Origin of the sequence: Corynebacterium tuingiense (genome assembly GCF_046718165.1) — a bacterium.
GTDB lineage: Bacteria > Actinomycetota > Actinomycetes > Mycobacteriales > Mycobacteriaceae > Corynebacterium.
Map to the genome: position 1 here is coordinate 2235148 of NZ_CP177101.1, position 115343 is coordinate 2350490.

Here is a 115343-nt window from a genome sequence, read left to right on the forward strand (position 1 = left end):
GCGCGCGCGGTGGCAGGCAATAATCATCGCATCCCGCGCGGAAATGCCACCTGCGGCATAGGCCGCGGCGATTTCACCCATGGACATGCCTATAACGCCCGCCGGGCGCACGCCGAAGGAGGCCAATAGGTCCGTCAGCGCGATCTGGATGGCGGTGATGGCAACCTGCGCCGTTTCCGTGTCATAGGTTTGGGAATCATCTTCAACGATGTCCAGGATGGACCAGCCCGACTCGAAATCCACGATGTCATCGAGTTCTTTCAGCCGCGCGCTAAACAGCGGCGACAGGGCGATCATGTCCTTCGCCATCTTGCGGTGCTGGGAACCAAAGCCGGAATACACGAAGACCGGACCTTGCACCTGCGGGGAATCCGCCGCGGCGATGCCGACAGACACCTTGCCCTCGGCCACCTGGCGCAGGCGCTTAATGGCCTCGTCAGTGGAGCTGGCCATGACAACGGCGCGCGAGCGCGAGTGGTTGCGGCGCGCGATCGTGCGCGCGACATCTGCTAGGTCTGGTTGTTCTGCCTCGAGGAAATCCGCGAGCAGGCCCGCCGCACGCGCGCGGCGGGAAGGTAAGAGGCCGGAGACCGGCAGCGCCACCGTGTCGGTGGATAGCTGCGGCTCGGTGGTACGCGGGGTGCCTTGGTAATCCGTCAAGACGACGTGGGCATTCGTGCCGCCAAAGCCAAAGCCCGATACGCCGGCCACCTTTTTCCCGGAGTATTCCGGCCACTCGCGCGGGTCTTCAACGACCTCGAGGCGCTCGGCCACGAAATCGATATAGCGGTTCGGACCAGCGTAATTGATATTCGCCGGGATAATATCGTGCCGCATGGCCTCGATGACTTTGATGAGGCCCACGACGCCCGCGGCGGATTCGGAGTGGCCGATATTGGTCTTGGCAGAGCCCAAGAGCACGGGCGATTCGATGCCGCGCCCAGCGCCCAGCACGCGGCCGAGCGCGCTGGCCTCGATGGGATCGCCCAAGATGGTGCCCGTACCGTGGGCCTCCACATAATCCACGTCCTCGGGCGCCACGCCCGCATCCGCGTAGGCGCGGCGCAGCACGTCTTCTTGCGCTTCTGGGTTAGGCGCGGTCAGGCCATTCGAATGTCCATCAGAGTTGACGGCAGAGCCCTTGAGGACGGCTAGGATTTCATCGCCATCATCCTCCGCGTCCTGTAGGCGCTTGAGCACCAGCACGCCGGCGGCATCGGCACGCACGATGCCATCGGCGTCATCAGAAAAAGCATGAATGGCGCTGGTAGGAGAGGTCACGCCGAGCTCCGAAAAGGCGGTGGAGGCGTGCGGAGCGGCCAAGATATTCACGCCACCCGCCAGCGCTACATCGGCCGCACCGGTGCGCAGATCCTTGATCGCATGATCGACTGCAACCAAGGAAGACGAGCAGGCCGTGTCCACATTGATGGACGGGCCGCGGAAATCCAGGGCATAGGAAATGCGGTTGGCAACGATTGCTGAGGAATTACCCGTGAGCGCATAAGGGTGCATCTCCGTGGGATCGGCGGTAATCAGCATGCCGTAATCATTATTGGTCGAGCCCATGTACACGCCCGTGTGCGTGCCGCGCAGCTCATTGGCGGGAAGGCCCGCGTTCTCCAGCGCGTGCCATACCAACTCGAGCAGGATGCGCTGCTGCGGATCCATATTCGCGGCCTCTAGCGGCGATAGGCCGAAGAACTCCGCATCGAAGGATGCAATATCGTCGATATAACCGCCGTCGGTATTGTGCTGCGCGATCTTCTCGCTCATTACCGGATCTGCGCTGTACTCAGACCACCGCCCCACCGGCAGCGGCCCCGTGCCCGCGCGCGATTCAGCGAGCATGGTCCAAAATTCCGGCACATCTTTAGCGCCTGGGAAACGTCCGGACAAGCCGATAACCGCAATATCAGAACCCTGCGCGGCGCGAGCTGTGCGCTGCACGCGCGGTGCATCGTCGTGCCGCCCCGCGGGCTCATTAAGCAAGCGATTGGCTAGGAGCTCAATCGTGGGGTACTCATACGCCACCGTCGCATCGAGCTGCGTGCCTAAAAGATTTTCTAATTCACCCGACAGCACTACGGCATCTCGAGAGGAAAGACCATAATTTTCCAGGGGGGTGGAATCTAAAATCTCTGTGGCCGCTACGCCCGTGGCCTGGGATACCCAGTCACGCAGCCATGCACGAAGTTGCTCGATGGTCATAAACCGTCTTTCCTAGTGGGGTTAATAGAACGACAAATACCTATATCGCTCTATTTTGTCACCTTGTTAACTTAACGTCCGAATCCGGCTTTAAGCTTGGTAGTCCTTTTTGCCCACGCGGCGGGCAATCTTATGCGAGGAGGTGCGCTTAATTTCTCCTGGCGCCTTCCACACGATATCGCTCGGGGTAATGCCGTGATTCTTTGTCACGGCCGTGCGAATCGCCTCGCTGGCAGCGGCGTCCTCGGATGGATCCGCGTCATCGGCGCGCTCCACCAAGAGAACCAAGGACTCTGAGTTTTCGCCCTCTACGGCAAAGGCGGCGACGGAATCTGGGCGCACGTGCGCCGATGCGTCCTGCACGGTGCCTTCAATATCTTGCGGGTAGTGGTTGCGCCCGGCGATGACGATGAGATCCTTGAGGCGCCCGGTGATATACAGCTCGCCCTCAACGATGGTGGCGAGATCGCCGGTGGCCATCCACCAGTCATCTTCTGGCAGGCCATCCTGGATGCGCTCGCCCAGGGTATTGCGGAAGGCAGCCGCGGTTTCTTCCGGGCGGTTGAGATAGCCAGTTGCCATATTTTGTCCATGCACCCAGATTTCACCGATGGTGCCCTCTGGGACCTCGGCCTTGGTTTCAGGATCTACGATGGCCAAGTGCTGGAACGAGACGCCCTGGCCATTCGAGGCGAAGGCCACCGTTGCAGCGGACTTTTCTTCAATAACAGCGTGCCCGTCCGCCAGTTTTTCGCGGTTGAAGTGGGAAATGACGGGGCGTTTTTCACCCTGCGCGGTAGCAACGATGAGGGTTGCTTCCGCCAAACCATAGGAGGGACGCAGCACGGAACGCTCGATGCTGAAGGTATCGAGGAATTTCTGCACCGCTGGTTCCGTCACCGGTTCGGAACCAATGAGGATGCCATCAACGTTGGAGAAATCCGCGTCCTTGCCGTAGCGCGCGGCCAATTCCAGGGCGAAATTGGGCACGGCGGTATAGGTATTCTTCTCTTCACCCGGCTGGCGGCTGATGCGCTCAACCCACCGGTTGGGATGTTGGATGAAGTCGCGCGGGGTCATCATGTCCAATTCGATGCCCAGAATCGTGGCGAATAACGCCAGGATGATGCCCATATCGTGGTGCATCGGCAGCCACGAGACCACGCGCGGTGGGAACTGTAGGTTTACGGCCCGAAAGATCTGCAGCACATTCACCAAAATCGCGCGGTTGCTGAGCTCCACGCCGGCGGGGGTGCGGGTGGAACCAGAGGTGTACTGCAAGAAGGCGGTGGACTCCACTCCCTCTCCAGCGACCGGCTTCCACGACGCTGCCAAGGAGTCAGGCAGCGCATTGATGGAGATGACGCGCGGGCGCTCCCGCTCGGTGGAGAAATAGGCGCGCACCGCCGCAGCCGATACGCGGTTGGTCAACACGATGGGGGGCTCGCAGTCAGCAAAGACCGCTTTGAGGTGATCCGCATGCCCCGGCTCATTCGGATCATAGAGCGGGATCGGGGTCATGCCCGCATACAGCGCACCCAAGAAACCAAAGAGGTACTCAGGGGAGTTGCCCGCCAGAATGGCCACGCGGGTGCCGGGTTCTGCAACTTGTTGCAGGCGCGCTGCCACCACTTTGATCCGGGTATTGATCTCTTGGCGGCTGAGCTCACGGACGGTGTCTTCCTCACCGTAGAGCCACTGGCGGATTACAACCTGCGAGGTATCCGTCTCTGCCTGGTAGAGGGTCTCGGCCAAGCCCGCCAAGGTGAGCTCTGCCGGGAGGGCTATATTGCCCTCGGCGTCAAAGAACTTCCCCATGAGTTGCTGTATATCCATCGATTCTCCTTTGGTAAATGGTTTTGTCTTAAAAAATATCGATGTTATAGCGCCTCACATTACACGGCGTCAATGACGCCGTGGGCCCAGTCCACAACCCACTGGTTCGCAGTAGTCCCATCAATCACGCCGTCGTTGCTGGCGTATTGCGCGTGCACCCCATTGGCCCCGATTAAATCCTTGGCGCGTTCCAAACCATTGCCCACGCCGGTGGGCGCATCACACACGGTGTCATTGGGGGCACAGATCTGGAAGGTTCTATCCGCGAGCTCTCCGAAGCCGTGCGGGCGCGCGCCGCGCATGGTAGCCCCAGGCACGATGGGCTGAACGAGGCCGGAGACGGGCTTCAAGGCAATCTCGGCACCAATTCCGCCGAGCTCGTGGCCCGGATTTTGGCCCACGCCGTTTTCACGCCGGCCATCTGCAATCAGCGCCACGCCCGCGATATTTTCTGCGGGGATTACACCTTCGCCACCGCCAATGTCATCGGCCACATCGCCGGCGATCACCGCACCTTGGGAAAAACCACTCAAAATGAACTTAGTCTGTGGGCAGCTATCATGCATGCCGCGCAGCTCTTCATTCATCTTCGCGGTGCCCTCATCACGGGAATCGTCGTAGCTCATTTCCTCCTGCGCATTGATATTTTTAAATTGCGCAGTATAAGGAAGGGTCCACACCTTTACATCATCCCCGTAAGCCTCCTGCAACGGCTGCGTAATAGACAGCATGAACGAGCGCGGATTAGCAGAAGGGTTGAGGGGATCATCGTCGGCAGCCGATTCCCAGGTACCTGGCGCGGAGATGAACTCCGCACTCGGGCACCAATCCGGCTGGGATTCCTCCGGTGGCTGCCCGGATTCTGGCCCCTCGGGGGAGCTAGGCCCCGCCGAGTCCGAGCTCGTGAGGTAATGCGCAGCCCCCGCGCCGATAACGACGAGGAGAGCGAGGACGGCAACGACGGTTATGATTTTTCGCATGAACTAGTTGTACCCGGAAAACCTCAAAGAAAGCTAGCAAAGAGCTGAACGTGCGTTGTCCTGGAGAAGCTTGGTGAGCTCCTCATAATCCATGTCAGAGCGTTGCTGTTCAATCAGTTGCCCAGCTACCGCAGGAATAGTGATGCCATTGTCACCGCAGGCCCCCTGACCGGCGCCGAGGAGCTGATCTTCTACCCCATCGACATTCACGTCGGCATCCTTCAACGAATCCAAGTACGCAGCCTCTTCCTTGGGCAGCTGCGCGGAGGGGATCTCTGAAATCTCGCGCGCACCGCGATCCTCTGGGGAGTTCGCTGAACGAGACCCATTCGTCGGCTCCGCGGATTCCTTGGAACCGTCCTTGGGTTCGGATGGCTCCTGCGAGGAGGAAGCGCTGCTGGATGCGGACTCGCTACTACTCGTGGTCGATTCTTCGGAGGTTTTTTCGCGCGACAGCGGCGCCACCGAGGTGTCATTGCCGGAGTCACTATCCACGGTGGCAGAGTCACACCCTGCCAATCCGAGGCATAAGACCGCTCCTACGAGGGCTAATTTACGCATGCTTACTTCTTTTCAGTCTGTACGCGGCCCATGACTTCACTGATCGTCCCGTGCTGGAACTCCTGCTTCAATCCACCAGCGGCGATTTCGGAGTAATCAGAAGTGGGCCAGCCAAACTCGCCTTGCTCCCAGCCCTTCTTACCCCATTCATCCATAATGGCGCCCTTCAAAATGTAGTGCGCGCCGGATTCTGGGGACCAGTAGATGGAGCCATGTTCAAACTCCTGGAAGAAGCCGCCCTCTACCTTCTTCTCACCGTCCGTGGGGAAGCCCAGTGGGGAGTCAGCGCCACCCATGTCCTTGTACTTTTTGCCAATGGCACCAAAGGAGACCTGGTTCTTGCCGTCCGGGTTGCGGGTCAGAATGCCACCTTGGAATTCCTGGACAAGGCCATCGCCCACCTTCTTTACCGGGCCGGTCGGGAACTTCAGATCGCCGCCTTCGTAGCCCTTCTCGCCCCACTTCTTGTACATGTCACCGGTAATTTCCCAGGCGCCGGTCTCTGGGCTCCAGTAAATGGAACCGTGTTCAAAACGCACGAGGCGTCCCTTGCCATCCATCGTCTTAGTTTCACCGGTCTTAGGGAAGCCCAACCAGGAGGTGGGGCCACCGATTTCCGCATAGCGGGCGCCGATGCGGCCGTACAGGGCGTGCGCACCATTCTCCGGGGACCAGTACGCCGTACCGGTTTCGAAGTCTTGTGCCTTGCCCTTACCGGCAACATCATATTCGTTATTCAGGCAGGAACCGAGTATGCCTTCTTTGGTGGCCTTGGCGATATCGCCTTCGGTATTACAATCCGCACCGCGGTCAGCCTTGTCAAGGTCGAGGGCATCAGCAATGTGCGGCCATGCATTTTGCATCTCAAATTGCCAATATTCCCAGCTGTGCACGCCGGAGGGCCGGAATTCCACTACTGGTTCCACATTGGCGCGCTTCGCGTAATCCACGAAGGTCTGGGTGGACATCCGAGAGATAACTTCCAGCCCCATGCCGGCCAGACTTGCCTGTCCCTTGGCCACCGAGTCTTCCTGGCCAAAGTCGTCCTTGCCGTTACCAGCAGAGACATAGACCTGCATGTCCTTGAGGTTTTCGATGCCCAGCTTCGGATCGTGGTCGATCCAATCCTGCGAGCCCGGCTCGCCCCACATCTTGCGGGAATCGTAGCCGCCAGCATCGCGCTGCGCAGCCATGATGGCCTGTGGCATGCCACGGGTAGTCATATCGAGGTAGCCGGAGAACGAACCCACGAAATCAAACAAGTGCGGGTTACGCTCCGCCAAGTTGACCGCTGCGGTACCGCCCATGGACAGCCCAGTCACCGCGCGCTTCTGGTTGGAGCGGTATTCATGATCCAAAATTGGCACCAATTCCTTGGTAAGGAAAGTCTCCCACTTGTAGTTCTTTCCCGCATCCGGCTGCTGCCAGTCGGAGTAGAAGGAAGATTCGCCGCCCACCGGCATGATGAGGTTGACGTTGCGGTCCGCATACTGGTTGAGGATATTGGTCTCAATGGTCCAGCCGGACTCGTCATCGCGGGCGCGCAGGCCATCAAGTGCCCATACCTCTGGGAACTTCTTCTCCGGCTGCGAATACCAGTCGCGCGCGAGCTGGATCTGCACCTTCTGCTCGTGATCCGGCATGGCTGCGGACTGGATATAAACCATCAGGTGACGGTTGGACAGGTACTCCACACGGTTGATCTTTACGCCATCCGGCAGCCCCTCCACCTGTGGGTATTCGGTCTCCACTGGGGTACGGGCCGGCGGATCCTTAGGCGCAAAGTGATCAGACAGGCTGCCGCCGTTGCCTGGCTGAGCGGAGCTCATGTCACCAAGAGAGCTTTGGGCAGTGGCATTGGGCAGCAGGGCAAGTCCAACGGCAATGGCGGTCGGCATGGCTGCTACCGCGAGCCCCTTGCGGACCTTGCCCGGGGAAGTGTTTTTGCGCATAGGTAAACGTCCTTGAAGATTTACCGCGGCCGCATTCCGAAGGTTCCCCTCCTCCGGACTGCTACCTGCGGCGTGAGCTGTCTATTGTGCGCTTAAGTTTAAGTTGAACTTGAAGCTTTGGAAAGGCTGACACGCCGTGCAAAGTTATATCACCATTTATCTCGATGCAGAGGCTGTCCCCCGGAATCGCCCAATAAGCAATCTCCCAGCTTAACCACAGACTGGACTCTCACCAAGAAACCACTAAGATAACCACAGCATGCACAAAAGTGCACCCTGTAAACATCCCCTACCCAAAGCGAAAGATATGAAAAACATAAAGACCAAAATCACCGCCGGACTCATCGCCCTCACCACAAGCCTCACCATGGCCCAGACTGCAAATGCGGACCAAGGCAAGGAAATGGTCACCTTCGGCGATTCCTTCACCGCCAACGGCGGCGCACCAGGAGACCGAGGATCAGCCTCTCCATATAAGCGCCCCTTCCACCCCTGCTTCAACGACAAGCACAACTGGGCGCACCAAACCGCCAACAACCTCGACCACAACCTCGCCGACTACTCCTGCAACGGAACCAGCGTCTGGATCAACCAATACGTCGACGACGCCATCGAAAAAGGCAACATCGGCCAAGACACCAAAGAAGTAGTGTTCATGTACGGCGGTCTCCAGCAAGGAACCTACTTCGATGCCCTAGCCAACGCCACCCTCCCCGACGTACCCAAAGCCTCCACCTACCGCGGACTACTAGACTTCCAATTCAACAAAATTCGTAAAGCCGCACCCAACGCCCGCATCACCATGGTCAATTACGTCCCAATGACCGTCAACGACACCCTGTGCGTTGTAAACCACGACCAGCTGCAGCTCCCTGTAACTATCCCGGGCGCAACAATCGCAGAAGACGAATTCAACCGCGAAATCGGACGCGCAGCACACGACCTCGGAGTCAACTTCATCAACCTCCACGACCAAGCAAAGACCCACGACCCCTGCCAACCAGACACCAACCAGCGATGGGCCACGCTCGTGCAGACCCCAACCGCCCCATCCGTCATGCCACTACACCCAACAGACGTAGGACACGACGGAATGACCCAAATCATTACCCGAGAACTCCAAAACCACTAACCAAAGCACGAACCCGCAACACCACCGAAAGCGCCATGAACTAGTCCCCAAGAGTTAGACGGGTTTAATTCAAGAAGGTTTGGGGAGCAAGGGCCTGACTCCGATATTACATCGGGGTCAGGCCCTTAAGTCATTGTTGGGTGCGTTCGGTGTTGTACCACTGGATGTAATCTTCGATCGCCTGGGTGAACTCCTCGACGGTGCTGAAGTCTTCTCCGTGGTATGTCTCGCTTTTCAGGTGACCGAAAGCGTTCTCTATTACTGCGTTGTCGTAGCAGCTGGCTGTACGCGACATCGACTGAACGCCGCCGTTGTCGTGGATCAATGTCCGCCAGGTTGAATGCTGGTATTGGAAGCCTTCATCTGTATTTTTCAGCTAGGCATTTTCGGCCGGCAACAGTTCGTTTTTGCGACGCTGCTTGTCTCCTTCAGTAAGCCCCTCCGGCTTGGTGCCCCTGCCCTGTTCGAAACGCTCCACCATTTGCTCGCGCTGCGTTTCACTTAGCGAACTTCATAGTCCCAAAGAAAAATGCTCCCCACTAGTTGGTAGCTGATTTCTCAGTCCAACTACTGGGGAGCAGTTCAAACGGCGCGGGGATAGTCCGTTAGTGAGCCTTACCAGGCATTCAAAACGTTGAGAACGCGTGGCTTGGAAGCATTGAGCTGGTAGTCCCATTGGTACCAGTTATGCAAGCCCTCGGCCGGGTAGCTCACCGTTGGGTTCAGACCCTGCAGTCGAGCGGCGCCTTCCCAAGCGCGGGTGGTCAGCTGAGAACCAACCTCCAGTGCGACACCCGGTGCTTGGAACTTCGGTGGGAGGGTTTCCTTATCCAATTGACCCGGCATACCGGATGCGGCTGAAATATAAACATCGGTACCACCATCGCGCAGCTGCGGAATCAGCATGAGCGGGTCATTCTGGAAACGCCTTGGGTTAAATAGGGAACCGTACATGGCGTTGACATTGAACCCGCCTACATCCAGCATGGCCAAACGAAGGACAGTCTGGGCACCTGGAACCGTCATAGTCAAGTAACCAGAGTAGGACAGTACCTGCTTGAACTGGTCAGTGTGCTTAGCAGCCAAAGTCATGGCGGAACCGGCACCCATGGAGAGGCCAGCGATCGCATTGTTGTTGCGGGCCACGCCAAAGTTCTGCTCGAGGTAGGCAGGAAGCTCCTGGGTAAGGAAGGTCTCCCACTTGTAGTTAACCGGATCGTTCGGATCATACTTGCCCGGTGCCTGCCAGTCGGCATAGAAAGAAGACTCGCCACCTGCCGGCATCACGAGGGTGAGGTTGCTGTCCGAGTAGGTCTTTGCGGCATTAACCTCGCTATGCGGGCTAACCCAGCCGCTGGTTGCGTAGGTAGCGCGCATGCCATCCAATAGGTAGAAACCAGCGTTGCCGCCATTCTTTGCGGGCTGAATCTGTACCGGGATATTACGGTTCATGGACGGGGACCAGACATCACAGCGCTGAACCCAAAATGCAACTGGGTCCCATTCACAGGTGCCAGTATTATCCGGACGCAGCCAATCGCGGTTTCCCGCGTGTGCCTGCTGCGTGCCGCCTGCCACTACGGCGAGGCCAAGCGCTACGGCCACCGCCATGATGACCGATAGGACGCGTCCCCTCAAAGATGCAGTCATCTTTCTCCTCCACAAAGTACTCAATTATTGTTCTTTGGCTTTATCGCTGGGAACCTGTGAATCGTTAACACCCCTCAGCGAAAACCTCACTGAAAGGCAGTGTAGTTCACTCACAGACTTTTGCCTCATTATCAACCATCATTGCAGGTAATCCCCCGGATCGGAGGAAAAGGTTAGGGTCCTTCCCTCTGTCAGGGAAAATTTAATATTTTCTAAGAATCGGCCCCAGGTTAGCGGTTGCCTATAGGTGGCAAAGAGTTTCTGGAAATTGGCATCATTAAGCGCAGTGCGTGCTTGCCACGCGGAATCTTTATCCTGCCCCAGCAATAGGGAGTCAATATCCACTGCAGAATCGGCAATCTGCCACGCCACACCAAGGCTCTTATCATGGCCAATGCGCCCGCCCTCGATGCGGGGCTGGCGCGCTGCTAGGGGATTACTGAGCCCAATTTCATCGAGCACGCGCACCTCAAGCGGGGCATTCATAGAAGTAAGACCGAGGCTAAGAAAATACACAGTGGGAGGATCGGAGCGTTCCGGATCCGCGGGCACCGTCGTCCACGATGGCTGGCCCCCTTCCTTGATATAGCGGAAGGTCATGGCATCGCCGGCTGCCAAGTCCTGCACCGCTTTTTCGTAGTCATTCATCAAATCCATACCCAGGAAATCCTCGGCCCGGCGAGGTGGTTCCTGCCGGTTGGTGATATCGGTCCAATAGTCCCGCTCATCCACAACAGTAAGCTTCCCCGCGTACGCAGCGCGGTCTACCGGGTGGCCATGCACGACAATAACGAGAGCCCACACCGCAGAGAATACGGCAGCCCACCAGGTTCGTAAATTAACTACGAAGATGGGCAGGAGCGCGGCAAAAAGCGGAAGCAGCAACATGCGTCCATGCATAAAATCGCCGCCCACGTGCACAACATACAAGGCATGCAAAAGCGCAGCGCCCAAGAAGATATAAACCACAGTCTGCAGCGAGCGCAGCGCCGGCGGGCGAAAATTGGCTTTCCATAGCGCCGCCACTGCCAGCACGATGAGTGGGAGGTACAGCGCGTAGGGCACCATAAAGTCACCCAGATACGCAAACCCTTTGCCCCACGCGGAACCGGCCGCGGATTTCGCAACGGCGGTATGAGGCGTAAGCAGGCCGTAGTAGCCCATGCGGAAGACTTGATACCCCAGGGGCAGGGGCAAGGCGGCAGCGATAACCTTCCACGAACGCGTGCTCACTATGAGTACAACGCCAACCAAGCCGCCATACAGGGCGAGCTCAGGGCGAATGAGCCAGGACAGCCCCGCCCAGAATGCCAACCCATACACGAGAGGCTCGGGCGGCAATTCTTGTCGCGGTCGCGCCCATGAAATCAGCATCCACCACAAGACGGCCAAGTAGAAAAGACACAGGCTCCATTCCAAGCCGGAGGTAAAAAGTCCCGTGCCGGTGGCAGGGCCAGATACACCAAGGCACCAGCGGGAAGAACAATTCCCTTGTGCATGCTTGCCGATGCCCACGTGCCCACCACCATCGCCGCAACCGCCAGGATAAGCCCGAGGTAGATGGCGATCGTTTCGAGCTCAGCACCGCTTACCCACCGCGCCACAAAGATGAGGTATTGCCAGACCGTGGAGGTATTGGCCTCGACGCGCTCGCCCACATTGAACACAGGCCCGTTGCCGGCCTCTAAGTTGCGGACGGTGCGCAGAACGATGAGTCCATCATCGGCGATCCAGCGGCGGGCAAAGCCACCCCACAAAGAAAAAACACCGATAATAAGAACCGAGGCGGGTACGCTCCAACGTACGATTCTCTTGTTACCGGTGTTAACCACGTGGGGTGAGTATATCAGGTCCCTCAAGATCTTCTAGTTCAACACGTCTATGCCACCGCTGCTTAGACCAATGGCATGATGTAGACGGCCATGGCGATGCAGGCCAGCCAAGCGATGGCGAGGATCTGCAGGGTGCGGTCCCCCAACGCGATTTCTTCCGGCGCACCACCTTGGCCGCGGTCCACATCGGCGGCATAGCGCAGGATGGCGATGGTAAACGGCACCATGGAAATCTGGTACCACACGCCACCAGAGGTTGCGGCATTAGCCAGTTCAAAGCCCCACAGGGAGTAGAAGACCACCACGGCGGTGGCCGCTAGCGTCCAGACAAAGCGCAAGTAGGTCGGCGTATAGCCCTGCAAGGATTTGCGAATCTTCGCACCGGTCTTTTCCACCAGTAGGATTTCGGCATAGCGCTTACCGGAGGCCATAAACAGCGAGCCAAAGGCAGCAACCAGCAAGAACCACTGCGAAAGCTCAATATCGGCGGCCACGCCGCCGGCCATGGTGCGCAGCATGAATCCGGAGGACACCAGCGCAATATCGATGACCGGAATATGCTTCCAGCCAAAGCAATAGCCCAGCTGCAGGGCGATATAAACCGCCATGACGATGGCTAGCTCTAGTCCAGCGGTGGCCAAAAAAGACAGCCCGATGGACAGGCCAACGAGCACCACAGCCATGACATAGGCCACCTTGATGGGCAGCACGCCCGAGGCAATCGGGCGGAAGCGCTTGGTCGGGTGCTCTTGGTCCTCGCGCCAATCCTTGGCGTCATTAATCAGGTAGATGGAAGAAGCGCCGAGGCAGAAGACGATGAAGGCTAGGAGGACATCGACAAGCACGCGCCCGTGAAAGAGCGAGTCCGCACCGGCCGCAGCGGGCGCGGCCAGCACGAGAATGTTTTTTACCCATTGCTTCGGGCGCAGGGCCTTGACCATGCCATCGGCCAAATTCTTCGGCGGCTTGCGCTTGCGTCCGGTATCGACGCCGGACGTATGCGGCTCCGAATGGAGAAAGTGCTGGTTGCCGTCCTCACTCATGCGTCTTTCCCTTCGTCATTGCCCGCGCGGTAGCAGCGCCAATGGCTGCGCCCGCAACGGTATCGGTTGGATAGTGCACCCCGAGCACCATACGCGATGCCATCATCACCGGCACTCCCACAAGCGGTGCCTTGGAACCCGTCAGGCGGGAAAGGCCCACCAAGAAGGCGGTGGTGGAGGTGGCATGCGAGGACGGGAAGGATAGGCGCGAGGGGGTCTTGACCCCAACGCGCACGTAGGAATAATCGGGCCGCTTGCGCCGCACGATGCGCTTGAGCACCACGCTTGCCGCATGCGCGGTAAACGCCGCGGCACCGATCCGAATCCACTCCTCACGGCGCTGCTTGTCCAAACTGGCCCCAAGTGCCGCGCCACCCATCCAGCCCAGGGCGTGCTCGCCCAAGTGGCTTAATCCGCGGGCGGTGGGCAGCACTCCCGGCACGTCAAAGGCGGCGTTCTGAATGGACTCCAAGACGTGGGATTCTGCGATGGAAAGCTTATTGGGCATCAAAAACCTTCTTCCAGGAAGACCGCGCGGTCAATTCCGGCAACGCGACGCGGTATTGTGCCCGCAGGTCATCGAAGTTATCTTCGATTTCTTTCAGCAGGCTGCGGGTTTCAACGATAAGCTCCTTGGCCAAATCGCGGTCGCGCTTGCGGAAGGCCACGCCCGTGCCGCCGGCCGTGGAAACGGTGGCGGAGTCAACGCGGGAAAGGGTAAACCAACGCGCCTCGTCCGGGGTGAGGTTCAGCTGCGGCGCCGCGTGATGCGCGGGATCCTCCTTACTCAGCAGGTGCTTAAGCCCCTTTGCTGCCCACGGCAGCTTCTTGACCTTGGCCAAGCGCCCGCCCACATTGCGGGTGGGAACGCCCGGCGCGCCGGTCGGCGCCGGCAGCTGGTCTGCGGATTCGATGATGACCGCATCCGAGTAGTTCTTGCGGATCTCCGCGATGCGCGGCAGCGAGGTATCCAAGATATCGAAGAGGTGGTCCGGCCCCGCCAGGAAGTCCTTCATGGCCTCAATTTGGATGGCCATGGTGGAGTATTCCATGCACATGGTGTGCTTGAGCGTGGACTTAAAGATGGACTTGGTAATGCCAGATACTGCGCCATCGTGGTACAGCGAGGCCACGATCAAGCGGTTGCGCAGGTGGAAATAGGCCTGCCAGTCAATGGCATCGTCCTTATCCGCCCAAGCCATGTGCCAGATGGCCGCGCCCGGCCAGGTCACCGTGGGGAAGCCATTGCGGGCGGCGCGCAGGGAGTACTCGGTATCGTCCCACTTGATAAACAGCGGCAGTGGCTGACCGTTGGTCTCTGCCACCACGCGCGGGAAGAGGCACATCCACCAGCCGTTATATTCCACGTCCACGCGGCGGTGCAGCGCGCGAGAATCGTACTTCTTTGGATCCACATGGGTTTCTGGCGTGCCAATGGCGCGCAGCGGGTACTTGGCAAAGTCGTGGTCATACACGGCATGCGGCGCGGCGCCCCACATGAAATCGGAGCGGTTGACCTGCTCACCGGTGGTGCGCAGCTGGGAGCGTTCCTGCAGGTTGAGCATCTGCCCGCCAACGATGATCGGCTTTTCCGCATAGCGTGCGGCTTGCACCGCGCGCAGCACGGAGTCCGGTTCGATGGCAATGTCATCGTCCATATACAAGATGAAGGGCGAATCCGTATTCTCCAGCGCCTCGTACATAATGCGGGAATAGCCGCCGGAGCCGCCCAGGTTGCCCTGACGGAATTCGCGGAAACGCTCGCCAAAGTGGGCCACCGCCTCGTCGTAACCCGGCTCATCGGCCGGGTGCTGGTTGCCTTGGTCCGGCATGAGGACGAAGTCAATGATCTCATCCACCACGGGATCTTCTGCCAGGGCCTGCAGGGCAGCGACGGCATCGGTGGGGCGGTTGAAGGTGGGAATACCGACGGCGACGCGCTTTTCGGAAGGGGCGAGCTCGGTGCCATCGGGAAGCGTTTGCGCCGCTGGGGCCTGCGGGGAGCACCAGGCTGCATCCGACACCGTGGTTTCCTTTTCCGCGGTGATATCGAACCACAGCCAGCCGCCGTCCTCGAAGTTTTTCAGCGGCAGCTCAAACTCGTGGTGGCCGGTGCCCACGAGGTGGTTGGCCACGGAGATGCGCTGGCCATCCTGCTTGGAACGGTACAAAGAAACGTTGGCCTGACCCTCGATCTCCAGGCTTAAAACCACCGAGCGCAATTGCGACCAGCGGCGCCAGTAGGAGGCTGGGAAGGCGTTGAAGTAGGTTTCAAAGGAGGCTTCCTCGCCGGCCGGGATGGTCACGGCGGTGCGGTTTGTCCAGCTCAAGCGCTCGCGGTTTTGCTCCGCCTCGATGAGGTAGAGCATGCGTACATCAAAGGGTTCGCCGCGCTTGGGCAGCAAGATTCGCTGCAGGGGCTCATAGGCCGAGGTGTTGTTGGCAGTCACGATTGCTTCGATTCTCCAAACGATTCAAACAGTAGTCAGCGACCTAGCGTAGTTGCTTTCGCGCGCCTGCTCGGGTTTACACGCGGACAATAAAAGAAGGGCCGAGGAATTCCTCCTCGGCCCAGGGCTTATGGTGCCTCCCCTTATGCATTCACGCGCTCGGTTACCGGGTCGATGCCCAGCTTGTTCAGCATGTAGTAGACGCGGGCTTCTAGGTCATCGGCAAGCTCGCGGGCCTGCTCAACGGTCTCAGCCGGGGCGATGTCCCAGATCTTGATGTCCTTGCCGGCCTCATCGCGCTCGACCTCGCGTCCCAGGTACACGATGTAGTCCGGCATGGCCACGGTGCGCACCTCTTCGAGGTACTTCTTAGGAGCTTGGCCCATGCCGCGCTCGCTCATGACGTGGGCCAGGTGGTCATTGCCGTCATTTTCCGGGTGCGCGGCGGCGGTATCGACGTAAAGCGCCTCCCCCGCGTGCTTCTTAGTGAGGTCCGCTGCGGCCTTGGCCAGGGCGTGGTTATTGCCCGCGGCGAAGCGAACGTGGATGCGGTGGGCGCCGAAGAACTCGCGCACCTCGCGCTCTACCAGCACGGGGATGAATTCCACGAGCTCGGCGTTGGCGGTGTGCTTGGCGATGACCTCGTCCAACTTCGTATCGATTTCAGCACGGGTATATCCGTGACCGTACTTGGTGTGCAGGTCATGACGGAGGGTTTCAAACTGGTTCATTGTTATCCCCTTTCCTGAATTCTTTCCCCGTTTGCTTGTTGTTAACTTAAAGTTAACTTTACAACGTAGTGTGACATACGTCAATTAGTTGGTCATCACCCAATAGTTAGACCTCCCGTGGAGCAAGTTACGCGTGGGGCGCACTGGGCTATAGACTCTGCCTTTGATGATCCTGCTCATTGATAATTACGACTCGTACACGTTTAACCTTGCGCACCTCATCGCTGAGTTCTCCGGAACCGAGCCCCTCGTCGTTCCCGCGGGCGAGGCCGCCGACATCCCAGATCGCGTGCGCGCCGGCGAATTCAGCCACGTGGTTATCTCCCCTGGCCCCGGAACCCCGGAGGAAAACAACGACTTCGGCATGTCCCGGCGCGTTATCGAGGCGGCCGCCGCAGCGCGAATCCCCCTGCTCGGCGTCTGCCTTGGCCACCAGGGGCTGGCGATGCTCGCCGGCGCCCGCATACGCCGCGCGCCCGAACCGCGCCACGGCTTCGTGTCCACCATTAGCCACTCCGGCGAGGGGATTTTCGCCTCCATCCCGCAGAACTTTCAGGCGGTGCGCTACCACTCGCTGCACATTGAGCCTGCCCCGGGCATCACCGTGCACGCCCGCAGCGAAGATGGCACCGTCCAAGCCCTCAAGGTCGATGGCCTGCCGCATTGGGGCGTGCAATTCCACCCCGAATCGGTACTCACCCAGCACGGCGCGACCCTGCTGCGCAACTTCCTCGGCGGTTTTCGCATCCTCCACCGCGAGGTCCCCGGCGCGATTGACTGCCCACGGGTCTTCGCGGCGCTGCAGGCAGACGGCACCGACGCCTTCTTCCTCGACTCCGCCGACGCGCGCGGGCGCTATAGCATTCTTGGCGATGCCACCGGTCCGCTTAGCCAATCCTTTCGCTACCGGCTTGGCGAAGCCCCCGATATCCTCACCACCCTCGAGCGCGAGCTATCCACGCAGGTCTTTGACGCGCCGGATTTGCCGTTTACCGGCGGGGTGGTAGGTTTCCTCGGCTACGAATGCGCGCAGCTTACCCTGCCCATCCAGCTGCGCCACCGCTCGCCGTATCCCGATGCCTACTTCATCCGGCCGCAGTCCTTCCTTATCTACGACCACCACCGGCAAATGGCGCACCTATGCTGCCTGGATGGCGACGGCGCGCAGGGCCTTCTCGACCGGTTGGAGGCAGCCCTGGAGGGCGGGCAGGTGGGAAACGAGGGGGTATCGGCAAGCGCGGGCGCCTGGCGCGCCACCGACTACCTTGACCGAATCCAGCGCGCCCAAGAGCTCTTGCACGCTGGAGAAAGCTACGAGGTATGCCTGACCGATACCTATACCGCGCAGGCCACCGGCGATATTTATGCTGCGCTGCGCCGGCACAACCCGGCACCGTACGCGGCGCATCTGGTCTTCGACGGCGTGGAAATCTGCAGCGCCTCGCCCGAGCGTTTCCTTAGCGTGCGCGATAACCGCGTCGAGGCCAAGCCCATCAAGGGCACCATTCCAGCCCACCAGGACCCCGCGCTGCTTCGCGATGACCCCAAAACCCGCGCCGAGAACCTCATGATCGTGGACCTTTTGCGCAACGATTTATCCCGCGTGTGCGAGCCCGGCACCGTGCGCGTTCCGGGGTTGATGAACGTGGAAAGCTATGCCACCGTGCACCAGCTCGTCTCCACGATCACCGGCCAATTGCGCCCCGGCGCCACCGCGCTCGACGCCATCCGCGCCGCCTTCCCGCCCGGTTCTATGACCGGCGCGCCGAAGCTGCGCACCTGCGAGATTATCGATGCCCTCGAGGCAGGACCCCGCGGCGTCTATTCCGGCATCGTGGGCTACCTCGGGTATTCCGGCGAGGCTGATTTCAGCGTGGTCATCCGCACCGCGGTGCGCGCGGGTTCCGAGGTCACCGTCGGCGCCGGCGGGGCCATCGTCCTCGATTCCGATCCCGCAGCCGAGCTGGCCGAAAGAAACCTCAAGGCCCAATCGGTCCTCGGGGCGTGGTCATGAGCTCCTATATCTGGCGCGACGGCGCCTTTATCCCCTGCACCCCACCAACCGATCCATGCACCGTGGCCGATTCCTGGCGACATTCGCAAGGCCGCACGCACGGCCTCCACCTGCATCTAGAGCGCTTCGAATCCGCCGCCGGAACCTTGCCCGCCGGCTTCGTCCTCGCCATGCTGGAGCTGCTTTCGGGTGGCGAGCTCTTCCCCCGCATCGCCCTGATAGCCGGCGAGCTTTACCTCGATATTCGGCCCGCACCGGCCCCGCGCGCCCACACGCGCCTTACCTACGCCAAGGCCCCCGATCCCCGAGTACGGCCCCTAGTTAAAGGCCCGGACTTGCCCACCCTGGCCGCCTACCGCAGCCAGTATCAGGAAAGCAGCACCGATGACACCGCGATTGTCGATGCCCACGGCGCCATCGCAGAAACCACCACCGGCGCGCTCATCGCCTGGGACGGCGACACGCTCCTGCTTCCTACCGGCGTGCGCCTGCCCAGCGTGACCCTGCGCCAGGTCCTGCACCGCTGCAATGACTTGGGACTTTCCACCGCGCAGCACCCATTGACCCCGGCACTCGCTGCGGAATGTCCCCTGTGGTTTATCAACTCACTGCATGGAATTAGCCCCGTCAGCTCCATACACACACCACACGACACCATCACTCCACCGCCGCACCCGGAGGCCGCAATCTGGCAAAACTGGTGGTGGCAGGGTTTTAGCCCCGCGGGTGCAGGCGAACACTACACATAACACTCAACACAACACTCAACATGTGCAGTGTTGTGTTGAGTGTTGTGTTGAGTGCTCACACCGAGATTTCTATTAACTCGGACAGATCGCGGCCTTTAGCCTTGGCCTCGCAGCGCACGCTTTAATTCGCTGCCAATACTGGTGCGCGCAATCAATGCATCCGAAATGATCCCGCCCATCTGGACGAACGGATGGACTTGGCCCTTAAATTCGATAGAGCTCACTACATTTCCCGCATTGAGCATCCGCCCAACGTAGTCACTTGCTTCAGAGACCAACGGATCAAGTTCACCGGTAATCACCGTCGCTGGAGGCAGCCCCGCCAGATCGCCATTCCTGCCGGGAGACATACGAATATCCGTGCGGTCTGCAGCGCCAGCATAAGAATCATAAAAATAGTTAAGGCGCCGCCGGGTGAGGTAATAGACATCGCTAAAATCCGCATGGGATTGCGTGTCAAAGGTGGATAAAACCATGACGGGGTAAATCAGCACCTGATGCGCCAGCTGATCGCGCAGTTCTTGTGCGATCACCGCTGCGATATTGCCGCCGGCGCTGTCTCCTCCCACGGCAACGCGCGTTGGATCGATGCCTATCCCCAATTCTCCTTGCAGCACCCCGTCTACCACCGCACGGCAATCATCTAGTGGTGCTGGGAAGGGGTGCTCCGGCGCACGGCGATAATGCACGCTGATACAGAGGATTCCCGACTCTGCGGCAATATCACGCACGGTTGTATCCGTGGTTTCTAAATCCCCCAGCACCCAGCCGCCGCCGTGGAAGAAGATGAAGGCAGGCGCTGCTGGTGGGGCATCGGCAAGCGCGGGCTCCTGTGGCACATAAACCCGCACCGTGACACCGCGCACCGAGGTCTCGTACACGGATACCATCGGGGTTTTCTTGCCCCAAGCCGCTGCCGTCTTCTGCTGGGCGGCGCGGTTTTCTTCAGGAGTACGCGTGTCCAGCTGTGGGGCATCCCTGTTCAGGTCGAGGAATTTTTGGGCTTCGGGCTGAATAAACACCATAAAAATACTTTCCAGTGCTGCATCTATTGGGCAATGCAAGCACTCATAATAGCTCTTGGATTCTAGTGGTCGTGGAAACACCTGACATGGGTTAGGTGATTGTGTGAAGTCGAAATGGGTTCCGGATTCTGCTGTTGTGGCGCGGTTTGCGTCGTTGGACCTGACCCCCTGGTGGTGGACACCTTGAAACCAGCATCTCGCTGGGGAAGTGAGGTACCTTTCCACCATGCCACGCAAGACCTACACCGAGCAGTTCAAGCGCGACGCAGTCTCGTTGTACGAGTCGACCCCCGGAGCAACGCTCAACGCGATCGCCTCCGATCTCGGGGTCAACCGCAACTCCCTGCGCACCTGGCTCGACGCCTTCGGCACCGGCACCAAAACCAACGCCAACGGTGAAAAAGTCGCCAGCCCCATTGCCGCAGCCAACAGCGCACGCACGCCTGCTGAAGGACTCTCCGACGCCGAACGCATCCGCGTGCTGGAACGCGAAAACGCCAAGCTCCGGGAGGAGCGAGAGATCCTCCGCAAGGCGGCCAAATATTTCGCGGAAGAGACGAACTGGTGAACCGCTTCCGGTTCGTTGATGACAACCGAGGCCTCTACGAGGTCAAGCGGTTATGTGAGGTTTTGAAGATCAACCGGTCCTCGTATTACAAATGGAAATCTGCTGCTCCTGCCCGCCGGCGACGCGTCCTTGACGACGCGGTGCTGGGAGCGAGGATCAAGGCCGTGTTCACGGCCGAGAACGGTTGTTACGGGGCGAAACGCGTGACGGCGGCCATCAATTCCGATCCAGCCAACGACGCCCTTTTCAATCACAAGCGCACCGCTAGGTTGATGCGCCAGATGGGCCTGTTCGGCTACACCAAAAAACGCCGGGTGAAGACCACCGTGTCTGCGAAACGGGCTCCGAAGTTGCCCGACCTGCTGAAACGCCGGTTCACCGCGGAGAAACCGAACACCATCTACGTCGGCGATATCACGTACCTGCCGATCGCGGACGGGTCGAATATGTACCTGGCAACCGTCATCGACTGCTATTCGCGGCAGTTGACCGGTTTCGCGATCGCCGACCACATGTGCACGGAGTTGGTCGAAGAAGCTCTCACGATGGCCCACGGGGTCCGAGGCAACCTTGACGGGGCGATTTTCCACTCCGATCATGGCAGCGTCTATACCTCTGGGCAATACCGGAAGCTGTGTGAACGATTCGGTGTCACCCAGTCGATGGGAGCAATCGGGACGAGCGCGGACAACTCGTTGGCGGAGTCGTTCAACGCCACGCTGAAACGGGAAGTCCTTCAGGACGAGTCCGTTTTCCCAAGTCAGTTCGTGTGTCGTCGGGACGTGTTCCGGTGGTGCACGCGCTACAACACCAAGCGCTTGCACTCGTGGTGCGGCTATTGCTCGCCGAACGCCTTCGAAGCCGCCGGATCAGCTACACTTACTATCGCATCTTGATTAAATCCCCGTGTCCACTTTCCGGGGTTCGGGCCCACCCCCGCATCATCGAGCGCCAACTCTAGCGGGGGTCCAAAAACAAAACGACACCGACCGTGTCGGTTAAGACTTTACCACTTCCATACGGACAGTGAACAAAGCACAACACGGGCGGTGTCGATAATCCGAAAGGAGACTAAGGCACCATGCAGCCCATTACGTTCTAAGTAGTTCCACCGGAGGGCTCCGAGGATTCATTTCGTAGTCACCTAATCGGGGCGGGTTATGTTTACTCCGTTCCCTCATTCCCTTCGGGACTGGAGGAACTAGTCGCTGGCTTCGGTATGGCTCTTATTCGCCCTGTTAAGAAAATGATCCGGGGGGTGATGCCGCCGAAGACAGTGACATACTCCAACTGCTAATAGGAACCTGATCCACGCCACTAGTTGGTGTGAGATCTCAAAGTAATGTGGATGCCAGCACGAAGTATGTCCGACCAACCCCAGCGACGAAGCAAATTACCGCTTTTCTATCGCAAGGAGTACCACCATGACATACCGCTATGTCATCGGCATGGACGTCGGCAAATACTTCCACCACGCCTGCGTCCTGGATGAACACGGCACCCAAGTCCTGTCCAAGCAAGTCAACCAACACGAAACATCTCTACGGGACCTATTTGCCTCATTCATCGGCAAAGTCGACCAGTCCCACGACGTGTTAGTTGTCGTTGACCAACCCAACAACATCGGCCGACTCACCGTCGCTATCGCCCAATCCATGGGCACTACCGTGCGCTACCTACCGGGGCTAGCGATGCGCCAACTCTCACGTATCCATGTCGGCAATGCCAAAACAGATGTCCGCGACGCCTACGTTATCGCCCATGCCGGGCTGACCCTGCCGGAATCACTGCGCATGGTTGACCGTGTCGATGAAGTCTTCCTCAAACTCAAGATCCTTAACGGTATTGATGAGGATCTCGCCAGGGCATACACCCGACTGATTAACCAAATGCGCTCAGCACTGGTCGGAACCTACCCTGAGTTCGAACGAGTTCTGCGCGGGCAGGTCATCCACCGCACATGGATACTTCAACTACTCGCCAAGTATGGCGGACCCACCAAGATCCGCAGACTCGGCAAAGCCAGAGTCAACGTCTTTACTAGACGCCATCGGGCACGGAATCCAGAAACCATCGTTGAAGCCATGTTCGCAGCGTTTACCAGCCAAACAGTGCAGATACCTGGGTCGGAATACGCCGAACTCGGTGTTGCGATGTCAGCCGCTGATGCTCTTGCGAAAAAGGAGCACCGCAAGGAAATCGAGGACCAAGTACTCGCCCTGATTCAAGACATTCCTCACACCGAGATTCTGCTGTCGATGCCGGGCATCGGGCCGAAATCTGCAGGACAGATCCTTATGGCTGTGGGAGATATGTCGGATTTTCCGTCTGCTGCACATGTGGCGTCGTACGCAGGTCTGTCGCCTAGGACAAATCAGTCGGGCACATCCATTATGTCCAACAGTCTGAACCGAGCCGGCAACAAAAAATTAAAGAACGCTCTATGGCAATCGTCTTTTGCATCGATCAGATTCCACGAACGTTCACGGCAATTCTACGAACGAAAGCGAAAAGAAGGCAAGAGACACAACGCCGCAGTCGTCGCCTTATCCCGCAGACGGCTCAATGTCTTATTCGCCATGATGCGCAACGGAGAGCTCTACCGCGAGAACGCACCGGAGGTCATCGCAGCAGCATAAAGCCACAGATACAAAAGCCGACTGGGCAAACCCCAGTCGGCCCCTCAGCGTGCCGCTAATCAGACAGAGTCAAGCACCGCGGTCACCCCTGAAAACTCCACCCACGGACTTGACTAACTAGATAGGAACACCCCCCGACAGGTTGGAGGAACTGACCAAAAATCAGGTCAGTCTCTCCTTTATCCTTAAAGACTTCCGTAACCACACACCTGAGTGCTTACGATTGCCAGACTTTCCTTTAAGTCGATCGTGCTTCCTTTTGGCTTGAAGGCGACACCTTCTTCTGGAAAAAGAGATGACGTTTGTCATCACTTGAGGGAAGAAGGGTCATGATCATTAAAGGGATAGTTCCCACTATGGGGATAAAAAATAATACAACTAGAATTCCGGAGAATCCCGCATCTTGCAGCCGTCTCGATAGCAACGCAAGAAAAGGCAGAAAAACGATTGCTGCTATCACTTCTTCTAGCGATACTCCATGAAAATCACCTAAATGATTATCGAGCATGCTGACGAAGAATGAACCAATAGTCAATAAGAAAAAAATCCACCAGTATTCACTTCTAGAGGCTGACCCTTTAAAAGCAAAATATCTCAAGAAAAACCGTGACACGGCCTGCTGCGGAGACGCCCCATGCAGGGCCTGGTAGGAAGATTGCTTATCCATAATAAAACCTCTTTCCGCTAAAAGAATACTTTAGGGAAGGAGATTTCCTACCCCTTAACAACTACCGATCTCGTCTGCCCCAACCAAAGCTCCTAAGTTCGGGTTTACGGTTAGCCGGGTTTCGCCAGGCCCTACACACCTATCCTCGGATGCGTAAAAATACTTAACTTTAATCTTTACTGGATGGTTTTTGCAGTTAGTGTAAACGGCCTCTTCGTATTTTCCATCGTCGCCTTTGCCGGCGATAGGGCTCCCCGTAGCTTTTCCCACGAAACCGCATACTGAAGCTGAAGCGATAGGGCTGACCGTCAACAAGCCTAGTGCTGTACATCCAGCAATAGCTGTCGAAAGTGCTTTACGAGTAATTTTTCCCATTATTTAGCACGCTCCAATCTTTGAAGCGCCGGAAATTTTCTTCCCTTCTCGAGTCGTGCCAAGTTGGGAATCTCCTGGGTTAACACAAACCTCGTAATCTCCACTTGCTGCATTAACCTTGATCTTTTCGTTTCCACCACTGCAATTTCCCCAGAATGCTGTTTCAACCCTGCCACCAGGAAAAGGAACAGTTACATCCACTACAGGAATAGTAACATCCCCCCAATTGTGTTCTCGGTTAATGTGCTCAGTGTGGTAGCCGCAAGTAGTCGCCGAAGCTTCAGGAGTTTCGCCAATCGTCACCATCCCAGCGAAAACAAGAGATAGTGCCCCCGTGCCGACGAGCATTCTTTTAATACCCGAACTTGCGATTGTAGTAGTTTTACTCAAACCTGACATGAAAACCTCCCTTAATTTCAAACAAATGAACCAGAGTGCAATCAACGCTCCATGTGACCTACACTATCCACAATCGGTTAGTTGAGTGAAGTATATAACGGAAAAGTTTTCCAAAACTTTATCGATGTTAACCTCCAATTAACTAAACGCCCTGCAGGTCACTAAATACGCCAACCACTAACGTCCCCACGGTCGTTTGGGTATACATGGCCAATTCGTAAGCGAGTCAAAACCATTACCTCCCATCTGCACTACCGCTTAATGACAGGGAACATGCTCAACAAACTTTTCAGGCGAGAAGTCACCAAGATTAGGCATTAAATCCTCGACCAGGCCGCCACATGGGGAATACCCAACAAGACCACCGTCACGCTCCACCAATACACGCGACCCCACTGACCTATAAAGGCACGTCAGAGCTACTGAAGTGTAATGGCTGTAAAAATGACCCAGGCCAGCAGCATGAACACGATGAACAGGCCTGCGACGGCACCCCACGTGATCGAACGACTCATGACATAAATCGCGATGAACGCGGGCAGGGACAGAAACCCTTCCAAAAGTAAGAAAATCATCACGCTTGTAGGATCGCAGGCTCGTGTGCACATTCCCCGCCATCAGCGACAACCCCGTTCCCGAGAGCTAGCGATAATGGGGCTCTACCGGGAGTAATAATTCCCATAGCAGTACAAATAGCAAGTGGTATAGCAATAGGCACTGGGGACGCGTCGGCCTTATTGGTTGAGGTATTTATACAGTGTGGTGCGCCCTATCCCGAGGCGGCGGGCAACCTCTGCTTTCGGAATCCCCTCGCTCACCCACTCGCGCGCCTGCATTATTTGTTCCTCGTTGAGGACTTTCGCACGCCCCTTATAAACACCGCGCGCCTTGGCTTTGGCGATGCCTTCGGCTTGGCGCTCGCGAATAATCGCGCGTTCAAACTCCGCCACCGACCCGAGTAGGCCGAGCATGAGCTTGGCCACCGGCGTCGAATCCTGCGAATATACCTGCCCCTCTTTGAGAAACTTGACGGATACTCCACGTTCGGTGAGTTCATCGACCAGGCGGTGGAGATCGATAAGGGAACGGGCAAGCCTGTCCATACTCACCACAATGAGTTGATCGCCGGCACGCACATAATTAAGCGCCCCATCTAAGCCGGGGCACTTAGTGGACGAACCACTCACCGTGTCGGTGAAGATGCGGAAGACTTTTTCCTTCTTCAACGCCGCCAACTGTCGGTCGAGATTCTGGTCTTTGGAACTAACACGCGCGTAGCCGATTTTTTGGCCCGTAATCACCTCTGATTGTTCGGAAATATCTAGAGGTAGTGACGGTTCTGTTTCATTGGTCATGAACCCACCCTAGCGAACAGTGGGTTAAACGCGGTGGATGTAATTCCTAAACTGTTCACTTAGGGTGCACCCTTGACGTAATCTCAAACCTTTTGACGGGAAGATAATCTTCCTGCGTCCATCCTCCGGGGTTGTAGCATTAGGGTGGAAAAGAAAAGATTCTAATCTTGTTAGATATACGCAATAAATCTCTAGAGTCTCAATGCGAGCTGTGTTATCGTGCGCAGTGAGTCACACTTGGCCCAAAACTGTAGAAAGGTTGAATTTTGTCACTAAAGAAGTCCACACTAAAGCGTACTCCAATAATTGCAGCGCTTTCCGCTACACTGCTTTTCTCATCTGCATATGTGCCTTCAGCCCATGCTGACGGTGCGAATGGGTTCAATGGAATGAACTGCATGAATTCATTCGGCTGCACTAACATACCGCAAGAAATTCTTGATAAGCAGGCTCCACCAAACGTGGAAGCAAGGAAAGCTTGGGCTCGGTGCTATGCCAACATGCTCTCGGCAGGTGTCCCCGCAGCAAAGGGTGCTTCCATCCTTAAGGGGCTCACTAAGGCTGGTGGTGCTGCCAGCCTAGCAGCTTTCGCTGGTTGCGACTTCGATAAAATGATGCAGGAGGAGCACCATTAATGAATCCTAAAATAGGAAAACAGCTTCCGGCATTAATATGCTCCATATTGGCTATGGTTCTTGGAATTATCGTTTCTGACGCAAAGCTAGCACTGTCGATCATAGGTGTTATATTGCTTTTCACGGCGATTCCAGAACTAATAAAAGCAATGCGGGAACGAAAGCATCACCCAAAGAAAGCGAACGCTACTCATGTATGACTAGTGCATCTAGTCTATTGAATAACGTCTGCTCTATGAGGGGCAGTAATGGCAGTGGCCGCCCCTGTACTGGGTGGTAAGTACAGGGGCGTAAAAGCAAGATACGCAAGACTATGACATCAAAAGTCCAGCGCTCAAAGAACGATATTAAGTGAGCACTAGGACCTGACCCCTTTTTGGTGGACACCTGATATCCGGCCCAGTCGGGCTGGGAAGAAAGGTAATCTACCATCATGTCCAGGTACTCCGAACAGTTCAAACGCGATGCCGTGGCCCTCTACGAAAACAATGAGGACCTCTCACTGAACTCAGCATCAGCAGAGCTTGGCATCAACCGTGCCTCGCTGCATTCATGGGTCAAGAAGTACGGCACCGGCAAACGTGCGCGTATAAAAGCCATGCAGGATAAAGCCCAAGCGGCGAATGATTCCGAACGGATCCGCCAGTTAGAAAAAGAGGTCTCTAAGCTGCGCGAAGAACGTGACATCCTGCGTAAGGCTGCTAAATATTTTGTTTAAAGCAGACTCACGGGAGTTCTGTTTCCAGTGTGTCTATGACCACCGAACCGAATTCTCGGTCAAGCGGATGTGCCATGTGTTAAAGCTGAATCGGTCCTCGTTTTATAAGTGGGTCCAAACCCGTAAAAATCGCAGGTTAAAGATGTATTCTGATGCTGTTATTGGTGCAAGGATCGCAACCATCTTTGATGATGAGCTTGGTCTCTACGGCGCTAAACGCATCGCTGCAAGCCTTAAAGCCGATACGAGCTTTGGCCCGATAAATCACAAGAAAGTCGCACGAATCATGAAAGCCATGGGACTTCAAAGGCTTTACCAAACGCCGCCGATGTGTCACTACCAGGCGCAAGCCTGGCCACCGCGTCATGCCGGACTTAGTAGGCCGTAAATTCACCGCTGACAGGCCAAACCACGTCTATGTAGGCGACATCACCTACCTGCCGTGTAAGGGTGGCAAGAACATGTACCTTGCCACGGTCATCGACGTCTACTCTCGCAAACTTGTCGGTCATGCACTCGCGGATCACATGCGGGTATCGCTGGTTATCGAGGCTTTGTCTCATGCCAGAAAGGTCCGCGGAAGCCTTAAAGGGGCAATTTTCCATTCTGATCATGGCAGTGTGTACACCTCACAGGCGTTTGGGGACCACTGCGCCCGGTTTGGTGTGCGTCAATCCATGGGAGCAGTGGGAACGAGTGCTGATAACGCCTTAGCAGAATCCTTTAACGCCACCTTAAAGCGTGAAGTACTGCGTGATAGGAAACTCTTTGAAAGTCCAATCAGCTGCCGCCAGGAAATCTTCCGGTGGTGCATGCGCTAAAACACGCGCAGGCGGCACTCCTGGTGCAGCCTTCTAGCCCCCGATGACTTCTGAGGTTACCCTCGTTTAGTGGACACCCTATTTGTGCGGATCGTGTGTCCGTAGGAGAGGATGTTCATTGTGAGTCAACAACGCCAGAAATACACGCCGGAGTACCGGCGTGAAGCCGCGAACCTGGTAATCGAGTCAGAACGCCCAATTGCTCATGTAGCGAAAGAAATTGGTGTCGCACCAGGCCTTTTAGGCCGATGGGTAAAAATGAGCGTCAACGCCGAGGATCTTCCGATGGATTAAGCGAGGCTGATCTTCGTGCTGAGAATGCTCGCCTTCGCCGTGAGCTGGCAGAAGCCAAGATGGATAACGAGTTTTTGTCACAAGCGACAGCCTTCTTCGCTTTGAGGCAACGCGAACAGAAAAGTTCGAATTAATGCAGCCAGAGCAAGGCTAACTACAGCATCAAGCGCATGGCACGCCTTTTGAAGGTATCTCGGTCTGGATACTACAAATGGACCCATATACAGCAGCAACGCTTAACTGGTAAGGATGATCGTGCATCATTTTACGATGATGTTAATCGCAAGATTCATCAGATTTGGAAAGACTCCGATGAGGTCTATGGTGCTCCGCGGATCACCGCAGAGCTAGGTGAGCGCTACCAGATCAGTGTGAATCGCAAGACTGTGGCCAAGCGGATGCGTCTGATGGGCATTGAAGGGATTTCACCGCGTGCTTTTGTGCCGGTGACAACGATTCAATCTAAGCGTAAATCTGCTCTTCCTGACCTGGTAAAGCGCATGTTTGATACCGGTGAGCTCAATCGAGTATGGATGTCGGACATTACCTACCTGCGCACCGGCGAGGGCTGGTTGTACTTATGCGCAGTTCGCGACGGTCATTCCCGCAGGGTACTGGGCTGGGCTATGGATAGCGTGCAAGATACATACCTGGTCGAACGAGCGCTGCGGATGGCACATACACTGCGTAGTGATGTTCCTGAGGGGCTGGTGTTTCACGCTGACCGGGGAACGCAATTTACCAGCGAGCAGCTCTGGGACATGTGCCGCAACCTAGGGGTTGCTCAGTCGGTAGGGCGCACTGGGGTGTGTTTCGATAACGCGATGGCCGAGTCGTTCTGGTCGACGCTTAAGACCGAGTTCTACGACCGGAAACGCTGGGCAACCCGCGATACTGCGCGTCAGGCTGTGGCTTACTGGATTGAAGTAGTCTACAACCGTCGGCGCCGGCACTCCGCCCTTGGGATGGTCAGCCCTGTCGATTTCGAAAGTCACATCACCCAAACCAGAAACGAAGAAAAAATCGCTGCCTAACCGCTAGGTAGCTCCACTACGTGTCCACGATTTGCGGGCAACCCCATCGTCAATTCAGCGTGAAGTACGCAGAAACCACAGCGCCCAAGGCCCGTATCCAGCCCAGTTAAAGGCTTGTGCGCGTAGACTGCGGCCGAAAATACCGAAACTGCTGGCCAACAAAAGGTTATGGGACTATGTATGCGCACAATTGCGGGCACAATGGTCACCGGAGGAGATTTCCAATCGCCTGCCCATCGACTACCCCACGGATAAGGACATGCGCATTAGTCACGAAACGATTTATGACGCCTTTTATCTACAGCCCAAAGGAAGACTCAAAGACCTCGGCCTGGACTTGCCTACCGGCAGAAAGAAACGCAAGAAACGCCACACACGCACCACCACACCGGCCCAGCAACGCTTCGTTGACGACATGATCCTCATCGACGACCGGCCAGAAGAGGTTACTGAACGTATTTTGCCAGGCCACTGGGAAGGCGACCTCATCCTTGGTAAAAATAACCAATCCGCGGTTATCACGTTAGTAGAACGCGTCAGCCGATTTGTTGTCCTTGGCCACCTGCCAGGCAGGCACACCAGCAAAGAAGTATTCACAGCCCTGCACAAGGCTGTCGCTGGAATCGATAAAGCACTCTGGTCATCAATTACCTGGGACCAAGGAAGCGAAATGGCAGGCCATAAAGCCTTTACCATGGCAACTGACATTCCCATCTACTTCTGCCATCCAGGATCACCGTGGGAACGCGGCAGCAACGAAAACACCAACGGCAGGCTCAGGAGAAACCTTCCCAAAAACAGCGACCTGTCCATCTACAGCGCCGAGGACCTGGAGATGATCGCCAACATACACAACCACAAACCACGCAAAGCACTCAACTGGCGCACCCCAGCCGAAGTCATGACCAACGCCCTGACACAAACCGGTAGTATCACACCAAAGTAACCATCATCGTTGCAACGACCCCTAGAATCCAAGAGCTGGGTTGAATAGCGGAAAGGCCCGCCGGGTGTTCCGGCAGGCCTTCTTTGCTTGCTGCTTTTTCTTATCGGGAATGCGCGTTGCGCGGCTGCGCAGTTTCAGATGTTCCTGGAGCCGCTCCGGAGACATCTTCCACATGCTGCGGTCCGCGTGCCCGGGCTTGGTGTATTTCTTGCGTTGAGCCATGCCGTCACCTCCTAACCTGTGAGGTGACTAAGTATAGCGTGCCCAGGGAGACATTAGCAGCTCTTAGTGCCCGCGCTCTTGCTCGATGGCCTTGCCCTCGTTCCAGAAGGGCACGAGCTTGTTATCGAATAGGGACAGCGCGGCGCCGATGGCCATGTGCATATCCAAGTACTGATAGGTGCCCAAGCGGCCGCCGAATAACACCTTGTTTTCCTTGGCTTCTTGGGCGGCTAGTTTGCGGTACGCCTCCAGCTTGGAGCGATCCTCCGGGGTATTGATGGGGTAATACGGCTCATCGCCCTTATCGGCAAAGCGCGAGTACTCCTTCATGATGACCGTCTTATCGGAGGGGTAACGGTCCTTGCGCTCTGGGTGGAAGTGGCGGAACTCGTGGATGCGGGTGAAGTCCACATCGGCATCGTTGTAGTTCATCACCGGGGTGCCCTGGAAGTCACCGGTATCGAGGACCTCGAGGTCGAAGTCCAGGGTGCGCCAGCCGAGTTCGCCTTCGGCGAAGTCAAAGTAGCGGTCCAGCGGGCCGGTGTAGATAACGGGGGCGTCCGGGGACTCGGAGCGCAGATCCTCGCGAACGTCGAACCAATCGGTATCCAGGCGGACCTCGATGTTTTCATGATCCGCCATGTTTTCTAGCCACGCCGCATAGCCATCGACGGGCAGGCCTTCGTAGGTGTCGTTGAAGTAGCGGTTATTGAAGGTATAGCGCACCGGCAGGCGGGTGATATTGCTGGCCGGCAGTTCCTTGGGGTCGGTCTGCCACTGCTTGGCGGTGTAGTCGCGGATGAACGCCTCATAGAGCGGGCGTCCGATAAGCGCGATGGCCTTTTCCTCCAGGTTTTTGGCCTCATCCGCAGAGAATTCGCCGGCCTGGTCTTTGATCAGTTCGCGGGCTTCATCGGGCGAGTAGTACCGGCCGAAGAATTGGTTGATAAGCCCCAGCCCCATGGGGAATTGGTAGGCCGTGCCATCGTGCATGGCAAAGACGCGGTGCTGGTAGTCGGTGAAATCGGTGAACTGGTTGCAGTACTCCCACACGCGCTTATTGGAGGTGTGGAAGAGGTGCGCGCCGTATTTGTGCACTTCAATTCCGGTGGTGGGTTCCGCCTCGGAATAGGCATTGCCGCCCAGGTGCTCGCGGCGCTCGACGATGAGCACCTTCTTTCCCAGCTGGCTAGCGGCCCTTTCCGCAACGGTCAGGCCAAAGAATCCGGAACCAACAACGATGAGGTCATAAGAAGTCATGGCTCCCACTTTATTGCACTCCAGCGAGGAACACGGGTCATCGGCGTGTCGCAACAAGATTCACAGTTGTCACACTCGTAGCATCACTATCAACCGTTAACTTTTGGCAACCGTTTTTACAGCTACATCGGCACCTAACTCAACCCAGGGAGAATAGAGTGAAGCAACGACGTCGACTAGTCCCCACGAGGTCACCGTGGTCCACACCCGTCATCGCGACGGTTTCCTCCATCGCCCTCGTCATGGCGGCCGCATTCGGCGGCCAGCAGGTCCTTAAAACCCAGGACTCCGGTTCTGGCGGACCTATCGAGGTAAAAAACGCCTCTGAAAGCTTTAGCAACGCCGACTCCGTCGTCGTTGATGATCCCGCCGTGGCAGCGCAAGGCGATGGCGAGGGCCCGCGTGCCGTCAAGCACTTCCACCGCGACGAGCCGTTTAACATGTTCGCCGTGACCTGGGAAGGCAAGCGCGACGTACACTCCTTCGTCCGCTCCAAGCAGGAGGACGGCTCCTGGAGCGAGTGGTTCGATATGGATGCCATGAACTACGGCGACGGCAAGAACGGTACCGAGCTTATTTACGTGGGCGATACCAACGATGTGCAGGTATCCATGGCCAATGTGGACCTCGTAACCGGTTCCAACCTGGATGACGATGCTGAGTTGCCCGATAAAGCAGCAGGCGCTGCGGATGCCAACCGCGCCGCCTCCCAGCCTTCTAACGTCGGCGATATCGCCCCTGTAGCTGATGAGAACAATACCGACCGCGCCACCGTGTCGGACCTGGATGCCGTCTTTATGGACGGCAATGCCCAAGAAGGCCAAGTCATCGAGCCTACTGCCGCCACCGATGGCATGCCAAAGGTAGTGTCCCGCTCTGGGTGGGGCGCCGATGAATCCAAGCGCTGCCAACAGCCCACCTACGATGACGGCATCAAGGCGATGACGCTGCACCACACCGCGGGCTCCAATAACTACACCCCGGCACAGGCCGCCGCGCAGGTTCGCGCTGCCTACGAGTACCACGCCCAGAACCTAGGCTGGTGCGATATTGGATACAACGTGCTCGTGGATAAGTTCGGCACCATCTACGAAGGCCGCTACGGCGGACTCGACAAGGCCGTCCAGGGCGCCCATGTTGGTGGCTTCAACTCCCACAACTGGGGAATCTCCATGATTGGCAACTACGAAAATGAGGAGCCATCAGAAAAGATGCTGAACTCGGTGGCTGAAATTGCCGGGTGGAAGGCAGCGATCTCTGGCATCGATCCCACGGGCACCGCTACCCTGACCTCTGGTGGCTTTGGCGGCTCCAAATTTCCAGCCGGTGCGCAGGCAACTGTGCCTGCCTTCAGCGGTCACAATGATTTCCACTACACCCAGTGCCCGGGTCGCTACACCACTCAGCACTGGGAAGAGATCCGTAAGAACACCAAAAAGAAGTATGACGCTGTTAAGGCTGGCGGTAACTCCACAGCAATGAACTGGGATAAGAAGTCGCCATCGAGTACTGGCGATCATTCCACCTCGGGAGATACTACCTCTTCCATCGCTGGTGTCGATGTCCCAGTATCGACAATCGAGTCCTTGGCTGGCATCGCCGCCGCCGTGTTCGGCGTCCTAGTTGCCAATGACCGGGTAGCACAGCCGGATGCTGATAAGAAGGTGGCCGGTGACCTGACCGCCGGCGATATTCCGAATATCGTCAACAAGGTTGTGCAGCTTTCTAATAACGAAGGCCTCAAGGAATCCTGGACCTCCGTCCTGAACGCCTTTGGACCCGTCTTGGGTCTCGCCGTTGGCGGACCGGACACTACCGATTCCGGCAAGATTATGTACCAGCTCTTCAAAAACGGTGTGGTCCTCTCTTCTGAGGACTCTGGTGCAAAGGCCTTGACCGGAGAGATTGCCAAGAAGTGGGCGGAAGGCGATAACGCTTCCAAGCTAGGGCTGCCCACCACAAACGAGATGAAAGACGGCAAGGAGATCCGCGTCCAGTTCCAGGGCGGCGAGATTGTCTACAACATGGATACCGAAAAGGTAGACATTTACACCGACTAGCCTCCCCGTGGAGCGGGAGTTAGAACCAGCGCTCCAAAACCTTCGCCACGCCCGCTTGGTGGTTGGCCACGGTGACCGCATCAGCGGCCGCCTTCACCGCCGGGAGGGCGTTTTCCATTGCCACCCCGCAACCGGCCCAGGTGAGCATCTCAATATCGTTGGGCATATCCCCAAAAGCAATGGTCTCTTCCTGCGCTATCCCATGCTGATTGGCCAACCACTCCACGCCGCGGCGCTTGGTGACGTTGGGGGCCGCGACCTCTAATACACCCTCCTGCATGGAATAGGTAATATGCGCCAGCTCCGGATCAATATGGGGAGCAATCAAGTCGTAGAGTTCCGGTGCGGAATAATTCGTATTGCGGATAAGCAGCTTAACCACTGGCTGTGCCGCCAACTCGCCCACGCTGACCACGCCAAAGCCCTCAAAGAGGGCATTTTCGGAGTAGTGAGGGTCGACCACGAAGAGCTGATCGGGGGCATCGGCAAGCGAACCGCCCGCCCGCTCTGCGCCAAAGCCAACCGCGCCGAGGACGCGCTGCGCAACTGTCACCACCTCTTCTAGCGCGTCTGGATAAAGTTCCCGCGCGGATAGCACGCGGTCTTCCGCGGAATCATAGAGCACCGCCCCATTTGAGGTCACGCATACCGGGCGCACCGTGAGCTGCTCCAGCACCGGCTCTATCCAGCGAAAGGGCCTGCCGGTGGACAAAGCAAAATAAGCACCCTGCTGCACCGCCCGCGCCACTGCGTCGCGGTTGCGACGCGGGACGCGATGATTGCGGTCCAGCAGGGTGCCGTCAATATCACTCGCGATGAGCCGAGGGGCCCGGGTAGGGAAAGTATCCATACCCGCGAGTTTACTTCAGGACTTAGAAGTCCAACTCATCCTCATCGGAGTCTTCCCAGTTCAAGGAACGCTTGATAGCGCGCTTCCATTCACCGTAGAGGTAATCCACCTCTTCTTGCTCCATCTTGGGCTTGAATACGGTGAGGTCACCGCGCTGGGTATCCAGGATGCTGAGGTCTTCCCAGAAGCCATTGTCCAAACCGGCAGCAACAGCGGCGCCGGTTGCGGTGGTCTCAATGTTCTTCGGGCGGTGTACCTCAACGCCCAAGATGTCAGCCTGGAATTGCATGAGCAGCTCGTTGGTGGTCATGCCACCATCCACGCGCAGCTCGGTGATTTCCACACCGGAGTCCGCCACCATGGCATCTGCCACATCGCGGGTCTGGTAAGCGGTTGCCTCGAGGACGGCGCGGGCCAGGTGTCCACGGTTGGCAAAGCGGGTCAGGCCCACGATGACGCCGCGGGCATCGGGACGCCAGTGCGGGGCGAAGAGGCCGGAGAACGCCGGAACAATGTAAACGCCACCATTGTCCTTGGTCTCCCGAGCCAGGTTCTCAATGGCAGAGGAATTAGGAATGAGCTGCAGGTTATCGCGCAGCCACTGCACCAAGGAGCCACCCATGGATACGGAGCCTTCCAGTGCGTATACGGGGCGCTCGCCCTCGCGCTGGAAGCAGACGGTGGTCAGCAGACCGTTATCGGAGAACTTCGGGGTGGTACCGGTGTTCAGCAGCAGGAAGAGGCCAGTGCCGTAGGTGTTCTTCGCGGAACCAGCACGGAAGCAGCCTTGACCGAACATAGCGGACTGTTGGTCCCCCAGGATGGCGCGAATAGGTACGCCGGCGAGGGAACCGCGCTCCCGAACGGTACGGAAATCACCCAGGGACGGGCGAATCTCCGGCAGCATGGACATCGGGATGCCCATTTCCTTGCACAGTTCTTCGTCCCACTCCAGCTTTTCGATGTCCATGAGGAGCGTACGCGAAGCGTTCGTCACGTCCGTTGCGTGCAGCGCTTCCATATCGCCGTCTCCCTCGGCACCGCCGGTCAGGTTCCACAGCAGCCAGGAGTCAATGGTGCCGAAGAGCAATTCGCCCTTTTCAGCGCGCTCGCGGACGCCATCGACATTGTCGAGGATCCACTTAACCTTCGGGCCGGCGGGGTAGGAATTGATCAGCAGGCCGGTGCGGCGGCGCCACTTATCCGGACCCTCTTCACCAGCCAGTTCCTTACAGATAGCGGAGGTGCGGGTGTCCTGCCAGACGATGGCGTTGTAAACGGGCTCGCCAGTGTCCTTATCCCACACAACGGTGGTTTCGCGCTGGTTGGTGATACCGACGGAGTCGATATCTTCTACTGTTATATCGCCATTGGCCAAAGCCTCCCCCACAGCACGGCGGGTGTTGCTCCAGATCTCCTGCGGGTCGTGTTCTACCCAACCCTTTTCTGGGAAGATCTGCTCGTGCTCGAGCTGGCCCACGGATACCTGATCGCCATCGTGGTCGAAGATGATGCAGCGGGTTGAGGTGGTTCCCTGGTCAATAGCTGCGACGTATTTCTTATCACTCATGTGTCTAATTTCTCCTGTTTAGGGTTGGATTAAAGCGCAATGGACAGTAGACCAACGGCGACGGCTGAAAGCAGCGGGCCAACAATCGGCACCCAAGCATAGCCCCAATTAGCGCTGCCCTTGTCCTTAATGGGCAGGACGAAGGCGTACATCAAGCGTGGACCCAAGTCACGGACCGGGTTGATGGCGTATCCCGTAGGCGTACCCAGGGACAGACCAACGGCGACAACAACGAACGCCACACCGAAGTAGCTCAGTGGTCCCAGCTCGCCGCCGGCAGGGCCGAAGGCGATGAACATCAACAATACGGAGGTGGCGATGAACTCGGTTACCGTATTCCAGCCATTGTGTGGGTGAGCGGGGGCGGTGAAGAAGATACCCGCTGTTTCAGAATTGGCACCGGTGACATTGCCCTCTTCGTCGTAGTTATTCGCGTCGAAGAGCTGCTTGAATGCGGCCCAAGCCAGAAAGGCACCGAACATAGCGCCCAGGATTTGGCCCAGCACGTAGAACGGAACCAAGTTCCATTCGAGCGAACCATTGAGTGCGAGCATGAGCGTTACCGCAGGGTTCAAGTGACCGCCGGTTGGGTCAGCGACGCTGGCGCCGACGAAGACGCCCATGCCCCAACCCAAGGCGATGACAATCCAGTCGGAGCCACGGGCACCCGAAGTGCGGAGGTTTACCAGCGCACACACGCCGTTACCAAGAAGCATCAGCAACGTGGTGCCGATAAACTCCCACAAAAATGCGTCAGATCCAGCCATTAGCGCCTCCCCTTATCCTTGAGTCTCGGTCGGACGAGCGGAGCCAGCGCGGACCAGAATGTCGTTAGCTTCGCGGTCGGTTACTGCTGCCTCGGCAGCCAGCTCGGCCTCGGTGTGCTTGGTGAAGGTATCCACCTCGAGCTGCTTGTCATCCTCGCTCCAATCCAGCAGCGGAGCAACGAAGTCCGCAACAGCAGGAGCTGCGTTGACGCCACGGTCACCGAACTCGATGGCAACGCGGAGGCGACGGGTCAAGATATCGTCCAAGTGCAGCGCACCCTCGTGGGTGACGGCGTAGCGCACTTCAGCCCAGAGGTAGGACTCTGCGCCAGGAACGGGCTCGAGCAAGGACTCATCATCCTGCGCAGGAGCCAGAACCTCGCCCAAAAGCGATCCGTAGCGGCCAAGCAGGTGCTCGATGAAATCCTCGCTCAAGTTGTAGCGGCGGGCCAGGGTAGGAATCTGGTTAGCCAGTGCGTGGTAGCCGGCAGCACCCAGGATCGGGGTGTGCTCGGTAATGGACTCCGGCACCTTGCCGCCGAGTTCTTCCACGGCCAGGTCAACTGCATCCTTACCGATGACGCGGTAGGTGGTGTACTTGCCACCGGCAACGGACACCATACCCGGGGCCACGCGAGCCACGGCGTGGTTGCGGGACAGGTTGGTGGTGGAATCGGACTTACCGGACAGCAGCGGGCGCAGGCCGGAGTAGACACCGACGATGTCATCGCGGGTGATCTGGCGGCGCACGCGCTGGTTGACCTGATCCAGGATGTAGTCAATATCCGCCTTGGTGGGGGCGGGATCCGGCAAGGATAGGCCCTTTTCCCAGTCGGTATCGGTGGTACCGATGATCCAGTAATCGCCCCAAGGAATGACGAAGAGGACGGACTTTTCGGTCACGAAGCACAGGGCTGCTTCTGCATCCAGGGCATCCTTTGGCACGACGATGTGCACACCCTTGGAAGCGTGAACAGTGAACTTGCCTTCCACGCCGGCCAGCTCCTGGATCTTGTCGTTCCAGACACCGGTGGCGTTGATGAAGACCTTACCGCGCACGGTGGCCTCGCGGCCGGTGGCGGTATCGCGGACCTTAGCGCCAACGACGCGGCCACCGCGGTCCTTATCAAAGCCGATGACCTCGGTATTGGTGCGCACATCGGCGCCGTACTCAGCGGCGCTGCGCAGCACGGTCATGGTGTGGCGGGCATCGTCCACCAAGGTGTCGTAGTAACGCACACCGCCAACGATGGCGTCTTCCTTCAGGCCCGGGGTGACCTTGAGGGCGCCCTTGCGGGTGAGGTGCTTTTGCATTGGCACGCTCTTTGCGCCACCCATGAGGTCATAAAGGGTAAAGCCGCCGAACATCATGACGCGCTCCCATACGTGGTGGGTGAGCGGGAAGATGAACTTCAGCGGCTTGACTAGGTGGGGGGCCAACGTGGACATGTTGAGCTCGCGCTCCTTCAGGGACTCTGCCACGAGGCGGAAGTCAAACATTGCAAGGTAGCGCAGGCCACCATGGAACATCTTGGAAGAGCGGGAAGAGGTACCTGCGGCGAAGTCGCGGGACTCCAGCACTGCGGTCTTCAAACCGCGGGTTGCTGCATCCAGTGCCGCGCCGGCACCTACGGAGCCACCACCGATGATGACGACGTCGTAGTCCTCATCCGCGTAGCCATTCCACACATTTTCAAAATATTCGGGGTTAAAGGATTGATTGCTTTGCTGGGTCATTAGAGACCGCATCTCCTTCCTTGGTGCTCATGTGTGCTTGCTCCGACAAACAATGAATGAGATGGCGTAAGCACAGCTAAAAGCAAGTTTTGGATGATTCATGATGGCGACTATTGCACTCTAAAAAGTAGAGTCAATATCTCCTACCTCCTATGCTAGAGGTCACCGGGTAAACATTCACTAGAGGTTTCTCACACGTAACTTCCGGCCCCGTAAGCAGTCAATTTCCACCCTTTGCTTAGCCCTCCAAAAAGAAAACCACCCCCTCACGGGGGTGGCAACGCCAACGTTTGCGCCTGGCTAATCTTTTTGTAGCCGGGCCATCGCTTCCAAAACCTCGGACATCCCTGCGCGCTCGGCGGAATACGTCACAGCCTGCGCCTCCTTGACCACCTCGATGGGTGCGGTCTCTAGAGCAACGACCGGGATGTGATTCAAGAATTCTTCATCCCCTGGCTCATTACCAAAGACCAATGTCTCGCTCGGCTTGGCGTCCAAATCATCTAGGATGCAGTCCACGCCGGCGGCGGCCGTGGCCGAGGTAACCTTCATCGCTTCCTTGTCCACGAGCAGCTTTTCGGCCTGCTCATCAAGCTCGATATGCCACACCGCCTGCGGGACATCGAGATCCGCATCGCACGACACCACGATAAGTACCTCCGCCGCGGGGTAGATGCCTTCTAGCGCCGCCTTCAACCGCGGGGTCAGGGCATCGTCCTCCCAGTTCAGTGCGCTTTGGTGCGCCACCACTACGCGCGGGATATCAGAAAACTGGGCCTTGAGCCGGTGCGGCAGGCGGGAAACGATCAGCCGCGATTGGGTCGCTGCGGCGAGCAGTCCTTGCTCTACCACGGATCCTTCCCAGATCTCCTTGCTGCTTGCGGCAATAGAGGCCTGGGCCTGCGCTACGTCGGACTTCAATTGCGCCATGACATCGGCGACCTTATCCTTGCCTTCATCCAAGCCACGGGTCGCCTCCTCCACCACGGCATTGAGATTGGTTTTGACCCAATCCAAGGTATCGGCCGCGATGTGCTTCTTTTCCTGGGACTCGTCGCCTTCGTGTGCTTCCTGGCCTTCCTTACCTTTAGCAGAGGCCATGTGGTTGCGCACGAGTTCCACGGTGGAAACTGAAACGCGCTCTTTGAGCCCTACCAGGTCATCGCGCAAACGACGCACCCGGTGCCGCTCCGTTTCGACCTCCGCATCGCGCGCTTCGGCTTCTTCAAGCGTCGGGGCAGAACCGCCCTTGCGCGCGGGAACCCAATATTCGCCGGCGGGCATGGGGCCGAATTCCGCCTCGTAATCCTCCCAGAGTCCCTCCAGGGCCTCCTGCATACGGCGGCGGATTTCTGCGGTATCGGCTTCTGGATCCCCAGTGGGGTAATACGGCTCGAGCGCCGTAATAAAGACCGGAGTCTTGGTGCGTCCCAAGTTCTTCTTGTGGCCCTTCGTCCACAGGCGCTGCGAACCGAACATCACCTGCGGGACAACCGGCACGCCGGCTTCAAAAGCGATGCGGGATGCGCCGGTTTTCATGCTGCGGATTTCAAAGCTGCGGGAAATCGTGCCCTCAGAAAAGACGCCGACGAGCTCGCCGGCTTCGGCAAGCTCCACCGCCTTGCGCAAGGACTCTTTGCCATCGATGCGGTCTACCGGCACGTGCCCCATGGCGCGCAGCAGGGCACCCACGCCCGGGGCGCTAAAGATGCTGGCCTTGGCCAGAAAGCGCACCAAACGCTTTTTGCGATAGGCAATGAACGCACCGAAGAGAAAATCCATATACCCAGTGTGATTGCACACGAGGACGGCACCGCCGTCATCAGGAATATTTTCTTCCCCCGACAGGCGCATCTGTAGGCCTTGGGCCAAGGTGAGGCCGCGCCCAATGTGGGTGATTTGGCGGTACAAGAAATTCGTCGCAGCGTTCATGGTGCTCCTTTAGCTTTGCTTCGCAGGCTACTGCGGCGTGAGAACATCCTTGCCCACAAATGGGCGCAAGGCCTCTGGAACAACGACGGAGCCATCGGCTTGTTGGTGGTTTTCCAAAATCGCCACGATCCAACGGGTGGTGGCCAGGGTGCCGTTCAAGGTGGCGGCTACCTGTGTTTTCCCGTTCTCATCACGGTAGCGGGTGGATAGACGGCGGGCCTGGAAGGTGGTGCAATTGGAAGTAGAGGTCAGCTCGCGGTAGGTGCCTTGGGTTGGCACCCACGCCTCGTTATCGAATTTGCGGGCAGCCGAAGAGCCCAAGTCACCGCCGGCGATATCGATGGTGCGGTACGGCAATTCCATCGCAGCCAGCATTTCCTTTTCCATGTTGAGGAGCTTTTGGTGCATGTCCTCGGCGTCTTCCGGCTTGCAATAGACAAACATTTCTAGCTTGTCGAATTGGTGCACGCGCAGGATGCCGCGCGTGTCCTTGCCGTGGGAACCGGCCTCCCGGCGGAAGCAGGAGGACCAGCCGGCGTACTGCAGAGGGCCATTGGACAAATCGATGATCTCATCCTTGTGGTAGCCAGCCAGGGCTACCTCGGAGGTGCCCACGAGGTAGCGATCATCGGCCGGAAGGTAGTAGATCTCATCGGAGTGCTGGCCCAAAAAGCCCGTGCCGGCCATGATCTCTGGGCGCACGAGGACCGGCGGGATCATCAGTTGGAAGCCAGCTTCCCGTGCCTTTTGCGCCGCCAGCATCAGCATTCCCAGCTGTAGGAATGCGCCATCACCGGTGAGGTAGTAGAAGCGGGCACCGCCAACCTTCGCACCGCGCTTGACGTCAATGAGCCCCAGGGACTCGCCAAGCTCAAGGTGGTCCTTAGGCTCGAAATCGAACTGCGGAATCTCGCCTACTTCTTCAACGAGAACAAAGTCATCTTCGCCACCGGCGGGCGCGCCTTCGACGACGTTATCGATCTTGTACTGCAGCTCTTCCACCGTGGCCTCAGCAGCGGACCGAGCCTCTTCCGCCTCTTTTACCTTGGCTTTCAGCTCATCTGCGCCTTCCAGCAACGCCGATCGCTCTTCCGGGGAGGCCTGACCAATCTTCTTGCCCAGGGATTTCTGCTGAGAACGCACCTCGTCTGCCTTCTGGATGGCAGAGCGACGCTTCTCATCGGCGGCAAGGAGCTGATCCACGAGCGAGGGGTCTTCCCCACGGGTGACCTGAGAGGCGCGGACAACGTCTGGGTTTTCACGGAGTAGCTTGAGATCAATCACGGAACTGATTCTAGCGCACTGCCATTGCCTTGCCGTGGTAATAACCAGCGAATTATTATGGAACCATGTCCTCTCTAGAATTGCCGGCCCGCGAAATCAGCGATGGCCCCACCCCCAAGCACGCCCAGTTGCACGATATTCTGGAGGAATTATGTAATACCACCCTCAAACCCGGTGATATCCTCCCCGGTGAGAGACTCCTGGAGGAGACCTACGGTGTCTCCCGCATTACGGTGCGCCGCGCCATTGGGGATCTCGTTGCCGCCGGCAAATTGCGCCGCGTGCGCGGTAAGGGAACCTTCGTTGCCCCCAACCCCTTGGTATCGCGCCTGCATCTGGCTTCTTTTTCTGATGAAATGAGCGCCCAGAACGTGGTGGCTTCCTCCAAGATCCTCAACAGCGGCCGCGCCAGCGCACCGGAGGCGGCCACCAACTTCTTTGGCACCCCTGCCACAGAGGAACAGATTCATTTGCGCCGGCTGCGCTTGGGCGATGGCGAGCCTTATTCCATCGATGACGGCTGGTACAACTCCACCTTTGCGCCGAGCCTGCTGGAAAATGACACCTATAACTCGGTGTACTCGATTTTGGATAAGACGTTTGGTGTCCCCATCACGGACGCGGACCAGACCGTATCCGCCATTGCCGCCAATGAGGAGATTGCGCCGCTTCTCGATGTCCCCGTGGGTTCCCCATTGCTGCACATCGTGCGCTGCTCGCGTTCGGGGGATAAGCCCGTGGAATGGTGTTCCTCGGTCTACCGCACCGATAGGTACCACCTGAATACCCGCGTTTCCCGGGATACCTCAATCTAGAAAAGACCCTGCTTAAGAGGTAAGATAATGGGCCTTATGAAGAAATCACCTGCGTGGCGTTCCGCTGTGGCCGTCCAGATTGCCTTGATCTCAGCAATCGCGGCGGCCGTTTTCATGGGTATCTACGGCATTGTCAGCAACCACGGCTCCAACGGGGCCGATAATACGGCCTCTTCCGAGCAGTCCGCTGAGGGCGGTGCGGGTGGCTCGGGATCCTCCGATCCGAAGACGGAGCCTTTTACCTCCGCTTCCGCTGGGTCCTGCGTGACGTGGGATATCAACGAGGATGGCTCTGCCGCTTCCTTCAAAGAGGTGGAATGCTCGGAGCAGCACCGCTTTGAGGTCTCTACCGTGGAGGATCTCAGCGTCTACCCCACCAGCGAATTCGGCCCAGATGCCTCGCGGCCCGCGCTTACCCGCCAGCACCAGCTGCGCGATGAGCTCTGCGAATCCGCCACAGTGAGCTACCTGCACAGCAAGTGGGATCCGCACGGCAAATACGATATTGCTTCCATCCTGCCGCCGGAATCCGCGTGGGATAACGGTGACCGCACCCTGCTGTGCGGCCTACAGACCACCGATGATCACGGCGTGCCGCAATTGACCACCGGCAACGTCGAGGCCTCCGAGCAGGCCAATCTGGCTAAGCCGGGCGAGTGCTTGGCCATCGATGATCAGCAGGTACCGCACGTCGTGGACTGCGGCCAGCCACACCAGCTGGAGACGGTATCCGTCATCGACTTGGGCAAGAAATTCCCCGACGCGTACCCGGACGGCAAGGAGATGGATAAATTCCTCTCGGATACCTGCACGGCCGCCGCTGAGGATTACTTGGGCGGGGAAGAGCAGCTCTACCAATCCACGCTGCAACCGTTCTGGGGCACCGTATCGGAAGAGTCCTGGAATGGTGGCACCAAGTCCGTGAACTGCTCGCTCGTCCACGCCCGCGATGATGGCGGCTTCTCCTCCATCACTGGTACCGCCACCGGTGGCCGCCAGGCGCTCTCCATCGATGGCAACCCGCCGGAGGAGCGCCCTGAGCGCAACCCGATTCGCGATGATAAGCCGGCGCCGTAAATGTATTCCGTCTCGCAAGAGCGCTTCGAGGAGATGGTCAATGACGCCCTCGATCAGGTGCCCGATGAATTCGTGCGCAAGATGCGCAACCTGGTGATCCTGGTGGAAGAGGAAAACCCCGATAATCCCACCTTGCTGGGACTCTATGAGGGCGTCGCTTTGCCTCGGCGCACATTTGACCACACCGGGTATTTGCCCGATGCGATCTTCATCTATCGCAGCACGCTGCAGCGCTGGGCCACGTCAGAAGAAGACCTGGCCGAACAGGTCAAGGTCACGGTCTTCCACGAGCTAGGCCATTACTTTGGCATGGAAGAACACGAACTGCACCAGCTGGGCTGGGGCTAGAGCTCAATATCGGCCCAGCGGGTAAGCGTCCACTCGCCAAATTTCTTGCCGCGCGGTTCCATGACGGTAAAGCGGCAATTGGGCATATAACCGGTATAGGCAAAGTCCGCATCCGCGCCGGTGGCGTGCTTGGTCACCACCCGGATGGCGGCGCCGTGGCTGACGAGGATGACATCGCGGTCATCGGCAAGCTGCGCCGCAATCTCTTCCAGCGCGGGCTGGAAACGCGAAAGCACGTCGTGGAGCCGCTCGCCGCCTTCCATGGCGGCCTGGCTATCGCCGTAGCACCAGCCGCGCATGGCCGTATCGTGGCTGCGGTGGGCGGCCTCGCTGGCATCGAGCTCCCAATCGCCGGCGAAAATCTCCTGCACATTCGGGATGACATCGATGGGAATGGAAAAGCGCGGCAGGTTCCGCTCCTGTTCAAAGGCGCGCGCCGCCAAGGTGGCGGTCTGCTGCGCCCGCAGCGCAATAGAGCACTTGAAGTCGACCTCGCGATCGCCCACGAAGCCTGCTAGTTCCCGGCCCACCTCCGTGGCCTGGTTGCGCCCCAGATCCGTAAGCTCCGCGCCCGGCGGCCGGGTATCCAGCAGCCGGGAGACGTTGGAATGGGTTTGGCCATGGCGCAGCAGGATGATTCTTCCAGTCATGCGTCCAGATTATTGACCCCTGCGCGCCCTCGCCACCCAGGCATCCGCCTCAGCCAGATCCCGCGGTGGGTGGCCGGCGGGCGTCGCGGTGGGCCAGGAGCCCAAAAAGCGCAGTTCCTCCGCCCGCAACCACACCGCGCGCAGGGCCTCAGCAACCGGCTGGTCATCGATATGCCCAATCAGGTCCACATAGAAGCGGTAGGTACCAAAGGTCTGGCGGGTCGGCCGCGACTCGATCCGGGAAAGATCCACCCCACGGTGGGCAAAGTCTTGTAAGGCCCCCACCAGGGTTCCTGGCTGGTTGGGCAGGGTGAAAATGACGCTGGTGCGATCCTGGCCGGTGCGAGCGGTCGGGCGACCCGGCAGGCCCACCAGGACGAAGCGGGTGGCCGCGCCCTGTACGTCGGCCACGCCGCTCGCTTTGGTTTCTAGGCCGAAGATTTCTGCCGCCCGCGCTGGCGCCGCCGCAGCGTCGACCTCCCCGCGCACTACGGCCTGAGCCGCCGCCGCGTTCGAGCTCGCCGGCACGAATTCCACGCCCGGCGCGTTCTCCGCCACCCAGCCGCGAATTTGTTGAAAGGCCACCGGGTGCGTGCTCAGGCGCGTGATGTCTTTCGTTCCCGGCCGGGCCATGATGCTGAAGGTCACGGGGATATCTACCTCCCGGTAAATCTGTACGGGATCGCCTTCTACCAGCGCGTCAAAGGTCGTCGTCACCGCCCCGTCCACGGAGTTTTCGATGGCGACGCAGGCATAATCGGCCTGCCCGGCGCGCACGGCCGCCACCGCCGCCGATGGCGAGTCCACTGGTAGGGTCTCCACGGTCTCCCCGCGCGCTTCCCACTCGGCGGCGAATTTGTGCACGGCGGCCTCCGTGAACGTACCGGCAGGACCTAAGAAAGCGATGGTTGTAGTCATGCCCGTCACCTTAGCCCACTAGACTGGTGCGCCATGGACTTTTCCATAGAACGACTGCGCGCGGATGTGCAGGGCATGGGCCCCGCAGAGCACGGTTTTACCTACCTGGATCTGCAGCGCACCCCCGCCCGCACCGGCCGGCTGCGCGGGTGGGTCCTATCTGCAAAGGATCTCAACGATGTCGCGGGCATGCCCACCACTTTGGGCAATGCCAACCGCACGTACTATCCCGCGGTCAGCGAGCCGTTCATCGCGACATTGGAAAAGCAGGGCGCGATATTCATTGGCAAGTCCTCCACCCCGGAGTTGGGCTTGCGCGTCGATACCGAGCCGGTGGATCTTCCCCACCCCGATAATCCCCTTTATCCAGGACGCACCCCGGGCGGTTCTTCTGGCGGCGCGGCCGTCCAGGTAGCCCGCGGCCTCGTGCGCGCGGCGCAGGCCAGCGATGGCGGCGGTTCCATTCGCGTTCCCGCGGCGGCCTGCGGGGTCGTGGGCTTTAAGCCTGCGGGCAGCAACCTGGGCGCGGAGGGTTTCATCACCCGCACCGTGGCCGATAATGCCTTTCTGCGCGGCCACCGCATGATCACCCCGCGCGCCCGCATTGGGCTGTTGCTTGAGCCCCTATTTGCCGCGACTCGGGTAGAGTCCCACCACCTGCGGGCGGCACGCGAGGCCGCGGATCGTCTGCGCGCTGCGGGGTTCGAGGTCGTCCCCATTGCGCCTTATCCGCAGGCAGGGGCCACTTTTGCGCATTTCCGCGAGATCTTTACCTCCCGGTTTGTGGGGCTGCCGCAGGCAGAGGGCTACGCGGCTTGGGTGGCCCAGCAAGGCGCTACCGTATCCGCCGCCGAGCTGAGCGCGGCGCAGCGCCATGTCCGCCACCTCCCGGAGCTTCTTGCGCAGCAGTGGCGGGTCGATGCCATTATCACGCCCATGCTCACCGCGGATCCCCCGCCACGGGGGCATTTCCTGTCCCTTCCGCACGCGGAGAATTTCGACGCCCAAACCCGCTGGTCCCCGTGGGCTTCGCTGTTTAATATGGCCCAATTGCCCGCCATCTCTGTACCTTGGGCCATCCCCGCGCACCCGCCCGTCGGCGTGCATGTGGGAGGCATTACGCTTTCCGATGCCCAACTTTTAGGCCTCGCCCACATCCTGCACCCATGACCAAGAAACTACGCGCCGAGCTGCTCATCGTCCTCACCCTGACCTTTGGTATTTCCGGGGTCAGGGCGGTGTTGCGGCTGATCAATTCGCTGGCTGCTCCGCAGGCGCTCAATGAGCAATCCGTCACGCTCAATTCCAGCCAATCCAGCCTGGCGTGGGTGGATTTGGGCCTGCAATTGTGTTCGGCGGCGGTCCTGTTTGCTTATGGTGCGCTGGTACTTTTCCTGCTGGCACAAGACCACATTAAACCGGCTGCCTACCGCGCCTCTGATTGGTTGCACGGCGCGGGGCTTGCCGCGCTCATCGGCATCCCGGGCTTAGTTTTGTATTTCGTCGCAGTGCAGTTTGGCTGGAGCAAAGAGGTCATTCCCGGTGACTTCGATAATGCGTGGTTAGAGATTCCGGTCTCCCTCATCAAGGCCGCCGCCAATGCCTTTGCGGAAGAGACCGTGGTGGTCATGTGGCTAATGACCAGGCTGCGCCAAGCGCGCTGGACGCTGCCGGCCGCCTTGGCGGCAAGCTCCATTCTGCGCGGTTCATATCACCTGTACCAGGGGGTATCGGCCGGCTTTGGCAATCTCATCATGGGCGTAATCTACGGCTACTACTATCACCGCACCGGCCGGGTGTGGCCACTTGTCATCGCGCACTTTCTTATCGATGCGATCGCTTTCCTCGGCTATTCCTTCGGTCTTTCCGTACTTTAAGTATGGCGTGCTCGCGAGGAAAGCGGGGGAATTGGCCGGCGCCTTGTAAGGTATAGCGCATGACTGAATCAGGACGAGATCCGCATCGGGAGGCGCGCCGCGCTGGCGATAGCTCATCCAGTGAGTTCGTCCTTGGGGCCGATGGCCGTCCCCTCAAGGACCGCTACGGTCGGCCCATCCGCCGCCGGCCGCGCACGAATCGTGCCGAGCCGCAGCAGCACATCCCGCGCCAGGAAACCCCTACCCGTTACCCCAGCCAGTACCGGGCCCAGCAGCAGCGTTCCGCGCAGCAACCACCACAGCGGCCACCACGGCGATCGCAGCCGCAATCGCCGCAGCAGCTGCAACAGCGCTACCAGCCACAACAAGCGCAGCAACCGCCCCGCCGCCACTCTAAGCCGCACAGCCGCCGGAAAAAGACCAATCCGGTCAAGCGGTTCTTTGGGTGCGCCGGCATCTTTGTCCTCGTCGTCGTGGTCTGCAGCCTCATCTTCGCACTGTGGGCCGATACGCGCCTGACACGCGTGGATGCCCTCCCGGATGAGCAGGTGGCCAATACCTCCGGCACCAATTGGCTATTGGTGGGATCCGATTCCCGCCAGGGCCTATCCGAAGAAGACCAACAAGCCCTCGGCACCGGTGGCGATGTGGGCGAGGGCCGCACCGATACCATCATGCTCCTGCATATCCCACGCTCCGGCCAAGCCCAACTGGTCTCCATTCCGCGCGATAGCTACGTGGAAGTACCCGGCTTCGGCATGGATAAGATCAACGCCGCCTTTGCCTACGGCGGGCCAAAGCTCCTCACGCAAACCGTGGAGGGCAATACTGGCCTGCACATTGACCACTATGCCGAAATTGGCATGGGTGGTTTGGCCAATGTGGTCGATTCCGTCGGCGGCGTTGATATCTGCGTGCCAGAGCCCATTAATGACCCGCTGGCGGGCATCGATCTGCAGGAAGGATGCCAGAAGCTTGAGGGCGGCGATGCGCTGGGTTATGTGCGCACCCGCGCCACCGCGATGGGCGACCTCGACCGCGTGCAGCGCCAGCGCGAATTCTTCGCGGCGCTGCTAGATAAGATCACCTCCCCGGCCACGCTGATTAACCCCTTCCGGTCGATTTCCCTGATTAACCACACCGCCTCCTCCTTCATCGTGGGCGATGGCGACCACGTATGGCACCTGGCCCGCGTGGCGCTTGCGATGGGCTCCGGCGTGGACACGGAAACCGTTCCCATTGGCGGGTTCCAGGACACCGTCGTGGGCAATGTCGTGCTCTGGGACGATGAAGGTGCCCAACAACTCTGGGACTCCATGAAATAGGCCTGAACTCAATCTTCGTATCGAAAAAACGTTATTGAGAAACCAGCAAGTGTGGTTGCTATGATGAATTCAGGGTAAATTCTCCATTCCACAGGATCCATAGAAAGCATCCTAATTATGCCAAGCATGAAGGCTATTGCGCTGGCGGCTGCGAAAGCCCAAGCTATGCGCCGAGGCCCAGAGTTTTTCTTGTTCATGCCTTAACTCGTCCTAACTAGATTGCGAAGAAAGCGGCCCTTTTCTCCTTGTCTCTTCGAGGTAAAGGGCCGCTTTGGTGTGGTGCGTTTAGCGCAACGTCACCTGGCGGGACTTGATGTTTTCTAGCTGTTTGCGCTCTTCTGCGTTCAATTGCGCATCATTGGAGATTTCTTCTTCCAAGGCCTTATCTACGCCCGCGAGCTTGTCCTCATAAGAGGAGCAATCAACCTCGGGCTGCACGTCAAAGACGGGAGCGATGAGGCCGTGGGTGCGGAATACTCCGGCGAACTTGGTGTCCTCGCCCAAGTTCAGCTCGCCGCGCGCGGCGACTCGCGCCAGGGCATTGAGGAACGCGGCCTCATCGTCGTTCGGGCGCACCCAGCGCACGTGCGCTTTGCCGCCGCCGGCATTGGCCCAAAAGGCGGTGCCGGTAATGTTGTTGCCCACCTGGTGGGATTCGATAACCGAATCATTGGCGGCGCGCATGGACTGCGATACCTCAGGGGTGACCTGCGCGCCTTCCGGAATCCACCAACTGAAGTCCTGGTGGACTTCGATGTCGAGGGTAGTTGCGGCATCGATAAGCTCACTAAGCGCCGGCTGCGAGCCATCGGCCGCGGTCGATTCCAAGGTAGAGCCTGGCTCGTTGTTCTTGACCCAGTTCAGGGCGAAGGCCAGATCCCGGCCAGGGTTGTGGGTGTGGGACTGCACCTGGAGTGCCACAAAAGCATCGCCGCCGAATTCCTCATCGCGGATCAGCGCCGCGGTGGCGCCCGGGAGGACGGTGGAGACGTAGACGTTCCTATCGCAGCCCTTCACGTCGAGCTTCGCAAAAGCAGAAGGCACGAACTCTTGCATGGCAACAAGGGAGGCCTCCGCTGCGAGGCCGCTATAGGGGCGCGGGTCTTTTTCCAAGGCGGCGCGCTCTTTGGCGCGGGCAGCAAGCTTCGCCTGACGGCGGGACATGCCCTCAGGCAGGTCTTCTTGTTTCTTTTTCTTCTTGGCCATGCCTCCAAGATACCTGCCTACAGCTCAATAGCGCGCAGGGCCACCTCCGGCTGATTGGTGGCAAGCATGTCCACGCCATTGGACCAGGCCCACTTCATGTCCTCCGGCTTATCAACGGTCCACATATACGTGGGCAAGCCCTGCGCGCCGATAATGGCCGCCTGCATCTTGGCGCGCAGCAGGGAAACCCCCAGGGCGCTCGGCCGCGACCACATGAAATCCGAGCGATTAAAATGGCGTTCCCAGTCTCGGCGCAGGTAAATGCGGTCAATATGCGGTGCCAAAATCTTCATGCGCCGGATGGCTTTGTGGGAAAAGGAAATAACGTGAATGCGCGGATCCTCATCGAGCCCGGCGGCGCGCAGTCGTTCCATGACCCGCTTTTCCAAGGCGCTACCTTGCCCGGAGGGGTGCTTGGTTTCAATATAAAGGTGGTGGGGCTTGTCCCCCAGCATGGCCAGGAGGTCATCGAGAAGCATCATGCGCTGCCCCTTGCCGATGTCGACCTCGCTCAGCTCCTGCCAGTCCATCGCCGAAACCCGCCCGGCGCGCCCCGTCGTTCGCTCCAAGGTGGGATCGTGCTGGACCACCACCTTGCCATCGCGGCTTAACCGCACATCGCACTCCACGCCATGGATGGGAAGCTCCATGGCCTTTTCAAAAGCTAAGGGGGATAGCTCCGGATATTTTCCGGAATATCCCCTATGCGCGACGATGTGCACTAGCCGAAGAACTTCTCTTTGATGTCATTGAGCGTCTTTGCAGAAGCGTCGAAGCGTTCCTTTTCGTGCTCGTTGAGCTGCAGCTCTACCGGCCGAACGATGCCGGTGCGGTTCACGATGGCCGCGGTACCGATGTAGAGGTCTTCCACGCCGTACTCGCCCTGCAGGTAGGCCGAGACGGGAAGCGCCACGTCCTGGTTTTGGATGATCGCGGCGGTAATGCGCGCCAGCCCCATGCCGATGCCGTAGGAGGTCGACCCCTTTGCATCGATAATGGAGTAGGCGGCGTCGCGGGTTTCTTCAAAGATCTTTTCAATGCGCTCGGCGTATTCCGGATCCTTTTCCAGCTTCTGCGAAAGCGGGACACCGGCGACATTCGCGGTGGAGACGGCGGGCAGCTCAGAATCGCCGTGCTCACCAATGATGTAGGCGTGCACGGACTTCGGGGCCACGCCCTCCAATTCACCCAGCATGTAGCGGAAGCGCGCGGAGTCCAGAATCGTACCGGAGCCGATGACCCGCTTGTGGTCAAAGCCGGAGGCCTTCCATACTGCATACGTCAGGATATCGACCGGGTTGGTGGCGACCAAGAAAATGCCGTCGAAGTCATTAGCGATGACATCTCCGACGATGCTGTTCATGATCTTGACGTTCTTATCCACCAAGTCAAGGCGGGTTTCGCCGGGCTTTTGGGCGGCGCCGGCGCAGATGACGACCATGTCAGCGTCCGCACAATCTTCGTAGGTGCCCTTGGTGACGCGGGTACGCTGTGGCGACCAGACCACACCGTGGTTGAGGTCCATGACATTGCCTTCCAGCTTCCGCTCATCGATGTCGATGATGGCCAGGTGGTCGACGATGCTCTGGTTGACAAGTGCGTAGGCGTAAGCGACTCCCACGTCACCCGCGCCAATGAGAACGACTTTATTTCCTACATGATTTGCCATGACCCCATTGTGCAACGCCGGGCGGGGTTTTGCATGCGGAATGTTTCACACTGCGCAACGAGGCATGTTCTGGGATAATGGGCAACCATGAAACGCGCCTTCAGCCGCGCTGCACTAATTTCTCTTGGCGTAGTCGCGGATCTCACGCCCGTCGTCCGCATGACCAGTCGGCAGACGTTGCCGCCCCATATGTCGGCCGGAATCTTAGGCGCAGAGCTGGCCACGTGGGCCGCGGTATCGCCGTCCTTGCTGCCCCGCCCGTGGTGGGTGACGGCAGCGAATGTATCTATCGGCCAGGCCATCGGGCACCTCGGGGCGGCCTCGACGAGTTTCGTGCTCAACCGGCTGGGCAAGCGCCCCCAAGACCGCTTGGGCCCGCAGCACCGCCAGATTTTGCACTTAGCGATTGGCGCCGGCACCGCCTTCAACGCGGCGCTCTCACTGCGCAACCAGGAAAAGCAGGCGGGTTTGGTCAATAAGCAATTGGTTCGCGGTCCGGCTACCGCGGCCATCGGCCTAGCCGCCGGCACCGCCGGATACGGCGCGCTGCTCTTGGTGGGCGAGGCCGCACAACTGACCGTGACCAAATTATCGCGCCAATTGGGCCGCTGGGTTCCAGCACTCGTGGCCTGGCCGGTCGTTACCGCAGGCCTAACGGTGGCCGCGGTGGGGCTATCGGACCGCGTGGTATTCCGGCGCTGGATCCGTTCGCTCTCCCACAAGGCCCAGCGCCTGAATAAACAAATCTTTCCCGGCACGTCGATGCCCTGGGAGCCGGAGCGCTCCGGCAGCCCGTGGTCACTTGAACCTTGGTCCGCGCTGGGGCAACAGGGGCGGCGGTTTGTCTCCAACGGCCCGCGCGCCCGCGATATTCGCAGCATCACCGGCGCTCCCGCCAAAGAACCCATCCGCATTTATGCCGGCTATATCCCAGGGCGTTCTTTTGCCCAGGCGGCGAAGAAGGTGCGCTCAGAATTGCAGCGCACCGGTGCGCTGCGCCGGGATACCATCGTCATTCAGATGCCCGCGGGATCCGGGTGGATCAATAACTGGGGCGCGAGCTCCTATGAGTTTTTGACCGCCGGTGATTGCGTCACCGTCACCATGCAGTATTCCTACCTGCCCTCGGTTTTTGCCTACCTCGTGGATAAAAACGCGCCCAAGCGCGCCGCCGCGGAGCTCATTTCCGTGGTCCAAGAAGAAATTGACAAGCTCCCGGAAGAAGACCGCCCGCGGCTCTACCTTGCGGGGGAATCCCTGGGTGCCTACGCCATTATGGATAACTTCCAGAACAAGGAAGAACTCCTGGCCGCCTGCAGCGGCGCGGTCTTTTCTGGCCCACCGCGGATGACGCACTTTACCCAGCGCCTGCGCCGCGATATCGCCTCGCTCGAGCGGCTCCCCGTCATCGATGGCGGGCAACACGTCCGCTTTGTTGCCCAACCGGAACACTCGCGCCACGATGCCTTTGGCAACGATTTTCCTTCCAGCTGGCGCCGACCTCGCGTGCTCATCGCCCAGCATGCCTCCGATGCCATCGTGTGGTGGGACCTGAACCTGATGTTCCGGCGTCCCACCTGGATGCACGAACCCCAACCGGAGACACTCCGGGCGGATACGCTCCGCCACCTGCGCTGGGCGCCGTTTATTACTTGGTGGCAGATTGGCCTAGACCAGATCAACTCCCTGAACGTCCCAGGTGGCCACGGGCATAACTACTTTCAGGAAATGCTCTGGTACTGGGACGAGGTCCTAGGCTCCCAATCGCGCCTGAACCTCACTTCAAAGTTAGCCGGCAAAATCGCCGGATTTATCCGGCTCGACGCCTAATCGCACTTCACACCGGTGCTGTGGTGCGGGCAGTATCCGTTCGGCACCTTGTGCAGGTACTGCTGGTGCTCGTCTTCGGCCAAGTAGTACTCGCCAGAGTCCGTATCAGCTAAGCGCTTAACTTCGGTCGTGGTTTCCCCAAAACCAAATTCTTTAAGCTTATCCGCGTAGCTATCCACGATTGCTTGGATCTCTTCCCGCTCTTCTTCGGTGCGGGGATAAAACGCGGAGCGGTACTGCGTGCCCACGTCATTTCCTTGGCGGAAGCCCTGCGTCGGATCGTGGGCTTCCAGTGCCTTCACCACGAGCTCGCGCAAGGAGATCTTCTCCGGGTTATAGGTGACCTCGACGGTTTCTGCATGGTTGGTTTGCCCGCGGCAGACCTCATAATACGTGGGATTCGGAGTCGTGCCACCGGCGTAGCCAACCGAGGTGGACTCGACGCCATCGGTCTCCCAAAACATCTTCTCCGCGCCCCAGAAACAGCCCAGGGCAATCAAGATCGATTTCTGGCCGTCCTTCCACGGACCGGTAATTGGGGTATTTAGCACCGCGTGCGGGGCTGGGTCCAAGACCGGCTCGCTGCGGCCCGGCAAGGCATCTTCCGCAGCCACCATCTTCGGCTCTGGTTTAAACATCCACATCAGGTAAAGCTCCTTTCTCCATTTCCCTTAATAACGTTGTACTGGGAAAATAGATTCCCGGGCCACTAAATATTCGCTGTAATTGCAGATTTCAAATTAATCATGGCGAAATCTTTCGATCGTGCCTATCATCGGGACACGTACCCGAAGAAAGGATTACACAAATGGCTGTTTACGAACTTCCTGACCTCCCATACGCATACGACGCACTGGAGCCACACATCTCCGCAGAGATTATGGAGCTCCACCACGACAAGCACCACGCAACCTACGTGAAGGGTGCTAACGCTGCCCTCGAGGCACTGGAAGAAGAGCGCAACGGCGAGGCTAACCCAGACCGTATCCGCGCCCTGTCCAAGAACTTGGCATTCAACCTGGGTGGCCACACCAACCACTCCATCTTCTGGAAGAACCTGTCCCCGAACGGTGGCGGCCAGCCCACCGGCGAGCTGGCAGAGGCTATCGACCGCGACTTCGGTTCCTTCGAGAAGTTCCAGGCACACTTCGCTGGTGCCGCTACCTCCCTGCAGGGTTCTGGCTGGGCAGTGCTGGGTTACGACCACATCGCTGACCGCCTGATCATCGAGCAGCTCACCGACCAGCAGGGCAACGTTTCCGTTGACTTCACCCCGCTGCTCATGCTCGATATGTGGGAGCACGCTTACTACCTGCAGTACAAGAACGTGAAGGGCGACTACGTCAAGGCCGCTTGGAACGTCTTCAACTGGGACGACGTTGCAGAGCGTTTCGCTGCAGCTAAGAAGTAACTTCTAACTTAGTTACTTTCCGCCGCCTTTCCTTACTGGAAGGGCGGCATTTTTATGCTTGCACTAACCCCATCAAGGGTGTGGCGCAATTTACACCGCCGCCCGTGAAGAGAATGCTGGTATGCATGACCAGAAACCGGCGCGCCACCATTGCCATGCTCCTGTTGGGCTTGGCGGTGTTTTCTAGCCTCTATACCACCCAAGCAATTTTGCCCACGTTGGTAACGGATATGGGCATCTCGCACACGGAGGCGGCCATGACCGTTTCGGCCGCCACCGGCGCGTTAGCCATCTGTGTGGTTCCAGCGTCCATTCTTTCTGAGCGCTATGGGCGCGGGCGCATCCTCCTCATTTCCGCCATCGCCGCCACTATCTTGGGCCTCATGGTGCCCCTGGCCCAAGAGGGCTGGCAGCTCATTGCCCTGCGCGGGCTGCAGGGCGCGATGTTGTCTGGAGCACCGGCGACGGCGATGGCCTGGTTATCGGAAGAGCTCGAGGATCACGCTTTGCCTAAGGCGATGGGCCTTTATATCGCCGGCAATTCCGTGGGCGGGCTCACCGGCCGCATCATTCCCGCGGGCCTCGTGGAGTTTTCCTCGTGGCGCTGGGCTCTGCTCGGCTCCGCCGTGGTCTCCCTAGCCTTTGCCATTACCTGCTGGCTCCTCCTGCCCGCCCAGCAAAACTTTCACCCCAAGCCAATTCACTTCCGCTCCGAGCTGAGCGCGGTCTTTGGGCACTGGGCAAATAAGGATCTCGCCACGCTATTTATCGTTGCCTTTTTATCCATGGGCACGTTCGTGTCCATGTATAACTTCCTCACCTTCCGCCTAACCGGGGATTTTGTCCTGTCCCCGGCGCTAGCTGGTTTTGCCTTCCTGTTTTATCTCTCTGGCACGTGGTCCTCGGCCCGGGCGGGCACGCTGGTCGCCCGCATTGGGCACGGTAAAACCATGGTCGGTTCTGCCGCGCTCTTTACCGTGGGCATTATCCTCTGCGCCGGCAACCTGGCCATGACGCTTATCGGCATGGTGTGCCTGACCGTTGGTTTCTTCGCGGTGCACTCCACCGCGTCTGGCTGGGTGGGGCAATTGGCCACCCACGACCGCGCCGAGGCGTCCTCGATGTACGTTTTCTGCTATTACCTGGGCTCTTCCATCGTGGGCGCCTTAGCAGGCGTGCTTTTCGATGCCCTCACCTGGCACCAATTCATCGCCTGCTTCACCGCCTTTGCGCTCGCTCTCACGGCATTGACTTGGACCAAGGTTAAATCCGACTAAACTCGGTTTTATGCCTCAAGATAAGTGGTCGAGCCGCACCTGGCACCGCAAAGCCTCACGCCCCGTGTCCATCTGGATGATGGTCTTCATCGTGGTGGGCGCAGCGCACATATTTGTGCCCAACTATCGCTGGGTACTAATCCACCTCTTCACGTTGGGCCTAGTCACCAACAGCATCTTGGTGTGGTCGCAGCACCTGACTGAAAAATTCGTGCAACAAAAATTGCCGGATTCCGCCCGCCCCAAGCAGCTCGCGCGCATCTATATCCTCAATATCGGCATCATCATCGCCGTGGCGGGCCAAATCCTCGTGCAGTTCTGGGATCATCACTGGATACTGACCCAGATCGGTGCCATGCTTATCGCGCTCACCGTTTTATGGCACGCGGTGTCCTTGTTTACCCAGTGGCGAACAGCTAAGGATAAGCGCTTCCGCCCAGTTGTCGGCGCCTATGTGCTGTCCGCGCTGTGCCTGCCGGTAGGTGCGGTCTTCGGCGCAATCCTGTCCATTCACCCGGGCGATCCGCAGTTGCTCTTAGCCCATATCGCCGCCAATATCGGCGGTTTCATCGGCCTTGCCGCGGCAGGTTCTTTGACCATCCTCTTTCCCACCATCTGGCGCACGCAGGGCACCAATGAACGCATGTCCTCCTCGTTCCTACTGCTTACCCTGGGCGTGGTGGCAACGACCATTGGCGCATTTTTGAACTTCCCGCAGCTCGGGCTGATTATCTATTGCATCGGCTGGATGCTAAGCCTGCAGCAGTGGCTTGGCAATGTCATCGACGTCGCCCGCGCACCGCGCGATCGCGTTAACTTTGCCTCCGTTTCGGTGCTGATGGCCGCACTCTGGCTGGTGCTATCCCTGGCGTACTACACCACGCAGCACTTCCTCGTTGCGGAACCAGGGCTTCCCACGCTCGGCCTCGTCGTGGGTTTTGCGGCGCAGCTGCTCATCGGAGTCATGAGCTATCTTCTTCCCACCACCATGGGCGGTGGCCCCGGCGCGGTCCGCGCGGGACTGCAAGAGCTGGATCGGTGGGGCCTGTTGCGCGCCACATTCGTCAATGGCGGCCTGCTTATCTGGATAGGCACGGATATCTCCGTGCTCAAGGTAGTGGCCTCGCTGCTATGCATTGGCTCTTTGGCGGTCTACCCCATATTCATCGCCCGCGCGGTCAAGGCCCAAAAGCAGGTGCTAATGAAAAAGGCGGAAGGTCCCGAGCCAAAGACCATCGCGGACTGGAACCAAATCTATATCGGCCTTGGCATCCTGCTGTTCATATACATTTTTATTGCCGCGCTCTAGAGCTCCGGGATTCCCGGCGCGCCGTCGCTCATCCACTCGCGCACTATCCGTGTGGCGTGGACATCCCCGGCGTTATAGTCCAAGAGGCGCTGCCGGACGCTCATATCGCCCGCTAGGGCCTCCCGGCGAGCGTTCACGGATTCCTCGCCATCAAAGTCCTCGTCCGGCCACCGGAATCCCGCCACTGGGGCCACCACTTTGAGCCCCAGCCCAAAGGGCCCCGCGAAGGATCTCCTCACGTAGGCAAACATATCCACCCACTCTGGGGAAGAGATAAAGTCTTCTACTTCCCGTTCATCCACCTCCCGGAAGCGCTGCGCGGAGCGGCGCATCCAGTGATTCTCACCGTGGGCGGAATAGCAATAAGCGGCAAAGGTCTTGCCCTCTGCATGCGCCGTATCGCGCAGCCGCATCAACCACCGCCAAAATTCGGCGAAGTTCTCCGCCTCAGCGCGCCCGCCCAGCGGCTCCCACGTCACGAAGGGGTGGTACTCGCCTTCGAACCACGCACCCCACAGGTAGGCACCCTGGTCCATGTAGGCTTCCATGTCCACATCCACCTCGACATCCGCCCGCGGCACCGAAGTATCCCCGCGGCGCAACAGCGTCTGCCCAGAGCGCCACGCGGCCGCGAGACGGGAGGGCTCGCCCACATTGGCATCGATAAGCGCCTGCACCGTGGTAATCCCGCGCTCGCGGAAGGGGCGGGCGCGATCGCCCGGTAAGAAAAGGGAAATATCGTCCGCCGCCACCAGTTCTTGCTCGCACAGGGGCCAGAACCTGCAACTCGCGCATTCTTTGACCCGCACCGGTGCGGTGGGAAGCGGCTTATCCCAGGCGCGCTGCACGTCAAACTTCGCCGTCTCCGTGAAAAAAGCCTGCTGGCGGTCCTGACCAATGGCACCGCCCCGCCCGGAGTTCAGGCCCATGTCCTCTAAGGCCTCGGCGGCGAGCGCCAAGCGATAGCCATCGACGGCATGGTGGCGGGCCTTGTACGGAACCTCCATGGGCTCGCTCAACCCAAGGCGGTGGGTGGGCACGGCAAGCGTGGTTTTCTTTGGGTGCTTGCGCGCGACGCGGTGGTTGCTCACAATAATGGGGGTATAGGAGCCCGCCTCCCGCAGCAGCAATTCCACGTGCACTTTCCACTTTTCGGTGGCAAAGACCGCATTAGTGATGTGGGTATAGCCGGAGGCCAGGGCCTCCAGCGTTGCCATGGCGCGTTCCCAATCATCGCCTTCTAGATCGATGCGCCGGAAACGGCCAGGGGCTTTGCGCGGGAATAATTCCATCACCGCGTCTACGGCGGCGCTGTGGCGCTCGGCGCGAGCGATCGAGGATCGGGTGCGCGGAATCTCCGGGTGCGCGCGCCGCTGCACCAAGCGATAGCGGCACCCAACGAGATCCGAAGCTACAACGACATCCTCCACACCGGGTGAGCTTAATAGAACAGCAAGGTAATGTTGAATCCAGACTCGATCAAACGTAAGGGAAAATTATGAGTATCCTCAAGAAATTGAAAAAGGCTCGCCAAGAAGCGCGCGCGCAGGCCAAGGCGGCGAAGGCGCGCGCCAAGGCTGAAGTAAAGGCCCAGTCGAAGGATCGCCGCCGTCAACAAAAGCTCCTTGCCAAGCAAGAAAAGCACCTCGTCAAGGCCGAAGAAAAGGGCCTTAAAAAGCGCCGTAAACACGAACAGAAAATGGCGGAAAAAGAACTGGAAAAGTTGCGCGAGGGCCACTTTAATGCCGGCAAGGTCAAGCGCTATGCCGGCGCACTGCGCACCGCCGCCCCGCTTTTGCTTCCCCTCGTTTATCGCGCATTTGTGGGCCTTAAGTCCGAAAAAGAAAAGCGCAAGGCTCACAAGGCGGGCGTAAGTTCGGCAGAAATGGCCTCCTTTTCGGGTTACGGCGCGCCGCTCAAGGCCCGCACCGCCGGCATCCGTAATTCCCTCAAGGATGTAGATCTGCCCGCCGGCTTCAAGCGGGACGTGCGCGAGCGCCTCGAGGAGGTTGATTCCGCGATCGATAACGCCGAATTCATGACGGAGCAGCAGCGTCGCCGTGCACATAAGACCATTAGCGGAGAGATCGATTCCGTTACTGCGGAGATTCAACAGCGCCTCGGCGCTTAATTTCTCCTTTTCTTTCCACCAGTCGCCGTTCACCTTTCTTTAAGGTAGCGGCGATATTTTTATACGTAAGCGCCAATAAGTAAATTTTTATTGTCTATTAATTTCTACACTGGCAGAATTGAATTAAAGTTAATTCAGATTCCAAATTCCAGTATTAGTCCAACATATCTACGCAATAAACCATGGAGGCACTATGGCACGCCGCGAAATCACGCAATTTTATGATGACCTTGATAATAAACTCATTGGTGAGGATGAATTAGAAGTAGTCCGCTTCAGCGTCAACGGGCGCAGCTACATCATGGATCTATCCCGCGACAATGCTCGCCGCTTCCATGAGGCAATCGCTCCCTTTGTCGAGGCCGCACATGCCGCCCCCGATGCCGAGTCCCCACAGGTCGATCCCCGCAAGGTCCGCGAGTGGGCGAAAAAGCAGGGCCATGACGTAGCGCGCCGCGGCAAAATCCCCCAGGATATTATCGACGCCTACAACTCCGCCCACTAGACGCTTAGAGCACGCCCTGTTCCCTGGCGGCCGCCACCGCAGAGGTACGCGAGCGCACACCCAATTTGTCATAAATGTGCACCAGGTGGGATTTCACCGTGGCCTCAGAAAGCATGAGGTCTTGACCGATCTGCCGATTCGAGGCCCCCGCCGCCACCAGTTGCAAAACCTCTAGCTCGCGCGGGGTCAATGAGGTGCGGGGCGTGCGGACTCGGGTCATGAGGCGGTCTGCCACGATGGGCGAAAGTGCCGAGTCCCCCTCCGCCGTGGAATGGACGGCATCCAAAAGCTCCTGCGGTGGGGCGTCTTTTAGGAGGTAGCCCACCGCGCCTGCCTCGATGGCGCCGAGGATATCCGCATCGGTGTCATAATTGGTGATGACCAGCACCTTGGGCGGCGTGCTCATGGTGGAGCGAATCTGCGCGGTAGCTTCGACGCCACCCATAACGCGCGTTCCTTCCAGGCCCGCCCCGAAGCGCAGGTCCATGAGGATGACATCGATACCGCCTGCTTGTGCCGCAGACACCGCTGCCTCCGCCGTCGCTACCTCGCCCACTACGTCGATATCTTCTGCACCTTCGAGCACCGAACGCAGCCCCAGCCGCACAATCTCGTGGTCATCTGCCAAAAGGACCCGAATCACGACATCCCTCCTATCGATGTTTTTCTCATCCAAAAGTTTAATCTACCGCCTTATCCAAGGGCATACTAACTGACACAGCCGTGCCCTCCCCCGGCGCGGATTCTATGACCACCTCGCCGCCCAGCTCCTGCGCGCGGCGCCGCATAGCAGATAGGCCAATATGCCCCAAGCCCGCCGGCGCGCTTTCCACCGTCGCGGGCTCAAAACCCTGCCCATTATCCACCACATCCACGCGCACCTCGTCGGTCTCATAGGTGACGGTGATCCGGGCGCGGCTAGCATGGGCATGCTTGACGATGTTCCCCACCGCCCCCTGTGCAATCCGCAATAGCGCCGCCTCCATTTTCATCGGCAGCTGTTGCTCAGCCCCCTCGCTTTCGACCTCCACCTGGAACCCCGCCGTAGCGGCGAAGTTTTCCGCCATGCGCGTTAGCGCCGCCTCAAGGGATGTCTCCGTTAGCGTGGGAGGCTGCAGCGCCGCAATCATGGCACGGGCCTCATGCAGGTTATCCGCGGCGGCCCGCCGCGCTAGCTCAATGCGCCGGCGGGCGGCAGCAATGTCTTCCTTATCAAGATCCCGGTCGGCGGAGTGCAGGAGCATCTGAATCGATGACAACCCCTGGGCCAAGGTGTCATGAATCTCGTGGGCGATGCGCTGGCGCTCTGCCACCATGCCGGCGTCCCGCTCCGTGGCCGCCAACTGCGTACGGGTTTCTACTAGCTCCCGGTTCATGCGCGAAAGGGTGCGAAACGCATACGTAATCGCCACGGTTACCAGTGCCGAGACCGCCGGACCCATCACCCCGCCAAAGGTCAGGCCTCCCGGTATCTGCACCACGATGGTGAGCACGGTAGCGCCGATGACGCATAGGATACCCGCAGTCATATCCAGCACGGTCAGGTACAAAAAGTACATGACGAATACCAGGTAGATGGCAGCGGGAGCCACGAATAGATCCGCGCCCCATAACACCGTGAGGATGCTTATCCACAGGTAGCGCATAGGCCGCGGCCACTGCTCCGCATAGATCGATCCCGCAAAGTAGACGGCCGCGAACCCCACCAATAGCAATAGGTTGATAAGGGACTGGGACAGCGGCATTTTCACCGACGTAAAAATACCCACCACCAGCAGGACCGCCGTTAAGAAGTGGATACCGGTGCGTAGCGCATCGGTATCCCGATCTAGTGTGGAGCTCATGCGCAAAAGCCTACTTGTCCTTCTCACACTGACCGGAATAGGGATCGCGGGATGCCAGACCGAGCAAGCAGACCAAGCCGAACCGGGAGACGAGGTGGCATCGGAAAGCGCCGCCATCAACGTGGAACAGACCGCAGAGGTCAACGAGTGGAGCGATTGTCCTTATATCGACCCCGGCTGGTTAGAAAATACCAATGGTGAGCGCCTTACCAAGCAGGGCATCGACACGCGCTTTCCCACCCCCGCGTGCGTCTTCTGGTCCTATCAGGACCACCCGCAAGCTACCGTCATCGTGCGCGAAATGCCCACCGTAGAAGACGCCCGCGCCGCGGTGGATTGGGCAGCGCCAATCGATGCCACCGAGCCCGCCTCCTTTGCAGGCTGGGAAGGCGGACGGGGCATCATCAATGAGCAGGCCGTCTATGCTGTGCAAAAGGACACCCACGCGGTGCTGGTGTGGAGCAATCAGCAACAGACCTTCAAGTCCGAGCAGATTGCCCAGGAAGCCATTGCCAATTTAGGGCTTTAAACCGCGACGTCGTTATAGGGCATCATCGGCGACACCCAGGGGAATACGACCTCCATGAGGAGGAAGAACACTCCCACCACAATGGCGATGGCGAGTAGCGCCTTCACTGGCTTCGGCCCTGGCAATAGATTCCACAAAGCGCGATACATTACTTAGCTTCCTTTCCAACTTCCATCGCGTGCACGATCATGCGCTCGGCGTTGGAAAATTGTGGGTGACAGGTGGTCAGAGTCAGCATTCCCTGCGTGGGATCCGCTTCAGTTCCCGGCACGGGGTCGATCACTGAGACATCGCCAGGCGTGGTGATGTGCCTGCCGGCAACATGGCTATATTCATCAGGTACCTCATCGAAGCAATCCGCATGCTCGCCATCGATGGGCAGCACCTTGTAGGTAATCTTTTCCGTTTGGGTTTCGATGATGATGTCATCGCAGGTGTGCAAAGAACCCAAATCATTAAATGGGGCACCCTTGCCCACGCGGTGCCCAGCCACCGCAAAATTTCCCGTCTCACCTGGCATTTGTGTGTCCTCATAGTGGCCCGGGCCGCGTAAAAGATCATCGTCGTCCGTGCCTTGGATGATGGCAAAGTGATAATCCGAGCCAAAGGCCGGGATGTACATCTGTGCGAAGGCATCTCCCAAATCTGGGTTCATTTTCTCCCGGGGATTGCGCCACTGCTCTTCTAATTTTGCATTAGCTTCATCTTGTAAGCGCCCTGATTCCACATTCGTCCAATAGGCTTCATAGAATGCAAATAGAACTAAAACCAAACCAATGGTTAGCATGAGTTCGCCCAGAACTTTTGTCATGTTCTAAACCATACTTCCTCACCGAAAGGAAAACCATGTTCGAGTTCTTCATGTACCCGGTTTCCGGAATCATGAAATTCTGGCATTGGCTGATCAGCGGCTTCGTTGATGAATCCGCTGCGTGGCTTGTCTCCATTTTCCTTTTGGTGCTCACCGTGAGAGGCATCGTCATCCCCCTCAACTGGATGTCGCTGCGCTCCGCACGCATCGGCGTCCTCATGCGGCCGGAGAATAACGATATCTCCAAGGAAATGAATCAGGCCAGCACCAAAGAGGAAATGGCTGCGCTCATCAAAAATCAGCAGGACCTCATGAAGAGCTATAACTACAAACCTGCTGCTGGCTGCATCCCACCGCTCATCATGATTCCGGTTTTCATTGGTTTATACCAGGTGATCCTTCGGATGTCGAAAGTCGATCAGGACTCAAAGACCGTCGGCATGCTCAATGCTGACGACGTCGCCGCCTTTCGTGAAACCACATTCTACGGCGCCCCAATCACTGACTTCGCCCGCGATCACGGCGATCTTCTTAATCCCGTCCTCATTGCTGCCATCGTCTTTACCATGGCGAATTCCATCATCGCCCTCATCCGCAGCTTCCGCACCACGCAATTCGATCTAAAACTGAACCGCCGCATATTCATTTTCATGGGCATCTTGCTCATCATCGTGCCCTTCTTCCTCTGGCACCTGGCTCATAATGGCCCCATTCCCGTCGCGATCATTATTTATTGGGGCTGTGCATATTGGATCACCCTCATTCAGACCATCATCTTCGAAATCATGCTGCGCGAGTTTTACCCGCTCACCGATGAAGTGAATGCGATGCGTCGCGAGAGCCTTCAAAATTGGCGGAATAAAGAAAAACAACCCGCTCTTTCCAAGGAGGAGAAAAAGCGGGTCAACCGGCTGCGCATGGAGGCGCGCAAGTACCTTAAATCGAATAATCAGCAGGAGGAGCCGACAGCATCTGAGTAGCTAGCTCGCGGGCGGTATAGAGCGGCCCTGCTTCCTTGGTCAGGCGGGATCCGGCAAGACCGCCATCGAGGAAAATCAAGAGCTGGCTTGCTTGGGAGGCCGAGGGATAGCCGTTGCGCTCCGTCAACAGAGCCGTCAAGGTAGAGTGCACCCAATCGCGATGCTGCATACAGGCCGCGACGATGCCGCGCTCCGAATCCGTTTCAGGCCGCGGGTACTCGCCCGCTGCATTCAAGAAGTGCGAACCGCGAAAACCTTCTTCTGGCTCTTCCTCAATGACCTTGTCAAAAAAGGCCAAGATCTTTTGGTCCGGATCCTGCATGGCAGCCGTCCGCTGCTCCCAGTCCTGACGGAATTGCTCGTCCAAGGACTCTACGTAGGCAATAACCAAGGCATCCTTGGAACCAAACAACGAATATAGGGATGCCTTGGCCACATCCGCTTCGCGCAAGATGCGGTCAATACCGATGACGCGAATGCCCTCAGTTTTAAAGAGCTTGGTTGCAGATTCCAACAATCGGCTCCGCGGGCTGGGGCGATTGCGGCGCGACTTCTTCTCTGCCATGGATTCCTCTCTACAACGACAAAACCGGTTCATCTACACTTTATAGACAAACCGGTATGTACGCTAATTATATGCGGACTATTGTTTCACCTTGTCCACAATCCACAGCAAGAGGCAAGCACCCGCGGTGGCCGCGATGATGGAGAAGATCCAACCACCGCTAGCCTCAATATTCAGTAGCTGGATAATGATGCCACCGATGAGGCCGCCGACAACACCCACCACCAGGTTGGTAAACAACCCGTGGTCACGCTTCATAATCTTCTCTGCCAGCCAACCGGCAATGATACCAACAATGATTGAAGTAAATAGACCCAAACCTAGTCCCATGATTTCCTCCTAATATAAACGTATCGAATACTCCCCAGTCTAAACCTCTGTGACTCAAGTGGTGATAACAAATGCGACACATTTGTATAGCAAAGTGGCTCTAAAACACCAGGAGCGCTCCACTCCCTAGCTCTAAAAGCCGGGAGAAGAGCGCTGGGAAGTCAGGCTAGTGAAAGACTTAGCCTTCGTCGTCTGGGCGTACCACCATCATCGGGCACGGTGCAGACTGCAGCAATGCGCGGGAGGTAGAGCCAAGGACCATGCCCTTGAATCCACCACGGCCGTGGGAACCAACGACGAGAAGCTGCGCGCCCTCGGCAGCTTCCGTCAGCGCACGGACGGGGCGGTCACGGGTGATCTGCTTCTTCACCTCAACATCTGGGAACTCTTCGCGCGGTTCCTTCAGGTTTTCTTCCAGTACCTCGGTCTGTTCCTTTTCAATTTCTGCCCACTCAGATTGAGCTGCAGAAAGGCCGGCGAGGGATGCCTGGATTTGCATATCCATCCAGGTGTGCACGGCAACGAGGGCCGCGCCGCGAGCCTGGGCTTCGCGGAACGCATAGGAGGTGGCCTTCTGAGAGACCTCGGAACCGTCCACACCAACGACAACTGGGCCGTACTTGGTGGAGTCGGTGACATTATTATCTTCACGAACCACAACTACCGGGCAAGCTGCGTGGGAAACAACTGCAGCGGAGACAGAGCCCATGACCATGCCAGACAGGCCGCCCATACCGCGCGAACCCATCACGACCATGGTGACGTCATGAGACATCTCCAAGAGCATGTCGATGGGGGAGCCCTCTGCGATGGTGTGCCCAATCTTGAGCTCTGGGGCTACCTCGTGCGCGAGTGCACGAGCTTCCTCGATCTTTTCCAGGGTCTCGTCCTGCAAGTCATCGTAGAGATCCTTCGGCGGAACCATACCTTCTGCATACAGGAACTGCGGTATGGTGTAGCTCGATGCGATACGCAGGGGGATTTCCCTCTTCATCGCCGTATTAGCTGCCCAACGGACGGCGTTCTTTGAGGCGTCAGAGCCGTCGACTGCGACGACTACAATGTCTTCCTTAGCCATGATCTTTCCTTTCAGTGGTTATAACTTAATTATAGTACGGATTAGGCTTAATGGTTGACAGTTGCAGGATCAGAATTGGACGGAGAGAAAATTTCGAGGAGCGTTCGGAATACGCCCCTTATCACCGCGCCAATTCCGTCATTGAAAAAGGCCATCACCTGGTCCGCGAGAGAATTAATATCCATGTCAAACACACTAATACATCGCAAAAAAGGATTCATCCCTTTGCCCATCAAAAATGGGCTCAATCCTACGCGCGTACGCACCCCGGAGGCAGGCCTGAGCACCTGGGATTTTCTCAGCGAAGTCATATCCTCGCAGCGCCACCGCCACCCCAACGATGATGCACAGGCGCTGCGTGACCGCTTCACCGCCGGCGAGGTAGTCCTGCGCGATCAAACTCCCCTAAAGCCAGGTACCGTGCTCGGCAAAGATGTCGATGTCTTCTTCTACCGCATCCCCGCACCAGAAACACCCGTGCCCTATGACATCCCCATCATCTATGAAGATGAGAACATCCTGGTAGCCGATAAACCCCCATTTATGGCCACCATGCCGCGCGCCCGGCACATCGTCGAAACCGCCACCGTTCGCCTCCGCCGTTCCACCGGCAATAACGAGCTAGTGCCGGCACACCGCCTCGACCGCCTCACCTCCGGCCTGCTTCTATTCACTAAGCACAAGGACGTCCGCGGCGCCTACCAGTCCCTCTTTGCAGAAAAGAAAGTCCACAAGACCTACCAGGCGGTCGCGGAATTCCGCCGCTTGCCGACGCCCCTCCAATGGTCCTCTCACCTAACTAAAACCCCCGGTGAAATCCAAGGACGAATAGCAGATGGTGAACCAAATGCTTTCACAACACTAGAATCGGTGGAACCCATTGATAAGGCTCCTTATGAAAAGGTTCATGGTCCGCTGCCAGATCTTGGTCTCTACACCCTAAAACCCCAGACTGGAAAAACCCATCAATTGCGGCTGCACATGTGGCAGGCAGGCATACCGATCCTCGGCGATCCGGTCTACCCCACTATTTTCCCCGAGGAGGCCGAAGACATGGCCATACCCATGCACTTAACAGCAACGGACTTAGAATTCACCGATCCACTTACCGGCAAAATGCGCCATTTCACCTCCGGCCTGCCCTTGGCCACGCACGACTTGCTTTAGGCCCCAAGTAGCTTTAACAGCTCGGCGTCGCGTTTCGCGTCGTCAAGATTTAAATCACTAAAGCCGTGCGGTTTTCCTTAATTTGCCTGGGGCACGGCCGAACCGAATAGAGCTCACGCGATACTGAGGACACCAGGCCTCCCGTATTCGCCACTGCCGTTTGCGCAGGCGCAGGCACGCTGTAGCTCAACCACAAATCCGGTTCGTCTTTTCCAAACGTCAAATATCGAAAGCTGAACAGCCGTAAATGAACCACTGGGAACCGTCGTTGGGTTGAACGATCTGGAGAACCGCTTCCTGTCCTTTGGGAGGTGGACACGTTGAAATAAGTTATGAAGTGTCCCAGGTTTTGTTCCGTTTGAGTAGATGGGAAAATCTGGAATATGCCAAGAAAATTTGACCAGGATGCCAAGGACCGTGTGGTCCGTCTCGTGGAAGATCGCATCTTGGCGGAAAATATGTCGATGCACCCCGCGTGCCAGGCAGTAGCTCCAAAGCTGGGGGTTTCATGGCACACGGCTCGTCAATGGACTCAACAGGCCCGCCGTGCAGGAAACACCCCAGAACCTGTACCTGAAGATTTGGCCGCCGAAAACGCGAGGCTACGCCGTGAAAATCAAGAGCTACGCGACACTAATGAGCTGCTGAAGGCCGCGTCAGCTTTTTTCGCGTCGGAACTCGACCCCAAACGTTAAGAAATGATCCGGTTCATCGATAAATACCGGAATCGTTTCTCTGCCCGAGTTCATTTGTAAGACGTTGAAAAATAACCGGGCTGGTGGGTTTATCACCTCGCGTGGTTATCGCCAGTCCAAAGCCCGTGGGTTAAGTGCTCGTCGACTTCGTGACGGCGTGCTGGTTGAACGCATTAGTGCTGTTCATAGAGATAATTATGGTGTCTTAGGTGTGCGGAAAATGTGGCATGCGCTTCGCCGTGAAGGAATCGATATCGGGCGTGAACACGCTACCCGACTGATGCGCCTGGCCGGTGTTTCTGGCAAAGGCAAAGGCGGATCACCGATTACAACCCGAAAAGCTAACGTGCCTGATTTGCGCCCGGACTTGGTCGAGCGTGAATTCAAAGCCCGGGGCCCGAACAAGCTGTGGGTGGCCGACATTACGTATGTGCGCACGAAGAAAGGCTTTGTGTACACCGCGTTTGTCACCGACGTCTACTCTCGACGGATCGTCGGATGGGCGCTGTCAGATTCGATGCGGACCGAAGCTTTGCCGCTGCAAGCTCTCAACCAAGCGATTGTGAGCGCGAGGGAAACAACAGGTCTCATTCACCATTCGGATCACGGATCGCAGTACGTCAGCGTTGTCTACAACGAGCGACTTGCCCAGCACGGCATTGCCGCTTCCACCGGAAGTGTCGGTGACCCCTATGATAATGCTCTGGCTGAAAACGTTAATGGTTCCTACAAGAACGAGTTGATTCATACCCGCAGGTGGGATGGTGTTGTCGAGGTAGAAATCGCGACGTTCGAGTGAGTGTCATGGTGGAACGAGACAAGGCTCCACCAAAGCTTGGGATACCGAACCCCGGTCGAGGTGGAAACCGAGTTTTGGAAGCAGAACGCGCCACAGGCAATAATGGAAAACAAGGCAAGTGCCTAGGAACAAAACTCGGGGCACTTCAAGCCGTGTGCCATGAAACCCCCAGTTTTGGAGCTACTGTTTGGCACGCGGCTTGCATTGACATGTTTCCCGCCAAGATGCGGTCCTCTACAAGACGGACCACACGGTCCTTCGCATCTTAGTCAATTTTTTTGGCATGTTCCAGATTTTTCATCTACTCAAACGGAACAAAACCTGGGACACTTCACAACGGAGGGTTTGCACATGCCCCTACGTACTCCAAGTGCATGAGGTGCCCAGTTGCACAGCCCTTAAAGTGCGGCTACGGCATTGCTGGAAGCAATTGGTGTTCCAGTAAAGAAAGAAATGGATGTTATAAATATACTTCTATTCCTGATTAGAAGAGTTCCAGCGTCGGTAGAGCGCGTTGAACAGTCTCGCTGCAGAAAAGAACACGATAAAAAGAAAGACCGATGACAAACAGAAGATTAAAATCGCTTCCACTAGGGTTCCCCGCTCACTCTGTAGCGATATAATGGTGACCACGATAGCTCCTAAGAGAGACGCGGTGATGATTTGCCAAAGAGGCCAAACTTCATTTTCCATAAGTTTCCTACTCAGCCCTTAAGTTATCTGATACCACCTAATCATAAGCGCTAATACGGCGTTACGAATGGGAGTCTTAGCAGCCTTTGCGACGGGCCGAAGAATCGGAGGGACTGCCCCTGTGATGCAGCCACCAATTAGCGCATCAACACGTGCTTCGGCTTCTAGTCGGTGACCATGCCTTATTTTACTAACCAGCTCGCCTGTAGCGATTGCTCCAAGAGCCCCTACGACGCAGCCGCCAATTGCAGCAATGAACGGCAGGATAGCGGCTGGAACCGCGCGGACAGAAACCTTTCCCGAATCAGAATGTTGCTTCTGGATTGCTGCAATTTCACGAAGCGAAGGCATTATCTCAGCTTGAGCTTCCAGATCGTTTGGAAAAAGCGCCGCAGCTACGTCTTGGGGAGTAGATTCTTTCAATGCATTCTCGAGAGCTTCATAAAACTCCGGTGGAAACGGGCCTGACCCCCGGAAAGTGGACACGTCGGGGGTTAGGCCCGGTTTTACTGGGCTGGACTATGGATAGCGTGCAAGATACATACCTGGTTGAACGAGCACTGCGGATGGCGCACACACTGCGCGGTGACGTTGCTGATGGGCTAGTGTTTCACGCTGATCGCGGAACTCAATTCACCAGCGAGCGGATCTGGGCGGTGTGCCGCAATTTGGGCATTGCCGAATCCGTGGGGCGTACCGGAGTGTGTTTCGATAACGCGATGGCTGAGTCGTTCTGGTCGACGCTTAAAACCGAGTTCTACGACCGGAAGCACTGGGCCACCCGTGAATCCGCCCGCAAGGCCGTTGCCTACTGGATTGAAGTCGTCTACAACCGTCGGCGCCGGCACTGAAGCACTCGGGATGGTCAGCCCCGTCAACTGTTGCGCCCGGGTATTTGGTAGCAGTGTCGTGACTATCCGGTTGCGCTCTAGTGGCTATCCGGTAGCGGCTCACCAGGCTCGGGATGATACTCCCGGTAGCCGCACCACTCGGGTGCGGCACATACTGAAAGGGGTCTGCCATGAGGGATTATCATGCCGTGATGACACTGCTGTTACGGCAGCATTCTTACCTTCGGCTCGAGTGCTCTCACCGCTCCATTCCACAATCGAACCATGCACTACGAAGCCTCGGCCCGACCACCGCCTAGCAGGACGCGGCGTTGACGAACGGCTGCTTTCGGGAAGTCGACAAGTCGAGGACCGAGTCTACCCGTTACCGGATACTCACTCAGGTCCTACCAGATACTCACCACACCGCTACCATTTCAGTCTTCTGAACATCAACTTCGAGAACGACACCAGCCTAACCAACAGCAGAGAAGAAATAGCAGCCTAACCACTAGGTAGCTTCACTAGTTGTCCACGATTTGCGGGCAACCCCAGCTCGACAGAGTACACGTCGCAAATTCAAGCGGGGGTGAAACACCAAGCAGTCCCCGAAACACCAACCACCTCAACGAATCAGGGTGATGGTCTTTCGGGGACTATCGTATAAACAGTATTTTGTTGTGTATAAACAGTATTTTGTTGTTTGTTGTTTGGTGTCGGCGGTGACTTACTCTCCCACAACCTCCCGGTTGCAGTACCATCAGCGTGTACAGGCTTAGCTTCCGGGTTCGGAATGGGACCGGGCGTTTCCCTGTAGCTATGAACCACCGACAAACCTATCAGAACACTACCCACCACTGCGTGTGGTGTTGTGTCAGATACTGCATAGTGGACGCGACACACAAGAATGTGTTCATTTATTTGTTTACTCGCCTAGAACAAGTCCACCCATCAACTCCAACCTCAAACCACATAGTGTTTTGGGGGTTGTTGTGGTGTGTTTGTTTTGGTCAATTAGTACCAGTAGCCTTCACACCTTACAGTGCTTCCAAGTCTGGCCTATCTACCCCATAGTCTTTAGGGGACCTCAAAAGAAACCTCATCTTAAAACAGGCTTCCCGCTTAGATGCTTTCAGCGGTTATCCCTTCCGTACGTAGCCAACCAGCACTACCCCTGGCGGGATAACTGGCACACTAGAGGTACGTCCGTCCCGGTCCTCTCGTACTAGGGACAGCCTTCTTCAAGTTTCAACGCGCGCGGCGGATAGAGACCGAACTGTCTCACGACGTTCTGAACCCAGCTCGCGTGCCGCTTTAATGGGCGAACAGCCCAACCCTTGGGACCTACTCCAGCCCCAGGATGCGACGAGCCGACATCGAGGTGCCAAACCATCCCGTCGATATGGACTCTTGGGGAAGATCAGCCTGTTATCCCCGGGGTACCTTTTATCCGTTGAGCGACACCACATCCACAAGTAGGTGCCGGATCACTAGTCCCGACTTTCGTCCCTGCTCGACATGTCTGTCTCACAGTCAAGCTCCCTTGTGCACTTACACTCACCACCTGATTGCCAACCAGGCTGAGGGAACCTTTGGGCGCCTCCGTTACATTTTGGGAGGCAACCGCCCCAGTTAAACTACCCACCAGGCACTGTCCCCAACCCAGATCATGGGCCAAGGTTAGATGCTCAATCCGATCAGAGTGGTATTTCAACAACGACTCCACCACCACTAGCGTGACAGCTTCACAGTCTCCCACCTATCCTACACAAACCGAACCAAACACCAATACCAAGCTATAGTGAAGGTCCCGGGGTCTTTTCGTCCTGCCGCGCGTAACGAGCATCTTTACTCGTAATGCAATTTCACCGGGCCTGTGGTCGAGACAGCAGAGAAGTCGTTACGCCATTCGTGCAGGTCGGAACTTACCCGACAAGGAATTTCGCTACCTTAGGATGGTTATAGTTACCACCGCCGTTTACTGGGGCTTAAATTCTCAGCTTCGCAGCCAAAAGACTACTAACCGGTCCTCTTAACCTTCCAGCACCGGGCAGGCGTCAGTCCATATACATCAACTTAACGTCTTCGCATGGACCTGTGTTTTTGATAAACAGTCGCTTCCCTCTATTCTCTGCGACCCCACAACACTCCAACCGCACAGGGTCTTCACATCACAGGGCCCCCCTTCTCCCGAAGTTACGGGGGCATTTTGCCGAATTCCTTAACCACAGTTCACCCGAACGCCTTAGTATCTTCAACCTGACCACCTGTGTCGGTTTAGGGTACGGGCCATACACACACTCGCTAGAGGCTTTTCTCGACAGTACAGGATCACCACCATCAACCCTTTTGGGTCTACGCATCACGCCTCAACCACACTGTGCGGCGGATTTACCTACCACACGATCTGCACGCTTACACCACCAATCCACTAAGTGGCGCGGCTACCTCACTGCGTCACCCCATCACTTGAACCACACATCAGGCCCCACGACATCAACACCACCAACACTCAAAAAAGTGAACAGGTAGCGTATCCGCAGTGGTTAGTATCAGTGCTTCATCATGGGCGCACATGTACGGGTACCAGAATATCAACTGGTTATCCATCGACTACGCCTGTCGGCCTCGCCTTAGGTCCCGACTCACCCTGGGAAGACGAACTTGACCCAGGAACCCTTAGTCATCCGGCGGTAAGGATTCTCACCTTACAATTCGTTACTCATGCCTGCATTCTCACTCGCACACAGTCCACGCCTCCTCACGGTAACGCTTCCACCCATGCACGACGCTCCCCTACCCAAACAACAAAAAATTATTGCTTGCCGCGGCTTCGGCGGTGTACTTGAGCCCCACTACATTGTCGGCGCAGAACCACTCGACCAGTGAGCTATTACGCACTCTTTCAAGGATGGCTGCTTCTAAGCCAACCTCCTGGCTGTCTTCGCGATCCCACATCCTTTTCCACTTAGTACACCCTTAGGGGCCTTAACCGGCGATCTGGGCTGTTTCCCTCTCGACTATGAAGCTTATCCCCCACAGTCTCACTGCCGCACAACACAATTGATGGCATTCGGAGTTTGGCTGACATTGCTAAGATTGTAGTCCCGCTCAACCAACCAGTCGCTCTACCTCCACCAAGCTCAATGCGACGCTGCACCTAAATGCATTTCGGGGAGAACCAGCTATCACGGAGTTTGATTGGCCTTTCACCCCTACCCACAGCTCATCCCCGCAGTTTTCAACCTACGTGGGTTCGCGCCTCCACAACCTCTTACAGCTGCTTCACACTGGCCATGGGTAAATCACCCCGCTTCGGGTCCAGGACATGCCACTTATCACCCCATTAGGATTCGGTTTCCCTACGGCTACCCCACACGGGTTAACCTCGCGACATGCCGCTGACTCGCAGGCTCATTCTTCAAAAGGCACGCCATCACACAATAAAAAGTGCTCTGACGGATTGTAAGCACATGGTTTCAGGAACTATTTCACTCCCCTCCCGGGGTACTTTTCACCATTCCCTCACGGTACTATCCACTATCGGTCACACTGAGTATTTAGGCTTACCGGGTGGTCCCGGCAGATTCACAACAGATTCCACGAGCCCGTTGCTACTCGGGAACCCAACAACCCCCACATCATCATCTTCAGCTACAGGACTCTCACCTACTCCGGCAGGCCATTCCAAACCACTTCACCTAACAACAATGCACAGGGCGTGCCACTGGTAGATGACACACAGCTAGGCCCCACAACACCGCACACACAACCCCTACCAGGTATCACATGCACACGGTTTAGCCTCATCCACGTTCGTTCGCCACTACTAGCAGAATCATTATTATTTTCTCCTCCTACGGGTACTGAGATGTTTCACTTCCCCGCGTAACCCCCACAACAGCTATGAATTCACTGAAGGGTAACCCCACATAACCAGGGCCAGGTTTCCCCATTCGGACATCCTCGGATCAACGCTTTATTGACAACTCCCCGAGGCTTAACGCAGCCTTACACGTCCTTCATCGGCTCAGCATGCCAAGGCATCCACCATGCGCCCTAAATAACGAACACACCAACCACCACACACAAACCACACAACCAACAAAAAGGTCACGCAGCCCACATGCAGCAGCAACAAGTGAACTTGACAAAATAAACAAAAAGAAAAATCACATCACACACACAACACCACCCACACACAAGCAGATGGCATCATGCAGATGCTCGCGTCCACTATACAGTTCTCACACAACACCCCAACTGACAACAAACACCACCACAATGAATGGCATCCATCAACCAGTCAGGCACACAATAAGGGGATAATGCCCCAGACACCCAACAATGCACCAACGACTTACCACTCAACATTAATTTTGTATGCATGGACACTTTTACGCATGTCACAAAGCACTGTCTCAACACTTGATACTGCTGATTAAGGTGTGTCTCCTACCCGGAATTTCCAAATTCGGTGGCAGCAGAACACTCGCCCACTCAACCACCAACCCACCATCAAACACGGTGGGCAACCCACAACTGTGGGCCATGGCTGCAACTGCAGCCCAATAAAAAAGCTCCTTAGAAAGGAGGTGATCCACCCGCACCTTCCGGTACGGGTACCTTGTTACGACTTCGTCCCAATCGCCGATCCCACCTTCGACGGCTCCCTAACACGTTTAGGCCACCGGCTTCGGGTGTTACCAACTTTCATGACGTGACGGGCGGTGTGTACAAGGCCCGGGAACGTATTCACCGCAGCATTGCTGATCTGCGATTACTAGCGACTCCGACTTCATGGGGTCGAGTTGCAGACCCCAATCCGAACTAAGGCCGGCTTTCAGCGATTCGCTCCACCTCACAGTGTCGCAGCGCGTTGTACCGACCATTGTAGCATGTGTGAAGCCCTGGACATAAGGGGCATGATGATTTGACGTCATCCCCACCTTCCTCCGAGTTAACCCCGGCAGTCTCTCATGAGTCCCCAACCAAATGCTGGCAACATAAGACAAGGGTTGCGCTCGTTGCGGGACTTAACCCAACATCTCACGACACGAGCTGACGACAACCATGCACCACCTGTACACCAACCACAAAGGGACGAACTATCTCTAGCCCAATCTGGTGTATGTCAAGCCCAGGTAAGGTTCTTCGCGTTGCATCGAATTAATCCACATGCTCCGCCGCTTGTGCGGGCCCCCGTCAATTCCTTTGAGTTTTAGCCTTGCGGCCGTACTCCCCAGGCGGGGCGCTTAATGCGTTAGCTACGGCACGAAAGTCGTAGAAAGACCCTCACACCTAGCGCCCACCGTTTACGGCATGGACTACCAGGGTATCTAATCCTGTTCGCTACCCATGCTTTCGCTCCTCAGCGTCAGTAACTGCCCAGTAACCTGCCTTCGCCATCGGTGTTCCTCCTGATATCTGCGCATTTCACCGCTACACCAGGAATTCCAGTTACCCCTACAGCACTCAAGTTATGCCCGTATCGCCTGCACGCCCGGAGTTAAGCCCCAGAATTTCACAGACGACGCGACAAACCACCTACGAGCCCTTTACGCCCAGTAATTCCGGACAACGCTCGCACCCTACGTATTACCGCGGCTGCTGGCACGTAGTTAGCCGGTGCTTCTTATCTAGGTACCGTCACACAAAGCTTCGTCCCTAGCGAAAGGAGTTTACAACCCGAAGGCCTTCATCCCCCACGCGGCGTCGCTGCATCAGGCTTGCGCCCATTGTGCAATATTCCCCACTGCTGCCTCCCGTAGGAGTCTGGGCCGTATCTCAGTCCCAATGTGGCCGTACACCCTCTCAGGCCGGCTACCCGTCGCCGCCTTGGTAGGCCATTACCCCACCAACAAGCTGATAGGCCGCGAGCTCATCCTACACCGAAAAAACTTTCCAACCACCACACTAAAGATGGCTCCTATCCGGTATTAGACCCAGTTTCCCAAGCTTATCCCGAAGTGCAGGGCAGATCACCCACGTGTTACTCACCCGTTCGCCACTCGAGTACCCTGCAAGCAGGGCCTTTCCGTTCGACTTGCATGTGTTAAGCACGCCGCCAGCGTTCGTCCTGAGCCAGGATCAAACTCTCCACAAAAAGAATTTCAGAACAACATTCCAAAATTAAGGCCGTGAAAAGCCCAAACCTAACCAAAAGAACAAACCACCACAAACCCACAAAAGCAGGCCCATGCTGGCGTCCAAAAATTACTACAAAGAAAAATCACTGCCTCCCCAACCCGACGGGGCACAAAAAGGGAGACAAAAAGTTGAACACAATCACATGCCAACCAATCCATCAATGCAGCCGAAACACTAAACAGTATTCAAAAAGGTACATGCTTCACATACCTTACCGGCACACACCAACCAACAAACCAAATCTAGGCTTGCTGGCCAACAGACCAATCAACACACAACCATGCACACAAAAATAAAAAATAAGTACATTGGCACACTATTGAGTTCTCAGACATCGTCACCACACAACAGCTACATGCCCAAAAGCATGGAACTCGTTGCGAGTAAAATTGTTTTTGTCAGGGCCGTTTTCCTTTCGCCGCTTCAGCCAGAAACAATGTCTGTCTCTGTGGGGCGCTGTCGGTCGCGCTGACTCGTATTAAGTTACACACCACTTTAAATTTTCACAAACTCCCTGGCGAGAGCCGAAAACTACTGGTTTTATTTCACTCCAAACCAGCCTTTAATTCCCTTGTCCCACATACTGCTGATTCGGCGCGCATACATGGGCAGCGTTAGCGCCCAAAGGGTATATAGAACTATTGCGATGATCATCCCCTGCAAGGGCGTCACCTTTTCCTGAATAAGTAGCCATACGAGTCCCGCGACTGCTAGCCCGTACACAACAAAGGCGCCGAGTGTCTTTTTCTCCAGAAATTCGAGGTACGTAAATCCAGGAACACTCAAGGCTGCCACCGTGGCCAGGCTGAACATCGGCCACACGCCAGATGCCGCGCTAGAAAGGGCGAGTCCTACTGCGGCACATCCAATAATTGGGATTACTCCGGTCGCAGCGGTCATTACAGCCCACCGTCCGCGTGTACCGCCTAGAGTTACATAATCCTTGAGAGTCTCGCGCAGCACTCCCATGGGTTGCATGGCAAACAATGCCAACAGTATCCATACAATGAAAGCCACAGCTTCTAGGGGCTCCCACAGCGTACTCAAAAGCGAGACGGCCACGGCGACAATAACTAGGCCGACAGCTATGAGCCATATCCTAATCTGCCGCCGGTATACCGCCTGTGCTTCCAACGTCGGCGGATAACGCCCAATTCTAGAGGTAATTCCTAGCGGAGTCGTCGAGTAACCGGTCCTAGTTGGGGTTTGTTTCCTCCACAGAGCCCAACACAAAGCGGCAGCGTAGATGGGCAGTACCCACCAATATTGACGAGCTGCGCCTCCTACGACGGCCACCACGGCAAAAACCGTCACAAGTATCCGGCGGTGTTTATTCCAGATCTCCGAGTTCAGCCCCAGTATTTGGTACTTATAAAAGTCAGGCTGATACGTCAGGATAGGGATCAGCGCTATGATGGCACCCCATTTTCCGCCGAAGATTGCAGGGTAGAGCGAAAGAAATAATAAAACCCCGAACCCTACCCACTCCGTTGTATGCCATAGAAGTTTCATGAGCGCTCCTCCAATGCTCGGACAGCCCTTTCCAGTGGCACCTCAGTTATCCGCAGCCGATGTTCGTTGGCATAGCGGAAGATTGGTTCGGGGGAGCTAGAGCGGGCATCGACAAGCGCTTGATCGCCCAAATTGGTCGAGGCGCGCTCTAGGACTGGAAGATCCAAAGCGGAAATGGCGGGCGAAATAGCTTCTTTGGGGCCGCTCAGCTCCAGGAAAGCATCAATAAAGTCATCAACAGGCCCACTAATGGGGTTTTCACCCATGAGCGCAATGGTGTCCAACAACCCCTCTATTTCGCTGAGGTGGTGGGTCGAGACGACAATGGTGCGACCGTGTTCTTGCCGGAGCACCTCGTAGAAGAGTTCGCGCCGCGGAATGTCGAGGCCGAGATACGGCTCATCCAAAAGCATCACTTCGCAGCCAGAGGCAACGGCGAAAACGAACCCTAAAGCCGATTTCTGGCCGCGCGAAAGTGCGGAATACGCCTTGTCTGGGATATCGAACCGGGCGATAAGGTCACTGTATCGCTCTGCATTCCAATTTGGCCACCGAGTCTGGCCAACAGAGCCGAGCTTCTTGCTGCCCCACGAATCCGGCAGCGGATTGTCGATGCCCATCAGGATCACCCGGTCGAGTACGAATTGATTATCAAAGGGCTGGCGGTCGAAGACAGTGATTCGGCCGGATTGAATATGGCCGGCAACCTTGCGCAAAAGGGTGGTTTTCCCAATTCCATTGCGGCCCACGAGCCCGTGGGTCAGGCCAGCGGAAAAGGTGAAATCGCGGGTAGTAATCATGAGTACATTCCTCTGCTTTCTGCAACGCGGTCAAAAAGGTCATGGAGCTGGGCGCGGTTATAGCCCAGCCGAACGGCCTCATCGACCAGCGGTGCCATGTATTCGGCGGCAAAATCACGGCGGCGGCGCTCGCGAATCGATTTGAGGGCCCCTGGTGCCACGAACATGCCGATTCCCCGACGCTTTTCCAGCACCCCCAGGTCCACCAAGAGAGTGATCCCCTTCCTCGCTGTTGCGGGGTTGATGTTGTGGAAATCCGCCAGCTCATTGGTGGAAGGCGCTCTATCACCCTCCGCCAGAGTGCCGTCCACAATGGTGTCTTCCACCAAGGACGCAATCTGCCGAAAGAGCGGTTGCGTGGAGTTGTCCATCATCACCTTCGGCTCGTTAGTTACTTAGTTAGTTGTGTAACTAACCGTATAACACACTTGCCGACGCCGCAATGGTCACCGAAAACTTTTCATTTGCGGCCAATATGCTGGGAATTGGCGAATTGTGATCGACGTTTCGGGGCGAATAAGGCACACTGGAGGTAACAAAGAATTTAATTTAGAACAATTAGAACGGAACTTAGGAGCCATGCTTGAACGCACACTCGTCTTTGTCGATACCTCATACCTGCTCGCGAGCTTTTATAACTCCTGGGAAACGGGGGCTCGCGCGCAACTAGAAATTGATCTGCCTGAGGTGGTCAGCACCATGGGCGGAATGATCGAGGAGCAATTAGGCAACCCGATTCAGCGCCAATACTGGTACGACGGAATCCCGGATACCGGTCCGCACCGCTACCAACGCGCCCTTCGCACCTGCGAGGGCGTGCAATTGCGCACGGGCCAACTCATTGAATGGGGCGAGCGACGCACCCAAAAGGGCGTAGACACCCGGCTTGTGGCCGATATGGTCATGGCCGCCGTGAAGAACCAGTTCACCGACTTTGTGCTGGTCAGCGGCGACGCGGACATGATCCCCGGCGCGCAGACCGCCGTAGACAATGGCATCCGCGTGCACCTGTACGGGTTTGGCTGGGATTCCATGTCCGCAGCGTTGCGCCATACGTGTGATTCCACCACCATTTTGGATCCCCGCGAGGACTTCGCGGATTCCATGGAGCTGCAGGTCCTCGAGGGCCCGCTTCCCCCAGTGGTGCGCGATGCAGCGCAAAAGACAGAGGGAGCAGAAGAGGAGCTTCCAGGCGCGGAGCACTGCGACGAGTGCGAGGAACCCTCCGAGGTGGAAACCGCATTCGGCACCCCGGAAAAGCCCACGCCGGCGCCTGCCCCAAAGCCTGCACCGCCTCAAAGCGCACAGCAGGCCGCAACCCCAGCCCCAGAAGAGCAGGACAAGCCCTCTGCAGAAGCGGAGAAGGGCCCTACCGAAGAGGCCGAGGCTACCGATCAGGCAACGCCAAAGCCTGCGCCGAAACCGTCAATGATGGCACCGCGGCGCAAGCTGCGCTCGAAGTACGTCCCGCTGCCAGAAGAGGTCTGGAGCTCTGCCGGGTTCCAGTCCCCATTCGATGTGGGCCAGCAGTACGCATCGTGGTGGTTTGATAATGCCGCCAACTCAGAGCAGCGCGACCAAGCCCACTTACTGTCTGGCGGCGGATTACCACCGGAAATCGACCGCCCGCTGCTGCAGTTCGCCTGCGAAACCCTGCATGAATACACGCTGACGGAGACCCAGCGCGTGAACTTGCGCGATGGGTTCCACTCAGGGATTCGCGGCGTGCTAATTAATATCCGCCGCGAGAATTAATCGCCGGATTCGATTTCCTTCTTCTTGGCCATATCGGCGCGCAGCGCATCTAGCCGCGCGCTGGCCTTCATGTCGTTGCCGGCCGCTTGAATCTCGCTCATGCGGTCGCCACCGGTTGCCTGCTGCAACTCTTGTGCGCCAAGGGCATCGGCATAGCGCTTTTCAATCTTGGAGCGGACGGAATCCAGGCTCGGCACGGAATCATCGGGCTTGAGCTCGTTCATGGAATCGAGTGCTTCCGCGTTCTTTTCCTGCATTGCAGCCTGATCCGCCTGCGCTTCCAGCTGGTTCACCTGCGCCAGCTGCTCCTTAAGGCGGGCCTCGGATTGTTTTTGCTGGTTCTTGGCTTGTTCAGCCGCCTGCTCCGCAGCCGCGTACTGCTGCTTGACGTCTTCTAATTCCTGCTCCACCGCGACGAGCTGGGAGGCCACTACCTCAGCAGCTTGGTTGTACTCATTCGCCTTCTGTGGGTCCTCAGCGGAATCTGCGAGTTCCAAGGCGCGCTCGGTCTGGGATTGGTAATCCTGCTGGGACTTCACCAGGCGGTTCATCTGCATTTCCAACTGAGACTTGTGCCCGATGATCTCTGCCGCATGATCCGAGATTTCTTGGTGCTGTTCCTTGGCGGCCTTGACCGCCTGCTGGATTTGGACCTTTGGATCGGCGTTCTCATCAATCTTTTGATCGAGAGAACTCATCACGTACTTCCAGCCCTTGCTGAAGGGGTTAGCCATCACAATCTCCTTTGGTCATAAAAAAGACGCTTTCTAGCGAGTTTAGCGATACTCACCAGAAAGCGCCGTGGAAGCTCTAAAAATTCAGATTCTATGCCTGCTGTGCGTTCTGCTCTTCAACCTGGCGGCGAACGTCTGCCATATCAAGGTCCTTAACCTGCTTGAGCAGATCCTCCAACGCTGCGGGCGGCAGTGCGCCGGCCTCGCGGAATACGAGGATCCCATCACGGAAGATCATCAGGGTAGGAATGGACTGAATCTGCAGCGCGGAAGCAAGGCCCTGGTTTGCCTCGGTGTCCAGCTTGGCAAAGGTAGCATCGGTGTGCTCCTCGGAAGCCTTCTCGTAGACAGGGGCAAAGCGCTTACATGGGCCGCACCAGTCCGCCCAGGCATCGACAAGCGTAATGCCTTCGCCGGTTACGGTCTGTTCAAAGTTCTCTTCAGTGACGTCGATAGTAGCCATACTCGTTGTAACTCCTTTACGTTGTGGTTTATTCCCCACCGTACCTAAATTTCTTCCTTGCCAGATACCCCTAGGGGGTATAACATAGAAGCATAAGCAATCGAGAAAGGATGATTATCATGGCAACGAAGAACTACACCGTAGAAGGAATGAGCTGCGGACACTGCGAAATGTCCATCCGCGAAGAGGTAGGCGAAATCGCCGGTGTTGAGGAAGTTTCTGCGGACCACACCACTGGCGCCGTGTCTGTCTCCGGTAGCGATTTCACCGATGAACAAGTAGCAGCTGCCGTAGCCGAAGCCGGATACACCCTTAAGTAGGCGAATACTATGTCACACGTTGATCTCGGGGTCTCGGGCATGACCTGCACGTCCTGCTCTTCCCGGGTAGAACGCAAGCTCAACAAGGTAGACGGCGTGGAGGCGAGCGTTAACTTTGCCACCGAATCCGCCTCTATTGAGTTCGATCCAGAAACGTCCACGGCCGCGGATCTGATCAAAGTCGTGGAAGGTGCAGGATACAGCGCCTTCGATATGTCTGGCAGTGATGACGCCGACCAGGGCGGGGACGCAGACGCAGAAGGCACGCCGGTTGATGATGCCCGCGCTGCAGAACAGCAGAGCCTGCTGCGGCGCACCATCATCTCCGCGGTATTGTCTGCGCCCATCATGTTCGTCTCCATGGCGCCTGCCCTGCAGTTCCAGAACTGGCAGTGGGCCTGCGCCATGCTGGCCACCATCGTCTTCATCTTTGGTGGCGCCCCCTTCCACTCCGCGACGTGGACCAACCTGAAGCACGGCTCGTTCACCATGGATACCTTGATTTCCATGGGTACCTCGGCCGCCTACCTATGGTCCCTGTACGCACTCTTCTTTGGCAACGCCGGCGAGCCCGGTATGACCATGAGCATGTCGTGGTCCTCCAGCTCCGCCGACATGGACCATATCTACTTTGAATCTGTGGGAATGGTCATTACCTTCCTGCTCCTCGGCCGCTGGTTCGAGGTCAAGGCCAAGGGGCAGTCTTCTGAGGCGCTGCGCACCCTTTTATCCATGGGCGCGAAGGAAGCCTCCGTGCTGCGCGATGGCAAGGAATCGCGCATCCCCATCTCTCAATTGCAGGTGGGCGATGTCTTCGTCGTGCGGCCAGGCGAAAAGATTGCCACCGACGGTGAGGTCGTCTCCGGCAATTCTGCCGTGGATGCCTCCATGATCACCGGTGAGTCCGTCCCGGAAGAAGTGGGCGTGGGCGATACCGTTACCGGCGCCACCATTAACGCTTCCGGCAAGTTGGAGGTCAAGGCCACCCAGGTGGGCGAGGACACGGTTCTTTCCCAAATGGCCACCTTGGTTACCAACGCACAGGCCTCCAAGGCTCCCGTGCAGCGCCTGGTGGACCGCATCGCGCAGGTCTTCGTGCCGGTAGTCATCGGGATTTCCGTCCTCACGCTGCTGGTACACCTCATCTTTGGCGGCGTGGCGCCGGCGTTTATCGCCGCCGTCTCCGTGCTGATCATCGCCTGCCCTTGTGCACTGGGCCTTGCCACCCCGACCGCCATCTTGGTCGGCACCGGCCGCGGTGCCCAGCTGGGCCTGCTCATTAAGGGCCCGGAGATCCTTGAATCCACCAAACAGGTCGATACCATCGTGATGGATAAGACCGGCACGGTTACCGCCGGGGAAATGTCCGTTACGGCCGTGCATGGCGATGTCCTCGAGTACGCCGCCGCCGTCGAACGGAACTCCGAGCACCCCATCGCCCAGGCCATTGCCCGTGAGCGCGACGTGGAGCCCGGTACCGATTTTTCCACTAGCACCGCTGGCGTGGAAGCAACGGTGGATGGGGTGCGCGTGGGCGTCGGCAAGCCGCATGGAGACCTAGGCCAGTACGCTGAGGCCTTCCGCGAGGCAGAGGCCGCGGGTGCTACCCCGGTGGCGGTGTACCTCGACGATGAGCTCGCTGGGCTCATTGAGGTCCGCGACACCGTCAAGCCCACCTCCGCTGAGGCCGTCCAGCAGATGAAGCAGCTGGGCCTGACCCCGCACCTGCTGACCGGCGATAATGAGGGCGCTGCGAAGCGCGTGGCCGAGGAAGTTGGCATTACCGAGGTTACGGCCGGCGTGATTCCGGAGGAAAAGGTCGACGTCATCAAGAAGCTGCAGTCCGAGGGACACAATGTGGCGATGGTTGGTGACGGCGTCAACGATGCCGCGGCCTTGGCCCAAGCGGACCTTGGCTTGGCGATGGGCGCCGGTACCGACGTTGCCATCGAGGCCTCCGATATCACCTTGATGAATGGGGACCTGCGGTCCGCAGCCGATGCCATTCGCCTGTCCCGCCGCACGCTGCAGATCATTAAGGGCAACCTGTTCTGGGCCTTTGCCTACAATATTATTCTCATCCCCGTGGCTGCCTTTGGCCTGCTCAACCCGCTATTTGCCGGCATTGCCATGGCATTGAGCTCCGTATTCGTCGTCTCTAATTCCCTGCGTCTCCGGAAATTTTCTAGCCAGCGCTATGATTAGCGCATGCTCAGCCGCAATGAACGATTAGACCGGCTCCCGGTCACCAGCAAACACAAGCGCCTGCTCCTAGGCTCTGGCCTAGGGTGGGCGCTCGATGCTATGGATGTGGGGCTCATTTCCTTTATCATGGCCGCCTTGGCCGTGCATTGGGATTTGAGCAGCACCCAAACCTCCTGGCTCGCTTCCGCTGGCTTCCTCGGTATGGCGCTGGGCGCCGCATTTGGCGGGCTCCTTGCGGATAAATACGGCCGCCGCCACGTCTTCTCCCTCACCCTCTTGGTCTATGGCCTGGCCACCGGCGCTTCCGCCCTGGCCGGTGGGCTGACCATGCTTATCATCTTCCGCTTCATCGTCGGGCTGGGCTTGGGCGCGGAGCTACCGGTCGCCTCCACGCTCATCTCCGAGTTCTCGCCGCGCCGCATCCGCGGGCGCATGGTGGTCCTCCTCGAGGCCTTCTGGGCGCTCGGCTGGATCCTTGCCGCACTCATCGGCACCTTCATCGTGGGCTCCGGCGAAAACGGCTGGCGCTGGGGCTTTGCCGTGGGGCTCATCCCCGCCGCTTATTCGGTTTACGTGCGCCTCGGCTTGCCGGAATCGGTGCGCTTCCTCGAATCCAAGGGCCGCCACGAGGAGGCCGAAGAGATTGTGGCGTCCTTCGAAGAGGCCGCCGCGGGCCAGCCGCTTGACGATGCCCACCCGGAACCCACCGCCTCCACCGAGACCTCCATTTGGGGGCCGGGCCTGCGCCGCCGCACGGCGGCGCTCTGGACCATTTGGTTTTGCGTCAATTTCTCCTGTTACGGCGCCTTCATCTGGATCCCGTCCCTGCTGGTGGCCGATGGTTTCTCGCTTGTAAAATCTTTCAGCTTCACCCTCATCATTACCTTGGCACAGCTACCGGGCTACGCCACCGCCGCCTGGCTCATTGAGGTCTGGGGCCGGCGAGTCACCCTCGCCGTGTTCTTGGTCGGCTCCGCCGTCTCGGCCGGGCTCTATGGCACCGCAAGCTCCGAAGTATTCATCATCATCGCCGGGTGCCTGTTGTCCTTCTTCAACCTCGGCGCCTGGGGTGCTCTTTATGCGATTGGTCCGGAGCTCTACCCCACCGCGCTGCGCGGTCGCGGTACAGGTGCCGCCGCCGGTTTTGGTCGCATCGCCTCCATCGTCGCACCGCTCGTTGTGCCGCCACTCATCGCGGCGACCGGCGCTGGATTCCTTTTCGTGCTCTTTGCGGCTGCCTTCGCCATCGCCGCCACAGCTGCATTTACTTTGCCTGAGCTTAAGGGTGAGGCCCTTGCTCGATAAATTAGCCCTTAGCGCGTGGATTGGCGTCATGGTGGCGCTGACCACCCTGAAAGCTTTCTTCCAGATTGGTTACCTGTGGAAGCCCGAAAACCAGCGCGTCCGCGAGCTCCATTTAGTTCCCCTCGATGAATTTTCCGGTAATAGTTGGTTTGCGCCGCTTTTCGAATACGCCGGCAATACCGCCTTCTTCATCCCCTTCGGGCTTTTGATATTCACGCTGTGCCGTTCCGTGAAGGTATCGGCTGCCTGGGGATTCGCGCTGAGTTTAACCCTGGAGACGGCCCAATATGCCTTCGCGCTGGGCCGCACGGATATCGACGATCTGCTGTTTAATACCCTCGGCGCGCTCATCGGTGCAGCGATCGCCTACTGGTGCGGCCAACGCTTCTTCCCGGTATGGCGGTGGCTTTCCCTAGCCGCGGCCGCGGTCTTTATCGTGCTGGTAATTCTGGGTCCCCGCTTAGGGGATCCCGCCGCCGTCGTGGACCTATAAGCCCTTTATCCGTGCGCCATGTTGACGAACTTGGAGTAGTGCAGCTGGTGGGCCACCTGAACCGTGTCAATAGGCCCGCCGCGGTGCTTGGCCAAAATAATATCCGCTTCTCCGGCTCGCTCGTTATCGCGGTCTTGCGAGTCTGGGCGGTACAGCAGCATCACCATATCGGCGTCCTGCTCCAAGGAACCGGACTCACGCAGGTCAGCCAATTGCGGCTTCTTGTCATTACGGGCTTCAGGTCCACGGTTCAGCTGCGAAATGGCAATCACCGGCACCTCAAGTTCCTTGGCCAATAGCTTGAGCTGGCGCGAGAACTCCGAGACCTCTTGCTGGCGCGACTCCACCTTTTTACCCGAAGACATCAGCTGGAGATAGTCCAAAACAATGAGGTCGAGGCCATGCTGCTGCTTGAGCCGGCGGGCTTTCGAACGGATCTCCATCATCGTGAGGTTCGGGGAATCATCAATGAATAGCGGCGCATCTTGAATGCGGTTAAGCGTGTCATCGATCTTCGCCCAATCCTCCGTGGAGACGCCACCACTGCGCATATCGGTGAGCTTGACCTCAGATTCCGCGGAGAGCAGGCGCATCACGATCTCCGAGGCTGACATTTCCAAGGAAAAAATGACGGAGGACTTGCCGTGCTGCAGAGAGCACGAGCGAATGAAATCCATCGCTAGCGTGGACTTACCCACACCGGGTCGCGCCGCCACGATGATCATCTGGCCTGCGTGCAAGCCATTGGTGAGCTTATCCAAGTCAATGAAGCCTGTGGGCACGCCCAATTCAACGCCGCCCGCCTGCTGTAGCGCCGCCAACTCATCAATGGTGGGATCAATCAGATCACCCAGCACGCGGTAGTCCTCAGCGGTCTTGCGCTGGGCGATGGCAAATACTTCCTGCTGGGCTCGGTCGATCACCGATTCGATCTCGGCATCCTCTGTGCCAGAAAATCCCAGTTGGACCACGCGCGTACCGGCATCCACAAGCCGGCGCAGGACGGCCTTTTCCGCCACGATTTCCGCGTAATAGCGGGCATTGGCCGCGGTAGGAACCGTAGCCAAAAGGGTGTGTAAGTAGGGCGCACCACCAACGCGTTCGAGGTTATTAAACCTATCCAGCCGCGAGGAAAGGATAAGGGGGTCGATGTCTTGCCCCGCCGCGTAGAGGTCCAGCATCGCGCCATAAATTAAGGCGTGGGCCGGATAATAGAAGTCATCGGGTTCGAGCTCTTCAATTACCTCCATGACCGTATTGGGGCTGAGCAGCATTGCACCCAATACGCCCTGCTCCGCCTCCCGGTCCGATGGCGGCTGGCGATACTCCTCGTAGCGCTGCGGTTGATCCTGTTGGTACCGCGGCCGGCGCGCTATGGCATTATCCGGCGCCGGTGGTTCCGACGGAAGCTGTTCATCATCAAAGCTCGCGTTGGTCATGTGTCCCCCTTGGTGTACGTGAAGCGACCTTGTGTAACGCTGTCCAAGTGTAGACCAGCGCCCGGACACTACCCGCCTGGGTATAACTTCCACAGTTATCCACAGGGACTTGTGGAATTACCAGGTAGTCCAATCATCGCTTTCCATTTACCGAGGTCACAACTGTGGATAACTTGCCACCTTTCTGACCTGCGGCGATAATAACTGCTGGTCAGGGAGCTATTTACAGGTGTGAAAATTACCACATGATAGTGGAATATGGCCTGTGACCAGCGGGTAAGGCAAGTAAAAATCTTGGTGGGAAAGAACGCCGAATTCCACATTCATCCACAGATTTTCACAGTTATCCACAGGCCAGTTGGGTAGGCAAAAGGCCCCAGGAATTCTCCACCTCACATAGAGAATTCTTGGGGCCTTAAGCCGTGCTGTTGTCTTTGGGTCTGTGGACCGTCGAGCGCTGCTTAAGCAGCGACGACCGAGAAGTTCACCTTGCCGAGCACGTCAGCGTGCAGCTTCAGCTCGACCTGGTAGTTGCCGGTCTTCTTGACCAGGCCCTTGGGCATATCAACGATACGCTTATCCAAGTTAGGGCCACCGGCCTTGGAGACGGCCTTGACAATGTCTTCTGCGTTAACGGAACCGAAGAGCTTTCCGGAAGTGGAGGTCTTAACCTTGACCTCAACGTTCGTCAGCTGCTCAAGCTGGTTGCGGACCTCGCGTGCGTGGTCCAGGTCGCGAATTTCGCGAGCTTCCTGGGCGCGCTTGATGCCCTCAATCTGCTTCTCAGCGCCGCGGGAAGCCACGATGGCCAAGCCGCGGGGAAGCAGGTAGTTACGTCCGTAGCCGTCCTTAACCTCAACAATTTCGCCAGCGGCGCCGAGGTTCTCAACGGCAGCGGTGAGGATCAGCTTCATGATCCCTGCCTTTCAATTGAGTTAGTTGAATAGTTGCGGGTGACAGACTTAGAACGGGGGTTCAGAATCAGCGCCTCCGAAGCCGCCTGCTGGCGGTGCGGAGTTCCACGGATCCTCTGCAGGAGCCTGGTTCTGCTGCTGCGACTGCTGCTGTTGCTGGCCTCCAAAGCCGCCCTGATTATTGTTATTCGAGCGCTGCTGCTGACCGCCGCCGCCAAAGTTGCCGCCGCCCTCACGGGGATTGCGGTTTACCTGTGCGGTGGCGTAGCGGAGCGACGGACCGACCTCATCGACGTCGATCTCAAATACAGTGCGGTTTTCACCCTCGCGGGTCTGGAAGGAACGCTGCTTCAAGCGGCCGGTAACGATGATGCGCATGCCCTTGCTCAGGGTCTCAGCGACGTTCTCCGCCGCCTGGCGCCATACGTTGCAGGTCAGGAACATAGCTTCGCCGTCTTCCCACTGGTTCGTCTGCGAATTATAGCGACGAGGCGTGGAGGCGACGCGGAAGTTAGCTACCGCCGCACCCGCTGGGGTGAAGCGAAGCTCGGGGTCAGCAACTATGTTGCCCACCACCGTAATATTGGTATCTCCCTGTGCCATGTCTTTACTCCTTATCGGTTACGTGGATTGTGCTTGATCCCAGTATCCGCTACTTGCTGTCGGTGCGCAGAACCTTGGTACGCAGGATGGTGTCGTTCAGGTTCAGGCGACGGTCGAGCTCGGAAACCGAAGGGTGCTCGCACTCCAGGTTAACGACGGCGTAAATGCCCTCTTCCTTCTTCTCGATGGGGTATGCAAGGCGACGCTTGCCCCATACATCGAGGTTCTCAACCTTGCCGCCGTCCTTGCGGACGATGTCGAGGTACTTATCTAGGGACGGGGTTACGGTGCGCTCATCCTGATTAGGATCCAGAATGATCATGACTTCGTAGTGACGCACGGACCTCATCACCTCCTATGGTCTAGTCGTTTTCGGCTGCATCACCTTTGCGGATGCAGCAGGAGGGTACGTTGCGTCAAGCAACCCCACCACAGTACCGCAAATGACCGGCGAAAAGAAATCTATCCCGTCGTAGTGGAGGCAAAAAAGATAGCACACGTCGCGGGAATGATGGTGAGAAAAACAATGGCAAGGATGCCCAAGATGATGGGCCCGCGCTTATCTTCCCTGTTATGAAACAGCCAAAAGGCCGCCATAACGCAGATAAAGCCCAACAAGATCGACACCATGCCGATTATGGTCACAATCATTGAAATACTCCCGCCACTGGGTCGCGGCCCGTATGCGCCGCACGCACTTTATCTTCCGTTTTATTCCACATTTGCCGCAGCACAATAACCGCCATGGCAATGATGAATCCATCGCGCACAAGGATCGCCACGTCCAAGAGCTCGTGTGGAATACCCTTATTATCGATGCCCAGCATATGCCACATGAGCAGGGGCCATACGAGGGCATCGGCAAGCGCCCAGCCCAAAACCAACCGCCAACGCGGCACGGCCAAGGCCGCTGGAACTAGGAGCCAGAGCGAATACTGCGGGGACCAAACCTTATTGACCAGCAGGAAGGCCGCGACGATGAGGAAGACCAACTCCGCTACCCGCGGGGTAAGCGGGCTGCGCCAGCCGGCCAAGGCAATGCCGGCGCACAAGAAGATGAATGCCACGAGCGAGAAAGTATTCAAAAAGTCCTGGCTGAAAGAAATGTCCAGATTCCGGCTAATCAGCGCATACAGGGTGGTCCATTCCGCGCCGCGTTCCTGGTTCAGGCGGAAAAATTCCGCCCAAGCGTCCGGGTATTTCAAGGCAACGGGAAGGTTGACCACGAACCAAGCGGCAGCCGTAGCGACGGCGACCTTGGCAAAAGCGTCCCAGCGGCGACTGCGCCAGGCAAGGACGAAAAACGCACCGAGCAGAAATACCGGCCATAATTTGAATGCGGTTCCAAGGCCGATGAGGATGCCGGCGAGCCAAGGGCGGTGGCGGCTAATGGCCAGTAGCGCGCCAACGGCAAAGGCGATGGCAGGTATATCCCAATTGCTAAAGGCATGGATGATAATCAACGGGCTGGCGGCTACCAGGATGGTGTCCCACGTGCGGTTTCCCACCAAGAGGTAAACCATGTAGATGACGCCGACCCAGATGCAGGCCATGACCATGGCGGTGAGCCCAAAGTACCAGCCAGCGGCGGGCACCCCAGCCCATTCCACGAGCCCATAGGTATGGCGCGCAATCCAGCCCATCAGACCCTGGAACATCCCCGCCAATACCGGGTATTCCATGTAGCGGGTCAGGCCATCTTCCTGCCAGGAAAAGGCGTAGGGAAAGCCCGGTTGATCTAATCCGCGGCCTTCATAAAGCGGGACGATGTCGTTATAGCAAAAAGAGGTGTACTGGCGGTTAGCGGACCAATCAAGATTGATGGTGCCGTCTTCGCCGCGAGTACCAGCGGCGCAATTTGCCTTGGATAAGAACCCACCGGCCAAGAAAATCCAGGCTACCGCGATGAGCGCGCGCAGCGGGGTCCACCACTGCGCGCGGCTATCCCGGGCAAAGCGTCCCCTCGGCCCGCCCAAGAACTCTATGACGCCTCGCGCCATTGGTTCGTCTGCGGCGGACAAGCGCTGGTCTTGGCTCACGCGTACCGCTCCTTGCTTAGCCTAAGAGGTCAGCCAGGCCGCCTTCGCGGTCAAGGATGTCATCTAATGACGGAGCTTCGGGTGGGGCTGGCTCGTTATTGCCGCCGCCATTTCCCCTATTGCCGCCGTTTCCATTATTGCCTCCCTGGTTCTCCGACTGCTGCGACGGGGCATCGCGACCCGCATCCGGGCTTTCCGCAGGTGCTGGGCTGGTCTCTTCTTCAGGGGCGCCATTTTGCGCTGGACCAGTGTAGTTCTGGGGGCTTTGCCCGCCGGCGCTACCACCTGGGTTATAGGCCGGAGCGCCGCCGCCGGCAGAAACCGTGCCGAAGCGCACCGGGTAAGCAGTGGGGAATTGCTGGAATTCCTGGTCCGCCAAGGAGTTATCCAACACGGACTTCCAGATCTTCGTCGGTGCGCCAGCGCCGTACATGATGCCGCCATACTGGTCGAAAATGGCAGAGGTGTTATCGGCCGTACCTACCCACACGGCGGTGGCAAGCTGCGGGGTGGCACCAACCATCCATGCATCCTTATTAGTTCCCGAATCACCGAGCTGGGTCGTACCGGTCTTAGATGCCGAAGCACGTCCGCCCGCCAGCGAGCCGTTGGACCATGCCGCCACTGGCCCCATGGCCTCAAGGACGTTATTGGCCACATTGGCGGAAACGCGGCGCTCGCCCTCACCGTCTGGGTGTTCATACAGAACTTCCCCTGCGGCATTTTCTACGCGCTGCACAAAGTGCGGGTTGTGCCAGACACCCTGGTTCGCAAGAGTAGACATCGCGGTTGCCATGTCCAATGGACGGGACTGGTACTGGCCCAAGACCACACCTTCGAAAGGCTGCTTGCCGTTTTCATTCAGCGTCTTTTCGATGCCCGGCAGCGAGCGGGCAACGCCCAAAGCGTGGGCCATATCCGCGGTGTCCTGGGTACCGTTCTTCAGATCGCTCTGCAGGCGCAAATAAGAGGTGTTCAGGGATTGCTTGGTGGCCTCGCGCAGGTCGCACACGCCACAGCCGCCGCCCACGTTGGTGACCAGATCGGAGCCCGGCAGCTGGTACGGCGCCGAGGAGTAGTTGGTATCCAAGCTAATGCCCTGCTGCAGTGCAGCGGCAAGCGCCATAATTTTGAAGGTCGAACCGGTCTGCAACGGGGAGTTGGCGTAATCCCAACCGTTGGAATCATGCCCGCCAAAGTATCCGCGCACCGCACCCGTCTTCGGGTCAATGGTTACAGAAGCTGCGCGGGCATCCTCTTGTAGCGGCGCCAGCTGGTCATCGACTGCCTGCACCGTATTGTTTTGCACGTTCATATCGATGGTGGTGGTAATGCGCAGGCCGCCGGTAGAGACCTGATTTTCCGTAATTCCCACCTCTTCAAGCTCGCGGATGACCTGGTCCTTAATGTGGCCATTGGCACCCGGGGCTTCCGTATATGCCGAATACTCAGCCGGGTCGCGGGTCTCCGGGAAGACCATTCCATCGCGCTCTTCCTTACTGAGATCGCCCATGTCCACGAGGCCGTCCAGCACGTAGTTCCACCGGTTTTCGGAGCCTTCCTGGTTCACGCGCGGATCTAGGCCAGAAGGCGACTGGATAAGGCCGGCGAGCATGGCGCCTTCCTCAGGGGTGAGGTCCTTGGCGTCCTTATCAAAATAGGCATTAGATGCAGCCTGGATGCCGTAGGCATTGCGGCCAAAGTAGACCGTATTCAGGTAGGCGTTGAGGATGTCTTCTTTTTCCCACTCATTGGTCATCTTGATGGAGTAGATGAGCTCGCGCGCCTTACGAACGTAGGAGTATTCGTTGCCCACCAGGGTGTTTTTCACGTACTGCTGGGTAATCGTGGAACCACCACCGGCGGTGTCATTGCCGGTGACCTTACCCAGTACCGCGCGGCCCAAACCGGTGAAGGAAAAGCCGGAGTTTTCCCAGAAGTCGCGGTCCTCAGCGGCGAGCACGGAGTCCTGGACAAAGACGGGTACTTCATCCAAGGTCACGTGCGTGCGGTTGCCTTCCGGCGGTACCAAACGCGCCAGCTGGGTATCGTTATCGGAGGCATAGATGGTAGAGACCTGGTTATTGGCCAGCTCTTTAGGCTCCGGAACGGTGTATTGCGAATAGGCATAGCCAAAAAGGCCTGCAGGCAGTGCCACAAAAACCACTAGGAGAGCCACAACGACCCACGGCCAAATGCGGCGCTTTTTGGGTTCTTCGCCTTCTTTACGGCGGTCCACCTTAGTGGACTCGCCAGTAGATTCCTTCTCGGTCACTGATTCGTGTCCTCATTCATCCCTGGTAACAAACTAAATAATTGCAGCTTACTGCCTAAGGCGGTGCGTCGAAAACTAACACGCGTTAAAAGCCGTTGCAGAACGCAACAAATGATTCCACCGGCAGTGTCTGCAGACCTCCACCTCATGCACGGTAAACTCCAGGCCTTCACCGACAAGTTCCGCTATTTCTTCTTCGCTGCGGGCGCTCCCGGCGCGCCGGCCTAGGCTCTCGCCGTACACCCACCGGGTCAGGCGCAGGTTCTTCCCGCAGACCGGGCAGGGTTTATCCATGGTGCGGCCGTGGTGCTCGGCGGCGGCCCGGAGGAGGAAGTCCGCATCGCACACCTCATCGCGCCCCAAGTGCCCGGCGCGGTATTCGCGGACGTGTTGGGTGCGCTCCCATTCGTGAGAAAGCTCGTGCTTAAAGGCAACGGAATTCACCCGCATTATCTTAATTTCCTCTTCTTGATCGATCCATATGCCGTCGTGCTACCACCAGGCATAATTTCTGGCCTAACGTTGCGCAGGCACCACACAGCAACGAATTTATAAAGGAGCATAGTGTGTCTGACAAAGTAAAGGTCGCCATCGTCGGCGTCGGCAACTGCGCCACGTCCCTTATTCAGGGCGTGGAGTTTTATCGCAACGCCGCAGCAGAGGAAAATATTCCTGGCCTGATGCACACGCAGTTCGGGCCCTACCACGTCGGCGATATTGAGTTCGTCGCGGCCTTCGACGTCGATGGAGACAAGGTGGGCAAGGATCTTGCGGAGGCTACCCGCAGCTCCCGCAACTGCACCATCACCATCGCAGACGTCCCAGACCTCGGGGTCACCGTTAAGCGTGGCCCCACCATGGATGGCCTGGGCCGTTACTACCAGGAATCCATTACGGAATCGGATGAAGCTCCTGCCGATGTCGCAGCTGCCCTCCGCGAAGCGGGTGCCGAGGTTGTTGTTTCTTACCTGCCGGTTGGTTCCGAAGAGGCGGATAAGTTCTACGCTCAGGCCGCTATCGATGCCGGTTGCGCATTCGTCAACGCCCTGCCGGTCTTCATTGCTTCTGACCCAGAGTGGGCCAAGAAGTTTGAGGACGCCGGTCTGCCCATCGTGGGCGATGACATCAAGTCCCAGGTTGGCGCAACCATTACCCACCGCGTTATGGCGAAGCTTTTTGAAGACCGCGGCGTACGCCTGGACCGCACGATGCAGCTCAACGTGGGCGGCAACATGGACTTCAAGAACATGCTGGAGCGCGAGCGCCTTGAGTCTAAGAAGATTTCCAAGACCCAGTCCGTGACCTCCAACGTGCACAACTCCCCTATCGCTGGCAAGCGCGCAGACCGCAATGTCCACATCGGCCCATCGGACTATGTGGAATGGCTGGATGACCGCAAGTGGGCTTATGTCCGCTTGGAGGGTTCCGCATTCGGCGAGGTTCCGCTGAACCTGGAGTACAAACTCGAGGTCTGGGACTCCCCTAACTCCGCCGGCATTATTATCGATGCCGTCCGCGCCGCCAAGATCGCCTTGGACCGCAAGGTTGCCGGTCCAGTACTTTCCGCTTCCTCCTACCTGATGAAGTCCCCTCCAGTACAGAAGGCCGACGATGTCGCGCGCAACGAGCTGGAAGATTTTATTAAGGGAAGCTAATTTTTTCGTCGCGATACTACCGCTAGGCGGTAGTGCACGATAGAATTTAGTTCTATGACGCAACATCATGATGAGACGGCCCCAACGAAGTCCCCGTCCGAATACGAGGACGCGGTAGAGGTAGCGCGGGATATCCAACCGGCGCTCAATAAGTTAATTCTTATTTTCCAGCGCACCGCAGAGGGTTCATCGTTGACTACCTCGCAGGTCTCCATCATGAACCAGTTGCGCTTGCGCGGGCCTTCCCGCGTATCCACTATCGCCCAGGCGGAGCTCATCCGCATGCCCACTGCGTCCAACGCGCTCTACCAACTAGAGCGCCGCGGATTCGTGGAACGCCACCGCGATGAGGAAGATCGCCGCGGGGTGCTGGTTGCGCTCACCCAGCTGGGCGAGTCCGAATTGGCCATAGTTTCCGGCCAACGCGCCGCCGCCCTTGCGGAGATTATGCGGTGGCTCGAGCCCGAGGACTTGGCCACCGCCCGCGAGATGGGTGCGGTCATTTCCAAGCTTGCGGATGTCTACCGCCCCACCATGGATAGCGAATAGCAAGCTTGCGGCGGCGTGCAATTTTAGTTTTGCGGCCACAACAGACGATAATGAGCCTTAGTACTCATTAAACTTTCGCATACATATTCATTCTATGGGCAAAAAATCTAAACAACCGCTGCTGCCGACCCTGCATAAAGGCTCGGCCAAAGAGCCGTTGCGCATCCTCATTTCTTGGAGTCCTTCCTCTTCCGGTACGGAACCCCTCGACTTCGCCGCATGGTTATCGCGCACCGCGGTGATAAAGGTGCGCGTTATTTCCACGGTTTTCCAGCCCTGGACCACGACGTCTTTGTCCAAGCTGGGCGGGAAATACAAGAAGTGGTTCAAAGAGCAGAAGCAAGCATGCGTGACAGCCACCGCTGCGGCCCTGACGGAGGCAGGTATCCCGGAAAAGTACTGGGACGATACGCCCTCCGTGCTTGTCGATGGCCCCTCTCGCCCCCAGCTTCTTACTGAAATGGCCCAAGATTTTCAGGCCGATATTATCCTGTTAGGCCCTAACCAAGCCGCGCCCAAGGGCCGCTTTTTCCCCGGCTCAACTGCGGATACCCTCCTGCACTACTCGCCGCAATCCTTAGGGCTTATCCCCCGCAAGGCCAAGTTGTCGAAACACGGTGTGACCCGCTTTAATTTTGTCATTACAGAGCGCGGTGACCGTGCTGATAGGGAATTATTGGGCGCAGCCGCGCTGGCAGATCGCTGGGATCTGCCCCTGCGCATCTTGGCCTTCTCGGCGGATGACCTGTTGCATTCCCCGTCGAAGGATAAAAGCGATATTGCGCTCAAGCTCACCGCGGAGTGGCACGAGGATTCATTGGCCATGCTCGACCGGGCTCGCGACCACATCCAAGATTCCTTCCCCGAGCTCGAGGTCTCCTCCGAGATCGGCTCCGGGGCCGGGTGGTCCGGTGCGGTTGATTCGCTTAAGTGGAAAAAGGGCGATCTAATGTTGATGGCCTCTGCCCCACAAGGTCCCATCGCGCGGGTCTTTTTGGGCTCTACCGCAACCGAGTTGCTCCCTCATATTCGCGTACCGGTACTCATTCACCCCGCGACCGACTAGGCTTTAATGTATGAGCTCGCGCCCAGAGCACCCCGAAAACGATCTGACGACCGACGCCGATTATGCCAACCTGCGTCGGCCTGAGCCGCAAAGCTTCGATGATTTGGCAGACGAGCCCGATCCCGTCGAGGTAGCCGCCGCCAACCGGCGCTCCACGCGGCAAGCCATCTGGTACATGGTGTCCGTGCTGGTCATCTCCGCGCTGTACGGCTTCGGCGTCGCGCTCTTTTCGCGCCTTAGCGGCGGCCCACTGTGCGAGGATGGCACCGCAAGCTGGCTGTGTACCGAGGGCCAAAGAAACTTCTTTGCCATTTCCACCATGATCATCCCACTGCTGGGCATGATTGGCTGCGCGATCATTATGGTGCGCAAGCTGCGCCGCTACCTGCGCTGGCGCAGCTGGATGGCGATCTTTTGGGTGGTGGCCTTCAACTTCATGATCTGGGCCATTAGCGATATTCAGCTGCTATTGGTGCGCTAACCCCGCACCTAGCTGTCCAAGCTAGCTGGCAAGGCGAAGGGCCACTTCCTCACAATCCGGCCTCCCGCAATGCTGGGTTTCCACATTTTGGATGCAGTCATCACAGATGAGCACCTGCTGGCGGCACGTGTCCTCATTAATGCAGTTGTGAAAGGTATTAGTTCCCTTGCCACAGTGCACGCAGTGGCCCAATTGGATAAAGCCTGGATCCTCTAGTCCTTGGCCAAATTCCTGGTGCATGCGCTTGTCAAAGACGTACATGGAGCCTTCCCACAGCCCATCATTGCCGTACTTTTCGCCGTAGCGCACGATGCCGCCATCGATTTGGTAGATCTCGTTGAAGCCACGGTTCTTCATTAGAGAGGAAAGGACCTCGCACCGGATGCCGCCGGTGCAATAGGAGACGACAGGCTTGTCCTTCATCCAGTCATATTTGCCGGATTCCAGTTCCTCAATGAAGTCATGGGTGGTGCGCACATCCGGCACGACGGCATTTTTGAACTTGCCAATCTCTGCTTCCATGGCATTGCGGCCATCGAAGAAGACCACCTCATCGCCGCGCTCTTCTACCAGCTTGTTGACCTCTTCCGGCTTGAGGTGCGTGCCGCCGCCGACGACGCCGTTTTCATCTACCTTCAGCTCGCCCGGCGCGCCAAAGGCCACGATTTCATCGCGCACCTTGACCGATAGGCGCGGGAAATCCTCGGCTCCGCCATCGGACCACTTGAACTGCATGCGCTTAAAGCCCGGGTATTCACGGGTTTGGCGCACGTAGCGCTTGCAGGCATCCATGTCGCCGCCAACGGTGCCATTGATACCGTGCTCCGAAATGAGGATGCGACCCTTCAAGCCCAAGGACTCGCACAGGGTGCGCTGCCACAGCATGACGGCGGTCGGATCCTCGATGGGGGTAAAGCAGTAATACAGGAGAACTTTGCCGATAGTCACGCCCATAATCTTAGGCCCGCTACCGGAAAGATCCCCAATTCCTTAGCGCTTCTGGTACAGCGCCTTCTTGCGGGCGAAGGCCGGATCCGAGGTCACGAGCACGCCAAGGTTGCGGAAGATTCCCTCATCCACCGAGCCCAGGATGGTGGTGGTGTGGACGTCGCAGCCGGCGAGCTCCTTGATCTGCTCCAGCGCCTTGCGCGCATCCTCGTCCTTCGCGGCGGATACGGATAGCGCGATGAGCACCTCATCGGTGTGCAAGCGTGGGTTGGAAGATCCCAGGTGCTTCGTCTTCAGCGTTTGGATTGGCTCTATCGACTCCGGCGAGAGCAGGTGCGTTTCGTCATCGATGCCGGCTAAATACTTGAGGGCATTGAGTAGCATCGCCGCGGAGCACCCCAGCAGCGGGGAGGTGCGGCCGGTGATGATGGTGCCATCGTGAAGCTGCATCGCGGAGGCGGGGCCATCGGTTTCCTCCGCACGCTTGCGGGCCGGGCCAACCACTGGGCGGTCATCGACTTTGATGCCGGCCTTTGCCATGACGACGGCGGCGCGCTCGGACTGCTCATCGCCCAGCCCGGCGCGGGCTTCTTCTACCTTGGCCTTGAAATAGCGGCGGATGATTTCCTGCTGCGCGGCGGCGCGGCAGACCGCATCATCGGTAATGCAGTAGCCGGCCATATTCACGCCCATGTCCGTGGGCGATTCATACGGGGTGGTACCAGTGAGCTTTTCCAGCAGGGTCCGCAACAGCGGGAAGGCTTCGACATCGCGGTTGTAGTTCACCGTGGATTCGCCGTGGGCGCTCAAGTGGAAGTGGTCAATAATATTGGAATCGTTCAAGTCCACGGTGGCGGCCTCATAGGCGAGGTTGACCGGGTGCTCGAGGGGAAGATTCCAGATGGGGAAGGTCTCAAACTTGGCATAACCAGCGTTATTGCCGCGCTGGTGCTCGTGGTAGACCTGCGATAGTGCGGTGGCGAGCTTGCCGGAACCAGGACCTGGGGCGGTCACAACGACCAAATCCCGGGAGGTTTCGGCAAATTCGTTCTTACCAAAACCATCCTCAGAGACAATGAGGTCAGTATTCGTGGGATAACCAGGGATAACGCGGTGACGGGCGACCTTGAGGCCGAGGCGCTCAAGCTTTTCGATGAACGCCTCTGCCTGCGTATTTCCGTCTTCCACCTGGGTCATGACGATGTTTTCAACCAAGAAGCCGCGGCTGCGGAATACGTCCACTAGGCGCAGGAGGTCGTCTTCATACAGGATGTCTAAATCGGCGCGTACCTTGTGGCGGGCAATGTCTTTGGCATTGATGCACGGGAGGATTTCAATGTCCTCTTTAATGCGCTCCAGCATGGCGATCTTGTTATCCGGGGTAAAGCCCGGCAGCACGCGGGAGGCGTGCATATCATCGAAAAGCTTGCCGCCCATTTCCAGATAGAGCTTTCCACCGATTTCTTCGCGGCGGGCCTGGATGTGCTTTGACTGCAGCTCTATGTATTTTTCACGGTCAAAACCGATTTCATGCGTCATGATTTATCGACCCTTCAATAGAAATAAAATCAATCCGCGCTTTGAGTTTACTCTTTTTCATTCCCCGGCGCCACGCGCCCTAGTTGGGGGCGACCAACTATTTCACTACACTGAAGTTATGCCTGAAGGTCACGTGATCCACCGCCTAGCCCACACTCTCAACGCGGACTATCGCGGGATGCCGCTCAACGTGACCAGCCCGCAAGGCCGCTTCGCCGCTGAGGCGGCCATTCTGGACGGTACAGAAATCGACCACGCAGAGGCCTTTGGCAAGCACCTCTTCGTGCACTTCACCGCCGCGGACCCAGAGCATATCCTCTATATTCACCTGGGGCTCATCGGCAAGCTGAGCTTCGAACCGCGCGAGGAAACCCGCGGGCAGGTCCGCATACGCATAGACAATGGGACGCAGGCCGCACAGCTGCGCGGGCCCCAATTTTGTCTGCTGCTTACGGAGGAGGACTACCAGGCCCGGCTGACCAAGGTAGGACAGGATCCGCTCCGCGCCGATGCCGACCCCGAAGCCCTGTGGGCCAAGGTGCACAAATCCCGCCGCAGCATAGGCTCCCTCATGATGGACCAGCACCTGTATGCCGGTGTGGGCAATATCTACCGCGCGGAAGCCCTCTTTCGCGCCGGCCTCTCCCCTTTCACTCCTGGCAAGGATGTTTCCCGTGAAACATTCTTCGCCATCTGGAAAGACCTGGTAGAGCTCATGAATTACGGCGTGGAGCACGGCCGCATCGATACCGTGCGCGCCGAGCACTCCCCGGAGGCCATGGGTCGCGAGCCGCGCAAGGATGATCACGGCGGCGAAGTCTACGTCTACCGGCGCGCGGGCCTGCCCTGCTACGTCTGCGGCACGCCGATTGCAGAGCAGGTAATGGAGGGCAGAAACCTCTTCTGGTGCCCCACCTGCCAATCCGCTGCTTAAGGCCTATAGTGGCGGGCATGCGACCTGCCTATAGTGTATCCGCCGTTCGTTCCGCCGAGTCCGCGCTCCTCGCGCAGCAGAGCCACGATGATGAGCTCATGCGCCTGGCCGCGCGGGGCATTGCCGCCACGGCGAAATCCATGCTGACAGGCCCAGCGCCTCGCCACATCACCATCCTGGCCGGGCCTGGCGGCAATGGCGGCGATGGCCTTTATGCAGGCGCTTTCCTCGCCGAGGAGGGCTATGGCGTCGAAGTAATCCTCGTCGCCGGTTCCGCGCACGACCCAGCGTTTCAGGCCCTTAAGGCCGCCGGAGGAACCATTACTGAGCAACCGCGCGCGAAGGCCACAGGGCTGCTTATTGATGCCGTCGCTGGACTCAACTCCACCCGCGGGCTTAGCGGTGCGGGCCTTGCCGCGTACCGCGCGGCCAAGCAGCACGATATCCCGGTGCTTTCGGTGGATATCCCCTCTGGCATCAATGCCGATACGGGCGTGGCCGCGGAGAACGCCGTCGAGGCAACGATTACCGTGAGCTTCGGTTGGGCGCGCGCCGGCCATATCTTCGCCCCGGAATGCGGCACGGTGGTCCTGTGCGATCTGCACCTGCCCAACGCGCCGCGGTCCTTCGCGGAGGAACTAACGGCTACCGCAGAGCCAGCGGGCTATATCGCCAACGAGCCCACCATCGATCTCCCCTTCCAGTGGCCCGCGGAGCCCGTGCTTGCCGATGTCCACTTGGGCCACGTCACCGCGCCCAAGCCCGTGGGCTGCACAGGGCCCATCGTGGACCCCACTCCCCACGCTTCGAGCACGAAATACACCGGCGGGGTCACCGCTATCTGTGCTGGCAGCAGCGCGTATCCCGGCGCGGGCATCCTGGCGGCTACCGGCGCGGTGCGCGCCACGCCGTCCATGGTGCGGGTGATAGATAACGATGCCGTGGTCCCCCACCTGCCCGAGGTGGTTCCCCACCCGAGCGCCGAGGACAAGGTGCATGCCCAGGCGTGGGTGGTTGGCCCCGGCCGCGGCACCGATGAGGCGGCGGCGCGCGAGCTCCGCACCGTCTTAGATCGCGAGCTGCCCACCATCCTGGATGCCGATGCCCTGACGCTGCTCGCCCAGAGCGCTGAGCTGCGCGATCGAGTCCGCACCCACCCGCGGGTCATCGTTACCCCGCACGCCGGCGAGTTCCGCCGCCTCTACGAGGCCACCTTCGGCCGCGAGCTCGATCTCAGCGAGGGCGTGGGCCCGCGCCAGCGCGAGCTGGCCGAGGACTTGAACTGTTTTATCCTGCACAAGGGCCGGATCACCACGGTAACCGCGCCCGGCCAGGCCATCTATGGGATGAATGCCGGCCACTCTTATGCGGCCACCGCCGGCTCCGGCGACGTTTTATCGGGCATCCTCGGCGCCACCATCGCGCAGGTAGAGCACGAAAAGGCCGATGCCGAGTACATCATCATGGAGATCCTCCACGCCGCCGCCCTACACCAGCACGCGGCCGCCATCGCGGCGCATACCCCCGATGGTTTCGGCATTTGTTCCGCTTCCCAGATTGCCGCGGCGATGCCCCAGTCCATCGCCCGCCTGCTAGTTATGCACCGTTAACGTCCTGCTTGCTCACGCGGCCGTCTTTGACCTCGACCACGTGGTCGGCGAAGGTGAGCAGGGAGCGATCGTGCGTGACCAGCACGGTGGCGGTGTGCATCTCCTGGGTAATATCGCGCAGCAGGCGGATGATTTCCTGGGAAAGGTGGGAGTCGAGGGCGGAGGTGGGTTCATCGGCAAGCAGCAGGTTCGGCTCATCCATCAAGGCGCGCGCGATATTGACGCGCTGGGCCTGACCGCCGGAAAGCTGGCCGATGCGACGATTGCCCATGCCCTTAAGGCCAACGAATTCTAGCAGCTCATCGGCGCGATCCTTGCGCAGCTTGCGCCCGACCATGTGGTCCATGATGAGCAGCTGATCGCGCACCTTGAGCGAGGACAACAGGTTGGACTGCTGGAAGATGATGGAGTTCGTGCCGTTGACCTCGACGGTGCCGGAGTCCGGCGTGATGAGCCCGGCGCCGACGGAGAGCAGCGTGGACTTACCGGAACCGGACTCGCCCACGATTGCGGTGAGGGTATCGGAGTCGGCGCTAAAGGTGGCATCATCAAGCGCCGTAGTAGTCGTCGTGCCGTCCTGGAAGGTGACGGTGGCGTTGCGAATATCAAGGATGGTGGACATTTAGGCATTTCCTCCCAATGCATCGAGGGGGTTGGCTTTGGCTACGCGGCGGGTGGAGACCAGGGCACCGGCCATGCCCAGGATCCAGATGCCGACCGCGGGAATAATGATGGTGCGCACGGATACGTCGAAGGGGACGGTGCCGGAGGCCAGCAGGCCAAGCAGCCAGCCGACGAAAGCGCCGAGGATGGTGCCGGCGGCCAAAATCAGCGCGGCTTGGGCCAGGGCATCGCGCAGCAGGTAGCGCACCGAGGCGCCCAGGGCGCGCAGGATGGAGAGATCGCGGGTGCGCTGCAGGGTCCATACCGTCAGGAAGGCCACGGTGACCAGGGCGGATATGCCGTAGAGGAAGCCCTGCATGGTCAACAGCGAACCGCGTTCTGACTGGTATGCGGGCAGGCCGGAGAAGGAATCAGACATCTCGACCGAACCGGGCACCTCTTCGGAGTGCAGGACAACCGTGCCTACTACGCCCTCTGGGGCATGGCTTACCTTTTGCCAGGTCTGGGTAGATACCCATACCACCGGCGAGTGGGAGAACTGCGTTTCGGCAACGGTGCCCTCTACGGGAAGGTCTACCCCACCGATATTCACGGTGCCGGAGGCTTCAATCGTGTCAGAGAGGACGGCCCCATCTTCTGGGACGGTGGCGTTGGTATTGGGGATGGTCGTACCGGCCGGAAGGCCCATCACGCCTACCGCGCCCTCGCCCTCCAGCTTGGTTTGCGCGGTGCCCAAGGCAATCGCATCCCCGGAAAGATCCTTTTCATGGATCTCTGACTCGTTATAGGCGGGCTCTTCGGTAGAAAAGCTGACGTAGGGGTGATCTTGCGCCACGGCCTCAAGCGCCGAGGTATTTTGCTTGGACAGGCCCTCCGTCAGGCCGGAGAGCATAACCAAAAGCAGGGTGATAAGCGCTACGGTGCCGCCGATGAGCCCGAAGCGGCCGCGCGCTGCGGTGATTTCACGAATAGCTAAGAACATACTTCTATAGTCCCTTTGTGCAGGTCAGAAGTAATCGGCGGCCTAGTTGAACCTCCAGTCAACCAACTGGTTGATCCCTCATCCACCCTCCGGCAGATACTGTAGGAAATTGTGTTTTCTGGACAGAAATTATGGCTCTGGGGCCTACACGCCATGTTCGCGTTTCTGCTGCTTTTCGGCGTGGCCCGCGCCTATATCGATGACCGCTTGGACGCCCGCGCCATCCTTTTGGCCATCGGCCTAGCCGCGGTGTACGCGGCCGAGCGCTGGCTTCCCACCTGGCTCTGGCTCACTGGGCTGTGCCTGCTCTGGTTGGGGCTGATGGTCCACGCGCAGGATTTCATGTGGCTCGAGTTCCCGCTCATCTTCGTCTTCCTGCGCGCCTTGCCCAAGTGGCCAGGCCTTATCTCCATCACGGTGCTGTGGGCGGCGGCCGCCTTCATCCCCGCGTGGCTGCATCCGGATGGCTGGTCCATCGCCGCGGCCATCGGCCCGCTTATCGGCACGACCTTTGCAGCGGGCGTGTTTTATATCCAGCGCCGCTTGCAGGCGGAGGCGGCGCATCACAGGGACATCGCCAAGCAGCTGCAGGAAACCCAGGCGGAGCTTGCAGCCAGCGAGCACCAGGCCGGGCGCCTAGAAGAGCGCGAGCGCCTCTCCCGGGATATCCATGACACCGTGGCCCAGGGGTTGAGCTCCATCCTGCTGCTATCCCGCGCCGCCCGCACGACCGATGACCTAGAGACCAAGGACGAGCAGCTCGCCGTCATCGAGGACACCGCTGGTGAGAACTTGGCCGAGGCCCGTCGCTTCGTCCGCGAGCTCGCCGGTCCCGATGAGCGCCTAGAAACCCAGCTGGATTCCATCCTGTCGCAGATGCGCCGACGCGCGGAGGCTTTGGGCGAGGACACCACCTTTGACCTTGTGGTTTCCGGCAGCGGCAGCGTGCCCAGCGATATCAAGCAAGTGGTTGTGCGCGCCGCGCAGGAGGGCCTTAATAACGTGATCAAGCACGCGCACGCCTCCCGCGGGGTGGTCACCCTGGGCCTTTTTGAGGATGCAGTCACCCTGGACGTCGTGGATAATGGGCACGGTGTAGTTGAGCCCCCGCGCCACGGCGGCGACAGCGGCTTTGGCTTGCAAGGATTGTCCCAGCGCGTGGAGAGCGTCGGTGGCGCCCTGAGCCTCGAATCCGGCGATGGCACCGCCCTTGCCATTAGAATCCCCCTCAAGGAGCAGCCCCATGGTTAATGTCATGCTTATCGATGACCACCCCGTCGTCCGCGCCGGGCTGCGCGCGATACTCAATACCTTTGCCGATGTCCGCGTGGTCATGGAAGGCGATAATGGAGCGGACGTGGACAAGCTCTGTGCCGATGACGCCCCCGAGGTCGACGTCGTGGTCTGCGATATCCAGATGCCGGGCGTCGATGGCATCACCGCCACCAAAAAGCTGACCGAGGCCGGCGGCCCACCCGTGCTCATCCTCACCACCTATGACACCCAGGCCGATATCCTGGCCGCGGTTGAGGCCGGCGCGATGGGATACCTGCTCAAGGATTCGCCCGAAGAAGAGCTGCACGAAGCGGTGCTCAATACCGCCGCGCGCCGGCGCACCCTCGCCCCAGAGGTGGTCAACCTCCTGGCGCAGCGCGTGGGCCAGCCCGAGCAGTCCCTGTCCACGCGCGAGCTGGAGATCCTCCGCGCCCTCGCGACCGGCTCCTCCAATAAGGAACTAGCCAACCAGCTCTTCATTTCTGAGGCCACCGTGAAGACGCACCTCATTCACATTTATCAGAAGCTGGGCGTAGATACCCGCACTGCCGCGGTAACCGTGGCCCGAGAACGAAAGCTCATTTAATGCTGGACTGCATCGTCATCGGTGCCGGGCAAGCGGGCCTGGCCACCAGCTATTACCTGCGCAAAAAGGGACTCGACTTCCAGATCCTCGATGCCGAGCCCTCCCCCGGCGCGGCCTGGCGCCACGCGTGGCCGTCGCTCACGCTATTTAGCAATAGCGCCTCCTCCAACCTGCCCGGCTGGCCGATGCCCCACCACGAGGGTTTCCCGCCCGCCAGCCACGTCATCGATTACTTCGCCCGCTACGAGCAGCGCTATGACCTTCCCGTACGCCGGCCGGTGTGGGTCCAGGAAGTCACCCACGATGGCGAGAACTTTCATGTCCCCACCGATGACGAACACCTCACCGCGCGCACGGTGGTGGCAGCCACGGGCACGTGGTCCTCGCCGTTTATCCCCTACTACCCCGGCTCCTTTGCCGGGCGGCAGTGGCACTCGGCGGTCTACCCCGGGCCCGATCCCTTTCGCGGTGAGTCCGTCGCCGTTGTTGGGGCAGGCAATTCCGGGGCCCAGATTGCCGCAGAGCTCGTGCTCTCCGGCGTAGAGACCACGTGGTTTACGGCAAAGCCGCCGCGGTGGATGCCCGATGACGTCGACGGCCGCGTGCTTTTCCAGCGCAACCGCGCCCGCCTCAACGCCATGATGCGGGGCGAGCCCGATCCCGGCGCGGATACCAACTTGGGCGATATTGTCGTCGTTCCTCCCGTCAAACGCGCCCGCGATGAGGGCTTGCTCGAGGCCTCCCCCATGTTCTCTAACCTCGATGAGGTGAAGGCAGATCACCTCATCTGGTGCACCGGGTTCCGCCCAGCGCTGGGTCCTTTCCGCGCGCTTCTCGATGGCCGCACCCCCACCGTCGAGGGCCTCTTCCTCGTCGGCTACGGAACCTGGACGGGCCCCGGTTCCGCAACCATTACCGGGGTGAGCCCCTTTGCCAAGCAGACCGCGGGGGACATCGCCAAGCTCTGCTCCCCCGACCTTTAGCCGCCCAAAAATGGTTGCATCACAATTCACGTATCATGGTGAGCATGAGCACGCTACTTGTTACCCGTAACGAAGACAAATCCGTCACCACCTCCTTTGAGGAAGGGGAATTCCTCGGCGAGGGTGACCTGACCGTTGACGTCTCTTATTCCTCGCTGAACTACAAGGACGCGATGGCGATTACCGGCGATCCCGGCGTCGTCCGCACCAACCCGCTGGTGCCCGGTATCGACGTGGTCGGCACTGTATCCGAGTCCAACGTGCAGCGCCTGCCGGTAGGCACCCTCGTTGCCTCCTTCGGCGATGGCCTTGGCGAATTCCGCCACGGCGGCTACACCCCGAAGCAGCGCGTCAATTCCCGCGCCACCGTTGCCCTGCCAGCAGATTTCACCGCGGAGCAGGCCGCTGCCGTCGGTACTGCCGGCTACACCGCGGCGCTGTGCGTTAACTCGCTGCGCGGGCTTCCCGAGGGCCCCGTCCTCGTCACCGGCGCCACCGGCGGCGTCGGCTCCATCGCCGTCAACCTTCTGCGCAATGCCGGCTACGAGGTCCACGCCATGACCGGCCGCCCCGACGATTACGCCAACTACCTCCACGAGCTCGGCGCGCACGAGATCATCGATCGCGCCGAATTCACCGAACCGGGCAAGCCCCTGCAAAAGGCCATCTACGCCGGCGCCGTGGATACCTCCGGCTCCCAGGAGCTGGCAAACGTCTTGGCCCGTACCAAGTGGGGCGGCACCGTTGCCGCTACCGGTATGGCAAGCGGCCCTGACCTGCCCGCCACCGTGATGCCCTTCATCCTGCGCAACGTGCACCTGGCTGGCGTGAACTCCGTCGATGCCCCACTGCACTATCGCCAGAATGCTTGGCAGCTCCTCGCCCGCACCTTGGACTTGTCCATCTTGGAGTCCTTGACCAATACCCTTCCACTGGAAGATGCGGTGGAGGAAGCACAATCGCTCATCAACGGCAGCCACCACGGCCGCACGGTGCTGAAGATTTCCTAAGGCCTAAGCCCTTTAGGGCCTACAGCCACAAAGGCACCCCGTCACTCCTGGCGGGGTGCCTTTTCTGTGCGCCGGGGCTCTTGGATCCTAGGCATCGCCCGCCAAGTGCCGCGTAATCTTCCTCGAGATGGATCCCAGCAGCCGCAGCTCCTCTTCCGTCAGGACAGAAACCACCTTTTCATCTACTTTAGCGGTATGACTGCCCAAGGCTGCGGTGAATGCTTCCTCACCTATTTTCGTCACTGTGACTTCAATAGCCCGGGGTCCTAGCTCCTCCGCGTGCCGCCTTGAAACCAAATCGCGCCGCTCCATCCGGACAAGCTGTCGGTGTAGCCGCGATTTCTCCCACCCAAGTTCCGCGGCCAACTCATGCGGCCGGGTGCTCTGCCCACGGCGGCGCTGCAGGACGGCCAGCACCGCATAGTCGGCCTCACTTACATTCGCGGCTACCTGCAACTCGTGAGTTAACTCCTTGTGCAGCGCCCGCTGCATCGCTACGAAGTCCGCCCACGCTGCACTTTCTACTGGGCGCACAGTATCTCCCTTAAGCTTTGACTTAAATAGCATTATATACTGCGCAGTTGATTACTCAACTATGGATTAATGAACAGGGTTGATCCATCAACCCCTACCGTTTTTAGATGTACTGGATCAGGTTTACCAATAATCCATGTAAACTATACTTTTGCTAAGTTAATCGCATATACTTCGCTTTTCATAACCTATTTATAGGTTCAATAGTGTACTGGATATTATCCATTATTAGGTATAGCGAATTACCCAGCGGCGTTTTTGGTCGCCTGCAACTCCGGTCAGGCAGCCGGCTGTCTATGATGGCGGGCATGGATAAACTTTTTAGTACCTGCGGCTTCGATTTCCTGGACACCGAGGAACTCATCGCGGAACTACCCGCAAAGCGGACCTTGTGGGATGCACCTGCTTTTGATCAAGTGATGTACTACGCGGATCCCTCCGGCATCGCCGTCACGGCGATGGAGTACGAGGGAGAGTGGACCGTTTTGCCGTCGTTCCGGGGTGGAGAAGACGCGGAGGCAACGCTATATCGCGCCATGCCTTTTATTGGCATCTTAGAAATGGAAGGTCTCCGATGGGCGGTGCTTAGCGATGCCCCCTTTACGCTTCCCACCGGAAACCCCGTGGGCGGCGAAAAACTGCGCGGCCGAGTGCGGCCCGCAGTCGTTGCGCTGGACTATGAATTAACGGAACCGGCGGAGTTTTCGCTGCGATCCCCAGCCACGGAACGGTTTTATCAAAACTACAAGCCCAGCCTTCTCAATCCGCAGGTCGAGGTAGCGGGCACCGTGAACAATGTCGAGAAAAAGACCAATGAGTTTGGGGGAGGGGAGTTCTGGGTATGCGAAATCGACGGGCTCCCGCTCATCGTTGATGCCCCAATTGAAGCAGGCCAGGGAATCCGGGTGCACGGCATAGCGCTCTGCGCGACGGAATACTGGGATTAACCGCCTCGCTGCTAGGAAGAGGTAGCTCCTAGTGTTGCGGAGCTGCAGGTACCAGCGCTAAAAGACGCTCGAGGTAGTCCCGCACGAAATCAATCGTGCTGGTTGGCTCGATCTTTCCATCCTCGCCGATGAGCTGGGGAGAATTGCCCAAGAATACCTCGGGCTGACCGGGCATCGGCATATCGAAGTAGGACAGGGCTAGGCGCACATTCTTGTGGGAAGAATAACCACCCATGCGGCCAACGGAGTGGCTGATGATGCCAGCTGGCTTATTTTTCCAGGCGACATCGGAATTGGGCTTGGACCCAATATCGATGGCATTTTTTAAACACGCCGGGATGGTCCGGTTATTCTCGCTGGTCACGAACAAAATGGCATCCGCTTCCTTAATTGCTTTACGGAAATCGGTGTACTCTTCCGGCGTGGGTTTATCCTCCACGCCAGGATCGTCGTAGTCGAAATCATAAAGCGGGAGTGTGCGCAGGTCATAGCGCTGGCACTCTACGTGCTCAGGGACCAGTTCCATGGCATGGTTGGCGATCTTCTTCGCGATGCTTTCCCGCCGTAGGCTGCCGACGAGTACAAGAAGTTTCATGATGTGTGTCCTTTCGTGTGGAGACTTGTTGGTTTTAGAAATCCCAGTCGGCATCGGAGGTCTCTACGGCTTTGCCGATGATATAAGAGGAGCCCGACCCCGAAAAGAAGTCGTGGTTTTCATCCGATCCTGGCGTGAGTGCCGCAAGGATCTTCGGGTTGACCTGGCATTCCTCGTACGGGAAGAGGTTGGGATAGCCCAGATTCATCAGGGCTTTATTGGCGTTATAACGCACGAACGTAGCAACATCATCCATAAGCCCGTATGGTTCATAGAGCTCGCCGGAATAGCGCATCTCCAGGCCATAGAGCTTGCGCACCAGGTCAAAGGTAAATTCCCGCATTTCTTCGCGGCGAGCTTCCGTGGCGTGGTCTAGTCCTCGCTGGAACTTGTATCCGGAGTAGTAGCCGTGGACCGCCTTATCCCGCAGGATGAGCCTGATCATGTCAGCGGTATTGGTCAGCTTCCCGTGCACGCTAAAGTGCAGTGGAAGATAGAAGCCCGCGTACAGCAGCAACGAGGATAAGAGGGTAGAGGCAACCTTGCGCTTTAGTGGGTCGTCGCCGTAGTAATGCACCATCACACTGGTAGCGCGCTGCTGCAATACTGGGTTATCCACGGCCCACGCATAGGATTTTTCGATCTCTTCGGTGCTGGCCAGGGTGGAAAAGATGGACGAATAGCTCCGCGCGTGCACCGCCTGCATGAAGGCGATATTGGTATAAACGGCCTCCTCATGTTCCGTCCGAGCATCTTGAATCTGGCTAATTTCGCCAACGGTAGCCTGCACGGTATCCAGTAGCGTCAACCCGGTAAAGACCCGGATGGTGAGGTCGCGTTCGGCTGGGTCCATGCGCGACCAGTCATTGCGGTCATTGGAAAGCGGGACCTTCTCCGGCAGCCAGAAATTCGAGGTCAGACGGTTCCATACCTCCAAGTCCTTGTCATCCCAGATGCGATTCCAGTTCACTGGGCGCAGCGGCGTGGAGGCATCGTGACGAAAATGCGGCGGGGTTTGGGATCGCTCAATGAGCTCTTGATATTTCATCGGTATTTTCTCTTTTCTTTGTCTTCGCGGCCCTAGCCGTCAGGCAATGGACGCGTGGGCGGTGGGGTAGAGGTGGTGCGCAAAGAAGTCCTGCAACCCTTCCCGTACGCGGGCAACATCGCGGTCGGTGCCGAGCAGCTCAAAGCGGTAGAGCTCAGGCACCCCGCACTTTCGGGCTATCTGTGGCCCGGCGCAGCAATACGCCTCACCAAAATTGGTATTTCCAGAGGTGATGACGCCGCGCAGGAGCGCGCGATTTTCCGGAACGTTGAGGAATTGGCGCACCTGCACCGGAATCGCCGCCTTGATATTGCCGCCACCGTAGGTCGGGACGATGAGCACAAAGGGCTCGGTGACATAGAGCATTCCTTCGCGCTTCGGCCGCAATGGAATGCGTGCCGCCGGAAAGCCCAGTTTGTGGACGAATCGGCGGGTATTTTCACTGACCGAGGAAAAATACACAAGATTAGCGGCGGTCTTAGTACCGCACGCTGGCGTCGAGGCTGTAGTCATCTCGCTCCTTAGTGGCTGCGCCGAGGCGCACTTTCTGCTTCAACTACAGATCTAACGTACTTTTAACTACGTCGCAACTAACCACCATTGACATGCGTAAATACCCTTCCCTTCAGAAGGGAAGGGGCAGGAAAATTACATGCGCACCCACACGGCGCGGGCTGCGTGCGAGCTCAAAGAAAACGCCGCGGAATATTCGTTCTGGGCATTCTCGTTCTGGCTGCCCTCTACGCGCAGTGCCATCCCGCCGGAATAAGGTTGGCTATCCCGCACGCTCACGACAGCGCCGATGATCAGGTTATTCTCGCTAAAAAAGCGCAGCAGATCGGCATCTGCATCACTGATCCGATCGACTACGCCGGCCTCACCGGGCTCTAAATCGCTGAGTTTGCGCAGATCTCCTGGCTCGGACGCGGGGGTCGCGGCGTAGTCTGCGGGGTAGTCACCCGTGGCGCTAGGAATAGGGTCTCCATGCGGATCGCGGTGCGGGAACCCCAGTTCAGCGTCTATGCGCTCCAAAAAGAAGTCAGAGACGCAGTGCTCTAATTGCTCAGCCTCCGCGTGGACCTGGTCCCAGCGGTAATGCAGGGATTCCACCAGGAAGGTCTCGATGAGGCGGTGCCGCCGCACCATGGCAAGGGCAAAGGCACGCCCCTCGGTGCTCAGCCCGATGGCACCATAAGGCGTATGGGTGACGAGGCCCTTTTTCTCTAGCCGCCGCACCGCATCCGACGCGCTGGAGAGCCTAACGCCTATGTGCTGGGCGAGCATCTTCACCGTCACGGGCTCGTCGTGCCATTCGCCCAACTTAAACAGGGCCTTGAGGTAGTCCTGATTGGACGGCGAGAGGCCCGAGACGTCCACGCTCATTGGTTACTTAACCACCAGGTTCACCATCCGGCCGGGAACGTAGATCTTCTTCACCACGTTCTTGCCGGAGGTAAGGTCGGCCACCTTGGCATCGGCAAAAGCAGCCTCGAATACGGCGTCTTGGTCAGCATCGGCCGCGACGTTGATGCGGGACTTAACCTTGCCGTTGATCTGCACTGGCACCTGGATCTCATCATCTACCAGGTATTTCTCCTCAAAGGAGGGGAGTGGCTCGTAGGTGATGGTCTCATCGTGGCCAAAGCGCTGCCACAGTTCCTCTGCAATGTGCGGGGCGATGGGGGAGACCAGCTGGGCAATGGGCTCTACAGCCGCGCGCGGCGCTTCGGTGCGGTAGGTCTTGGTCAGGTAGTTGACGTACTCGATGAGCTTGGCCACGACCGTGTTCAGGCGCAGGTTCTCATAATCATCGCGCACGCCCGCGATGGTGCGGTGCAGCTGCTTCAGATCATCCTGGGTGAGCTCGGCATCGGTAGTTGCCAACTCACCGGTGTCCTCATTGATGGCTAGGCGCCACAAGCGCTGCAGGAAGCGCTGCGAACCGACGACGTCCTTGGTCGCCCACGGGCGGGAGGTATCCAGCGGGCCCATGGACATCTCGTACACGCGCAGGGTATCGGCGCCAAAGTCGCGGCAAATATCGTCCGGGGCCACGGCGTTTTTCAGGGACTTGCCCATCTTGCCGTACTCCTGGTTAACCTCTTCGCCGTTGTAGTAAAACTTGCCGTCCTTTTCCTCTACCTCCGTGGCAGGGACATACACGCCGCGGGAATCGGTATAGGCGTAGGCCTGAATGTAGCCCTGGTTGTACAGGCGGCGATACGGCTCCTGCGAGCTGACAAAGCCCAGGTCAAAGAGCACCTTGTGCCAGAAGCGGGCGTAGAGCAGGTGCAGCACGGCGTGCTCGACGCCGCCGACGTACAGATCCACACCACCCGGATCGTTCTCGCCGTGCTCATCTGGGCGCGGGCCGGTCCAGTAGCGCTCGTTTTCGATATCGCAGAATGCCTCACTATTGCGGGGATCGATATAGCGCAGCTGGTACCAGGAAGAACCCGCCCATTGGGGCATAACGTTGGTATCGCGGTAGTAGGTCTGCGGGCCATCGCCCAAGTCCAGCTCTACCTCTACCCAGTCGCGGACCTTGGCCAGCGGTGGCTGCGGCTCCGAGTCCTTGTCTTCTGGGTCGAAGGAGGCCGGCTTGTAGTCTTCCACCTCGGGCAGCTCAACCGGCAGCATCGACTCTGGCAGCGGATGAGCCATACCGTCCTTGTCGTAAACGATGGGGAAGGGCTCGCCCCAGTAGCGCTGGCGGGCGAAGAGCCAGTCGCGCAGCTTGTACTGAATCTTGCCGCGGCCGGAGCCGTCCTTTTCCAGCCATTCGATGGCCTCGGCGATGGCCTCCGCCTTATTCAGGCCATTGAGGTCCAAGCCCTTATCGTTGGCGGAGTTTACCAACGCGCCGTCCTCGGTCCAGGCTTCTTCCTCGATATTGCCGCCGGAGACGACCTCCGTAATCGGCAGGCCAAAGGCTTGGGCAAACTCATAGTCACGCGTATCGTGCGCGGGAACGGCCATGATGGCGCCGGTACCGTAACCGGTCAGTACGTAGTCCGCGATGAAGATCGGGATGCGCTTGCCGGAGACCGGGTTGGTGGCATAGGTGCCCAGGAATACGCCGGTCTTTTCCTTGTTTTCCTGGCGCTCCAGGTCCGACTTCGCTGCGATATCCGCGCGGTAGGACTCGACAGCTTCCTTCGGGTCATCGTTGCCGTAGGTCCAGCGCTCATCCACGTCATCGTCGTAAGGAATGGGGGACAAGAGGGCATCGACAAGCTCATGTTCCGGTGCCAAGACCACGTATTCCGCGCCAAAGAGCGTATCTGGGCGCGTGGTAAACACGTCGATGCCGTAGCCTTCCGCGGGGAAGGTTACCTCCGCACCGCGGGAGCGACCGATCCAGTTGCGCTGCATGGACTTGACCTTCTCCGGCCAATCCAACAGCTCCAGATCATCGAGCAGGCGATCCGAATACGCGGTAATGCGCATCATCCACTGGGACAGGTTCTTGCGGAATACCGGGAAGTTGCCGCGCTCAGACTTGCCCTCCGCGGTGACCTCCTCGTTGGCCAAGACGGTGCCCAAGCCCGGGCACCAGTTCACCGTGGAGTTGGACAGGTAGACCAGGCGGAACTCATCGACGGCCTGGGCCTTCTCCTGCGCGGACAAGTCCTCGTAGTAGCGCCCGTCCTTGGTGGTGCGCTTATTGGCCTCCAATTCCTTGATGAGCTCAGCAATGGGGCGGGCCTTTTGCTGCTCTTCATCGAACCAGGAGTTATAAATCTGCAGGAAGATCCACTGGGTCCACTTAAAGAACTCTGGATCCGTGGATTCCACCGAGCGGCGCGGATCGTGGCCCAAGCCCAGCATTCCCAGCTGGCGGCGCATATTGTCGATATTGGCCATCGTGGTGGTCCGCGGGTGCGTACCGGTCTGGATGGCGTACTGCTCGGCCGGCAAACCGAAGGCATCGTAGCCCATGGTGTGCAGCACGTTCTTGCCCAGCATGCGGTTATAGCGGGCATAAGTATCGGTGGCGAT

The 115343-nt window shown here is 58.2% G+C and carries 101 protein-coding genes, 3 rRNA genes and 7 pseudogenes (2 of these 111 only partly in view); 44 read left to right on the forward strand and 67 right to left on the reverse strand.

The features are described from left to right. The 5 genes from ACLI1T_RS10600 to ACLI1T_RS10620 form a co-directional block, all read right to left on the reverse strand. Nucleotides 1-2211 carry the 5' end (the start) of a beta-ketoacyl synthase N-terminal-like domain-containing protein gene (locus ACLI1T_RS10600; protein WP_411702648.1) on the reverse strand. Its footprint begins 2550 nt before the window's first position, so only the first 2211 of its 4761 coding nucleotides appear in the window; the start codon lies at nucleotides 2209-2211; its stop codon lies off the left edge, out of view. A gap of 90 nt (nucleotides 2212-2301) precedes the next feature. Next, complete coding sequence (locus tag ACLI1T_RS10605; protein WP_411702649.1) at nucleotides 2302-4047, reverse strand: FadD32-like long-chain-fatty-acid--AMP ligase; 1746 nt, start codon at nucleotides 4045-4047, stop codon at nucleotides 2302-2304. 59 nt (nucleotides 4048-4106) lie between these two features. Further along, the gene (locus ACLI1T_RS10610; protein ID WP_411702650.1) at nucleotides 4107-5027 is read right to left on the reverse strand and encodes a cutinase family protein; all 921 of its coding nucleotides are present in this window, start codon (nucleotides 5025-5027) and stop codon (nucleotides 4107-4109) included. A gap of 33 nt (nucleotides 5028-5060) precedes the next feature. After that, nucleotides 5061-5588, reverse strand: a complete 528-nt coding sequence (locus ACLI1T_RS10615; RefSeq protein ID WP_411702651.1) for a hypothetical protein — start codon at nucleotides 5586-5588, stop codon at nucleotides 5061-5063. A gap of 2 nt (nucleotides 5589-5590) precedes the next feature. Continuing rightward, entirely contained in the window at nucleotides 5591-7540 is a 1950-nt protein-coding gene (locus ACLI1T_RS10620) for an alpha/beta hydrolase-fold protein (RefSeq protein ID WP_411702652.1), read from the reverse strand. 307 nt (nucleotides 7541-7847) lie between these two features. On the opposite strand from ACLI1T_RS10620, the gene ACLI1T_RS10625 reads away from it, so the two are divergent. Next, a complete protein-coding gene (locus ACLI1T_RS10625; RefSeq protein ID WP_023024297.1) occupies nucleotides 7848-8672 on the forward strand; it encodes a GDSL-type esterase/lipase family protein in 825 nt (274 codons plus the stop codon). A 130-nt stretch (nucleotides 8673-8802) separates the two neighbouring features. Here the strand turns inward: ACLI1T_RS10625 and ACLI1T_RS10630 are convergent. From ACLI1T_RS10630 to ACLI1T_RS10660, 7 genes and pseudogenes are all read right to left on the reverse strand, one after another. Then, nucleotides 8803-9048: pseudogene (locus tag ACLI1T_RS10630) on the reverse strand (IS3 family transposase); the annotation flags it as partial. A 239-nt stretch (nucleotides 9049-9287) separates the two neighbouring features. After that, nucleotides 9288-10322, reverse strand: a complete 1035-nt coding sequence (locus tag ACLI1T_RS10635) for an alpha/beta hydrolase family protein (protein ID WP_349853540.1) — start codon at nucleotides 10320-10322, stop codon at nucleotides 9288-9290. 138 nt (nucleotides 10323-10460) lie between these two features. Continuing rightward, nucleotides 10461-12154, reverse strand: a pseudogene (locus ACLI1T_RS10640) (hypothetical protein). 62 nt (nucleotides 12155-12216) lie between these two features. Continuing rightward, nucleotides 12217-13197 (reverse strand): decaprenyl-phosphate phosphoribosyltransferase, encoded by a 981-nt coding sequence (locus tag ACLI1T_RS10645; protein ID WP_023024308.1) that lies wholly within the window; start codon nucleotides 13195-13197, stop codon nucleotides 12217-12219. Then, complete coding sequence (locus tag ACLI1T_RS10650) at nucleotides 13190-13705, reverse strand: phosphatase PAP2 family protein (RefSeq protein WP_349864198.1); 516 nt, start codon at nucleotides 13703-13705, stop codon at nucleotides 13190-13192. Before ACLI1T_RS10650 ends, ACLI1T_RS10645 begins: the two co-directional genes overlap by 8 nt. After that, entirely contained in the window at nucleotides 13695-15647 is a 1953-nt protein-coding gene (locus tag ACLI1T_RS10655) for a glycosyltransferase (RefSeq protein WP_411702653.1), read from the reverse strand. The genes ACLI1T_RS10650 and ACLI1T_RS10655 overlap by 11 nt, the downstream gene beginning before the upstream one ends. 143 nt (nucleotides 15648-15790) lie before the next feature. Continuing rightward, nucleotides 15791-16378: a three-helix bundle dimerization domain-containing protein gene (locus ACLI1T_RS10660; RefSeq protein ID WP_349853546.1), complete on the reverse strand. Its 588-nt coding sequence runs from the start codon at nucleotides 16376-16378 to the stop codon at nucleotides 15791-15793. A 166-nt stretch (nucleotides 16379-16544) separates the two neighbouring features. Between ACLI1T_RS10660 and ACLI1T_RS10665 the strand changes: the two genes are divergently transcribed. After that, entirely contained in the window at nucleotides 16545-18392 is a 1848-nt protein-coding gene (locus ACLI1T_RS10665; RefSeq protein WP_411702654.1) for a chorismate-binding protein, read from the forward strand. After that, complete coding sequence (locus ACLI1T_RS10670) at nucleotides 18389-19141, forward strand: aminotransferase class IV (RefSeq protein ID WP_411702655.1); 753 nt, start codon at nucleotides 18389-18391, stop codon at nucleotides 19139-19141. The genes ACLI1T_RS10665 and ACLI1T_RS10670 overlap by 4 nt, the downstream gene beginning before the upstream one ends. A 95-nt stretch (nucleotides 19142-19236) precedes the next feature. Here ACLI1T_RS10670 and ACLI1T_RS10675 read toward each other — a convergent pair whose 3' ends face one another. After that, complete coding sequence (locus tag ACLI1T_RS10675; protein WP_411702656.1) at nucleotides 19237-20166, reverse strand: alpha/beta hydrolase; 930 nt, start codon at nucleotides 20164-20166, stop codon at nucleotides 19237-19239. Between the two features lie 226 nt (nucleotides 20167-20392). On the opposite strand from ACLI1T_RS10675, the gene ACLI1T_RS10680 reads away from it, so the two are divergent. Together ACLI1T_RS10680 and ACLI1T_RS10685 are read left to right on the forward strand one after the other, a co-directional pair. Further along, nucleotides 20393-21630 (forward strand): IS3 family transposase gene (locus ACLI1T_RS10680; protein ID WP_411702657.1). Its coding sequence is split into 2 segments (ribosomal slippage): nucleotides 20393-20720 and nucleotides 20720-21630, totalling 1239 coding nucleotides; the frame shifts between segments, so codons are not numbered across the junction. 528 nt (nucleotides 21631-22158) lie between these two features. Further along, nucleotides 22159-23373, forward strand: a complete 1215-nt coding sequence (locus tag ACLI1T_RS10685) for an IS110 family transposase (protein WP_411702658.1) — start codon at nucleotides 22159-22161, stop codon at nucleotides 23371-23373. A 238-nt stretch (nucleotides 23374-23611) separates the two neighbouring features. On the opposite strand, the gene ACLI1T_RS10690 is transcribed toward ACLI1T_RS10685, so the two are convergent. The 5 genes from ACLI1T_RS10690 to ACLI1T_RS10710 all read right to left on the reverse strand — a co-directional run bounded on the left by ACLI1T_RS10690 (nucleotide 23612) and on the right by ACLI1T_RS10710 (nucleotide 26112). After that, nucleotides 23612-24040 (reverse strand): DUF805 domain-containing protein, encoded by a 429-nt coding sequence (locus ACLI1T_RS10690; protein ID WP_349864417.1) that lies wholly within the window; start codon nucleotides 24038-24040, stop codon nucleotides 23612-23614. Between the two features lie 54 nt (nucleotides 24041-24094). Then, nucleotides 24095-24415, reverse strand: a complete 321-nt coding sequence (locus ACLI1T_RS10695; RefSeq protein ID WP_349864414.1) for a DUF6355 family natural product biosynthesis protein — start codon at nucleotides 24413-24415, stop codon at nucleotides 24095-24097. 3 nt (nucleotides 24416-24418) lie between these two features. Beyond that, complete coding sequence (locus ACLI1T_RS10700) at nucleotides 24419-24814, reverse strand: DUF6355 family natural product biosynthesis protein (RefSeq protein WP_349864412.1); 396 nt, start codon at nucleotides 24812-24814, stop codon at nucleotides 24419-24421. Nucleotides 24815-25233: 419 nt separating this feature from the next. Further along, the gene (locus tag ACLI1T_RS10705; RefSeq protein ID WP_349864409.1) at nucleotides 25234-25392 is read right to left on the reverse strand and encodes a hypothetical protein; all 159 of its coding nucleotides are present in this window, start codon (nucleotides 25390-25392) and stop codon (nucleotides 25234-25236) included. 156 nt (nucleotides 25393-25548) lie between these two features. Further along, entirely contained in the window at nucleotides 25549-26112 is a 564-nt protein-coding gene (locus tag ACLI1T_RS10710; protein ID WP_349864420.1) for a recombinase family protein, read from the reverse strand. 455 nt (nucleotides 26113-26567) lie between these two features. Between ACLI1T_RS10710 and ACLI1T_RS10715 the strand changes: the two genes are divergently transcribed. The 4 genes and pseudogenes from ACLI1T_RS10715 to ACLI1T_RS10730 all read left to right on the forward strand — a co-directional run bounded on the left by ACLI1T_RS10715 (nucleotide 26568) and on the right by ACLI1T_RS10730 (nucleotide 30617). Then, nucleotides 26568-26804, forward strand: coding sequence for a hypothetical protein (locus ACLI1T_RS10715; RefSeq protein WP_411702659.1), 237 nt, complete (start codon nucleotides 26568-26570; stop codon nucleotides 26802-26804). Nucleotides 26805-27237: 433 nt separating this feature from the next. Further along, a pseudogene (locus ACLI1T_RS10720) lies at nucleotides 27238-28340 on the forward strand (IS3 family transposase); the annotation flags it as partial. 114 nt (nucleotides 28341-28454) lie between these two features. Then, nucleotides 28455-29671, forward strand: a pseudogene (locus ACLI1T_RS10725) (IS3 family transposase). A gap of 31 nt (nucleotides 29672-29702) precedes the next feature. Continuing rightward, nucleotides 29703-30617 (forward strand): IS30 family transposase, encoded by a 915-nt coding sequence (locus ACLI1T_RS10730; RefSeq protein ID WP_411702660.1) that lies wholly within the window; start codon nucleotides 29703-29705, stop codon nucleotides 30615-30617. A gap of 21 nt (nucleotides 30618-30638) precedes the next feature. Here the strand turns inward: ACLI1T_RS10730 and ACLI1T_RS10735 are convergent, their stop codons facing one another. Both ACLI1T_RS10735 and glf read right to left on the reverse strand, forming a co-directional pair. Beyond that, nucleotides 30639-30839, reverse strand: a complete 201-nt coding sequence (locus tag ACLI1T_RS10735) for a hypothetical protein (protein WP_349863974.1) — start codon at nucleotides 30837-30839, stop codon at nucleotides 30639-30641. Nucleotides 30840-30902: 63 nt separating this feature from the next. Continuing rightward, the gene (gene glf / locus ACLI1T_RS10740) at nucleotides 30903-32099 is read right to left on the reverse strand and encodes a UDP-galactopyranose mutase (RefSeq protein ID WP_349863977.1); all 1197 of its coding nucleotides are present in this window, start codon (nucleotides 32097-32099) and stop codon (nucleotides 30903-30905) included. A 158-nt stretch (nucleotides 32100-32257) separates the two neighbouring features. Here glf and ACLI1T_RS10745 point away from each other — a divergent pair, with 158 nt between their 5' ends. Further along, the gene (locus ACLI1T_RS10745) at nucleotides 32258-34159 is read left to right on the forward strand and encodes an N-acetylmuramoyl-L-alanine amidase (RefSeq protein ID WP_411702661.1); all 1902 of its coding nucleotides are present in this window, start codon (nucleotides 32258-32260) and stop codon (nucleotides 34157-34159) included. Between the two features lie 19 nt (nucleotides 34160-34178). On the opposite strand, the gene ACLI1T_RS10750 is transcribed toward ACLI1T_RS10745, so the two are convergent. The 6 genes from ACLI1T_RS10750 to serS form a co-directional block, all read right to left on the reverse strand. Continuing rightward, entirely contained in the window at nucleotides 34179-35009 is an 831-nt protein-coding gene (locus ACLI1T_RS10750) for an HAD family hydrolase (RefSeq protein ID WP_411702662.1), read from the reverse strand. A gap of 22 nt (nucleotides 35010-35031) precedes the next feature. Continuing rightward, on the reverse strand, nucleotides 35032-36579 hold the full coding sequence (gene glpK / locus ACLI1T_RS10755) for a glycerol kinase GlpK (RefSeq protein ID WP_023024332.1): 1548 nt from the start codon (nucleotides 36577-36579) through the stop codon (nucleotides 35032-35034). Between the two features lie 29 nt (nucleotides 36580-36608). Then, the gene (locus ACLI1T_RS10760) at nucleotides 36609-37346 is read right to left on the reverse strand and encodes an MIP/aquaporin family protein (RefSeq protein ID WP_411702663.1); all 738 of its coding nucleotides are present in this window, start codon (nucleotides 37344-37346) and stop codon (nucleotides 36609-36611) included. 12 nt (nucleotides 37347-37358) lie between these two features. After that, complete coding sequence (locus ACLI1T_RS10765) at nucleotides 37359-39083, reverse strand: glycerol-3-phosphate dehydrogenase/oxidase (RefSeq protein ID WP_034659536.1); 1725 nt, start codon at nucleotides 39081-39083, stop codon at nucleotides 37359-37361. A 300-nt stretch (nucleotides 39084-39383) separates the two neighbouring features. Then, nucleotides 39384-41015 (reverse strand): lysophospholipid acyltransferase family protein, encoded by a 1632-nt coding sequence (locus ACLI1T_RS10770; RefSeq protein ID WP_411702664.1) that lies wholly within the window; start codon nucleotides 41013-41015, stop codon nucleotides 39384-39386. 27 nt (nucleotides 41016-41042) lie between these two features. Further along, nucleotides 41043-42299, reverse strand: a complete 1257-nt coding sequence (gene serS / locus ACLI1T_RS10775) for a serine--tRNA ligase (protein ID WP_411702665.1) — start codon at nucleotides 42297-42299, stop codon at nucleotides 41043-41045. A 65-nt stretch (nucleotides 42300-42364) separates the two neighbouring features. Between serS and ACLI1T_RS10780 the strand changes: the two genes are divergently transcribed. From ACLI1T_RS10780 to ACLI1T_RS10790, 3 genes are read left to right on the forward strand one after another with little or no spacing between them, the layout of a single operon-like run. Then, the gene (locus ACLI1T_RS10780) at nucleotides 42365-43114 is read left to right on the forward strand and encodes a GntR family transcriptional regulator (RefSeq protein ID WP_349863991.1); all 750 of its coding nucleotides are present in this window, start codon (nucleotides 42365-42367) and stop codon (nucleotides 43112-43114) included. Nucleotides 43115-43141: 27 nt separating this feature from the next. Beyond that, nucleotides 43142-44191, forward strand: coding sequence for a septum formation family protein (locus tag ACLI1T_RS10785; RefSeq protein ID WP_239269313.1), 1050 nt, complete (start codon nucleotides 43142-43144; stop codon nucleotides 44189-44191). Then, nucleotides 44192-44539, forward strand: coding sequence for a metallopeptidase family protein (locus ACLI1T_RS10790; RefSeq protein ID WP_349868028.1), 348 nt, complete (start codon nucleotides 44192-44194; stop codon nucleotides 44537-44539). It abuts the gene before it with no gap. On the opposite strand, the gene ACLI1T_RS10795 is transcribed toward ACLI1T_RS10790, so the two are convergent. Both ACLI1T_RS10795 and pheA read right to left on the reverse strand, forming a co-directional pair. Then, nucleotides 44536-45189 carry a histidine phosphatase family protein gene (locus tag ACLI1T_RS10795; RefSeq protein ID WP_349887265.1) on the reverse strand — a complete coding sequence of 218 codons (654 nt, stop codon included), beginning with the start codon at nucleotides 45187-45189 and terminating at the stop codon, nucleotides 44536-44538. The genes ACLI1T_RS10790 and ACLI1T_RS10795 overlap by 4 nt on opposite strands. 9 nt (nucleotides 45190-45198) lie before the next feature. Then, nucleotides 45199-46107, reverse strand: coding sequence for a prephenate dehydratase (gene pheA / locus ACLI1T_RS10800; RefSeq protein WP_411702666.1), 909 nt, complete (start codon nucleotides 46105-46107; stop codon nucleotides 45199-45201). Between the two features lie 33 nt (nucleotides 46108-46140). Here pheA and ACLI1T_RS10805 point away from each other — a divergent pair, with 33 nt between their 5' ends. From ACLI1T_RS10805 to ACLI1T_RS10815, 3 genes are read left to right on the forward strand one after another with little or no spacing between them, the layout of a single operon-like run. Then, nucleotides 46141-47277 carry an amidase gene (locus tag ACLI1T_RS10805; RefSeq protein ID WP_349887263.1) on the forward strand — a complete coding sequence of 379 codons (1137 nt, stop codon included), beginning with the start codon at nucleotides 46141-46143 and terminating at the stop codon, nucleotides 47275-47277. Beyond that, nucleotides 47274-47984 carry a CPBP family intramembrane glutamic endopeptidase gene (locus tag ACLI1T_RS10810; protein WP_411702667.1) on the forward strand — a complete coding sequence of 237 codons (711 nt, stop codon included), beginning with the start codon at nucleotides 47274-47276 and terminating at the stop codon, nucleotides 47982-47984. Before ACLI1T_RS10805 ends, ACLI1T_RS10810 begins: the two co-directional genes overlap by 4 nt. Nucleotides 47985-48043: 59 nt before the next feature. Further along, nucleotides 48044-49309, forward strand: coding sequence for an LCP family protein (locus ACLI1T_RS10815; protein WP_411702668.1), 1266 nt, complete (start codon nucleotides 48044-48046; stop codon nucleotides 49307-49309). A gap of 285 nt (nucleotides 49310-49594) precedes the next feature. Here ACLI1T_RS10815 and ACLI1T_RS10820 read toward each other — a convergent pair whose 3' ends face one another. Genes ACLI1T_RS10820 through ACLI1T_RS10830 form a run of 3 tightly spaced genes read right to left on the reverse strand, consistent with a single transcriptional unit; the run spans nucleotide 49595 to nucleotide 52184 of the window. Then, nucleotides 49595-50515, reverse strand: a complete 921-nt coding sequence (locus ACLI1T_RS10820; RefSeq protein ID WP_349868034.1) for a DUF5926 family protein — start codon at nucleotides 50513-50515, stop codon at nucleotides 49595-49597. A 17-nt stretch (nucleotides 50516-50532) separates the two neighbouring features. Next, entirely contained in the window at nucleotides 50533-51237 is a 705-nt protein-coding gene (locus ACLI1T_RS10825) for a glycerophosphodiester phosphodiesterase family protein (protein ID WP_239269321.1), read from the reverse strand. Then, nucleotides 51237-52184 (reverse strand): L-lactate dehydrogenase, encoded by a 948-nt coding sequence (locus tag ACLI1T_RS10830; RefSeq protein WP_349868035.1) that lies wholly within the window; start codon nucleotides 52182-52184, stop codon nucleotides 51237-51239. The genes ACLI1T_RS10825 and ACLI1T_RS10830 overlap by 1 nt, the downstream gene beginning before the upstream one ends. Before the next feature lie 87 nt (nucleotides 52185-52271). Here ACLI1T_RS10830 and ACLI1T_RS10835 point away from each other — a divergent pair, with 87 nt between their 5' ends. Beyond that, nucleotides 52272-54014, forward strand: a complete 1743-nt coding sequence (locus ACLI1T_RS10835) for an alpha/beta-hydrolase family protein (protein ID WP_411702669.1) — start codon at nucleotides 52272-52274, stop codon at nucleotides 54012-54014. Here ACLI1T_RS10835 and msrA read toward each other — a convergent pair. Next, nucleotides 54011-54658 (reverse strand): peptide-methionine (S)-S-oxide reductase MsrA, encoded by a 648-nt coding sequence (gene msrA, locus ACLI1T_RS10840; RefSeq protein ID WP_239269324.1) that lies wholly within the window; start codon nucleotides 54656-54658, stop codon nucleotides 54011-54013. The two genes, ACLI1T_RS10835 and msrA, sit on opposite strands and share 4 nt — an antisense overlap. Before the next feature lie 164 nt (nucleotides 54659-54822). Between msrA and ACLI1T_RS10845 the strand changes: the two genes are divergently transcribed. From ACLI1T_RS10845 to ACLI1T_RS10855, 3 genes are all read left to right on the forward strand, one after another. Continuing rightward, nucleotides 54823-55425 (forward strand): superoxide dismutase, encoded by a 603-nt coding sequence (locus tag ACLI1T_RS10845; RefSeq protein WP_005279684.1) that lies wholly within the window; start codon nucleotides 54823-54825, stop codon nucleotides 55423-55425. A 125-nt stretch (nucleotides 55426-55550) separates the two neighbouring features. Beyond that, nucleotides 55551-56702 (forward strand): MFS transporter, encoded by a 1152-nt coding sequence (locus ACLI1T_RS10850; protein WP_411702670.1) that lies wholly within the window; start codon nucleotides 55551-55553, stop codon nucleotides 56700-56702. Nucleotides 56703-56712: 10 nt separating this feature from the next. Then, a complete protein-coding gene (locus ACLI1T_RS10855; RefSeq protein ID WP_411702671.1) occupies nucleotides 56713-58011 on the forward strand; it encodes a copper oxidase in 1299 nt (432 codons plus the stop codon). Here the strand turns inward: ACLI1T_RS10855 and ACLI1T_RS10860 are convergent. Next, nucleotides 58008-59441, reverse strand: a complete 1434-nt coding sequence (locus tag ACLI1T_RS10860) for a TM0106 family RecB-like putative nuclease (protein ID WP_411702672.1) — start codon at nucleotides 59439-59441, stop codon at nucleotides 58008-58010. The genes ACLI1T_RS10855 and ACLI1T_RS10860 overlap by 4 nt on opposite strands. 68 nt (nucleotides 59442-59509) lie before the next feature. Here ACLI1T_RS10860 and ACLI1T_RS10865 point away from each other — a divergent pair, with 68 nt between their 5' ends. Then, a complete protein-coding gene (locus tag ACLI1T_RS10865; RefSeq protein ID WP_349868039.1) occupies nucleotides 59510-60142 on the forward strand; it encodes a DUF6474 family protein in 633 nt (210 codons plus the stop codon). A gap of 193 nt (nucleotides 60143-60335) precedes the next feature. Further along, on the forward strand, nucleotides 60336-60647 hold the full coding sequence (locus ACLI1T_RS10870) for a histone-like nucleoid-structuring protein Lsr2 (protein ID WP_239269329.1): 312 nt from the start codon (nucleotides 60336-60338) through the stop codon (nucleotides 60645-60647). Nucleotides 60648-60651: 4 nt separating this feature from the next. Here ACLI1T_RS10870 and ACLI1T_RS10875 read toward each other — a convergent pair whose 3' ends face one another. Together ACLI1T_RS10875 and ACLI1T_RS10880 are read right to left on the reverse strand one after the other, a co-directional pair. After that, a complete protein-coding gene (locus ACLI1T_RS10875; RefSeq protein WP_239269330.1) occupies nucleotides 60652-61290 on the reverse strand; it encodes a response regulator in 639 nt (212 codons plus the stop codon). A 37-nt stretch (nucleotides 61291-61327) separates the two neighbouring features. Further along, nucleotides 61328-62491 (reverse strand): sensor histidine kinase, encoded by a 1164-nt coding sequence (locus tag ACLI1T_RS10880; RefSeq protein WP_411702673.1) that lies wholly within the window; start codon nucleotides 62489-62491, stop codon nucleotides 61328-61330. Here ACLI1T_RS10880 and ACLI1T_RS10885 point away from each other — a divergent pair. Next, nucleotides 62490-63020, forward strand: coding sequence for a DUF2020 domain-containing protein (locus ACLI1T_RS10885; RefSeq protein WP_411702674.1), 531 nt, complete (start codon nucleotides 62490-62492; stop codon nucleotides 63018-63020). The two genes, ACLI1T_RS10880 and ACLI1T_RS10885, sit on opposite strands and share 2 nt — an antisense overlap. Here the strand turns inward: ACLI1T_RS10885 and ACLI1T_RS10890 are convergent. Beyond that, a complete protein-coding gene (locus tag ACLI1T_RS10890) occupies nucleotides 63017-63169 on the reverse strand; it encodes a hypothetical protein (RefSeq protein ID WP_239269333.1) in 153 nt (50 codons plus the stop codon). The two genes, ACLI1T_RS10885 and ACLI1T_RS10890, sit on opposite strands and share 4 nt — an antisense overlap. Next, nucleotides 63169-63831, reverse strand: a complete 663-nt coding sequence (locus tag ACLI1T_RS10895; protein ID WP_284849696.1) for a class E sortase — start codon at nucleotides 63829-63831, stop codon at nucleotides 63169-63171. The genes ACLI1T_RS10890 and ACLI1T_RS10895 overlap by 1 nt, the downstream gene beginning before the upstream one ends. Nucleotides 63832-63866: 35 nt before the next feature. Here ACLI1T_RS10895 and yidC point away from each other — a divergent pair, with 35 nt between their 5' ends. After that, complete coding sequence (gene yidC, locus ACLI1T_RS10900) at nucleotides 63867-64811, forward strand: membrane protein insertase YidC (protein ID WP_411702675.1); 945 nt, start codon at nucleotides 63867-63869, stop codon at nucleotides 64809-64811. Here yidC and ACLI1T_RS10905 read toward each other — a convergent pair. The 3 genes from ACLI1T_RS10905 to ACLI1T_RS10915 form a co-directional block, all read right to left on the reverse strand. Beyond that, nucleotides 64768-65376: a TetR/AcrR family transcriptional regulator gene (locus ACLI1T_RS10905; RefSeq protein ID WP_023024396.1), complete on the reverse strand. Its 609-nt coding sequence runs from the start codon at nucleotides 65374-65376 to the stop codon at nucleotides 64768-64770. The two genes, yidC and ACLI1T_RS10905, sit on opposite strands and share 44 nt — an antisense overlap. A 78-nt stretch (nucleotides 65377-65454) precedes the next feature. Further along, nucleotides 65455-65706, reverse strand: coding sequence for a GlsB/YeaQ/YmgE family stress response membrane protein (locus ACLI1T_RS10910; RefSeq protein WP_023024398.1), 252 nt, complete (start codon nucleotides 65704-65706; stop codon nucleotides 65455-65457). A 178-nt stretch (nucleotides 65707-65884) separates the two neighbouring features. After that, nucleotides 65885-66784 carry a universal stress protein gene (locus tag ACLI1T_RS10915; RefSeq protein WP_411702676.1) on the reverse strand — a complete coding sequence of 300 codons (900 nt, stop codon included), beginning with the start codon at nucleotides 66782-66784 and terminating at the stop codon, nucleotides 65885-65887. 120 nt (nucleotides 66785-66904) lie between these two features. Between ACLI1T_RS10915 and ACLI1T_RS10920 the strand changes: the two genes are divergently transcribed. From ACLI1T_RS10920 to ACLI1T_RS10935, 4 genes and pseudogenes are all read left to right on the forward strand, one after another. Then, nucleotides 66905-67951 (forward strand): pseudouridine synthase, encoded by a 1047-nt coding sequence (locus tag ACLI1T_RS10920; protein ID WP_411703318.1) that lies wholly within the window; start codon nucleotides 66905-66907, stop codon nucleotides 67949-67951. Nucleotides 67952-68309: 358 nt separating this feature from the next. After that, nucleotides 68310-68646, forward strand: a pseudogene (locus tag ACLI1T_RS10925) (transposase). A 64-nt stretch (nucleotides 68647-68710) separates the two neighbouring features. Next, on the forward strand, nucleotides 68711-69445 hold the full coding sequence (locus ACLI1T_RS10930) for an IS3 family transposase (RefSeq protein ID WP_411702677.1): 735 nt from the start codon (nucleotides 68711-68713) through the stop codon (nucleotides 69443-69445). Between the two features lie 1178 nt (nucleotides 69446-70623). Further along, nucleotides 70624-71014: pseudogene (locus ACLI1T_RS10935) on the forward strand (transposase); the annotation flags it as partial. Between the two features lie 668 nt (nucleotides 71015-71682). On the opposite strand, the gene rrf reads toward ACLI1T_RS10935, so the two are convergent. The 6 genes from rrf to ACLI1T_RS10965 all read right to left on the reverse strand — a co-directional run bounded on the left by rrf (nucleotide 71683) and on the right by ACLI1T_RS10965 (nucleotide 79801). Then, nucleotides 71683-71800, reverse strand: a 5S ribosomal RNA gene (rrf, locus tag ACLI1T_RS10940). A gap of 163 nt (nucleotides 71801-71963) precedes the next feature. Continuing rightward, nucleotides 71964-75042, reverse strand: a 23S ribosomal RNA gene (locus ACLI1T_RS10945). A gap of 514 nt (nucleotides 75043-75556) precedes the next feature. After that, nucleotides 75557-77074: ribosomal RNA gene (locus tag ACLI1T_RS10950) — 16S ribosomal RNA — on the reverse strand. Together the 16S, 23S and 5S rRNA genes form the textbook arrangement of a ribosomal RNA operon. Nucleotides 77075-77658: 584 nt before the next feature. Further along, entirely contained in the window at nucleotides 77659-78630 is a 972-nt protein-coding gene (locus ACLI1T_RS10955) for a hypothetical protein (RefSeq protein ID WP_284809540.1), read from the reverse strand. Beyond that, on the reverse strand, nucleotides 78627-79430 hold the full coding sequence (locus ACLI1T_RS10960; protein WP_411702678.1) for an AAA family ATPase: 804 nt from the start codon (nucleotides 79428-79430) through the stop codon (nucleotides 78627-78629). The genes ACLI1T_RS10955 and ACLI1T_RS10960 overlap by 4 nt, the downstream gene beginning before the upstream one ends. Then, nucleotides 79427-79801 carry a GntR family transcriptional regulator gene (locus ACLI1T_RS10965; RefSeq protein WP_237792662.1) on the reverse strand — a complete coding sequence of 125 codons (375 nt, stop codon included), beginning with the start codon at nucleotides 79799-79801 and terminating at the stop codon, nucleotides 79427-79429. The genes ACLI1T_RS10960 and ACLI1T_RS10965 overlap by 4 nt, the downstream gene beginning before the upstream one ends. 208 nt (nucleotides 79802-80009) lie before the next feature. On the opposite strand from ACLI1T_RS10965, the gene ACLI1T_RS10970 reads away from it, so the two are divergent. After that, a complete protein-coding gene (locus ACLI1T_RS10970; protein WP_411702679.1) occupies nucleotides 80010-81185 on the forward strand; it encodes an NYN domain-containing protein in 1176 nt (391 codons plus the stop codon). Here the strand turns inward: ACLI1T_RS10970 and ACLI1T_RS10975 are convergent. Together ACLI1T_RS10975 and trxA are read right to left on the reverse strand one after the other, a co-directional pair. Further along, on the reverse strand, nucleotides 81182-81919 hold the full coding sequence (locus ACLI1T_RS10975) for a PspA/IM30 family protein (RefSeq protein WP_023024470.1): 738 nt from the start codon (nucleotides 81917-81919) through the stop codon (nucleotides 81182-81184). The two genes, ACLI1T_RS10970 and ACLI1T_RS10975, sit on opposite strands and share 4 nt — an antisense overlap. Nucleotides 81920-82010: 91 nt before the next feature. After that, on the reverse strand, nucleotides 82011-82382 hold the full coding sequence (gene trxA / locus ACLI1T_RS10980; RefSeq protein WP_023024472.1) for a thioredoxin: 372 nt from the start codon (nucleotides 82380-82382) through the stop codon (nucleotides 82011-82013). 119 nt (nucleotides 82383-82501) lie between these two features. Here trxA and ACLI1T_RS10985 point away from each other — a divergent pair, with 119 nt between their 5' ends. From ACLI1T_RS10985 to ACLI1T_RS11000, 4 genes are read left to right on the forward strand one after another with little or no spacing between them, the layout of a single operon-like run. Further along, nucleotides 82502-82702 (forward strand): heavy-metal-associated domain-containing protein, encoded by a 201-nt coding sequence (locus ACLI1T_RS10985; RefSeq protein WP_023024475.1) that lies wholly within the window; start codon nucleotides 82502-82504, stop codon nucleotides 82700-82702. A 9-nt stretch (nucleotides 82703-82711) separates the two neighbouring features. After that, nucleotides 82712-84907, forward strand: coding sequence for a heavy metal translocating P-type ATPase (locus ACLI1T_RS10990; RefSeq protein WP_411702680.1), 2196 nt, complete (start codon nucleotides 82712-82714; stop codon nucleotides 84905-84907). 3 nt (nucleotides 84908-84910) lie between these two features. After that, nucleotides 84911-86212: an MFS transporter gene (locus ACLI1T_RS10995; protein WP_411702681.1), complete on the forward strand. Its 1302-nt coding sequence runs from the start codon at nucleotides 84911-84913 to the stop codon at nucleotides 86210-86212. 28 nt (nucleotides 86213-86240) lie between these two features. After that, nucleotides 86241-86705 carry a VanZ family protein gene (locus tag ACLI1T_RS11000; RefSeq protein ID WP_411703320.1) on the forward strand — a complete coding sequence of 155 codons (465 nt, stop codon included), beginning with the start codon at nucleotides 86241-86243 and terminating at the stop codon, nucleotides 86703-86705. Nucleotides 86706-86710: 5 nt separating this feature from the next. Here ACLI1T_RS11000 and dnaB read toward each other — a convergent pair whose 3' ends face one another. The 8 genes from dnaB to ACLI1T_RS11040 all read right to left on the reverse strand — a co-directional run bounded on the left by dnaB (nucleotide 86711) and on the right by ACLI1T_RS11040 (nucleotide 94425). Continuing rightward, on the reverse strand, nucleotides 86711-88144 hold the full coding sequence (gene dnaB / locus ACLI1T_RS11005) for a replicative DNA helicase (RefSeq protein ID WP_411702682.1): 1434 nt from the start codon (nucleotides 88142-88144) through the stop codon (nucleotides 86711-86713). 461 nt (nucleotides 88145-88605) lie between these two features. Then, the gene (rplI, locus tag ACLI1T_RS11010; RefSeq protein WP_005275797.1) at nucleotides 88606-89058 is read right to left on the reverse strand and encodes a 50S ribosomal protein L9; all 453 of its coding nucleotides are present in this window, start codon (nucleotides 89056-89058) and stop codon (nucleotides 88606-88608) included. Nucleotides 89059-89106: 48 nt separating this feature from the next. Beyond that, nucleotides 89107-89661, reverse strand: a complete 555-nt coding sequence (locus ACLI1T_RS11015; protein ID WP_284771256.1) for a single-stranded DNA-binding protein — start codon at nucleotides 89659-89661, stop codon at nucleotides 89107-89109. Nucleotides 89662-89710: 49 nt separating this feature from the next. After that, nucleotides 89711-90001, reverse strand: coding sequence for a 30S ribosomal protein S6 (rpsF, locus tag ACLI1T_RS11020; protein ID WP_023016353.1), 291 nt, complete (start codon nucleotides 89999-90001; stop codon nucleotides 89711-89713). Between the two features lie 122 nt (nucleotides 90002-90123). Beyond that, entirely contained in the window at nucleotides 90124-90312 is a 189-nt protein-coding gene (locus ACLI1T_RS11025) for a hypothetical protein (protein WP_284771257.1), read from the reverse strand. Continuing rightward, complete coding sequence (locus tag ACLI1T_RS11030; protein ID WP_411702683.1) at nucleotides 90309-91700, reverse strand: glycosyltransferase family 87 protein; 1392 nt, start codon at nucleotides 91698-91700, stop codon at nucleotides 90309-90311. The genes ACLI1T_RS11025 and ACLI1T_RS11030 overlap by 4 nt, the downstream gene beginning before the upstream one ends. A gap of 16 nt (nucleotides 91701-91716) precedes the next feature. Beyond that, nucleotides 91717-93975: a transglycosylase domain-containing protein gene (locus ACLI1T_RS11035; RefSeq protein WP_411702684.1), complete on the reverse strand. Its 2259-nt coding sequence runs from the start codon at nucleotides 93973-93975 to the stop codon at nucleotides 91717-91719. Nucleotides 93976-94050: 75 nt separating this feature from the next. Further along, nucleotides 94051-94425 (reverse strand): DUF5318 family protein, encoded by a 375-nt coding sequence (locus ACLI1T_RS11040; RefSeq protein WP_411702685.1) that lies wholly within the window; start codon nucleotides 94423-94425, stop codon nucleotides 94051-94053. Nucleotides 94426-94541: 116 nt separating this feature from the next. Between ACLI1T_RS11040 and ACLI1T_RS11045 the strand changes: the two genes are divergently transcribed. From ACLI1T_RS11045 to ACLI1T_RS11060, 4 genes are all read left to right on the forward strand, one after another. After that, nucleotides 94542-95630 (forward strand): inositol-3-phosphate synthase, encoded by a 1089-nt coding sequence (locus tag ACLI1T_RS11045; RefSeq protein WP_284853885.1) that lies wholly within the window; start codon nucleotides 94542-94544, stop codon nucleotides 95628-95630. 54 nt (nucleotides 95631-95684) lie between these two features. Further along, nucleotides 95685-96179 (forward strand): MarR family winged helix-turn-helix transcriptional regulator, encoded by a 495-nt coding sequence (locus ACLI1T_RS11050; RefSeq protein WP_284771262.1) that lies wholly within the window; start codon nucleotides 95685-95687, stop codon nucleotides 96177-96179. 94 nt (nucleotides 96180-96273) lie between these two features. After that, nucleotides 96274-97245: a universal stress protein gene (locus tag ACLI1T_RS11055; RefSeq protein WP_411702687.1), complete on the forward strand. Its 972-nt coding sequence runs from the start codon at nucleotides 96274-96276 to the stop codon at nucleotides 97243-97245. Nucleotides 97246-97255: 10 nt separating this feature from the next. Beyond that, nucleotides 97256-97726, forward strand: a complete 471-nt coding sequence (locus tag ACLI1T_RS11060) for a hypothetical protein (protein ID WP_411702688.1) — start codon at nucleotides 97256-97258, stop codon at nucleotides 97724-97726. 21 nt (nucleotides 97727-97747) lie between these two features. On the opposite strand, the gene ACLI1T_RS11065 is transcribed toward ACLI1T_RS11060, so the two are convergent. Further along, nucleotides 97748-98674 (reverse strand): rhodanese-related sulfurtransferase, encoded by a 927-nt coding sequence (locus ACLI1T_RS11065; protein ID WP_349866221.1) that lies wholly within the window; start codon nucleotides 98672-98674, stop codon nucleotides 97748-97750. Between the two features lie 42 nt (nucleotides 98675-98716). Further along, on the reverse strand, nucleotides 98717-100213 hold the full coding sequence (locus tag ACLI1T_RS11070) for a DUF1846 domain-containing protein (RefSeq protein WP_349866223.1): 1497 nt from the start codon (nucleotides 100211-100213) through the stop codon (nucleotides 98717-98719). 118 nt (nucleotides 100214-100331) lie between these two features. Here ACLI1T_RS11070 and ACLI1T_RS11075 point away from each other — a divergent pair, with 118 nt between their 5' ends. Together ACLI1T_RS11075 and ACLI1T_RS11080 are read left to right on the forward strand one after the other, a co-directional pair. Then, nucleotides 100332-101147 carry an Fpg/Nei family DNA glycosylase gene (locus ACLI1T_RS11075; protein ID WP_411702689.1) on the forward strand — a complete coding sequence of 272 codons (816 nt, stop codon included), beginning with the start codon at nucleotides 100332-100334 and terminating at the stop codon, nucleotides 101145-101147. Nucleotides 101148-101164: 17 nt separating this feature from the next. Further along, the gene (locus tag ACLI1T_RS11080; RefSeq protein WP_411702690.1) at nucleotides 101165-102757 is read left to right on the forward strand and encodes an NAD(P)H-hydrate dehydratase; all 1593 of its coding nucleotides are present in this window, start codon (nucleotides 101165-101167) and stop codon (nucleotides 102755-102757) included. On the opposite strand, the gene ACLI1T_RS11085 is transcribed toward ACLI1T_RS11080, so the two are convergent. Together ACLI1T_RS11085 and ACLI1T_RS11090 are read right to left on the reverse strand one after the other, a co-directional pair. Further along, the gene (locus tag ACLI1T_RS11085; RefSeq protein WP_411702691.1) at nucleotides 102744-103379 is read right to left on the reverse strand and encodes an ABC transporter ATP-binding protein; all 636 of its coding nucleotides are present in this window, start codon (nucleotides 103377-103379) and stop codon (nucleotides 102744-102746) included. The genes ACLI1T_RS11080 and ACLI1T_RS11085 overlap by 14 nt on opposite strands. Further along, entirely contained in the window at nucleotides 103380-104363 is a 984-nt protein-coding gene (locus tag ACLI1T_RS11090) for an ABC transporter permease (RefSeq protein WP_411702692.1), read from the reverse strand. A 153-nt stretch (nucleotides 104364-104516) separates the two neighbouring features. Between ACLI1T_RS11090 and ACLI1T_RS11095 the strand changes: the two genes are divergently transcribed. Genes ACLI1T_RS11095 through ACLI1T_RS11110 form a run of 4 tightly spaced genes read left to right on the forward strand, consistent with a single transcriptional unit; the run spans nucleotide 104517 to nucleotide 108217 of the window. Beyond that, entirely contained in the window at nucleotides 104517-105614 is a 1098-nt protein-coding gene (locus ACLI1T_RS11095) for a sensor histidine kinase (RefSeq protein ID WP_284819431.1), read from the forward strand. Further along, on the forward strand, nucleotides 105607-106224 hold the full coding sequence (locus ACLI1T_RS11100; RefSeq protein ID WP_284770822.1) for a response regulator: 618 nt from the start codon (nucleotides 105607-105609) through the stop codon (nucleotides 106222-106224). The genes ACLI1T_RS11095 and ACLI1T_RS11100 overlap by 8 nt, the downstream gene beginning before the upstream one ends. Beyond that, on the forward strand, nucleotides 106224-107207 hold the full coding sequence (locus ACLI1T_RS11105) for an NAD(P)-binding domain-containing protein (RefSeq protein ID WP_411702693.1): 984 nt from the start codon (nucleotides 106224-106226) through the stop codon (nucleotides 107205-107207). Before ACLI1T_RS11100 ends, ACLI1T_RS11105 begins: the two co-directional genes overlap by 1 nt. Nucleotides 107208-107242: 35 nt before the next feature. After that, entirely contained in the window at nucleotides 107243-108217 is a 975-nt protein-coding gene (locus ACLI1T_RS11110; RefSeq protein WP_284770821.1) for an MDR family oxidoreductase, read from the forward strand. Between the two features lie 87 nt (nucleotides 108218-108304). Here ACLI1T_RS11110 and ACLI1T_RS11115 read toward each other — a convergent pair whose 3' ends face one another. Then, a complete protein-coding gene (locus ACLI1T_RS11115; protein ID WP_411703325.1) occupies nucleotides 108305-108460 on the reverse strand; it encodes a hypothetical protein in 156 nt (51 codons plus the stop codon). A 45-nt stretch (nucleotides 108461-108505) separates the two neighbouring features. Further along, a pseudogene (locus tag ACLI1T_RS11120) lies at nucleotides 108506-108784 on the reverse strand (MarR family transcriptional regulator); the annotation flags it as partial. 275 nt (nucleotides 108785-109059) lie between these two features. Between ACLI1T_RS11120 and ACLI1T_RS11125 the strand changes: the two are divergent. Continuing rightward, nucleotides 109060-109698 carry a hypothetical protein gene (locus ACLI1T_RS11125; RefSeq protein WP_411702694.1) on the forward strand — a complete coding sequence of 213 codons (639 nt, stop codon included), beginning with the start codon at nucleotides 109060-109062 and terminating at the stop codon, nucleotides 109696-109698. Between the two features lie 28 nt (nucleotides 109699-109726). Here the strand turns inward: ACLI1T_RS11125 and ACLI1T_RS11130 are convergent, their stop codons facing one another. The 5 genes from ACLI1T_RS11130 to leuS form a co-directional block, all read right to left on the reverse strand. After that, entirely contained in the window at nucleotides 109727-110293 is a 567-nt protein-coding gene (locus ACLI1T_RS11130; RefSeq protein WP_349852922.1) for an NADPH-dependent FMN reductase, read from the reverse strand. Nucleotides 110294-110327: 34 nt separating this feature from the next. Beyond that, nucleotides 110328-111341, reverse strand: a complete 1014-nt coding sequence (gene nrdF / locus ACLI1T_RS11135; protein WP_349837875.1) for a class 1b ribonucleoside-diphosphate reductase subunit beta — start codon at nucleotides 111339-111341, stop codon at nucleotides 110328-110330. A gap of 39 nt (nucleotides 111342-111380) precedes the next feature. Further along, complete coding sequence (gene nrdI, locus ACLI1T_RS11140; RefSeq protein ID WP_349837874.1) at nucleotides 111381-111854, reverse strand: class Ib ribonucleoside-diphosphate reductase assembly flavoprotein NrdI; 474 nt, start codon at nucleotides 111852-111854, stop codon at nucleotides 111381-111383. A 135-nt stretch (nucleotides 111855-111989) separates the two neighbouring features. Beyond that, nucleotides 111990-112724 carry a metal-dependent transcriptional regulator gene (locus ACLI1T_RS11145; protein ID WP_349868303.1) on the reverse strand — a complete coding sequence of 245 codons (735 nt, stop codon included), beginning with the start codon at nucleotides 112722-112724 and terminating at the stop codon, nucleotides 111990-111992. A gap of 3 nt (nucleotides 112725-112727) precedes the next feature. Then, nucleotides 112728-115343, reverse strand: the 3' portion of a protein-coding gene (gene leuS / locus ACLI1T_RS11150) for a leucine--tRNA ligase (protein WP_349852925.1). The gene runs 231 nt beyond the window's last position; 2616 of the gene's 2847 nt are visible here — the last part of the coding sequence; the start codon falls outside the window, past its right edge — the gene reads right to left on this strand; its stop codon occupies nucleotides 112728-112730.

Coding starts and splice junctions, on each gene's coding strand:
- ACLI1T_RS10605 (WP_411702649.1), bottom strand. CDS start 4,047: ATGGATATACAGCAACTCATGGGGAAGTTCTTTGACGCCGAGGGCAAT.
- ACLI1T_RS10610 (WP_411702650.1), bottom strand. CDS start 5,027: ATGCGAAAAATCATAACCGTCGTTGCCGTCCTCGCTCTCCTCGTCGTT.
- ACLI1T_RS10615 (WP_411702651.1), bottom strand. CDS start 5,588: ATGCGTAAATTAGCCCTCGTAGGAGCGGTCTTATGCCTCGGATTGGCA.
- ACLI1T_RS10620 (WP_411702652.1), bottom strand. CDS start 7,540: ATGCGCAAAAACACTTCCCCGGGCAAGGTCCGCAAGGGGCTCGCGGTA.
- ACLI1T_RS10625 (WP_023024297.1), top strand. CDS start 7,848: ATGAAAAACATAAAGACCAAAATCACCGCCGGACTCATCGCCCTCACC.
- ACLI1T_RS10635 (WP_349853540.1), bottom strand. CDS start 10,322: ATGACTGCATCTTTGAGGGGACGCGTCCTATCGGTCATCATGGCGGTG.
- ACLI1T_RS10645 (WP_023024308.1), bottom strand. CDS start 13,197: ATGAGTGAGGACGGCAACCAGCACTTTCTCCATTCGGAGCCGCATACG.
- ACLI1T_RS10650 (WP_349864198.1), bottom strand. CDS start 13,705: ATGCCCAATAAGCTTTCCATCGCAGAATCCCACGTCTTGGAGTCCATT.
- ACLI1T_RS10660 (WP_349853546.1), bottom strand. CDS start 16,378: ATGAACCAGTTTGAAACCCTCCGTCATGACCTGCACACCAAGTACGGT.
- ACLI1T_RS10665 (WP_411702654.1), top strand. CDS start 16,545: ATGATCCTGCTCATTGATAATTACGACTCGTACACGTTTAACCTTGCG.
- ACLI1T_RS10670 (WP_411702655.1), top strand. CDS start 18,389: ATGAGCTCCTATATCTGGCGCGACGGCGCCTTTATCCCCTGCACCCCA.
- ACLI1T_RS10675 (WP_411702656.1), bottom strand. CDS start 20,166: ATGGTGTTTATTCAGCCCGAAGCCCAAAAATTCCTCGACCTGAACAGG.
- ACLI1T_RS10685 (WP_411702658.1), top strand. CDS start 22,159: ATGACATACCGCTATGTCATCGGCATGGACGTCGGCAAATACTTCCAC.
- ACLI1T_RS10690 (WP_349864417.1), bottom strand. CDS start 24,040: ATGGATAAGCAATCTTCCTACCAGGCCCTGCATGGGGCGTCTCCGCAG.
- ACLI1T_RS10695 (WP_349864414.1), bottom strand. CDS start 24,415: ATGGGAAAAATTACTCGTAAAGCACTTTCGACAGCTATTGCTGGATGT.
- ACLI1T_RS10700 (WP_349864412.1), bottom strand. CDS start 24,814: ATGTCAGGTTTGAGTAAAACTACTACAATCGCAAGTTCGGGTATTAAA.
- ACLI1T_RS10715 (WP_411702659.1), top strand. CDS start 26,568: ATGAATTCATTCGGCTGCACTAACATACCGCAAGAAATTCTTGATAAG.
- ACLI1T_RS10735 (WP_349863974.1), bottom strand. CDS start 30,839: ATGGCTCAACGCAAGAAATACACCAAGCCCGGGCACGCGGACCGCAGC.
- glf (WP_349863977.1), bottom strand. CDS start 32,099: ATGACTTCTTATGACCTCATCGTTGTTGGTTCCGGATTCTTTGGCCTG.
- ACLI1T_RS10750 (WP_411702662.1), bottom strand. CDS start 35,009: ATGGATACTTTCCCTACCCGGGCCCCTCGGCTCATCGCGAGTGATATT.
- glpK (WP_023024332.1), bottom strand. CDS start 36,579: ATGAGTGATAAGAAATACGTCGCAGCTATTGACCAGGGAACCACCTCA.
- ACLI1T_RS10760 (WP_411702663.1), bottom strand. CDS start 37,346: ATGGCTGGATCTGACGCATTTTTGTGGGAGTTTATCGGCACCACGTTG.
- ACLI1T_RS10765 (WP_034659536.1), bottom strand. CDS start 39,083: ATGACCCAGCAAAGCAATCAATCCTTTAACCCCGAATATTTTGAAAAT.
- ACLI1T_RS10770 (WP_411702664.1), bottom strand. CDS start 41,015: ATGAACGCTGCGACGAATTTCTTGTACCGCCAAATCACCCACATTGGG.
- ACLI1T_RS10780 (WP_349863991.1), top strand. CDS start 42,365: ATGTCCTCTCTAGAATTGCCGGCCCGCGAAATCAGCGATGGCCCCACC.
- ACLI1T_RS10785 (WP_239269313.1), top strand. CDS start 43,142: ATGGGCCTTATGAAGAAATCACCTGCGTGGCGTTCCGCTGTGGCCGTC.
- ACLI1T_RS10790 (WP_349868028.1), top strand. CDS start 44,192: ATGTATTCCGTCTCGCAAGAGCGCTTCGAGGAGATGGTCAATGACGCC.
- ACLI1T_RS10795 (WP_349887265.1), bottom strand. CDS start 45,189: ATGACTGGAAGAATCATCCTGCTGCGCCATGGCCAAACCCATTCCAAC.
- pheA (WP_411702666.1), bottom strand. CDS start 46,107: ATGACTACAACCATCGCTTTCTTAGGTCCTGCCGGTACGTTCACGGAG.
- ACLI1T_RS10805 (WP_349887263.1), top strand. CDS start 46,141: ATGGACTTTTCCATAGAACGACTGCGCGCGGATGTGCAGGGCATGGGC.
- ACLI1T_RS10810 (WP_411702667.1), top strand. CDS start 47,274: ATGACCAAGAAACTACGCGCCGAGCTGCTCATCGTCCTCACCCTGACC.
- ACLI1T_RS10815 (WP_411702668.1), top strand. CDS start 48,044: ATGACTGAATCAGGACGAGATCCGCATCGGGAGGCGCGCCGCGCTGGC.
- ACLI1T_RS10820 (WP_349868034.1), bottom strand. CDS start 50,515: ATGGCCAAGAAGAAAAAGAAACAAGAAGACCTGCCTGAGGGCATGTCC.
- ACLI1T_RS10830 (WP_349868035.1), bottom strand. CDS start 52,184: ATGGCAAATCATGTAGGAAATAAAGTCGTTCTCATTGGCGCGGGTGAC.
- ACLI1T_RS10835 (WP_411702669.1), top strand. CDS start 52,272: ATGAAACGCGCCTTCAGCCGCGCTGCACTAATTTCTCTTGGCGTAGTC.
- msrA (WP_239269324.1), bottom strand. CDS start 54,658: ATGTGGATGTTTAAACCAGAGCCGAAGATGGTGGCTGCGGAAGATGCC.
- ACLI1T_RS10845 (WP_005279684.1), top strand. CDS start 54,823: ATGGCTGTTTACGAACTTCCTGACCTCCCATACGCATACGACGCACTG.
- ACLI1T_RS10850 (WP_411702670.1), top strand. CDS start 55,551: ATGACCAGAAACCGGCGCGCCACCATTGCCATGCTCCTGTTGGGCTTG.
- ACLI1T_RS10855 (WP_411702671.1), top strand. CDS start 56,713: ATGCCTCAAGATAAGTGGTCGAGCCGCACCTGGCACCGCAAAGCCTCA.
- ACLI1T_RS10865 (WP_349868039.1), top strand. CDS start 59,510: ATGAGTATCCTCAAGAAATTGAAAAAGGCTCGCCAAGAAGCGCGCGCG.
- ACLI1T_RS10870 (WP_239269329.1), top strand. CDS start 60,336: ATGGCACGCCGCGAAATCACGCAATTTTATGATGACCTTGATAATAAA.
- ACLI1T_RS10885 (WP_411702674.1), top strand. CDS start 62,490: ATGCGCAAAAGCCTACTTGTCCTTCTCACACTGACCGGAATAGGGATC.
- ACLI1T_RS10880 (WP_411702673.1), bottom strand. CDS start 62,491: ATGAGCTCCACACTAGATCGGGATACCGATGCGCTACGCACCGGTATC.
- ACLI1T_RS10890 (WP_239269333.1), bottom strand. CDS start 63,169: ATGTATCGCGCTTTGTGGAATCTATTGCCAGGGCCGAAGCCAGTGAAG.
- ACLI1T_RS10895 (WP_284849696.1), bottom strand. CDS start 63,831: ATGACAAAAGTTCTGGGCGAACTCATGCTAACCATTGGTTTGGTTTTA.
- yidC (WP_411702675.1), top strand. CDS start 63,867: ATGTTCGAGTTCTTCATGTACCCGGTTTCCGGAATCATGAAATTCTGG.
- ACLI1T_RS10905 (WP_023024396.1), bottom strand. CDS start 65,376: ATGGCAGAGAAGAAGTCGCGCCGCAATCGCCCCAGCCCGCGGAGCCGA.
- ACLI1T_RS10910 (WP_023024398.1), bottom strand. CDS start 65,706: ATGGGACTAGGTTTGGGTCTATTTACTTCAATCATTGTTGGTATCATT.
- ACLI1T_RS10915 (WP_411702676.1), bottom strand. CDS start 66,784: ATGGCTAAGGAAGACATTGTAGTCGTCGCAGTCGACGGCTCTGACGCC.
- ACLI1T_RS10955 (WP_284809540.1), bottom strand. CDS start 78,630: ATGAAACTTCTATGGCATACAACGGAGTGGGTAGGGTTCGGGGTTTTA.
- ACLI1T_RS10960 (WP_411702678.1), bottom strand. CDS start 79,430: ATGATTACTACCCGCGATTTCACCTTTTCCGCTGGCCTGACCCACGGG.
- ACLI1T_RS10965 (WP_237792662.1), bottom strand. CDS start 79,801: ATGGACAACTCCACGCAACCGCTCTTTCGGCAGATTGCGTCCTTGGTG.
- ACLI1T_RS10970 (WP_411702679.1), top strand. CDS start 80,010: ATGCTTGAACGCACACTCGTCTTTGTCGATACCTCATACCTGCTCGCG.
- ACLI1T_RS10975 (WP_023024470.1), bottom strand. CDS start 81,919: ATGGCTAACCCCTTCAGCAAGGGCTGGAAGTACGTGATGAGTTCTCTC.
- trxA (WP_023024472.1), bottom strand. CDS start 82,382: ATGGCTACTATCGACGTCACTGAAGAGAACTTTGAACAGACCGTAACC.
- ACLI1T_RS10985 (WP_023024475.1), top strand. CDS start 82,502: ATGGCAACGAAGAACTACACCGTAGAAGGAATGAGCTGCGGACACTGC.
- ACLI1T_RS10990 (WP_411702680.1), top strand. CDS start 82,712: ATGTCACACGTTGATCTCGGGGTCTCGGGCATGACCTGCACGTCCTGC.
- ACLI1T_RS10995 (WP_411702681.1), top strand. CDS start 84,911: ATGCTCAGCCGCAATGAACGATTAGACCGGCTCCCGGTCACCAGCAAA.
- ACLI1T_RS11000 (WP_411703320.1), top strand. CDS start 86,241: ATGGTGGCGCTGACCACCCTGAAAGCTTTCTTCCAGATTGGTTACCTG.
- dnaB (WP_411702682.1), bottom strand. CDS start 88,144: ATGACCAACGCGAGCTTTGATGATGAACAGCTTCCGTCGGAACCACCG.
- rplI (WP_005275797.1), bottom strand. CDS start 89,058: ATGAAGCTGATCCTCACCGCTGCCGTTGAGAACCTCGGCGCCGCTGGC.
- ACLI1T_RS11015 (WP_284771256.1), bottom strand. CDS start 89,661: ATGGCACAGGGAGATACCAATATTACGGTGGTGGGCAACATAGTTGCT.
- ACLI1T_RS11025 (WP_284771257.1), bottom strand. CDS start 90,312: ATGATTGTGACCATAATCGGCATGGTGTCGATCTTGTTGGGCTTTATC.
- ACLI1T_RS11040 (WP_411702685.1), bottom strand. CDS start 94,425: ATGCGGGTGAATTCCGTTGCCTTTAAGCACGAGCTTTCTCACGAATGG.
- ACLI1T_RS11050 (WP_284771262.1), top strand. CDS start 95,685: ATGACGCAACATCATGATGAGACGGCCCCAACGAAGTCCCCGTCCGAA.
- ACLI1T_RS11055 (WP_411702687.1), top strand. CDS start 96,274: ATGGGCAAAAAATCTAAACAACCGCTGCTGCCGACCCTGCATAAAGGC.
- ACLI1T_RS11060 (WP_411702688.1), top strand. CDS start 97,256: ATGAGCTCGCGCCCAGAGCACCCCGAAAACGATCTGACGACCGACGCC.
- ACLI1T_RS11070 (WP_349866223.1), bottom strand. CDS start 100,213: ATGACGCATGAAATCGGTTTTGACCGTGAAAAATACATAGAGCTGCAG.
- ACLI1T_RS11075 (WP_411702689.1), top strand. CDS start 100,332: ATGCCTGAAGGTCACGTGATCCACCGCCTAGCCCACACTCTCAACGCG.
- ACLI1T_RS11080 (WP_411702690.1), top strand. CDS start 101,165: ATGCGACCTGCCTATAGTGTATCCGCCGTTCGTTCCGCCGAGTCCGCG.
- ACLI1T_RS11085 (WP_411702691.1), bottom strand. CDS start 103,379: ATGTCCACCATCCTTGATATTCGCAACGCCACCGTCACCTTCCAGGAC.
- ACLI1T_RS11090 (WP_411702692.1), bottom strand. CDS start 104,363: ATGTTCTTAGCTATTCGTGAAATCACCGCAGCGCGCGGCCGCTTCGGG.
- ACLI1T_RS11095 (WP_284819431.1), top strand. CDS start 104,517: ATGTTCGCGTTTCTGCTGCTTTTCGGCGTGGCCCGCGCCTATATCGAT.
- ACLI1T_RS11100 (WP_284770822.1), top strand. CDS start 105,607: ATGGTTAATGTCATGCTTATCGATGACCACCCCGTCGTCCGCGCCGGG.
- ACLI1T_RS11105 (WP_411702693.1), top strand. CDS start 106,224: ATGCTGGACTGCATCGTCATCGGTGCCGGGCAAGCGGGCCTGGCCACC.
- ACLI1T_RS11110 (WP_284770821.1), top strand. CDS start 107,243: ATGGTGAGCATGAGCACGCTACTTGTTACCCGTAACGAAGACAAATCC.
- ACLI1T_RS11125 (WP_411702694.1), top strand. CDS start 109,060: ATGGATAAACTTTTTAGTACCTGCGGCTTCGATTTCCTGGACACCGAG.
- ACLI1T_RS11130 (WP_349852922.1), bottom strand. CDS start 110,293: ATGAAACTTCTTGTACTCGTCGGCAGCCTACGGCGGGAAAGCATCGCG.
- nrdF (WP_349837875.1), bottom strand. CDS start 111,341: ATGAAATATCAAGAGCTCATTGAGCGATCCCAAACCCCGCCGCATTTT.
- nrdI (WP_349837874.1), bottom strand. CDS start 111,854: ATGACTACAGCCTCGACGCCAGCGTGCGGTACTAAGACCGCCGCTAAT.
- ACLI1T_RS11145 (WP_349868303.1), bottom strand. CDS start 112,724: ATGAGCGTGGACGTCTCGGGCCTCTCGCCGTCCAATCAGGACTACCTC.